Below are 115343 nucleotides of genomic sequence, written 5' to 3' on the forward strand. Positions count from 1 at the left end.
GAACAAGTGCCTGGACGTCACCGACAACAACTCCGCCAACGGCACCCGGATACAGATCTGGAGCTGCACCGGCGGCGCCAACCAGAAGTGGAACGCGCCGGCCACGCAGCCGGGCGAGCAGTGCTGGGCGACGCACTACGGTCCTCAGCCGCCCGGTGCCCTGACGGCCAGCGGTGAGGTCTTCGACAACAACGCCGACACGGCGGCGACCTCGCTCAGCCGTCAGCCGCAACTGCCTTTCGGCACCCGGGTGCAGGTCACCAACGTCGCCAACGGCCGGTCACTGGTGGTCCGCATCAACGACCGGGGCACCTTCGTGCAGACTCCGCAGGAGCCCAAGTGCCTCGACCTGACCGACGGCGCGTTCAGCCGGCTCGGCGGCAGCCTGAACCCGGACGCCGGACACATCGTCGTCACGCAGACCGTCCTCAACTGAACCCTCGTGACGCGCGGTCGTCGGCCGACGTCCCGCATCACCTCCACGCCTCCGTGGCATCCCCCATCGCAGTACGCCCCGTGAACTGGAGCGAATCCCCCATGAATGTCCCGTACTTCAGACGGATACCGATGAGACGCGTGCACGTCGGACGGACTCTGGCCGGCTTCGTCGCCGCCTGCCTGGCCGTGCTGTTCGCCGTCACCCCGGCCCAGGCCGCCGACGGACAGATCACCGGCCTCGCCGGCAAGTGCGTCGACGTGGCGGGCGCGAACAGCGCCAACGGCACCGCCGTACAGCTCTACGACTGCAACGGCACGAACGCCCAGCGGTGGTCCAACCCCGGCGACGGCACCCTGCGGGCGCTCGGCAAGTGCCTGGACGTCGTCGACCGCAGCACGGCCGACGGAGCCGCCGTGCAGCTCTGGGACTGCTCCGGCGGAGCCAACCAGCAGTGGGTGGTCACCGCCGCGCACGACATCGTCAACCCGGCCGCGAACAAGTGCCTGGACGTGCGGGACAACAGCTCCGCCAACGGCACACGCCTGCAGATCTGGAGCTGCACCGGCGGGGCGAACCAGAAGTGGAACGCGCCGGCGAGCGGCGGGGGCGGCACCACGCCTTCCGGGTTCGTGGTCTCCGAGGCCCAGTTCAACCAGATGTTCCCGAACCGGAATCCCTTCTACACCTACAGCGGTCTCACCGCCGCCCTCGGCGCCTACCCCGCCTTCGCGAACACCGGCAGCGACACCGTGAAGAAGCAGGAGGCCGCCGCCTTCCTCGCCAACGTCAGCCACGAGCTCCTGGAACTTCAACTACAAGGCCGCCGGCGACGCGCTGTCCGGGCCCGGCACGATGACCCCGCACGACGCCATGGTCAACGGCGCCGGTTTCGGCCAGACCATCCGCTCGATCAACGGCTCCCTGGAGTGCGACGGCAAGAACCCCGCCCAGGTACAGAGCCGCGTCGACGCCTACCTGAGGTTCACCCAGATCCTCGGCGTCAGCCCGGGCGGCAACCTGTACTGCTGACGGACCCCCAGCACGCCCCTGGCGTACGGGCCGGCACCGGCCGGGACCCGCGCGCCAGGGGTTTCCTCGTCGTGCCGACGGGTTCCGGAAGGCCCAGTGGGCCGCAAGCCCTTTCACCTGCCACATCCCAATCCAAGACCCCTTAGACATCCGATGTGTTGCCACAAGTCGATCGCTTCGTTCACCGTCCAGACGATTGACAGGTGTACGACAGGTACCTAGGTTCGCCGATACACCCGATGTATCGACGATCCGTCAGGTCTGGAGGACGACGATGGCCTCACAGTCGGACAAGCGCTCACCGGTGGCCCGGAGGGCCGTGCTCGGTACCGCGCTGGGCGGAGCCGCGGTGGCGGCACTGCCGGGAGCGGCGCACGCGGAGCAGGCGGGGACGGGCGGGGACGCCGGTCCGGCGGGCGGCAGACGGCCGTGGCGGCTGCGCTCCGCCATGGCCGACGACAGCGCCTGGGAGACGTTCCTGCGCGGCCAGGACCTGCGGTGGAGCCGGCGGCCCGCCCTCTGGTACGAGGGCCCCTTCCTCGGCGACGGGCTGCTCGGCAGCATGATCTACCGGGAGCCGGACGCCAACCAGATACGGTTCACCGTCCAGCACGGCCGGGTCCAGGACCACCGGCCCGAGTTCGGCAGCGGATGGGGCACCTGCCGGCTGCCGGTCGGACACCTCACCCTCGAACCGGTCGGCACCATCACCGCCGTGGACTGGCGGCTGAGCCTGTGGAACGCCGAGCTGACCGGCACCGTGACCACCACCGCGGGCACGCTCACCCTGGCCGCCCTCATCCACGACGAGGTCCTGGCCGTCCGCGTGACGGCGAGCGGCGGCGAGCGGGCCACGTGGACCTTCCACCCCGAGGAGGCCATCAGCCCCCGCAAGATCCAGGAGGCCCCGCCCGCCGGCTACACCGGCAACCCGCCCTGGACCACCCGGACCGCCGCCGACGGCACCGAGCAGGTGCTCCAGCCCCTCTCCGGGGGCGGGCAGACCGCCACCGCCCACCGCCGCACCGGCGACGATCTGCTGCTCAGCGTCGGCCACAGCTTCCCCTCCGGCACCGCCGCCGAGGCCGACTCACTGCGCAACCTGCGGCGCGGGGCGTCGTACGCGGCCCTCAGACGACGGCATGTCCGCTGGTGGCACGCCTTCTACCGGAAGAGCTTCGTCTCCTTCCCCGACCAGCGGCTGCAGAGCTTCCACTGGATCCAGCTCTACAAGGTCGCCTCCGCCAGCCGCGCGGGCGGGCCCGTCATGGCCACCAGCGGGCCGTGGCTGGAGCCGACACCCTGGCCGGCGGTCTGGTGGAACCTCAACGTGCAACTGGAGTACTGGCTCATCCACGGCTCCAACCACCTGGAACTCGACGCGCTCGCCAGCACGCTGCGGCAGAACCAGGAGCAGCTCGTCGCCAACGTGCCCGCCGCCTACCGCAAGGACAGCTCCGGGATCGGCCGCAGCTCGGACATGTTCGCCAACCGCTCCGTGGGCGAACCGGGCACCGGCGCCGAGACCGGCGACCTCACCTGGGCGCTGCACAACGTGTGGCTGTCCTACCGGCACTCCATGGACAAGGCCCTGCTGCGGGACACGATCTACCCGGTGCTGCGCCGGGCGATCAACTACTACCTGCACTTCCTCACCCCGGGCAGCGACGGCAGGCTCCACCTGCCGAGCACGCTCTCGCCGGAGTACCCCGTCGTGCCGCCGCAGGACACCAACTACGACCTCGCGCTGATCCGCTGGGGCTGCCGCACGCTGCTGGAGTCGGCCGAACTGCTCGGCATCCAGGACGAGTCGGCGCCCCGCTGGCGGGATGTGCTGGCCCGGCTCACGCCGTACCCGGTCGACGACAACGGGTTCATGATCGGCGCGGACACCCCGTACGCGCAGTCCCACCGGCACTACTCGCACATGCTGATGGTGTACCCGCTGTACCTGGTCAACTGGGACCAGCCCGAGAACCGCGAGCTCATCACGAAGTCGGTGACCCACTGGCACGCGCTGACCGGCGCCCACCGGGGCTACAGCTACACCGGGGCCGCGTCGATCCACGCCATGACCGGTGACGGAGACACCGCGCTCAGCTATCTGCGGAAGTTCTTCGACCCCACGACCCGCTACCCCTGCCGGGCCAACACGCACTACACCGAGGCCGGTCCGGTGATCGAGACGCCACTGTCCGCCTCGCAGTCGCTGCACGACATGTTCTGCCAGAGCTGGGGCGGGGTGGTCCGCGTCTTCCCGGCCGTCCCCTCGGCCTGGGCCGATGTCACCCTGCACGACTTCCGCACCCAGGGCGCCTTCCTCGTGAGCGCCGTCCGCAAGGCGGGCGTCACCCGGTTCATCCGGGTCAAGAGCCTGGCGGGCGAGCCGCTGAAGCTGCGGCACGGCCTGAGCGGAACCCTCACCGTGCTGCTGGACGACGGCTCCCCGGCGCACACCCGGGACCTCGGCGACGGCACCCTCGCCATCGACCTGCCCAAGGGCCGGGAGGTGCTGGTCCACTCCGGTTCCCGCCCCGACCTGGTCATCGCCCCGGTGACCATCAGCGAACCCGGCCCGGCCTGGGGACTGCCGTAACGGCCGCTCCCGATCACCGGCCCGGCCCGCACGGGGCCGTGCGGCCGTCCCCCATCGCCGGGTTCGGCCGGCCGGGCCCCGCGCGCCCGTCCCACCCGTCCGCCTCGCGGGACGCGGCGCGATCGTCGCCCACCACCATTGCGGCCCACAGGGGGCCGCGCGCGACCGTCCCGCGCCCCGTTCCTCCCCGCAGGGCACCGCGCGGCCGTCCGTGCCCGTCACCCACCTCGACTCCTTCACCCGGGAGGGTTCTCATGGCGGTTCCGATCAGGACCGCGGTCGCCGCGCTGTGCGCCGGGCTCGCGGCCTCACTTCTCAGCGGCGGTCCCGCACGCGCCGGCCAGGACACGGGTTCCGCCGCGCACGTCTGGACCGTGTCCGCGCCCCGGACCGGCGCCGCGGCAGACGCACCACGCGCCCGCCTGTCCCTGGACGACACCACCGGCACGCTGAACCTGTCGGTGTCCCGCGGCGGGCGGACGGTCATCGAGCCGTCCCCCGTCGGCATCCGCACCGAGCGGGCCGATCTCTCGCAGGGCCTGCGGTTTCTGCACCGCGCGGACCGGCTGGTCGACGAGCGGTACCGGACGAAGTCCGGCAAACGGCTGCACCGGCGGTCCTTGATGAACGAGACGCGGCTGTCGTTCGGCACCGCCGCGGGCGCCCGGTTCGACCTCGTCGTCCGTGCCGCCGCCGACGGTGTCGCCTACCGGTACGTGCTGCCCGAGGGATACGGCGACGTGCTGGGTGAGGCCTCCACGTTCACCCTGCCGGCGGACGCGCGTGCGTGGCTCAGCCCCTACCGGGTGGACAACGAGGGCCAGTTCGCCGAGTACTCCGCCGGGAGCGCCCCCACCGGCGCGTACTCTGACCAGGCGCTGTTCGCGACCGACGGCGGCTACACGCTGCTCGCCGAGTCCGGTCTGACCGGCGCCTACTCCGGTGCCCGGCTCGCGCACGACCAGGGCAGCGGCACCTACCGGATCACGCTCGCCGACGAGCGGACCCACAGCACCGGGGGTCCGCTCGCCACGCCGTGGCGGGCGATGGTCACCGGCAGCCTGGCCACCGTCACGCGGTCCACGTTCACCGACGACCTCGCCCCCGCTTCCCGGGTCGCCGACCCCTCGTGGATCCGGCCCGGCACCGTGCTGTGGACCTGGCTCGCCGGAGGCCGCACGGCCGGCCAGAGCCTCACGGCGCAGAAGGCGTACGTCGACTACGCCGCCGCGCGACACTGGCCGTACGAGGCCGTCGACGCGGGCTGGTACTTCAAGAGCGACGAGTGGGACACCACCGATCCCGACTGGCAGACGAACAGCTGGCTGCCGCGACTCACCGAGTACGCGCGGGCCAAGGGCGTCGGGATCATCGTCTGGATCCACCAGCGCGACCTGGACACGCCGGAGGAACGCGCCCAGTGGCTGCCCACGCTGGAACGGTGGGGCGTCAAGGGCGTCAAGATCGACTTCATGAACTCGGAGTCGCAGTCGATGCTCCAGTGGTACGACGACATCCTCAGGGAGACGGCCGAGCACCACCTCATGGTCGATTTCCACGGTTCCACGATCCCGAAGGGCATCCAGCGCACCTGGCCGCAGGTCATGACCATGGAGGGCGTCGGCGGTGAGGAGAAGCGCACCAACACGTCCGCCCACCTGACCACCCTGCCGTTCACCCGCAACGTCCTCGGCTCCATGGACTTCACCCCCGGCGGCTTCCAGCGCGTCGGCCAGCGCCCGAACTCCGACGCGGCCGAGGCCGGTCTCGCCGTCGCCTACGAGTCGGGGCTGCAGATGCTCGCGGGCAGCCCGGAGTCGTACGACGCCCGGCCGCTCGCCCGAGACTTCCTCGCACAACTGCCCGCCGCCTGGGACGACACGCGGCTGCTCGCGGGCACGCCCGGACAGGAGGCGGTCCTCGCCCGGCGCGGCGGCGACCGCTGGTTCCTGGGCGGGGTGTACGCCGGTCCGGCGCGCAGGGCCGAGGTGCCGCTGTCCCTCGGGTCCGGACGGTGGCTGGTCGAGACGATCCGGGACGGCGCCGACGGGCTGGTCCAGGACCGGCAGGTGGTGCGCGGTGACGACACGCTCGGCGTCGATGTCGTCGCGGGCGGCGGTTTCGCCGGGATCGCCTGCCGCTGGCACCCGGGGGTCACGACCTGCCACCGCTGAGGCCGGTGCCGGTCAGCCGTCGTGGGTATGGACCTTCTCGGTCCTTCCCGGCACGGTGGTGGGCGCTCGGGCCGGGCGGTGCCGTTCGACCGGTCACCGCCCGGCTCCCCACCTCCGACCCCAAGGGCTGCCCTCATGCCGATGCCACCAGCCGCGCTGCGGCTCGCCGTCACCGCCGTGGGACTCCTCCTCACGGCCACCACCACCGCGGCCTCCGCCGCCGTGCCGCCGCGCACCGACTCCGCCCAACTCGTCGTCGAGGCGCCGGACCAGGTCACCTGGTCCGCGCCGCTGTCGACGCGGGGCCGGTACGTCGTCGACGCGCACGGCGACCGCTTCCGGCTGAAGGGAGCCAACTGGGACGGCGCGCAGGGCTCGTGGACCGGCAGCGGAAGCCCGGCCGACCCGGCCAACCATCACGCCGGACAGGACTCGCACGGCACACCGCTCGGCCTGGACCGCGCGCCGCTTCCCCAACTGCTGGCGGACTTCCACCAGCTGGGGATCAACACCATCCGGCTGCCGTTCTCCAACGAGTTGATCCACAGCACGGCCCCCGTACCCGACAGCGCGGTCGCGGCCAACCCCCGATTGCGCGGCAGGACACCGCTGGAGATCTACGACGCCGTGGTCGAGGCGCTCACCCAGAGTGGTTTCGCCGTCGTGCTCAACAACCACACCAACACCTCCCGGTGGTGTTGCGGCATCGACGGCAACGAGCGGTGGAACAGCGGTCAGTCCACCGCCCAGTGGGCGGACGACTGGGTGTTCATGGCGCGCCGCTACGCCTCCGTGCCGCGCGTGGTCGGCGCCGATCTGTACAACGAGGTCCGGCGTGACGTGCTGGACGACCCCAACTGGGGTCTGGGGGACGACCATGACTGGTACGGCGCGGCCCGGCTGGCAGCCGACCGCATCCTCACCGAGGCGAATCCACGCCTCCTCATCGTGATCGAGGGCATCAACTGGACCGGAGTCCCCGTGGACGGGCTCCCCCACGGCCGGCCGGTGCTCAGCCCCGCGCGCACCCTCTCGCACACCCTCGTGGACGCCCGCAAACTGGTCTACTCCGCCCACTTCTACGGCTACACGGGCCCCCACCACAGTGGCGCCACGGGCATCGGCGAGACCCACGACGCCCGCTACCAGGACCTGTCCCGCACCGAGTTGGCCGCGGCCCTGGACGACGAGGCGTTCTTCGTGGAGGAGCCCGGCCGGCACCACACCGCGCCCGTCTGGGTGAGCGAGTTCGGCATCGGGTCGAACGAGACGAACGCGGCGGCCCGCACCTGGTTCGGCAATGTCACCGACTACTTCGCCGACCATGACGCCGACTTCGCGTTCTGGCCCCTGGTCGGCTTCGAGGGCCACGACGACTGGGCGCTGCTGCGCTACGACACCGCGGGGCACCGCTCCGGCATCCTCGACCCCGGCGACTGGCGCGCCACCGCCTGGCAGCGTCTGATGTCCGCACCGGGCACCACCGGTCCCGTGGCGTCCGTCCCGCTCTGGCGCATGCTGAGCACCGATCACGCGGACGCGGTGACGTCGTCGCGGGTGCGCGCCACCGGAGACTGGGATCCGGGAGCGTACAAGGCGGCCTGCCCCGACGGTACGAGACTGGCCGGGCTGAGCCACACCGGTGGGCGCGGCCTGTGCACCGACGCCGGGGCTGGAGACCTGCGCGCCGCCGACGCCCGCCAGACGGTCGTCACCGACGAGCGGCACGTGCCGGCCGGCGGGGACTGGGCGTCCGGGTACACCAAGTACCAGTGCCCTGACGGGGAGTTCCTCATCGGCTACAGCCTGCGGGGAGAACGGGTCTCGGCGGCGCTGTGCGTCCCGGCGCGGGGCGCGCTGCCGGGTGCCGGGCGCACGGTGTGGTTCGACCGGTCCGACAACCGCCCCGCAGACGGCCCCGGCGGGGACTTCGCGTACGGCGCCTTCAAGGGCCAGTGCGCCACGACCGAGTACGCCGCCGGGATCGCCTTCACCGCGCGCGCGGGCAGCCGCCCCGGCCCCGCGGCCCTGCTGTGCCGGACGTTGTCCTGACCGCGAGGCGCCTGCTGTGCGCCGACGGCCACCGTGCCCGGCGCCGGGCGGCACCTCGCCGACGGATCGGGTGCGCCGGAACCGGTCGGTCAGTCGGCGTCGTACGGCGGTGTCGTCCCCGGCAGCGCGTACTCGTCGCGGCGGCCGCACATCCCGAAGGCCGCGAGCCGGCTGGGTCCGGTCTCGTACGCGGTGGCCTCCCCGAGATACGCGGGGTCCCCGGTCTCCAGCGCGTCGAGGTGGGCGCCGGTGCGTTCGGCGGTGGCGAGGGCGCCCGCCCGCCACAGTTCACGCCAGGCGGGTACCTTGGCGCGGACCAGGCGGGCGGCGGCCTGCTGGAAGTCCCGGTAGGGGCCGTCGTCCCCCGCGACGAGGGCCTGGCGCAGCGGGAGATAGCCCTCGACGGCGAGGTCCCTGCGGCGCCGGGCCGCCGCCTCCGTCTCCGGGCCGGTGCCCGGCGGGAGCGTGGCCGCCGCGGCGTACCGCTCGGGGTCGGCGAGCAGCGGGGGCGGGAAGGTGAAGACGGCCTCCCCGGCCTCGGGCAGCCCACTGTTCTGCATCAGTACGGTGACGCGCAGGCCGGCGCCCCGCACCATGCGGTGCACGGTGCCCGGTGTGAACCAGGCGACCGAGCCCGGTCGCAGCGGGATGTCCCGGTGCCCGTCGGGGCTGAGGGTCTGGACGGCGCCTCGGCCGGAGGTGACGACGTACGCCTCCGTGCACACCAGGTGCAGATGCGGGCTGCCGCCGCACACGCCGTCGGCGGACTCCCAGGCGTACGGGCTGAGGTGGGACAGGCCGACGGCCCCGGGCAGCGGGTGCGGCAGCGCGGGCTTCGCGGACGAGGGGTCGTTCACCACGGCAGGCCCTCCAGGTGGGCGGCGATCCGGTCACGGTCCCAGGCCCCGTCGGCGATCACCACCCGGTAGCGGTAGCCGAAGGACTCCCCCGGCTCCAGCGTGAACTGCTCGAAGAACGCCCAGGAGAAGGCGACCGTCGGGACGGGCTCGGCGCGCACGAACCAGTGGGACTCGTGGATCGCGGAGGTCCCGTCCAGGTTCTCCGGGGCGTGCGCGAAGACCAGCGTGGAGTGGCCGTCCGTCTCGTCGCGCTCGGCGGTGAAGGCGAGCCAGGGTCCTTGACTGCCCATGAGCTTGTCCGCGCCGGCGTCCTCGGCGTCGGGGGCGAGGACGCGGCCGCCGGTGAAGTCGCGTGGCCCGCGCCACTGGAGGCCGGTGTACCCGGCCATCTCACGGCCGGCCGTGGTCGGTGAGCCGAACACCAGCGGTTCGCCGCGGACGTTGGTGAGCAGGATCGACCAGTCCAGCGCCCAGGCGCCGGCCGTCTCGTCGACCGAGTGCACCTCGATCCCCCGCACCTCGTGGGCCCATTCCCGCCCGCCGTTCTCGGCCCAGGTCAACTCCTCGGTGAGCGCGAGCCGTTCGTCCTCGGCGGTGACCGTCGTGAAGCCGTCGTGGCGCATGGAGCCGACCCGGTCGGGCAGCGCCAGGTAACCCTGCCCGTGCACATAGCTGTTGCCGCCCCAGAAGTTCTGCCCGGACAGGTGACTGGCCGTCATCTGGAGCCCCTTGTGCCAGCGGTGGTCGCTCGGCCGGTACCCGGTCACCGTGCGGCCGGCCAGGGTGCGCACCGGATGGGCGTAGGGCTTGCGGGACTCGAAGGGATCCGGGTCGGGGCGGTAGACGTACCGGAAGATCTCGGTGCCGTTCGGCGCGTCCACCGCGACGTGTTCGCCGTGGACGTGGCTGACGCGGATGCTCATGCGCGCTCCTTGGGGGCCCAGTCGGGGTGGTCGCCGTGCATGGCCGTGTAATAGGGGTCGCCGGGGCCGATCTCGCCCGCCCGCACCGGTCGCCCGGTGAACGCCGCCTTGTACAGGGCGGCGGCGAAGTCCAGGGCGGCGCGGGCGTCCTGGCCGCTGCCCGGGGGTCGTACGCCCCGGTCGTAGGCGTCGAGGAGGGCGCGGAGCTGGGCGGTGTGCGAGCTGGGCACGTCGTGTGCGGGGGTGCGCCAGGCGGCGGCGCGCTCGGGGCCGACGTGCGGGGCCGGGGTGTAGACCCAGTCGTCGTTGCCGTGCCCGTACAGATGGGTCAGCTCCACGGTCGCCTCGGCGCAGTCGATGCGGATGCGGCTCACCTCGTCCGGGGAGAGCACGCTGTTGACGACGGTGGCGAGCGCGCCGCCGCGGAAGCGGACCAGGGCGGTGGAGACGTCCTCACTCTCGATGTCGTGGACCAGCCGGGCCGCCATGGCCCGTATCTCCTCCCACTCGCCGAGGAGGTGCAGCAGCAGGTCGTACTGGTGGATGCCGTGCCCCATGGTGGGCCCGCCGCCCTCCGTGGCCCAGCGGCCGCGCCACGGCAGGGAGTAGTACGCGGCGTCCCGGTGCCAGGTGGTCTGGCAGTGCGCCACGAGCGGGGTGCCCAGCTCACCGCGGGTGATGAGGTCACGGGCGTGTACGGCGCCGGAGCCGTAGCGGTGCTGGAAGACGACCGCGGCGTACGCGCCGGACGCCTCCTCGGCAGCCGTGATGTCGTCCAGTTCGGCCGGCGACAGGCAAAGCGGCTTCTCGCAGAGCACCCAGGCGCCCGCCTTGAGCGCGGCCACGGTCTGCTCCCGGTGCAGGGCCGGCGGGGTGCCGATCAGCACGAGGTCCGGGCGTACGGCGTCCAGCATGGCGTCGGTCGAGGTGAAGCCGTCGACCCGTGCACCCGCGAGCTGTCGGAAGGCGTCCAGCCGGCCCTGGTCCACGTCGACGGCGGCGACCAGTTCGACCCGCTCGGCATGGGCTCTGAGCGCGGGCAGATGGCTGCCGGTGACGATGGCACCGGTGCCGATCACGGCGACCCGGCGGCGGGGTGCGGGCAGGGACATGCGGCGCTCCTCGGAGATCGGCAGGACGGGACGGCCAGCACCATGGAAAGCGCTTGCTGTCGTACGGCACGACCCTAGGGGCGGAGCCTGGCCGGAACAACCCCCGTGCCAGGGACGTCGGCTGACGCGACGGCTTCCCGGGCCGGCGGGCGACGGGTCCCTGCCCCGGGCGCCGGCCGTGACGACCGCCAGGCCGGCGCGAACGCCGGCGGCCTCAGGTCAGGGCGTTCCGGAGCCGGTGCAGCATCTCCCGCAGGATGTTCTCCGACGTCCCGAAGTTGAGCCGTACGAAGCCCTCGCCCTCCGCTCCGAACGTGCGGCCGTCGTTGAGCAGGACGCGGGCCTTCTTCAGGAAGAACGTCTGCGGGTCGGTGTCCAGCTCCAGCTCACGGCAGTCCAGCCAGGCGAGGAACGTCGCCTCCGGCACCCGGTGGCGCACGCCGGACGGCAACTCGTCACGGACGAGGGCGGCGTTGCGCGCCAGGACCGTCCTCAGCCGCGACAGCCAGGCGTCCCCCTCCCGCCAGGCGGCCAGGGTGGCGGCGACGCCGAAGGTGTTGGCTTCGCCGTACAGGTGGGTGGGGTGCGCCAGTGCCTCACGGACCTCGGTGGCGCCGACATGCGCGACGGCGCAGCGCAGTCCCGGCACGTTGAACGCCTTCGTGGCCGACGTCAGGGTCACCGTGCGCGCGGCCACCTCGGCCGAGAGGGAGGCGAAGGGGACGTGCCGGTGCGGGGCGTGGACGAGGTCGGAGTGGATCTCGTCCGAGACGACCAGCAGGCCGTGGCGGAGCGCGAGCCCCGCCAGCGTCTGCAGTTCCTCCCGGCGCAGCGCGCGTCCCGTCGGATTGTGCGGGTTCACCAGCAGCAGCACCCGTGCGGGCCGTTCCCGCAGTTCCCGGTCCAGCCGGTCGGCGTCGAACGTCCAGCTCTCGCCGTCCGGTGCGTACGGCACCGCGTGCAGACGCCGCCCCATGCTCGCGATCGTCTCCAGGAACGGCGGGTAGGTCGGGGTGTGCACCACGACGCCGTCACCGGGCCGTGTGGCGACGTCCAGTACGGCCTGGAGGCCCTGGTTGACGTCGGTGAACTCCCTGACCTGCGAGGCGTCGAGCGCCCAGCCGTGGCGTTCGCGCATCCGCTCGGCGAAGGCGTCCCGCAGGGGGTTCTGGACGGACCGGCCGTCCCAGGAGGGATAGCCGAGGTCGTCGTCCACGCACCGCGCCAGGGCCTCACGCACGGCGGGGGCGGGCGGGAAGTCCATCTCCGCGATCCACGCCGGGAGTACGTCCGGCTCGACACGGCTCCACTTGGCTCCGGGCCGCCGGGACAGCGCGCGGACGTCCAGGTCGTCGAACATGGGGTGCTTCTCTGCTGCCATCCGTCCATCCTGCCGCCGACGGGACGTGAGGGCACCCCTGTGTACGACGACACGTCAACCGGCCACCGGAGCCGCCCGTATTCCTAGGTGTCCGCCCAGGTGCAGCCGGGCGACCAGGCCGGCGCAGCCGAGGCCGGTCGCGGCCAGGGCCGCCCACGGCAGCCATCGCACCCCGGTGTCGAACAGCGCGCCGACGGCGAGGTTGCCCAGCGAGATCGCGATGCCGGAGGCGGTGTTGTAGGCGCCGTAGTACGTCGCGACGAGCCGGTCGCCGGAGAGCCGTACCACGGTGTCCATCTCGAAGGGGTAGAGCAGCGCCCCGCCCCAGGCCAGCAGGACCGCGCACACCGTCAGGGCGCACAGTCCGGCCGGCGCGCCGTAGGAGCGGGGCAGCAACGGCAGGAAGGCCACGCCCATGACCACGAGCCCCCACACGACGGCCTGCGGCCCGGACAGGGTGCGTTGCGCCCACGCGGTCAGCTTGAGCTGGCCCGCCAGCGCGGCCAGCGCCGACGCGGCGAAGACCGCGCCGGTGACCCATCCGGTCCGCTGGCCGAAGAGTGCGCGGGCGTGCAGCGGGAGAGCGAGGTAGACCTGGAAGGCCAGGACGTAGGAGCCGCTCATGGCGGCCGCGAAGAGCAGGAAGGGGCGGTTGGCGGCGACGGTCCGCCAGTCGGCGGCGACCGCCCGCCAGGCGGGTCCGGTGCCACGGCCGACGGGGGGCCGGGCGGGCAGGGCGCGGGACTGCAGCACGGCGAGGGCGCCGAAGATGACGGCCGCGACCGTGCACACCGCGCTGAAGTCCCAGGTCAGCAGGGCCAGTCCGGCGAGCGGGCCGACCAGGATGCCCGCCTGGTAGAAGACGTTGAACGCGGCGAAGGCCGCCACCCTGCGCTCCTCGCCGGCGTCCGCCGCGAGATACGCGCGGACGGCCGGATTGAACAGCGCACCCGCCAGACCGGTCAGCGCCGAGGCCGCCACGAGGGCGGGGAGCGAGGAGGCGACCGCCAGCAGTGCGAAGGCGACCGCGCGCAGGGCGCATCCGGTCAGGATCATCGGCTTGCAGCCGTAGCGGTCGGCGAGGGTGCCGCCGAGGAGGAACATGCCCTGCTGGGAGAAGTTGCGCACTCCCAGCACCAGGCCGACGGCCCAGGCGGCGAGGCCGAGGCCGTGGGCCAGGTGGTCTGCCAGGTAGGGCATGAGCATGTAGAAGCCCAGGTTGATGGCGAACTGGTTGACCATCAGCAGTCGGGCCGGCCGGTCGAAGGAGGCCATGGGCAGACGTGGCGGCTTCACCGGGCACCCGCCTTGGTCAGGTCGCGGGCGAGGGGGTCGCGGACGCGGTCGCACCGCGTCCACCGGGTCACGGCGCGCGCGTCCGGTTCGTCGATGTCGTCGGGCTCCGGCGGTGGGGTCCGCCCGAGGAGGCCGTGCTCGCGGCACCAGGTGTCGTCGTAGACCGTGTGCAGGTAGCGGTGCGGGCCGTCGGGGAAGATCGCGGCGATCCTCGTCCCGGCGGGGTACGTCCGGGCCGCCCATCCGGCCACCAGTGCGACCGCTCCGACACTCCAGCCGCCGGAGGCGTAGTGCCGGCGGGCGAGTTGGCGGCAGGCCCAGACCGCCTCGGCCGGGGCCACCCAGTGGACCTCGGCGAAGGCCGCGTAGGCGACGTTGTCCGGGTGGATGCTGGAACCCAGCCCGCGCATCAGCCGGGGTCCCGCCGGCTGGCCGAAGATCGCCGAGCCGACCGAGTCCACCCCGATGAGCGTCAGCCGCGGGAAGGCCTCACGCAGTACGGCGGAGACGCCCGCGGAGTGTCCGCCCGTGCCGACCGCCGTCACCAGTACGTCCACCCAGCCGAGTTGGGCGATCAGCTCGGCCGCGAGGGTACGGTAGGCGGCGACGTTGTCGGGGTTGCGGTACTGGTCCGGGCAGTAGGCGCCCGGCGTGCGGGCCAGCAGTTCGGCGACGCACGCGCGGCGCGCCTCCTGCCAGCCGCCCTCCGGGTGCGGCGCGGCGACCTGCAGGACGCGTGCGCCCCGCGCGGTGAGCAGGCGCGCCATGGCCGGTTCCATGCCGGGGTCGGTCACGACGGTCACCGGGTGGCCGTAGGTCAGCCCGGCCAGCGCGAGGCCGAGGCCGAGCGTGCCGCTGGAGGACTCGATGACCGGCGCGCCCGGCGCCAGGTCGCCGCGCCGGCGGGCCTCGCGGACCATGTGCAGGGCGGGCCGGTCCTTGAGGCCGCCCGGGTTGGCGCCTTCCAGCTTGGCGTGGAAGCCGCGGCCGGGCGGGGCGAAGGGCTCGTCCACCCACAGGACCGGGGTGTCTCCGACGAGGTGGGCGGGGCGACGGGCGGTCCTGAGGCGGGGGTTGCGCGTCCGGAAGGGTTCGGGCAGGGACTCCGGGAGGAATCCGGGCAGGGCCTCGGGGAGGGATCCGGGCAGGGAGGGGTGCATGACGTACGGCTCCTTCGCGCCCGGCAGCCGTGCGGGCGGGCGATGTGCGAGTGGGGGGTGGCGCGCGAGGCACGCCCCGGACCGCGCGGGGTCGGGGGCGTGCGGGCGCGGGCCTACTGCCGTAGCACGCAGACGAGCGCGAGCGAGGAGCTGTTCACACAGGAGGGGGCGGCACCGGGCGGTCCGCGCCGAACGGTGTGCGTGACGTGCCCGCGGGACCCGGCGGGAAGGAGAGTCTGGTGCGTCTCGCCGTCGAGGGGGGTGTCGTCCAGGGCGGCACGTGGCCGGTCCGCCGTGTGGTCGACGTGCCCGTCCGCCGCGTGCCGGTGCTGGGGCGGCCCGTCCGAGCCCGTCTCGTCGGCTCCGTCCGCGACCTGCCGGACGTCCTGCGCCACGGGGGCGCTCGGGTCCGGGCCGGCGAAGGCGCAGGCGTGCACCGCGCCGGTGAGGTGGGCGGCGATCACCAGGACCAGCCCGACCAGCAGGGCGGCACGACGGGAGCGCCCCGCGCGTCCGTCACCGCTGCCCCACGACATGATCACAGCCCCACAGTAATCACGCCGTGACGGTATGTCACATCGGTGGAGGCGGGATTCGCCCGCGCGAGGGCTTCTACGCATACGCCAGTCCTACGACGCACACCGCTGCCGACAGCCCAAGGCGATGCCTCGCACGACGAGCACCCCGGCACCCGGCCCGCGCCGCCGAAGGCACCTGGTTCGCCCTCGTGGCCCTGTCCCAGGCCGGCGCCCAGGGCCGACCTGGTGGCCCTGACCCGCGGACCTCACCGTCCCCCGGCGCCCGGCCAAGTACGCTCCGCTCCGCACGCCGCGTCGAGTGCGGCCACCACTTCGCGGTACCGCGCCCGGGCGGCTCCGTGGCTTCGGTCGATGACCACGGCGCCCGTTTTCCCGAACTCCGGCAGGGCGCCCAGCATGGAGAAGACGACGCCGCGACGGTCCCGGTCGGAGTAGAGGAGACCTTCGCGGGACGCGATGTCGAGGACCTGTTCCGCCGTCAGGGTCCGGTACCGCTCGTGCTGGAGCCGGTCCGTGGCGACGTAGCACAGGGGCACGCCGTCCGGGGTGAGGTAGCCGCCGGTGGCGGGGTCGAGCCGCGCCTCGGCGACGCCCTCCAGGAAGTTCAGCGGCGCCGTTCCGCCGCCCATCCGGAGGTTGATCTCCAGGGCGTGGTGCCGCCAGCCGCCGTCCTCCGCGCGTGCCGAGACGAAGTCGACGCTCGCGATGCCGACCGCGCCCTTGGCGGCCAGCGTCCGTCCCGTCCGCAGTGCGAGCGTGTGCAGTTCGAGGCGGTAGTCCTCCAGGGCGGGGGCGGTGGCCCCGGCGTAGGTTTGCCCTGCGGCGCCCACGAAGAGCTGGTCCTGGGTGGACAGCACCCGGACCTCGCCCGAGGGGGAGACTCCCACCTGGGCCGACGGTGACCTGACCTCGGCGCCCGTGACGAACTCCTCCACGACGCCGCCCATCTCGGCGAACTTGGCCGCGTAGTCGTCCCACGTGTCGGGCGGGGTGGCGAACTCGACGTGCCCGGGCAGCACACGGCGGATCCACGCCTCGGCGTCCCCCGGTTCCGGCGCCCCCCGGAAGTCGAACAGGGCGTTGCCGCCGGCTCCGAAGCTCTCGTTGAGCTTGATGACGGCGCGCCCGGACGCGGGCCGGGAAGCGTGCAGTCGCGCCAGGGCCTCGACGAGGTCGTCCTCGTCCCGGAGGTCCTCCACCCCGGCCGGCGCCGGCACCCCCGCCTCCGCGAACACGCGCCGCGCTCCGCTCTTGGAGCCGAGGTGGGCCAGTTCCGGGTCACAGGCGAACAGGGGCACGCCGAGCCGGACGGCGAGCTCCCGCTCGAACGGCGTCCCGTTGAAGGCGAGGACGCACGCGTCCTCGGGGTCGGTGAGGGACCGCTTCAGCCGCTCGATCACCTCGGGGCGTCGCAGGATCTTCCGCGTCAGCGGCTCGGGGCCGGGGTCCGCGCAGTCCACCAGGGTGAGCCGTCGACGGGCGTCCTGGACCGGCAGAGAGCGCACCAGGCCGAGGGCGTAGTCCACCACCGGGTCCGGCATCGGCACGCTGGTGACGTAGACGAGGTGCCGGTCAGGGTGGCGCAGCAGATGGAGGAAGGACAGCAAGCGCTCCTCGTAGTGCATGATTCCGGGGATCTTGGTCATCCCCGCCTGGTCCAGGGTGAAGCTCGGGAGCACCACGACTACCCGCGGCCGGCCCGTGCCGTCGAGGGGAGAGACCAGGTTCTTCTGGAGTCTCTCGAAATCGGTCTTCAGGTCTGCGTTACCCGCCACGGAACCCGCCTTTCCCGGAGGAGTACGACGTCAGGATTCCCCGCTGTTCTCGCGACCCAATCCTGAGGCGCCTCAAGTCGGCCACCGACGTGTCCGGCCACTACCGGCACCGAGTCCTCCCGCCGACGCGTCCACCGGCCCTCGCGGAACAAGCCGAGAGCCACTGGTTTCTGTCCGAAATGCCCTCTGTCGCGGACTTCACCGGCCTGTCAGTCTTGTTTCTCGTTCATCGGGGCCGGTTACGACACCCGGGTCGGCGTGGAGCGTTATCGGTCACCCGATGGGTTACCGGGGCGAGATCGAACGCGTCTTCACCCGTCTTCCGTCGATGCTCGTCCACACCTCGGGGATACCGGAGCGGCGTCGAGCCGGGAACGAGAAACCTGCGGGCGTGTCCCTCGGGCGAGGCGTAGGGGTTCGTGTGGCTCATGCCGCAGGGCAGGTCGGGGCTGAAGGAGCTCGACGCATTCCTCGGGGACTTCCGGCGCGACATCGAGGACCTGAACCTGGCGGACTTCGACGTGTACGGGGCCGAGAGTCACGAATGGGAAATCAACTGCCCCTTTCCTGGCCGTAGACCGCCCTTTTGGTGATCAGGAGCCCGGTGTAACCGTCGCGATGGAACTGCTCGATCTCTTGCCGGCTGAGCGGGAAGTCGATCATGCGTCACCTGACTTTCGGCCATCGCCTCTGCACATTTTCGCCGGGCTCGGAATTCCCGATACCGCTTCTTTTCAGACGTCATTCACCTGGGTTCACCCGGCGAGTCGTCGGCGCGGCAACGCCGTGGCTGTGTGACAGCCGTGGCACAGCTGGGCCACGATCGTCAACCGCTGGCCGGTACACGCAAGTTGCCGCCTAGCATGAGCCCGACAGGTGGTCCGGCGATGCCTGGGGGAACGTGTGGTGCTGGGAGGGGTGGCGGCGCGGCTCGGCTGCGCCGTGGCGGTGTGCGGCGCACTGCTGGCCGGCTGTACCTCCGAGGGGGACGGGCCCCGCGCACCGGTGGCCGGGACGACGCCCCCGGGCGCGGTGAGCGCGAGTCCCTCGCCGACCGCCGCGGTCGACATCGACCCGGCCAAGCTGCCGACGACCGCGGCCCAGGCCGCCGCCCTGGTCCGCGACGTCCTCGCGCAGCCCTCCGCGTTCGGCCCGGACACGGTCCGCCGCAGCCCGTACGAGAGCGACCCGCGGCGCTGGGCGGTGCTCGGGGACGACTGCGTCTGGGAGCAGCGGGCGCTCCCGAAGGACGTCCTGGCCTCCCTGACCCGCCATTACGAGATCCCGGCGAGCGGCGGCCGGGGGCCGCTCTCGCTGAGCGCCGTCGTCACCGTGCACCGGACCGCCGAGCAGGCCGACTGGGAGAACGCCGAGGTGCTGGAGGAGATGATGCGCTGCCCCTCCCAACTGCTGCGCTCCGGTGAGGTGCTCACGGACCTGACCGACGTCCCGAACGCCCTCGGTGACTCAGGGAACGGCTACGCCGACGACACCCTGGCCGAGACCGGCGCGTACACCGGCGACCGGCTCGGCGGTCCCCACCCGTACGTCTGGGAGCAGACCCGCATCGGACCGGTCACCGTCGCGGTCTCGGCCCAGGGCGCCAAGGGCTGGTCCAAGACCGACCTGTTCGACCGGCTGAGGGACCCGCACACCAGGATGCGCGCCGGGCTCAGGCGCGCGATCGGGCGGGACACCCCGGCCGGCACCGGCTCGCCCTCGGCGTCCGAGTCCACCGTCACGAAGGGCAGCCGCCGATGACCGAGAAGCTCGCGCCCTCCGACCCGGCCCGGATCGGCGGTCACCGTCTGCTCGCCCGGCTCGGCGCGGGCGGCATGGGCGTGGTCTACCTCGGCCGTGCGGAGTCCGGGGAGCTGGCCGCCGTCAAGGTGATCCTGCCTGAGTACGCCGACCAGCCGGAGTTCCGCGCGCGGTTCCGCCGTGAGGTCGCCGCCGCCCGGCGCGTGGACAGCCCGTGGGCCGTGCCGGTGACCGGCGCCGACCCGGACGCGCCCGCGCCCTGGCTGGCCACCGCGTTCGTGCCCGGACCCTCGCTCGCCGAGGCGGTCGCCGCCCGCGGTCCGCTGCCGCCGCGCGGGGTACGGGTGCTCGGCCGGATGCTGGCCCGGGCGCTGACCGCCGTGCACGACGCCGGGCTCGTGCACCGCGACGTCAAGCCCGGCAACGTCCTCCTCGCCGTCGACGGCCCCCGCCTGATCGACTTCGGCATCGCGCGCGCCGCCGAGGAAACGGCCCTCACCTCGTCCGACGTGGTCGTCGGCACCCCCGGCTTCCTGGCGCCGGAACAGGCGCGGGCCCACCCCGCCACTGCGGCCAGCGATGTCTTCGCCCTCGGCTGCCTCCTCTCCTACGCCGCCACCGGCCGCCCGCCCTTCGGCACCGGAGCCGTGGACGCCCTCCTCTACCGCACCGTGCACGACGAGCCCGACCTGGACGGCCTGCCCGACGGCCTGCGCGAGCTGCTGGAGCGCTGTCTCGCCAAGGACCCGGCCGCCCGGCCCGCCGCCCGCGAGGTGGACGAGGCGCTCGGCGAGGACACTCCCGCCGACACCGCCGACTGGCTGCCCGACGACGTCGTACGACTCATCGCGGACCGCTCCGCCGCGATGCTCGCCCTGCCGGACATCGAGGCGACGGCCCTCGACGCGACAACGGACGGGCGCCCGGCGGGAGTTCCCGAGGACCAGCGGCCCACGGAAGTTCCCGGGGACGCGGCACAGCGCACCGGTGGCCGCCGCCGCTTCCTGCTCCTCGGCGGTGCGGCCCTGCTCGCCGCGGGCGGCGGCGCGGCCTTCTGGGCGAGCCGCCGCGACGACGCCCCCGCACCCGCCGCCCGCCGCTGGGTGCTCGGCGTCCAGGCCGACCTGACGGGCCCGCAGCGAGCCGTCGGAAAGGCCCAGGAACGCGGCGTACGCCTGGCCGTCGAGCAGTTCAACGCCCGCGCGGACAAGCCGTTCACGCTCACCCTGAAGGTCGCCGACGACGGGGGCGACGGGACCCGCGCCGCCCGGGCGGCCCAGACCCTCGCCGCCGACCGCGACCTGCTCGCCGTCATCGGCTCCACGGGCGACCGGACCACCGGCGCGAGCCTCGACACGTACGACGCCCAGCTCGTCCCGCACCTCACGGCCTCCTCCGCACAGGAGGCGTACGGCACCTCGCGGCCCCGCCGCTTCCTCCAGGCCGTCCCCGGGTACGGCGTGTCGCCCGCGCTGATCGCCCTCCAGCTCCGCAAGGCGGGCGCCAGGCGCGCGGGCGTCCTGATCGACCGCGACGGCGGCATCGCGGCCTGGCAGCTCGGCCACACCACCTTCCAGTCCCTCGGCATCGTGAAGATCCCGGCCGAGCCACGGGTCGTCCCCCGGCTGGCCCGGCAACTCGGACCGGCGGTCGCGGAGACGCTCGCCCGCGCGCCGGACGGCTTCGTCTACTCGGGCACGCCGACACGCGCGGCGGCCGTCGCCCGTGCCCTCGCCGAGCGGCGCTTCACCGGCGTCCGCGTCCTCGGCTACCCGGCCGCCGACCAGGAGTTCCTGACCGCCGCGGGCCCGGCCGCCGAAGGCTGGCAGGTCTTCGCGCCGTACATCGATCCCTCGGCCGCTCGCGTGCGGAGCTTCGCCACCGCCTATCGCCGCCGTTACGGCTCCGCGCCCCCGTACTGGGCGGCGGAGGCCTACGACGTGGCCCGCATGGTCATCGCCCGCGTCACCGAGGCGGGGGCCCGCCCCTCCCGGACCAGGCTGTACGACCTGCTGGCGAAGGGTACCTACAAGGGGCTCGTGCGGACGTACGCGTTCGACAAGGACCGGATGCTCAAGGGGTACGACGTCTTCCGCTACGAGGTGAGGGGCGGCCGGTACGCCTACGCGGGCGAGGCGGCTCTCTGATGCGCCCGCTCGCACCGGACGACCCCGAGGACATCGGCGGCCACCGGCTGCTGGCGCGGCTCGGCGCCGGCGGCATGGGCGTCGTCTACCTCGCCCGCGGCGCGGGTGGAACGCTGGTCGCGCTCAAGGTGATCCGTGCCGAGCACGCGGCGGACCCGGCCTTCCGCGTCCGCTTCCGGCGCGAGGTGACGGCCATGCGCGCCCTGACCGGCCGCTGGCTGGTGCCGGTCGTGGCCGCCGACCCGGAGGCCCGCAAGCCCTGGCTGGCCACGGAGTTCGTTCCCGGTCCCGCCCTGGCCGAGGCGGTCGACGGCCACGGTGCCCTGCCCGTCGCGACGGTACGGACCCTGGGCCTGCGGCTGGCCGAGGCGCTGACCGCCGTCCACGCGGCGGGGCTGGTGCACCGGGACGTGAAGCCGGGGAACGTCCTGCTCGGCCTGGACGGTCCCCGGCTCATCGACTTCGGCATCGCCCACACGGCCGGTGCCACCGCGCTCACCGCACCCGACGCCGTCGTGGGGACCCCCGGCTTCCTCTCGCCGGAACAGGCGCGGGCCCGCGCGGAGGAGGTCGGCCCGCCGAGTGACGTCTTCTCCCTGGGCTGCGTCCTGGCGTACGCGGCCTCGGCACGGCGGCCGTTCGGCACCGGGCACGCGGCGGCCGTTCTGTTCCGCACGGTGCACGAGGAACCGGATCTGACGGGCGTACCCGCCGGCCTGCGGTCACTGATCGCTGCCTGTCTGGCCAAGGACCCCGCGCGGCGCCCGACGGCCACCCGGCTCGGGACCGCCCTGCGGGACCCGAGGGCCTCGCCGGCGTGGGGCGTTCCCGAAGCGCGGGACGAGGACTGGCTGCCGCCCGCCGTGCTCCGCCTGGTCGCGGAACGGTCCGCGCGCGCACTGGACGTCCCGACCCCCCGACGGTCCGCGCCCGCACCGGACGCGCCCGCCCTCCGACGGCCGGCAGGCGAAGGCACCGTCACCGACCCGGCCGACGCCGGATCACCGACCCGGCGCCGCGTCCTGCTCATGGGGAGCGCGGCGGCCGCCGTGGTCGCGATCGGCGGCGGGGCCGCCGCGTACCTGACGGCCGGACGCGGCGGGACCGGTGGCGGTGCCGGCGGCGGCCTGCCCGTGCGCACCCTCGGCTTCCAGGCCGATCTGACCGGCGACGGCAAGGCGGACGGTGTGGCCCAGGAGCGCGGGGCACGCCTGGCCGTGGCGCACCACAACGCGCGCGCGGGCATCGCGTTCCGCCTCGCGCTCGACACCTACGACGACCGGGGCGACGCCGTCCGGGCCCGGCAGGCGGCCGAGCGCTTCACCCAGGCCGGCGTGAGCGCGGTCATCGGTCCCGGCACGGCCACCGCCGCCCTCGCCGCGGGCCCGCACTACCAGGCCGCGAACACCGCCATGGTGCTGGTATCCGTCTCCGATCCGCGAATCGACACCAGTGAGCTGCGGACGCTGTGCGTCACTCGGGGCCCCGAACGGCAGTTGGCGCTGCCGCTCATCACCTACCTGAACACCGTACGGCCGGTCGACCGCACCGCCGTCATCGACGACCGGGCCGCGGGCCGGGCGGGCGCCGACCTCACCGGCGCCCTCACACTGGGCCTGCCCCAGGACACGACCAGCGTGCACTCCGTGACCGCCGGCAGCGACGACTTCGGGCCCGCCGTTCGCGCCGCCCTCGCCGCCCGGGCGGAGGCCGTGGTCTTCAGCGGGACGTCGTCCCAGCGCGCCGCACGCTGCGCCCGCGCCCTCGCGGACGCGGGCTTCACCGGGCCACGGCTGGGCACCTGGCACATCATGCGCCCCGCCTTCCTCCAGCAGGCCGGACCGGCCGCCCAGGACTGGCTGTTCGGCACCCCCTTCACCGACCCCGCCGGCGTGTCCCCGACGTTCGTGTCCGCCCACCGCACGGCCTACGGCACCGCACCCGGCCGCTGGGCTCCGGAGGCGTACGACGCCGTGGGGCTGGTCGCGCGGGCCCTGGAGTCACTGGGCGGCGCGGCCGACAGCGCACCGGGTGCCGTGGCTCAGCGCCTGTTCGGCCTCACCTACCGGGGCCTCGCGAAGACGCTCCGCTTCGACGACACCCACGCCCTCGCAGTGGAGCCCGACGCCGTGTACTTCCTGTACCAGGCCAAGGACGACGCCTTCCGGTTCCTCGGCCGGTACGACCGGGTGAGCTGAGCCGCCCACCGTCCCTGTGCGGGGTGGGCGCGCGAGACCGCGCGGACGCGATACGGGGGAGGCGTCCGCGCGGTCGTTCTGGGAGCCGGGTCAGCCGGTCGCGCGGACCGCGTCGCGGATCAGCTCGGCGACCGCCTTCGGCTGGGAGACGGCCACGGCGTGCGAGGCGCCCTCGATCTCGACGATCGTCGCCCCGGCCCGCTTCGCGCCGAAGCGCTCCACCTCCGGGTTGATGGCGTTGTCCGCGCCGGCCACCAGGGCCCAGGACGGCTTGGTCTTCCAGGCGGCGGCGGAGGCCGTCTCCTCGAAGGCCGCGGCGGCCAGCGGGCGCTGCGCCGCCGCGAGGACCTTGGTGACCTCCGCGGGCACGTCGGCGGCGAAGACCGACGGGAAGGCGTCCTCGGCGATGGTGACCTCGACGGCGGGCTCGCCGCCCGGCACGGGGTACGTCCACTGCTTGAGGTTGCTCACCAGCGGCGAGAGCGGGAAGCGGCCCTGGAGTTCGCCGAGGCTCTCGCCCTCTTCGAGGGCGTAGGCGGCGACGTAGACGAGGCCGACGACGTTCTCGGTGACGCCGGCCACGGTGATCAGCGCGCCGCCGTACGAGTGGCCGGCCAGCACGACCGGGCCGTCGATCTGGGCGGCGACGGAGGCGACGTACGCGGCGTCGGACGCGAGGCCGCGCAGCGGGTTGGGCGGCGCGATCACGGGAATGCCGTGGCTCTGCAGCTCCTCGATGACGCCGGACCAGCTGGCCGCGTCGGCGAAGGCACCGTGGACGAGGACGACGGTGGGAGTGGTGCTCATGTCTGCGTCTCTTCTCGGATCAGGCGGTGTGCAGGGCCGCGTGCAGCGTGCGGACGGCCATGGTGATGGCGGCCTCGGCGGCGTGGGTGCCGCGCAGGGCGTTGAGCATCACGAAGTCGTGGATTATGCCCTGGAAGCGGACGGCGGTGACGGGGACACCGGCCTCGCGGAGCTTGTTGGCGTAGGCCTCGCCCTCGTCGCGCAGCACGTCGGCCTCGCCGGTGATGACCAATGCCGGGGGCAGGCCGGTGAGTTGTTCGGTGGTGGCGCGCAGCGGGGAGGCGGTGATCCGGGCGCGCTCGGCCGGGTCGGTGGTGTACTGGTCCCAGAACCACTGCATGCCGTCGCGGCGCAGGAAGTAGCCGGTGGCGAACTGGTGGTAGGACGGGGTGTCGAAGCCGGCGTCGGTGACCGGGTAGAACAGCACCTGCTGGACGAGCGGGATGCCGCCGCGTTCCTTGGCCATCAGGGTCAGCGCTGCGGTCATGTTGCCGCCGACGGAGTCACCGGCGACGGCCAGGCGGGTGCCGTCCAGGCCCTTGGAGGCGCCTTCGTTCACGACCCACTGGGCGACGGTGAAGTTCTGCTCGATGGCGACGGGGTAGCGGGCCTCGGGGGAGAGGTCGTACTCGGGGAAGACGACGGCGGCCTGGGCGCCGACGGCGAGTTCGCGCACGAGGCGGTCGTGGGTGTGGGCGTTGCCGAAGACCCAGCCGGCGCCGTGGATGTAGAGGATGACGGGGAGGGTGCCGGTGGTGCCGGCGGGCTTGACGATGCGTGCCCGGACGCTGCCCGTGGGGCCACCGGAGACGGTGATCCACTCCTCGTCGACGGCGGGCTTGTCGATCTCGCCGGACTGGACCTCGTCGACGGCCTTGCGGCCCTCGGCCGGGGGCAGGTCGAAGAGGTAGGGCGGGTTGGCGGTCGCCGCCGCGAACTCCGCCGCGGCCGGTTCCAGCACGGGCTGGGCCGGCGCCTGGGCATCAGACATGCGAATCTCCTGTAAGTGCGTAGGGGGCGCCGGGTCGTTCCGGCGTACGACCCGGATCGTCGTGCTGGGCACTCCGGCGCCGCTGAACGCAACCGTAGAACCGCCGTCCGCACGGCGATTGCCCGTCCGTGCACGCCTGACGTCCTCAAAGTGCACGGACACCGCCCACCGCACGCCGAGTGCGCTGAGGGGAACGGCCCAGTGCACGGACGGGACACACGGCGGTGTTCCCCGGGCCTAACGTGAGGGCACAGCGGTCGCGGTCCGCCCGTCGGCACGACGGCGGACTCTCGCGCCATCACCGCGATTCCCGCCCGCGTCTCTGATCGCTTTCTCGTCGCCCCGCTCGTGGCTCTTCCCGGCCGCCGAGCGCGCACGCAGCGGACATCCAGGACGCCCACCACGGAGGAGGTCCCGCACACGTGTCTGCCATGCCGGTCGGCGGGCTGGTTCCCCAGGCCACCGACGACGCCGCGGAGCTGGTCGTCCGCAACGCCAGCATCCATACGGGGGACCCGCGCCGCCCGCATGCCGAAGCGCTCGCCGTACGAGGCGGTGTCATCACGGTCGTCGGCGACGACAAGGACGTCGCCCCGCACGTCGGGCCCGCAACGAAGGTGGTGGACGCGCTCGGCCGGCGGGTGGTCCCGGGACTCAACGACGCCCATCTGCATGTGATCCGGGGCGGCCTCAACTACGTGCTGGAGCTGCGCTGGGACGGCGTCCGGACGCTCCGTCAGGCCCTGGCGATGCTGCGCGAGCAGGCCGCGCGGACACCGAAGGGCCAGTGGGTGCGGGTGGTCGGAGGCTGGTCGGCCGACCAGTTCGCCGAACGGCGGCTGCCGACGGTGGCCGAGCTGAACGCCGCCGCCCCCGACACCCCGGTGTTCGTCCTCCACCTGTACCAGTCGGCCGTCCTCAACCGGGCGGCGCTGCGGGCGGCCGGGTTCGACAAGGACACGCCCGACCCCAAGGGCGGACAGATCGTCCGCGGCCGGGACGGCGAGCCGACGGGCATGCTGCTGGCCGCGCCGAGCGCCCTCATCCTCTACTCCACGCTGGCCAAGGCGCCGGTGCTGGAGGGCGAGGACCGAAAGGTGTCGACCCGTCACTTCCTGCGCGAGCTCAACCGGTTCGGTCTGACCTCGGCGATCGACGCCGCCGGCGGCTTCCAGAACTTCCCCGAGAACTACAGCACCGTCATCGAACTGGCGCGGGCCGGTCAGTTGTCGCTGCGGATCGCCTATCACCTCTTCCCGCAGACCGCGGGCCAGGAGATAGCCGACCTCACCCGCTGGATCGAGATGGCCGGCCCCGAGGACGGGGACGAGTGGCTCCGTCTCAACGGCGCGGGTGAGAACCTCACCTGGGCCGCGGCCGACTTCGAGAACTTCAGCCAGCCGCGCCCGGAACTCGGCGGCTACGAGGGCGAGTTCGAGAAGGCCGTACGTCTCCTCATGGAGAACGGCTGGGGATTCCGGCTGCACGCCACGTACGACGAGACCATCCGCCGGGACCTCGCGGTCTTCGAGAAGCTCGCCGCCGAGGGACTCTTCCCGGCGGGGAACCGGTGGTTGTTCGACCACGCGGAAACCGTGTCCGCCCAGAGCCTCGACCGTGTCGCCGCGCTCGGCGGTGCCATGTCCGTCCAGAACCGGCTGTACTTCCAGGGCGAGGCGTTCCTGCGCCGCTACGGCCCCGGAGCCGCCGCGGACGCCCCGCCCATCCGGGCCATGCTGGACCGCGGACTGACCGTGGCCGCCGGCACGGACGCCACCCGGGTCTCCACCTACAACCCCTGGGTCGCCCTGCACTGGCTGGTGAGCGGACGCGACATCGGCGACCTGGTGCTCCGCTCCCCCGGCAACCGCGTCGACCGGGAGACCGCACTGCGGATGTTCACCGTCGCCGGAGCCGAACTGACCGGCGAGGAGCAGGTCAAGGGCGTGCTGCGGACGGGGTGTTACGCGGACCTCGCGGTGCTGTCCGACGACTACTTCACCGTGCCGGAGCCGGAGATCGCGCACATCGAGTCGCTGCTCACGGTCACCGGCGGCCGGATCGTCTACGCCGCCCGGGAGTACGAGGGCCTCGACGAGGAACTGCCGCCCGTCACCCCCGCATGGAGCCCGGTGGCGCACTTCGGCGGCTACCAGGCGTCCCGGCCGGCCGGCGTGCGCCAGGCGGAGGCCCTCGGCGAGGCCGTCGCGGAGTCGGAGCAGCACCGCGCCTGGCGCGCACGGCGGGGCCTGGCCCCCGGCGCAGCGGACACCCCGTTCGATCCCTGCTTCGTCCTCTGAGCGACCCCGGAAACCCACAGACCCCGTCCTCAGGACGGTTGTTCTCCGACGCGGGCACCCGTCCGCGCCGCTTCACATGGAATGGAAAGGCACTCTCATGGTCGACATCGCCCAGGTCACCGCGTCCCCCAGCCCCGACCTGCTGACCCCGGACAACTGCGCGGTGCTGTTCGTGGACCACCAGCCGCAGATGTTCTTCGGCACCGGCAGCGGTGACCGGACCGCGATCATCAACTCCACCCTGGGCCTGGCCAAGGCGGCCAAGGTGTTCGACGTACCGGTCGTGCTGAGCACCGTGGCCGCCGAGTCCTTCTCCGGTCCGATCCTGCCGCAGCTCGCGGACGTGTTCCCGGACCAGAAGATCATCGACCGCAGCACGATGAACGCCTGGGAGGACGCCGCGTTCGTCGAGGCCGTCAAGGCGACCGGCCGCAAGAAGCTGGTCATCGCCGGTCTGTGGACGGAGGTCTGCGTCGTCCTGCCGGTGCTCTCCGCCATCGCCCAGGGCTACGAGGTGTACGTCGTCACCGACGCGTCCGGCGGTGTCACCCCGCAGGCCCACGAGCACGCCGTCCAGCGCATGCTCCAGGGCGGCGCGGTGCCGGTCACCTGGGTGCAGGTGCTGCTGGAGCTCCAGCGTGACTGGGCCCGCGGCGAGACGTACGTGCCGGTGACGGAGGTGGTGAAGGAGCACGGCGGCGCCTACGGCCTCGGCCTGGTGTACGCCCAGACCTTCATCGGCGGCCACGCGGCCGGCTGAGCCCCTCCCCCAGCACAGCGATCAAGGACTGAGTCAGGAACAGGCAGGAAGAGATGGACGCGGGACTGCTGGTCCTCCGGGTGGTGGCGGGACTCCTCATCACCGGCCACGGAGTGCAGAAGGTGAGCTTCCGGCTCGGGGGCCACGGCTTGGCAGGCGGAACCGAGGAGTTCCGGCACGACGGGTTCCGCGGCGGCCGGCTGACCGCGGTCGTCGCGGGCGCCGGCCAGATCGGGGCCGGCCTGTTCTTGACCGCCGGTCTGCTCACGCCCTTGGCGGCGATGGCCGCCATGGGCGTGATGACGGTCGCGGGCACCGTGAAGTGGCCGAAGGGCCTGTGGGTGCAGAACGACGGGTACGAGTATCCCCTGGTCCTCGTGGTCGTCTCCGCGGCGCTGGCCCTCACGGGGCCCGGCGCGTGGTCCCTCGACCACGCGCTCGGCATCACACCGTGGCCGGTGTGGCTGGCGCTCGCCGCGATCGTGACCGGCCCGGCGAGCGGGCTGCTGACCCGGCTCGTGCTGCATCGCGCACCCCTGGCATCGGAAGGAAAGACCTATGCGCAGCCTGCTGACTGACGCGGCCCACACGCTGGTCCCGCCGAAGGGCGACCGGCATGGCCCGCTGCCTCCCCTGATGCTGACGCTGACCGTGGTCACAGGCCTGGTCGACGCGGTGAGCTATCTGGCGCTGGGCCACGTGTTCGTCGCCAACATGACGGGCAACGTGGTGTTCCTCGGCTTCGCCCTGGCAGGTGCCCAGACCCTGTCCGTGCTCGCCTCCGTCGTCGCGCTGGCGGCTTTCCTCGCCGGCGCGCTGACCGGCGGCCGGCTGGGGACCCGGTTCGCGGGGCATCGCGGGAACCTGCTGAAGACGGCCACCGCGGCGCAGACCGTGCTGGTCGCCGTCACCGTCGTGGTCACGGCGGTCGCCGGCGGCCGGGTCACGACCGGCGTCGAGTACACGTTGATCGTGTGCCTGGGGCTCGCCATGGGGCTGCAGAACGCGGTCGCCCGGCGCCTCGGCGTGCCGGACCTCACCACGACCGTACTGACGCTGACCCTCACGGGTCTGGCCGCGGACTCGCCACCGGCGGGCGGTGCGGCGCCGAGGCCCGGCCGCCGGATCCTGTCCGTGCTGGCCATGCTGCTCGGCGCGCTCGTCGGCGCGGAGCTCGTCCTGCACGGGCACCTCGTGCTCACCCTGGGCCTGAGCCTGCTGCTCCTGGCGGTCACCTCCGTGGCGACCCACCGCCTCTCCGCCGACGGTGCCGCCTGGACCCGGCCGCCGTCCTGACGCTTGGCCGCCGCCCTGACCCGAAGCCGGCGGCTGACGCAAGGCCACGGTCCAGTCGGGAGGCGACGGTCCAGTGGGAGTCCCGGTCCGGACAGAAGCCCTCCGTCCGGACGGTTCATCCCCCGGCCTCCCGGTCGCCCCGCCCGGCGAACTCCCGCCATGCGCTGGGCGACATCCCGTAGGTGGCACGGAACACGCGGCTGAAGTGGGTGGGGCTCGCGAAGCCCCAGCGATGCGCGACGGCCGCGATGGTCAGGTTCTCCGCGGAACGCAGGGTGAGGACACGCCGGCACTCGGCCAGCCGCCGGCGCTGGATCAGCCGGCCGACCGTCGTGCCCTCCTCCCGGAACAGCTTGTGCAGGTAGCGGACGGAGATGTGGTGGGCGCGGGCGATCGTCTCCGGAGACAGGTCCGTGTCGCTCAGGCGCAGGTCGATGAAGTCCAGGATGTCCGACATCAGCGGCGCCCGTGTGTCCGGCTGCTGTCCCCGCGCCTGGTCGGAAAGATGGTCGCCGGCCAGGGTGGACAGCAGGCTCACGGCGTTCCAGGCGAGCATGTCGCCGACCGCGGAGCGGGACACGACCGCCGTGTCGGCGAAGTCGGACAGGAACGGCGAGAGCAGGGCGCCCAGCCGGGACGTCGGGGTGACCGGGGCGTGCGTGAGGCGGGGCACGTCGGACCGGGCCAGCCCGAGCAGTTCCCGCGAGAGCAGGAACACCTTCAGGCGGGCCTGCCGCGGGAATTCCAGCACCGAGGGCCGGTGCACGTCGTAGAAGCAGATGTCGCCGGGGCCCAGGAGCACGTCCGCGGCGGGCCTCCACGGGGGTAAGGCGGCGACGGTGTCGCGCAGCCCCACGAAGAGGTACTCGCCGCTCTCCCGGGCAATCAGCCGTTGGGGACGTGCGGCGGGGCCCGGGTGTGCGCACGGCGGTCTCTCCCGGGGCAGGCATGCGGGTACCGCGTCCCAGATGACGATGTCCAGGCCCAGGGGCATCCGCCGCACCCTGCTGCCCGGTGACATGCCGGCCGTGGACATGCCGACCCTGCGCCCGCCGATGAGGGACGTGCCTGTGGAAGACATGAACCGCCCTTGCCTCCGAACCGTTGTCGCGTTTGAAGCGGCGGCATCGGGGAACGCGCACCCGGCTCCGCTTCGCCCGGAGCGTAGGCCGGTGGATGTGCGAAAAGAGTGACAGGACAGTGACCGGGGGCTGCGCTGCCGGGCCACACCCCATGCGCTCACGGTCAACAGCCGGGGGACGGCGGCCCCTACCGTCCTGGGCATGAGCACCGCATCTCCGGCCTCCGCACCCGCCGCGACCGACTCCCCCTGGGCCCCGCTCGCGGCGCGCGTCTTCCGGGCCCTGTGGATCGCCCAGCTGGTCTCGAACATCGGTAGCTGGATGCAGACGGTGGGCGCGCAGTGGCTGCTGGTCGGACACGGTGCCGCGCTGGTGACGCTCGTGCAGACCGCCGCAGGCCTTCCCGTGGTCCTGCTGGCCCTGCCCGCCGGGGTGGTCGCCGACCGCTTCGACCGGCGCTCGGTGCTGCTGGCCGCGCAGTGCGCGATGCTCGCGGTGTCCGGTGCGCTGGCCGTACTGGCGTTCCTGGACGCCCTGACGCCGACGGTGCTGCTCGTGCTCACGTTGCTGCTGGGGTGCGGCACCGCATTGATGGGCCCGGCCTGGCAGGCGATCCAGCCGGAACTCGTCGAGCGCCGACGGCTCGGTCAGGCGGCGGCGCTGGGCGCGGTGAACATGAACCTGGCCCGTGCCGTCGGTCCGGCGCTCGGCGGGGCGGTGGTCGCCGCGGCGGGCGCGGGCTGGGTCTTCGCCTTCAACGCGGCCTCCTACCTGGGCATCGCCGCCGTGCTCGTGGCGTGGCGACGCCCGGCGCCGGCCGCCCCCACGCCCGGCAACGACGGCCTGCTGACGGCCCTGTACGCCGGCCGCCGCTATGTGTGGAACGCGCCCGGTGTCCGCCGGGTGCTGCTGCGCACGCTCCTGTTCATCCCCGGCGGTGCCGCGCTGTGGGCGCTGCTGCCGCTGACCGCGAGCAGTTCCCTCGGCCTCGGCTCGGGCGGTTACGGGCTCCTGCTGGCTTCGGTGGGCGTGGGGGCCGTGGCGGGGGCGTTCGCGCTGCCGCGTGTCCGTGCCCTGCTGGGGGCGAACGGCACGCTCGCCGCGGGCGCCCTGGTGTTCGCCGGGGTGCTCGCCGTGCTGGCGACCGTCCGCACACCCTGGCTGGTCACGGTCGCCCTGCTGCCGGCGGGACTCGCCTGGATCGGCGTGCTGTCCACGCTCAACGCGGCCGTGCAGACGCGGCTGCCCGGCTGGGTCAGGGCACGTGGCCTCGCGGTGTACCTGCTGGTCTTCCAGGGCGGTCAGGCGCTCGCGGCGCCGCTGTGGGGCGCGGTGGCCGACTGGGCCGGGCTCAGCGCGTGTCTGCTGATCGCCGGCGCGGTGATGCTGCTCAGCGCGGCCAGTGTGCGCCGGTGGCCGCTGTACGACGCCGAGGGCATCAACCCCACGCCGTCCGACCACTGGCCGGCCCCTCCCCTGGTGTTCGAGCCGGGAGAGGCCGACGGCCCGGTCCTGGTCTCCGTCGTCTACCGCGTCCCCGCCGAGAACCGCCACGCGTTCACGGACCGCATGCGCCAGGTCGCCCGCTCCCGGCGCCGCACGGGAGCCCTCTCCTGGGGTCTCTACCAGGACGGCAACGCCCCGGAACGCTTCGTGGAGAACTACCTCGTCAGCTCCTGGGCGGAACACCGTGCCCAGCACCACGTCCGGTGGACGGGCACCGACCGCCGGCGCGAGGAGCAGGCTCGTGAGCTGCTCGCGCCGGGGACGGTGCCCGAGGTGACCCATGCCTTCGACACCGTGGCGGGGCCGGCCGTACCGTCCGGGTCCGGCCCGGCGCCTGCCGAGTAGGGCGCGCCGGGTCAGGGGCGGGGGATGTTGCGGAGGTTGGCCCGGGCCAGGTGGACCATCCGGCCGACGCCTCCGCTCAGGACGGTCCGGCTCGCGGACAGGGCGAAGCCGGTGAGCTGTTCGGTGGTGATCTTCGGTGGCACGGCGAGCGCGGCGGGGTCGGTGACGACGTCCACCAGCGCGGGTCCGTCGTGGGCGAACGCCTCGCGCAGCGCGTCCCGGACCTGACCGGGCTGCTCCACCCGGATGCCGCGCGCCCCGGCGGCCGTGGCGATGGCGGCGTAGTCCGCGTGCGGGTAGGTCGTGCCGTGCGGGGGCAGGCCGTCGACCATCATCTCCAGGTCGACCATGCCGAGGGAGGAGTTGTTGAAGACGACCACCTTGACCGGCAGGTCGTACTGGACGAGCGTGAGGAAGTCGCCCATGAGCATGGAGAACCCGCCGTCGCCGGAGAGCGAGACGACCTGCCGGCCGCGGTCGAGGAACTGGGCGCCGATGGCCTGGGGCAGCGCGTTGGCCATGGATCCGTGCACGAAGGAGCCGAGGATGCGGCGGCGGCCGTTGGGGGTGAGGTAACGCGCCGCCCACACACAGCACATGCCGGTGTCCACGGTGAACACGGCGTCGTCGGCGGCCTCTTCGTCGAGCACCGAGGCCACGTACTCGGGGTGGATCGGGGTGTGCCGGTCGACGTCGCGGGTGTAGGCGCCGACGGCGCCTTCGAGGGCGTGCGCGTGCCGCTCCAGCATCCGGTCGAGGAACCGCCGGGACTGCTTCTCGCGCACCGCGGGCGTCAGGCAGCGCAGGGTCTCGCGTACGTCTCCCCAGACGGCGAGGTCGAGTTGGGTGCGCCGGCCCAGCCGCTCGGGCTGCACGTCGACCTGCACGGTGCGCACGTGGCGGGGCAGGAAGTCGGTGTACGGGAAGTCGGTGCCGAGGAGGATGAGCAGGTCGCACTCGTGCATGGCCTCGTAGGCGGCGCCGTAGCCGAGCAGGCCGGACATGCCGACGTCGTACGGGTTGTCGTACTGGATGTGTTCCTTGCCGCGCAGGGCGTGGCCGACCGGGGCCTTGACCTTCCCGGCGAACTCCATGACCTCGGCGTGGGCTCCGGCGACGCCCCGGCCGCAGAACACCATGACGCGTTCGGCGCCGTCCACCAGCTCGGCGAGCCGGGCGATCTCCTGGTCGCTGGGGCGGATGGCGGGCAGGTCCAGGGGCATGGCGAGTTCGGGCGCCGCGTCCGGCGAGTCCTCGGCGGCGGTGTCGCCGGACAGCGCCACGACCGAGACCCCGCGCCGGCCGACGGCGTGCTGGATGGCCGTCTGCACCACGCGGGGCATCTGACGGGGTGAGGAGATCAGCTCGGAGTAGTGGCTGCACTCGGCGAACAGCCGGTCGGGGTGGGTCTCCTGGAAGTAGCCGGTGCCGATCTCGCCGCTGGGTATGTGGGCGGCCAGCGCGAGCACGGGCGCCATCGAACGGTGGGCGTCGTACAGGCCGTTGATCAGGTGCAGGTTGCCGGGGCCGCAGGATCCCGCGCACGCGGCGAGCCGCCCGGTGAGCTGGGCCTCCGCTCCGGCGGCGAACGCCGCGACCTCCTCGTGGCGGACCTGCACCCACTCGATGTCGGTGTGTCGTCGGACCGCGTCGACGACGGGGTTCAGGCTGTCTCCGACCACGCCGTACATGCGGCGCACACCGGCGCGCGCCATGAGGTCGACGTATTGTTCGGCGATGGTCTGCTTGGCCATGGCACTCCTCGGGTTCGGGCCTTGCGGCACGACCCTCCGGGCGGGGGCACGGAGGGCCTGCCTCGCGCCCGGACCACGCTAGTGAGCGCGGGGTGCCGCTGTTGTCCGTCCGCGCACGGGATCGGTTCCGGCAGCGCACCGGGCGTCGGCGGTGCCGGGACGGTCCCCGTGCACGGTCGGGTGGCTGGGCCCGTCCAGCACGGACAGCGGGCGGGCGGTGCGACCGCTGCGGACGGCGACGAGTTCCGCGGCGAAGGAGACGGCTGTCTCCCCGGGTGTCGACGCGCCCAGGTCGAGACCCAGGGGCGCGTGCAGCCGCGCGAGGGCGTCGGCCGACACGCCGGCCGTGGTGAGGTCCTCCCGCCTGCCCGCCTGGACGCGGCGGGAGCCGAGCGCTCCGACGTAGGCCAGGAAGCGGCCGAGGGCTTCGGCGAGGACGGGGACGTCGAACTTCGGGCCGTGCGTCATCACGCACACCACGGTCCGGTGGTCGGTCTCCGTGGCCGCCAGGTACCGGTGGGGCCAGTCGACCACGACCTCGTCGGCGTCCGGGAAGCGCTCGGGTGTGGTGAAGGTGGCGCGGGCGTCGCAGACCGTGACGTGGTAGCCGAGGAGGGCGCCGATCCGGCTCGCCGCACCGGCGTGGGCGTTGGCGCCGACGTGCGTTCGTACGAGGCCGACGCCGGTGTGCCGGGTGCCGTCCCGGTCGAGCATGCGGCGGGCGTCGGCGAGTACGGTGAGGTCCAGGGCGGGGCTGCCGGTGCTGCCAGGTGCCCGTCGTGAACATCGGCGACGTACCGGCCTTTCCCGGTGAGCAGCCGTTCGTCCTCGGGCCTTGTCCATCGCTCCACAACAACACCTCGTTCGTGTGGGTGCGGGAATTGACCGGGGCGACGGCCCTGTCCGGCAGCGAAAGTGGCGCGGGATGTTCGGGTCGTCGCTGCGTGGCGTTCCGGGGGAACGCCACGCCGGTGGAATTCGACTGCATGGACACTAACCTCGATCTTGCGTGAGGGTCCGTCAGATTGCTGACGGACCCTTTCGGCTCATTCGGGGCGGTCATTTCTGCAGGTGGGCAGGCTGGTGGCCCGGCTGTCGCGTCGGGTGGGCGCCGGGTTCCACTGCTCCGGACGGGTGGAGCTGCTCGTAGGGACGGGAAGTTGCTGGTCAGCCAGGGTTGGGTAGTGCTGCGAGCCGTTGTAGAGCGTCGGTGATCAGGCTGGCCCAGGGCCAGTGCTTTGCGATGCGGAGGATGCGGCGTCGTCCGGTGGTGACGAGCTGCGCGGCGGCGGAGAAGAGGCGAAGTCGCAGGCGGCGGGGCTCCCACAGGCGGGCTTGGCCGGTGAGGGCGAGCAGGGGCATCCAGGCCAGCAGGTCGAGGGCGATCTGGATGATCTCCAGCCAGACCTGGTTCTGTGCGGCGTCGTGCAGGGGGAGGTTGCGCAGGCCGGTGGAGCGGGCGGCGCGGATGCGGTCCTCGGCGCGGGCCCGCTCGCGGTGCCGCAGCTCCAGCTCGGCGATCGGGGTGTGCTGGGTGTTGGTGGCGAAGCAGGTCAGGCGCATGCCGTCGGCGTCGGTGAAGCGCAACTGGGCGCCGGGGTGCGGCCGTTCCCTCCGTACGATCAGCCGCATCCCCTTGGGCCAGCCCTTGAGGCAGTCGCCGTCGAGTTCGGCCACCCAGGCGCCGTCGCGGATCTCGCCGTCGGGCTCGAGGGCCGGTGTCCAGGCCGATGCCGGGACCTTCAGGACGGCCTGGTGGATGGCGTCGGTGATGGTCATGCCGACCGAGTACGACAGCCACCGTCCGCGCCGGGTGAGCCAGGCGACGAACTCGTGGGTGCCGCCGCCGGAGTCGGTGCGGATCAGCGTCCGACGCCCCCGCCGCAGCCGCTTCGGCAGCTGGGCCAGGGCCAGCTTGGTGGCTTCGATGTGGTCGGCGGCGGTGTTGGAGCCCGCGTTGCCGGGCCGCAGCAAGCCCACGACCGGCTCGCCGGAGCCGTCACGGCCGTGGTCGACGAACCCCATCAGCGGGTGGTGCCCGAACGTCTTCTTCCAGGTCGCGGTGGCGTCCTGCTTCTCGGAGTGCGCCAGGACCAGGACCCCGTCGATGTCCACGATCACCTGCCCGCTCGCGTCCGGTGCCGCGTCGCCGGCCAACCGCCATACACATTCACGCACTTCGGCGCGGGCCGTGCGGAGCGCGGCCAGGACCCGCTGCCCGCCCGACGCCAGCTTGCTGATCAGCCGGGAGACCGTGGGGTCGGAGGCTACCGGCCCGAACACGGCCGGCTCGGCCCGCAGCAGGGCCACATCGGCGAGGCAGTCCCCGCCCAGCGCGACGGCGAGCGCGACATCCAGCAGGATCTTGCCCGGATCGTGCACTGCCCGGTGTTTGCGCCATGGCTCGAGTGCCGCTGATATCGCCGCATCCAGACCGCTCTTGCGGACCGTCTCGACCAGGAGCACCGCCCCGGCCTGCGAAACCACTCCGCGACCGCCGTCCTCGACGCGGACACGCGGGTAGGACCCGATACGCTTCTTCACCTGGAAAGTGCCTCCGGCGGTGGCGGGAACAAGGACCTCAGCAATCCTCATTCTCGCTGGTCAGAGGCACTTTCTGCTTTTTTGATCACTAGCCGGACAGCCCGCTCCGTGAAAGCACGAGGCTAACCGCGAGGGCGGCCGTGGAGCGAGGGGGACACGGGCAGTGTGCGCTGCGGGACCAGACACGTGCGCTACGCGGACAGCCGGCCGCCGGCCCTGGACGGCCGGCGGCCGAGGCGTGGGCCGGTCAGCCCAGTTCGGTGTCCAGCCAGCGCAGGACGTCGGGCGTCACGGGGTCGACCAGGTCGGCGAACTCCTCGTGCCGCTGGAGGAACTTGGCCACGTACGGGCAGACGGGCACGATCCGCTTGCCGGAGGCCCGTACGTCGGTGAGCGCCTCCTGGACGAGCCGGGAGGCGAGGCCCTGCCCGGCGAAGGCGTCGTCGATCTCGGTGTGGTAGAAGACGCGCTGCGCGTCGCGGTCGCGGTAGGCGGTCAGCCCGGCGCGCTTGCCGTCGACGAGTATTTCGTAGCGATTCCTGGCGTCCACACGCTCGACGACCGGGGCGGCGGAAGGCTGGCTCATCAGGTGCCTTTCGGATGGCGTCAGTGACGCGGCGGATTCCTGCGCGGAGTGATGGTGGCATTCGGCAGGACGGGGGCGGGAAGACGGTCTCCCGGATATCCTTCGACGGCGCCGAAGCGATCGGAGGAGTTCTGCCAGTCCTCGCGCGCACTGACGATGTCCTCGTGGCTCCGGCCGATGAAATTCCACCACATGACGATCTCCTCGTCGAAGGGTGTTCCGCCGAGGAGCACCGTCCGCGCGATGTCGTCCGACTCGTTGGTCAGGGTCAGCGTGCCGGGCCCGGGGTGGACGTAGCCCAGCTCGGCGGGCTTCAGGAGGACGTCGGCGAGGCGGACGGCGCCCTGGTCGACCAGGAGGCCGTGCTCGAAGCCGGGGTCCACGGCGAGCGTGACGGCCGCGTGCGGCTCGAGGACGATCTCGGCGCCGAGCAGGGGTGTGAAGGCCGGCACCGGCGAGGTGGTGCCGGCGAGGGAGCCGAGGAAGACCCGGATCTCGGCGCCGTCGGTCCGTACGGGCTCGGGGACGTGGTGCCGGAAGTCCCGCGCGGTGGCGCGGTGTTCCTCCGGCAGCGCCACCCAGAGCTGGACGCCGTGCAGGACGGTGGTGCGCGGGGTGGAGACCTCGGAGTGGCTGATGCCGTACCCGCTGGTCATGAGGTTCAGCTCGCCGGGCCGTACGAGGGCGTGGCTGCCCAGGCTGTCGCGGTGCTCGATCTCCCCGCTGAAGAGCCAGCTCACGGTCTGGAGCCCGGTGTGGGGGTGCGGGGCGACGTCCATGCCGCCGGTCTCGGCGACGTCGTCGGGGCCGTAGTGGTCGGCGAAGCACCAGGCGCCGATCAGGGTCCGGGCGCGCTGCGGCAGCGTGCGCCGCACGGTCATCGCGCGCGGTCCGCCCAGGGGCACGTCGCGCGGGGTCAGTACGTCGACCCGTGGCGTCCCGGCCGGCGGCCCGCCGTCCGCCTCGGTGCCGCAGCGCACTTCGACGGGCTCCGTCTCGACATTGCTCATCGGGATCACCTCTCCACCCAGTAATTGTTCTATATTCAACCACCATCCGGCCGAAACGGCCCGGACGCCGGCCGGACAGGGCCCGAGTGCCACGAGGACAGCATGCGTGCCAGGCGGACGGGGCCCGAGTGCCGGAGCGCTTCTTCTTCGGACAACAACCCGTGCACTCGTCGACAAGCCGCTCCCCCGGATCCGCCGTACGGTCGTCAGCACCTTGGCCCGTCACAGTGCGCGGGTCGACGCACCGAAACGAACCGTCGCAGGACAGGGGGACGGCATGAGAAACGATTCTGCCGGGGCCGCGGACGAGGACCCGATCGTATGCAGAACCAACGTCCGCGTCACCGTGGCCGACGAACTGCCGATACCGGTCCCGGCCGAACTCCGGTACTTCGCGGCGGATCCCTACGCCGTCTGCCTGTCCCTGGGCACCCCCTCCGCGCTCTGCGTCGAGTGGGTCTTCGCCCGGTCGCTCCTCGCCCAGGGGCTGCGCCGGCCCACCGGGTCCGGGGACGTGGTGGTCTACCCGCGGCGCCAAGGCCGACCGGACTCGGTCCGCGTCCTGCTCAGGACCCGTGCCGGAGCGGCCCTCCTGGAGCTGGCGAGCGCCTCCGTCACGTCCTTTCTGCACCGCACCGAGGTGCTGGTACCGCCGGGCACCGAGCACCGCCACATCGATCTGGACCGCGTCGTGGAACAGCTCACGGCCGGCAGCGAGTGATCCGCCCGGTGTGACGCCCGGTGCACTGACGAGCACCAACGCGTGCGCTCCCGGGCAAACCGCCTCCCGCTCCGGCGCCTAGCGTCGACCGCGTACGCAAGCACGCCATCCGCAGGAGGCACGTCATGACCACCGGAACCCAGCCCCCGAGCAGCCAGCCGTGGCTGCACCAGAAGGGCGCGGTCATCCAGGAGTTCGGAACCGTCAAGCAGTTCCCCATCGCCCTGTCCTACGAGGCGCGCATGTACTCCTGCCAGCGCCTGAACAAGGTGCTGGCCGACACCCAGATCCTCTACGGCCTCTACAAGAAGCACCACTGGATCATGCGGGGCGCGACCTTCTACCAGCTCCACCTGCTCCTGGACAAGCACGCGGGTGAGCAGCTCGAACTGGTCGACACCCTCGCCGAGCGCGTCCAGACCCTGGGCGGCGTCGCGGTGGGCGACCCCCGGCACGTCGCCGAGATCACGTCGATCCCGCGCCCGCCGGACGGTGTCGAGGAGGTCCCCGCGATGCTCTCGCGCCTGCTGGAGGCCCACGAGACCATCCTGACCGAGGCCCACGACGCGGCCGCCCGCACCGCCGAGCTGGGTGACGACGGCACCAACGACCTGCTGGTGTCGCAGATCATCCGCACCGGCGAACTGCAGGCCTGGTTCCTCGCCGAACACCTGGTGGACACCCCGCTCGTCCGCTCCTGAGCCGGCGGGACCGCCCACGGCGGAACGGGCGGGGGCGCCCGTCAGCGCGTGACCGCGATCCCGCTGACCGCGCGCCCCCGCCCGCCCCACCTCCCCGTCAGCACCGCTTCCCGGACGCGCTGGTGATCGCGCTCCAGGACCAGGACGTCGACCTGGTGGACCGGGCCCCGACGGAGTCGTCCGCCTCGGGGCGACCTTCGCCGTCGGGGCGTCGTCGCGGACGGCCTCGGCTTCCCGCGCGCCGTGACGCCGGCTACGGCAGCCGGGGTGGAAGGGTGCCAGAGGGCCGGCTCACTCCGGCCGGCGCCCCATCACCGCACACGAGAGAGGGAGATCTTCGATGACCGACCAACCGGTTCTGGTGCTCGCGGCGACCGGCGGGCAGGGCGGGGCGGTGACCGACGCGCTGCTGGGCCGCCGGGTGCGGGTCCGCGCGCTGGTGCGTGACCCGGACCGCAGATCCGCCCGGGAACTGGCCGGGCGGGGCGTCGAGGTGGTCGCGGGATCACTGAGCGACCGTGCGTCGCTGGCCTCGGCGATGAGCGGGGTGGCGGGTGTCTTCGCGTTCACCACTCCCTTCGAGGCCGGAATCGACGCGGAGGTGGAGCAGGGGCGGGCCATCCTCGCCGCCGCGACGGAAAGGCGCGTTCCGCATCTCGTGTTCAGCTCGGTGGCAGGCGCCGACCAGGACAGCGGGGTGCCGCATTTCGAGAGCAAGGCGCGCATCGAGGCGGAGCTCGCCGCCGGCGACGTGCCGTACACGATCCTGGGGCCGACCTACTTCTTCGACAACGCGCTGGGCGGTGCGGAGCGCATCCTGGACGGCGTCCTCGACCTCCCGCTGCCACCCGATCGGCCGTTGCAGCAGTTGGCCCGCCCCGACCTCGGCGCGTTCGCGGCGGAGGTGCTGCTCGACCCCGCTCCCTACACCGGGCAGCGCATCGAGCTGGCCGGCGACGCACCCACGCCCGCGCAGATGGCGGCCGCGCTCGGCGCGGCGCTCGGGCGGGAGGTCCGGCACGAGCAGGTCCCGCTGGCCGCGATCGGCAATCCGGACATGCACGCGATGTGGGAGTTCCTGAACGGACCCGGCTACCGCGTCGACATCCCCGCACTGCACGCCGCCCACCCGGACGTCCACTGGACCCGCTTCGCGGACTGGGCGCGGCGCACCTGGACGGGCGCCCGCTGAACCGGCCGTCCTGAAACCGGTCCGGCGCGGAACCGCTGGGCCCCCCTGTGTCCGGTACCGCTGGTCTCACGCGTTCACGTGATGTGGTGCCCCGGGCCGTCCTGGCACGCTGCGCTTTCGAAAGCGCAGCGGCCGAAGGGCGGAGAGCATGTCGTCGGATCCATCGACACCGGACCCCGGGACAACGGACACCCTCTACACCACGAAGACGGTTCCCACCCACCGACGACGGGCGTACTGGCGCGAGGCCCTGTCCCAGACGTTCGGCGCCGTGGACATGGGCGTTCCCGGCAACGCCGACTGCGGGACGATCCGTGCGTCGCTGCTGGGCCCGATGCAGGCCGTCACCGTGGACGGCGATCCGCTGCGGGCCCGGCGCACCCAGCGGCTCATCGCGGGGAGCGACAACGACGACTACGTGGTGGTGAAGCTGCTGAGCAGCGGGGTGGCCCGCATCGAGCAGGACGGCCGTGAGGCGTACGTGCGGCCGGGGCAGCTCTTCGTCTACGACATGGCGCGGCCCGTCCGGCTGACCCTCCCCGAGCGCTTCCGGACGAAGTCCCTGGTCCTGCCCCGGGAGGTCCTGGGTCTGAGCGAGTCGGACCTGCGGCAGATCACCGCGGCTCCGCTCGGTTCCGAGTCGGCGGTCGGCGGGCTGCTGACGCCGCTCCTGTCCCGGCTCGTGGACAGCGCGGCGGCGTACCCGCAGCGGACCGGCGAGCTGATCGCCCGCAACGTGGTGGACCTGGTGCAGACCCTGGCCGAGGAGCGGCTCGGCAGGTGTGCCGAGGACTCGGCGAGCGGCGCCCGGATGTCGCTGGTGCGGATCCGGGCATACATCGACCGGCATCTCGCGCATCCGGATCTGACGCCGGACTCCATCGCCCGGGCCCACCACATCTCCGTGCGCTATCTGCACAAGCTGTTCGAGATGGAGGGCATCACCGTCAGCCGGTGGATCCAGCAGCGCCGGCTGGAGCACTGCCGTCGTGACCTGGCCCGCCGGGAGTCGGCGGACCTGACCGTCGCCGCGGTGGCGCACCGCTGGGGCTTCACCAGCGCCTCCCACTTCAGCCGGGTGTTCCGGGCCGCCTTCGGGGTCTCCCCCGCCGAGTGGCGCAACTCCGCCCTGCGTGAGCGGTCTGCGTTCCTCCGGGGCCGGACAGCCGCGGACCACGCTTCGCTGTCGGTCGAGCAGGCCGCGTCGGCATGAGCTGGGTCACTCACCATCCCTTCCGCATATGCGCTGAGCTGCCGTTCTTGCCATAGTGGGCCCCCGGAGCGCCGGCTTGTGACCGGCGGGTACGGACAGGAGGGCCCAGGTGGCGGGGTCAGGCGGACCGCTGTCGCGCAGCGGTCTGCGCGGCCGGGAGGCCGAGCTGGAAGAGCTCCGGACGCTGATCGACGCGGTGGCCCGCACCGGCGGCGGCGCGCTCGTCCTGCTCCGCGGGGAACCGGGCATCGGCAAGACCACGCTCCTGACCGAAGCCGTCACCAGGGCCGAGGCGGCGGGCTTCTCCGTCGGTCTCGGCAAGGCCGACGAACTGCACCACCTCGTGCCGCTGTCGTCGTTGGCGACCTGCGTCGTGCACGGCGACAAGCCCCTGCTGTCCGGCGACGCGCTGGTCGATCTCGCGCGCCGGCACGACCAGCGGATCTGGCTGGTGGAGCGCCTGGCGGAGGTGATCGAGGAGCGAGCCGGCAGCGTACCGGTGCTGATCGCCCTGGACGACGTGCAGTGGGCCGACCCGCTGAGCCGGTTCGCCCTCAGGCAATTGCCCAGCCGCCTGCGGACCTCGCCCGTGCTGTGGCTGCTCACCGAGCGGCAGGGCGTCGGCGGGCCGGCGGAGGAGATCGTCGCGGCGGTGCGGGACGACCTCCCGGTGCGCACCCTGTCCCTGGGCCCGCTGTCCGGCGCGGCCATCTGCCGGCTGGCCGGTGACACCCTGGGAACCGCCGTCGACGAGCGGGTGCGCGACCTGCTCGCCGGAGCGGGCGGGAACCCGTTCCTGGCCGTCGAGATGCTCGCGGGACTGCGGACCGCCGACTCCTCGGGCGACCAGGTGCCGCCGGGGCTGGTGGTGGGCGTCCGCGGCAGGCTCGGCTCGCTGCAACCCGACACGCTGCGCTTCCTTCAGATGGGAGCGGTGCTGGGCCGCCGTTTCGGCTTCCACGACGCCGCGGCGCTCTGCGGCCGGCCGCCCGTCGCGCTGCTCCCGGCACTGGAGGAGGCGCTGAGCGCGGGGCTTTTGGAGGACGAGGGGGACCGACTGGTCTTCCGGCACGACCTGCTGCGCCAGGCGGTGTACGTGGACATCCCGCCCTCGGCCCGGAAGGCGCTGCACCGGGAGGCCGCGGGCCGGCTCGTCGCCGCCGGCCACCAGCCGATCGACGTGGTGTCGCACGTTCTCAGGGGCGCCCGGCCGGGGGACGAGGAGGCGGTGGCGCTGCTCAGGCGCGCCGCCGACGACGTGCTGCCGGTCACGCCGGGCCTCGCGGCCGACCTGGTGACGCGCGCGCTGGAACTCGTGCCGGTCGCGCGGCCGTCGTGGTTCGCCGTGGGCGAGCAGGCGATCGTGTCCCTGACCCGGGCCGGCCGGAACCGGGAGGCGCTCGCGACCGGGGACCGGCTGCTGGCCTGCCGACCGCCCATGGATACGTTCGGCCGGCTCCAGGCAGCCCTCGGCGGCACACTGTGGAACCTGGATCTCGCCGACGAGCTGCGCCGCCGGACCGAGGCGGCCCTAGCGGTCGGCGGCGCGGCCCCGGAGGTCGGGGCGCGGCTGGCCGGCCTGCGCGCGCTGGCGCTGTCCCGGGCGCACGACCTCGCGCCCGCACGGGAGGCCGGGGAGGACGCGCTGCGCGCCGCCGTCGCGACCGGCGACCGGGAGGCCCACGTCCAGGCCCTGTTCGCGCTCGGGGAGATCGCGCTCAACGCGGGCGAGAACGCCCTCGCGCTGGAGCGGTTCACCGCGCTCGGCGCCGTCGACCCCTCCTTCTTCCCCGAGGAGATCGTCGCGTACCAGCACATGGACGACTTCGTCACCAGCGAGCGGCTGCTGGTGAAGGCGGCGGACGACTCCGGCGGGGTCCGTGAGGCGATGCTGCTGTGGGCGCAGGGGCAGCAGCATCTGGAGCTGGGCCGGCTGGACGACGCCGAGGCCGACCTCGTGACGATGGAGCGCCTGGAGGACGACGTACAGGCGCACGTCCAGCAGGTGAACGGCCGGGTGATCCGCTCCCGGATCGCGCTGCTGCGCGGCGACCCGGAGGCCGCACGGCAGCACCTGGCCGAGGCGCGGGAGCGGCTGGCGGTCAAGCCGAACCCGGGCAACACGGCCGCGGTGCGGTTCCTGGAAGCGGTCCATGCCGAGGCCGACGGGGACGCCGGACTCGCCGTCGACCGGATCCGGCAGGTGCAGCGGGAGGGGCCCTTCCTGCGCTGGCGGCTGTTGCGCACGTGGGTCGGCACCGCGATCCGCATGGCGCTGCGCGGCGCGGACCGCGCACTCGCCGAGGATCTGGCCGCGCAGGCCGAAGCGCACGCCGTGCGCAATCCGGGGGTGCCCACCGCCACGGGTGTCGCGGCGCGCGCCCGTGGGCTCCTGTGCGACGACCCGGTCCTGCTGGCACGTGCCGTCGCCCTGCTCGAGGAAGGTCCGCGCCCGCTGGTCCGGGCCGGGGCCTCGGCCGACCTCGGACGGGCACTCCTGGCCGCGGGCCGGCGGGCCGAGGCGGTGGCCGCCCTGACCGAGGCCCGGACCGTGTTCTCCGCGTCGGGCGCGCACGCCGCGGCGGCCCGCGTCCAGCGTGATCTGCGGCGTGCCGGAGCCGGCGGCCACCGGGCGGCGCAGGGGCGGCGCCCCGTCCAGGGCTGGGAGGCCCTGACCGCCTCGGAGAAGAAGGTCGCGCGGCTGATCGCCGAGGGACACACCAACCGCACGGCGGCGGAAGTGCTGGTCGTCTCCCCGCACACCGTCAACACGCATCTGACGTCCGCCTTCCGCAAGCTGTGCGTCAACTCCCGGGTCCAGCTGGCCAACCTGGTCATGGCCTTGCCCGACGAGTGAGCGACTTCCTGGTACGTTCACGCGATGCCGGCGTGACCGGGATGGACTTGGCTGGAGAACCCCACCCACTCGGAGGACACCGAGGTGCCCGCACGCACGCCCTTACCGCCGACCGTCGTGCTCGTGCACGGGGCGTTCACCGACGCCTCGTCGTGGTCGGGGGTGATCCGGCGCCTGCACGCCGCCGGGCTGACGGTGCACGCCCCGGCGAACCCGCTGCGGGGGCTCGCGCACGACGCCGCCTACCTCAGGAGCGTGGTGCGGCAGATCGACACCCCGGTCGTGCTGGCCGGTCACGGCTACGGGGGCGCGGTCATCACCTGCGCCGACTCCGACGACGTCGTGGCACTGTGCTACGTCGCGGGGTTCGGGCTGGACGCCGGCGAGTGCCTGCTGGACGTCACGAACCGCTTCTCCCCCATGCCGGGGCCGGATCCGACCGTCGCCGCCGGCGTCCCCGGGCGGTCTCCCACGAACCCGGACAGCGAGCTGTACATCCGGCGCGAACGCTTCCGCGACGTGTACGCCGCCGACCTGGCCCCCCGCGTCGGCAGCGTGCTGTCCGTGACGCAGCGCCCCATCGCGCGGGACGCGCTGACCGCGGCATCCGGCCCGCCGGCGTGGGCCCGCAAGCGGTCCTGGTACGCCATCGCCGCCGCCGACCGGATGCTCAACCCCACCGCTCAGCGCTTCATGGCCCAGCGCATGGCGGCCACCGAACGCGTCATGGACGGGTCGCACGCCGTGGTCCTGTCCCGGCCCGACGCCGTGGCGGCGATGATCCGGGAGGCCGCGGGCCAGTGCGGTGACCACGGCTACCGGTACTGACTTGCAGAAATGGCTGATTTTCCGATCGTTTGTTTCCGGTACCATCCCTGCTCGGACCGGAACAGGCCGGTTCGGACCACCATGCCCGCGACCCGGGATCGACAGTCCGCAACACCAGACATCGCCCGGGAAGGCACCACCCCATGAACGCAGCGACCAGACCGTCGGCGCGGCGGACCATCGCCCTCTTCGGAACCGCGGCCCTGGTCCTGGCCGCCGCGGGCTGCGGTGGTGGAACCGGCTCCGGATCCGCCGACGGCAAGGTGACCTCCATCACCGCCCTCGACTACTACACCGACGCGACCGAGCACGCCCAATGGGGCGAGCGGCTCACCGCCTGCGGCAAGGCCGCCGGTGTCACCGTCGAGCACAGGAGCGTGCCGGGGGCGTCACTCGTCCCCCAGGTGCTCCGGCAGGCGTCGTCGCGGACCCTGCCCGATCTGCTGATGCTCGACAACCCCGACCTGCAGCAGATAGCGCAGACGGGCGCGCTGACCCCGCTGGACCGGTACGGCATCGACGCCGACGGCTACGCCGAGGGCATCCGGTCGGCGGGCACGTACCAGGGCGAGCTGTACGGGCTCGCGCCCACGGTCAGCACGGTCGCCCTCTTCTACAACAAGGACATGCTCGCCGAGGCCGGTGTCGCCGTACCGAAGACCTGGGACGAGCTGAAGGCGGCCGCGGCCCAGCTCACCCGCCCGGGCCGCTACGGCATGGCGGTGGACGCCAACGCCACCTTCGAGGGCACCTGGCAGTTCATGCCCTTCCTGTGGTCCAACGGCGGGGACGAGACACGGCTGGACACCCCGCAGGCCGCGCAGGCCCTCCAGCTCTGGGTCGACCTGGTCGAGAGCGGGTCCATGTCGAAGTCGGTGCTGAACTGGACCCAGGCCGACGTGCACGACCAGTTCGTCGCGGGCAGGACGGCCATGATGGTCAACGGCCCCTGGCGCATCTCCGCGATGGACGAGACCAAGAACCTGCACTGGGGCGTGGCCCCCCTCCCCGTCCGCCGGGCGGGTCAGAGCCTGGTCACCCCGCTCGGCGGTGAGGTGTGGACGGTCCCGCAGAACTCCTCCGAGGCCCGCAAGCAGAAGGCCGCCCGGGTCCTCGCCTGCCTGAACGACTCCAAGAACATGCTCGCCCTGGCCGAGCAGTACCACACCGTGCCCTCCCGCTCCTCGGTGGCGTCCCGGTACGCCGAGCAGGTCCCGTCGATGGCCGCCTTCGTCGAGAGCGTGGAGGGTGCCCGGTCCCGTACCGGCGAGCTCGGGGTCACGTGGCCGCGAGCGGCGACCGGGATCTACACCGCCGTGCAGGAAGCGCTGACGGGTGCGCGGACACCGGAGGAAGCGCTCAGGCATGCGCAGCGGATCGCCACCGGTTCCTGACCGGTCCGCCCGGGCCCGGCTGTGGGCACGGGTCTCCGGGTGGCTGTTCCTGCTGCCCGCCCTGGTCCACCTGCTGCTGTTCTTCGGCTACCCGATCGTCGAGAACGTCGTGATGAGCTTCCAGGAGTACTCGCCGACGACGTTCTACACCGGTGCCGCGCCCTTCGTGGGCCTCCGCAACTACACGGAGATCCTGTCGGCGGACGGCTTCTGGCGAGTACTGCTGACCACGGTCGTCTTCACCGTCGGTTCGGTCGTCGGACAGTTCGTGATCGGGCTGGCCCTCGCCCTGTTCTTCCAGCGGAAGTTCCCGCTCGGCGGCCTGCTGCGCTCGCTCCTGCTGCTGCCGTGGCTGCTGCCCCTGGTCGTCTCCGGGACGACGTGGAGGTGGATGCTCGACACGGACAGCGGCATCGTCGATCAGGCGCTGCGCGGCCTCCACCTGGTGTCCTCGGGCATCCCCTGGCTGACCGGCACCTCCGAAGCGCTCGTGTCGGTGATCCTGGTCAACATCTGGGTGGGCATCCCCTTCAACACCGCGCTCCTGTACGGCGGTCTCCAGGACATCCCGGCCCGGCTCCACGAGGCGGCGAAGCTCGACGGCGCCGGCCGGCTGGCGTCGTTCCGCCATGTCACCTGGCCGCTGCTGCGGCCCGTGGCCCGCGTGGTGCTGGTCCTGGGCGTCGTCTACACGCTGAAGGTGCTCGACATCATCCTCGTGGTGACGGGCGGCGGACCGGCCGGCGCGACACAGACCCTGGCCACCCGGTCGTACGAACTGTCCTTCCAGCAGTTCGAGTTCGGGCGCGGCGCCGCCATGGGCAACGTGCTCGTCCTCGTCTCGCTCGCCTTCGCCCTCGTCCACCTGCGCGCCGACCGGCGCGCCCGGAACACCTGAAAGGGCACCCCGTGAAGCGCAGTCCCGCGCGGGGCCGACTGTCCACGGTCGTGGGCGTCGTCCTGCTCGCGCTGATGCTGTTCCCGGTGTACTGGATGGTGAACGCCTCCCTGCAACCGGCGGGCAACGTCCTGCGCGCGGGCTGGTTCCCCCTCCACCCGGACTTCGGCGGCTACGCCACCGCCGTGCGCGATCAGGGACGCAACCTGGTCACGAGCCTGATCGTGGCCCTCGGCAGTGTGGTGCTGAGCCTCGGACTCGCGGTACCGGCGGCCTACGCGCTGGCCCGGCTCCGCCCGCGGGGCACCGCGGCCGTGCTGTTCGGCGTCCTGGTCACCCAGATGGTTCCGGGCATCGCCGTGGCCAACGCGCTGTACGGCGCCTACACCGACCTGGGACTCCTGAACTCCTACGGCGGGCTGATCCTCGCCGACTCCACGACGGGCGTGCCCTTCGCGATCCTCGTCCTGCGCGCGTCCATGCGGAGCGTCCCCGGGGAGATCATCGACGCCGCGCGTGTGGACGGGGCCGGCCGGCTCCGCGTCCTGTGGTCCGTGGTGCTCCCGCTGAGCCGCAACGCGCTGATCACCGCCGGCCTCTTCACCTTCCTGTTCGCCTGGAGCGACTTCCTCTTCGCGCTCACCCTGAACACCACGGGCTCGGTGCGGCCGGTCACCGTCGGCGTCTACGAGTACCTGGGCGCCCACACGAACCAGTGGAACGCCGTCATGGCCACCGCCGTCCTGGCGTCCGTCCCGGCGGCGGCGCTGCTCGTCGCGGCCCAGCGCCACGTAGCCGCCGGGATCACCGGCGGGGCCCTCAAGTGAGACCGGCCGGCCTCGGAGTGAGACCGGCCGGCCGTGTTCACGCGCGGGACGCGGGGTGCCGCCGACGCCGGTCGACGCCGAGGTCCGTGTCGGCGTCGTAGCCGGGCTCCGACCCGTCGGCGGTGGGGTCCAGGTCGAAGGCCGACCCGTCGACCGCGTCCTCCGGTGCGGGTCCTCCGTGCCGCGCCGCGGTGGGCTCAGTAGCTCTCGGAGTCCGCGATCACATGCATCGCGGCCTCCTCCGCCGAGGCCCCGGCGCCGTCCAGTCCCCGGTCGGAGGCGAACAGGTCGGACTCGGTGTTCTCATGGCTGCCCTCGTCCGGCGCGACGAGCCGTCCGGCGCGCTCGTCGCCGACCTCGTCGTCGACGAGTTCACCGTCCGTGTCCCAGGTGTCGCCGATGCCGTCGCCCTCCGGCTCGCCGATGTCCGGTACTTCCTCGGCGAGGCGCTCGTCCAGGCTCTCCCCCCGCCACCGCTCCGCCGCCGTGACGCCGGTGTGTTCCACGCCCCAGGGGCGCTCCGGCGGTGAGTAGCCCTCGTCCAGGGCCTCCTCGCCGCTCCGGTAGTCCAGGGTGTCGGAGGCGTCCAGCAGGCCGGCGTCGTCCTGCACCTCCGATCCGTCCGGCTGGTACACGTCGTCGCCCATCGTCGCGTCGGTCACCCGCGCTCCCCTCCTTCATGCAGTTCGGCCACATAGCCGCCGGGGAACTCCACCATCGCGGAGGACCGGCCCCTCGAAGCGTACGGTCCCCACAGCACCTTCGCGCCCGTTGCCCCCGCCTTGCGCAGCGTCGCCGTGAGGTTCCCCACCGCGTAGCCGGTGGTCTCCCGGCCGAACGGGTAGGGAAGGTGGCCGTCGGTGACGCTGACGACCGTGTCCCCGAACGGGGAGCGGAGGGCGACGCGGCGGTACGTCTCCCCCGGCCGGCCGAGGTCACCGCCGTCCGCCGCCCGCTGATCGGCGACGATCCGCCCGCCGGTGAAGCGCAGGTAGGAGTGGAGGAAGGCGTGCACCGAATCCGGCGTCAGATAGACGCGGTTGTCCGGCACGGTCTCCAGTGGCGCGTACGACGGAACCTTGGTGTGCCAGTACAACTGGGCGTTGATTCCGCCCGGGAACTGGACGATCGCGTCCCGGCCGACGGGGTCGTCGAAGGGCGCCACGACGACCTGGGCGCCGCTCCTGCGGGCCAGGCGGACGCCCGTGTCGAAGTCGCTCATGAGCCAGCCCGTCCGTTCGGTGCCGAACGGATAGGGCGCGGGCGTCTTGAAGTCGAAGACGGACAGGGTGCCGACCGGCGAGAGGACCAGCTCGGACTCGGTCCTGCTGGGCGTCGGGGTGACGGTCGTGACGACCTTGGCCGTGTGCGTCCCGCCGAAGGTCGCCTCCCAGCTGGCGACGAACGCGTCCGTGGCGCCGGGGGTGACGTAGACGTGCGTGGTGTCGTACTGCGGTCCGACCGCCGTGGTCGACGCGGCCGCGGCCCGGTTCTCGTTCTGCGCCGAGGACGGTGCCCCGGAGCCCACCACGCCGAACGCCACCAGTAACGCGGGCAGCACCCACGCCGTCGCCTTCCGCTTCATTCCCGTCCCCTTCGGTCGGACCCTGTGCACCGGAAAAGGTAGGGGCCCGGCGCCGGGGCGGTGATCCTGCCAGCGCCCCGGGTGTTGCCTGTCAGGGAACAGCGCGGCGTCCCGTCACCAGCGGACGCCCGTGAAGTCGACCGGGCGGGGCCGCAGCAGGCGCGTGCGTTCCGTGAGGCCGTGCAGCCGCTGGGACATCTCCTCGGCCGGCAGGCGGCGCCGGTCCCCGTGGCCCGGCAGGACCCATTCGAACCGCAGCCGCCCCGCCGTCCTGGCCAGGGAGTCGGCCAGGGCCTCGATGGAGTACCAGGTCACACTGTCGACGACCTCCAGATCGCCGGTCGTGCGCGACCAGTAGAAGCTGTCACCGCTGAAGCAGTACCGGTCGTCGGCGAGATACAGGACGCTGCCCCGGGTGTGACCGGGGAGCGGGTGGACGGTGACGCCCGCGGCGATCTCCAGCGGTTCGAGTCCGCGGATCACCTGGTCGGCGTCCGGTGCGGCGTCCAGGTCGCCTTCGTGGATCCAGAGCCGGGCGCCGAAGTGGTCGGCGTAGCGGCGGCCGTGCGCGGCGTGGTCGCGGTGGGTGAGCAGCACATCGGTGACGGGGGCGGACGCCGTGTAGCGCTCGGCCAGTTCACGGCTCCACCGAGGCGTGTCGATCATCATGCTGGTGCCGGACGGCCGCAGGAGCAGGTACGCGTTGGCGCCCGCGGTGTGCGTCGAGTTGTGCCCGCAGATCAGCACCCCGTCGTCCAGGGCCAGGGGGAACGGGTCCAGTGCCGGGTCCGCGCGGCCGGTCACCGGCCGGATCGAGCGGGTGGGGCAGGCGAAGACGGCGGCGTGCAACCGCCGGTTCTCCGCCTCGTCGGCCGGCTGGCGCAGGATCCGTGACTTCCCGTCGGCCTCGCCGATCAGCCCGGGCGCGAACTGCCGGGCCGCGTCGCAGTTCACGCAGCGCTCGTCCACGTACCATCCGTCCACGGCTGGACCTCCTCGACCCCCTGTTTCCCGTTCAGACCCGTACCTGGAAGCCGCCCTGCCCGTCCCCTACCCGGAAGCCGCCCCGCCCGTCGAACCGCACCTCGCGCACCGCGTCGAAGCCGTCCCGCGACGACGGCCTGCGCAGTCGGTTCAACGTGGCCAGGACGCCGACGTCCGGGACCCGGTCGCGGCCCTCGCGCGCGGCGTTGCGCCGCAGGGAGCCCGTCACGTCCGGCGGGAACCAGTAGGCCGTCGCCGTCGCCCCATGGGCGTGGGCCGCCTCCACCAGCGGGCCCCATTCCTCCGGTGACGGATTGGTGTTGTCGACGGCCACGGCCCGTCCGGCTGCCAGATGCTCCGCCACCAGCCGCATCTGCCGGCGCTGCTTGTTCTTGGCACCGCGCGGAAACAGATCCTTGCTGACCAGCGCGTACCGGTCGGCCAGGCACCGCGTGCAGAAGGTGGTCTTGCCGGCGGCCTGTAGCCCGACCAGCACCGCCACGTCCGGTTCTGTCGCCATACCGCCACGATGACACGCCACCGACGCCCACGGCTGCGCAGGCGGCGGCCGGCGTCTGCGCGAGGACCCCGAACGGCCGTGCGGGCGGCCGTCCCCTCAGTCCGTGCCGTCGCTCTCCAGGAGCCCGGTGACCTGAGGGCGTACGACGTCCCACGCGTCGGGCGGCAGCTCGCCGAGGGCCGTGCCGCGCAGTGCGTCGAGGGTCTCGTCGGCGTCGGTGCCTCCGGGAGCGGCGCCGCTGAGCACCTCGTAACCGTCCCGTACGGCGACCCGCACGAGGTGGGGCGCACCGTGCCCGGCGTGCAGGGCCGAGGCGACGACGAGGGGTGGCGCGCCGCCCGCCTCGCCGGGCAGCTTGCGGTACGCCGAGGCGATCGGCGTGCGCCAGCTCAGGCCGATCAGCACGGGCCGCTTGGCGACGACCTCGGCCAGGTCGGCCTCGCGGACGCCCTCGGATTCCAGGACCGTCGCGCGGGCGTCCAGGACGAGCGCCGCGGGCAGCAGGCAGCGCAGCGTGCTGCCGACGATGTTGCCGCCGACCGTCGCCGTCCGCCGCACGGCGCCGGTGCCGACCGTGGCGGCGGCCAGCCGCAGGACGTCCGGCACCCGTTCGTCGATCCGGTGCAGCACGACGGCGCCGCCCACCCGCTCCCGGCCCATGACGTTTGCCTCCGGCAACTCCCGGAGGGACATGGCGAGTTCGGGGAATCCGTCCCGTTGCCAGGTCGCCCACACGAGAGTCGCCCCGCCTATGGGCACGGCCCCCTCGGCCAGGCATTCCCGGGCTTCGGTCACGGACGTGGGCAGACGCAACAGCACAGCGGCCGACCTGCCTTTCCCGGGCTCGGACGATGCGCGGGCGGCGCCCGGCCGCTGCCCGCCGACAGCGCAGTCTTCTCGTACGAACGGGGGCGCGTACAGGGCTCACACGAGCACGCGCCGCGCGCTCGGCCCCGTCGGCGTACCAGGTCACCGGCCGAGCGGCCGACCGTCTGCACGGCCCGTAGGGTGGGACCTGTGACAGGCGAGACCGATCTGCGTACCCTGCTCAGCGGCATGCGGCCGGAGCTGAACCCGGGCCGCTTCGTCTTCACCATGGCCGAGGGCGGCGTGCCCTCCGGCTGCTCCCCGGTGGTCACGGTCGCCGAGCGGGAGGGCCTCACCCTCGTGCTGCCGCAGGCGGACGCGGACGCGGCCGGGATGGCGTACGACTACGTGGCCGGGTGGATCACCTTGCGCGTCCACTCCGCGCTGGACGCGATCGGACTGACCGCCGCGGTCGCACGGGCGCTCGCCGACGCGGGTCTGAGCTGCAATGTCGTGGCGGGCTTCCACCACGACCACCTCTTCGTGCCCTACGAGCAGGCCGAGCGGGCGGTGGAGATCCTCCAGGGTCTGGCGGACGCCACCCACTGAGCCGTACCGGCACCCCACTGAGCCGTACCGGCACCGGCCCCGCCTCGGCGCACACGCGCACGTCCGGGGTGCCGGGTGCGGGCAGAGTGTCTTCCGCCACGGCTCAGCCGGCGGCGGCCACCGCCTTGAACTCGGTCAGCGCTTCACGCACCAGGTGCACCAGGTCGCGGTCCTCGGCCGCCTCCAACCAGCGTTCGTAGCCGATCTTGAACACGGCCACGCCCGCTTCGGCCGCGAGGCTCGCGGCTGGCTCCGGGACGCCGCGCCCGCGCAGGGTGCCGGCGAGCGCGGCCGACAGGGAGGCGAGTTTGATCAGCTCGCGCTCCTTGAGCTCCGCGTTCGCCGTGATCACGGCGTGCCGGGCGCGCGCGAACACGCGGCGGCCGGCGAAGACCTCCGAGACCGCGTCGAGTCCGGCGGCCAGGGCCTGGATCGGCGCCGTGTCAACCGGTGTGCCGGCGACCGCCCGCACGAACAGTTCTTCCAACTCTCCCGAGCCGCCGAACAGCACCTCGCGCTTGTCGGCGTAGTGGCGGAAGAAGGTCCGCTCGGTCAGCCCGGCCCGCTTGGCGATCTCCGCCACGGTGGTCTGCTCGTACCCGCGCTCGCCGTAGAGCTCCAACGCCGCTTCCGCCAGGCGCTCGCGCGCGTTCGGCTGCCATCTGCCCATGCGGCAGATCCTACGCGATGACAGTGACTGACATCGGGTGCTAGGGTCCATGACAGTCACTGACATCAAGAGTCTGGGGTTCTCCCATGCGTTACTTCGTGACCGGGGCGTCCGGCTGGATCGGCTCCGCCCTCGTGCCCGACCTCATCGGGGCGGGACACCAGGTCGTCGGGCTGGCCCGCTCCGACGCCTCCGCCGCCGCGCTCACCGCGGCCGGGGCCGAGGTCGTCCGCGGCACCGTCGACGACCTCGGCGTGCTGCGGGACGCGGCCGCCGCCTCGGACGGGGTGATCCACCTCGCCTTCAAGCACGACCTGGCCTTCAGCGGCGGCTTCCAGGAGGCGGCCGAGGCCGATCGCCGTGCCGTGGACGCCTTCGGTGACGCCCTCGCCGGCACCGGCCGGCCCTTCGTCCTGGCCTCCGGGCTGCTCGGGGTGGCACCCGGGCGGCTCGTGACCGAACGGGACAGGCCCGCGCTCCACGGCTCGCACTTCTCGATCCGGCAGACCACGGCGGAGGCGACCCTCGCCCTCGCCGAACGCGGTGTCCGCTCGTCCGTGGTGCGGCTCTCCCCCACCTGCCACGGCGAGGGGGACAACGGTTTCGTCGCGAGTCTGGTCGCCATCGCCCGCGCCAAGGGCGTCTCCGGTCACCCCGGCGACGGCACCACGCGCTGGCCTGCCGTGCACCGCCTCGACGCCGCACGGCTGTTCCGGCTGGCGGCCGAGAAGGCGCCCGGCGGCTCGGTGCTGCACGGTTCGGCGGAGGAGGGTGTCGCGCTCCGGGACATCGCGGAAGTGATCGGCCGTCATCTGGATGTGCCGGTGGCCTCCGTGGCGCCGGAGGCCGCTGCCGAGCACTTCGGCTGGCTGAGCGGCCCGGTCGGCTTCGACGCCGTCGCGTCGAGCGCCCTGACCCGCGAACTGCTGGGCTGGGAACCGGTCCAGCCCGGTCTCCTCGCGGATCTGGACGAGGGCCACTATTTCCGCGGCCCCGCCGCCACCGACTGACCCGACCGGCCGCTCCCGGCACCCCGCTCCGGGCACGAAAAAGCCCTGCCGGGCCACATGGCCCGGCAGGACTCATCGTTCAGGCGGACGGCCGCCGGTGACGACACCCGGCAGAGCCGACCGGTCTCACCGACCGCCGCCCATCACGACACGGGGCGGAACCGACCGGTCCCACCGACCGCCGCCGATGGCGACACCCGGCAGAGCCGACCGGTCCCACCGACCGCCGCCGGTGACGACACCCGCCGGAACCGACAGGTCCCACCGACCGCCGCCCATCACGACACGGGGCGGAACCGACCGGTCCCACCGACCGCCGCCGATGGCGACACCCGGCAGAGCCGGCCGGTCTCACCGACGACCGGCGGTGACGGCACTCGGCGGAACCGACAGGTCTCACCGACCACCGCTAACCGCGGCGGCCGGCCGGATCGCGGTCCTCCTCGCCGCGGACCGGACCGGAGCCGGCCGTTCCGGTGCGCGTGCCGGCGGCCGACGCCTCCGCCCGGTCGGCGTGGCCCGGCCACCAGGCCGCGTGGCCGATCAGGGCCGTGAGGCTGGGGGTGAAGAACATCGCCATGACGAACGCGGCCACCGCGATACCGAAGGAGACCGCGAAGCCCATCTCCGAGAGCAGCGAGTTGCCGGCCAGCATCATCGTGGCGAAGGTCGCCGCCAGGATGAAACCCGCCGCCGCCACGGTCGGCCCGGCGTGCCGGAGCGCCATGCCGGCGGCCTCGCGCGGCTCCCGGCCCGCGCGGGCCTCCTCACGCAACCGGGCGATCATGAGGATGTTGTAGTCGGTGCCGATCGCGACCACGAAGAGATACATGATCACCGGCAGCATGAACATCAGGCCCGGGTGCCCCTGCGCGTCCTGGAAGATCCACACGGTGGCGCCGAGGGTGGCGCCGAAGCCGAGGCCCACGGAGGCGATGAGGTACCAGGGCGCCACCACACTGCGCAGCAGCAGCCCCAGGATCACCATGATCAGGGCGGCGGCGACGGGGAAGACCGTCCGGTAGTCGTGGTTGACCGCCGCGTTGATGTCCTTGTAGATCGAGGACATGCCGCCGACGAGCGCCTTGGTGCCCTCGGGCGCCGCGGAGTGCGCGACGTCGCGGACCCGGCCCACCGCATCGATCGCCTTGTCCGTCGACGCCTCGTACTTGAGCGTGACGGTGAAGTCGGCGGTGGTGCCGGCCTTGTTCACTTGGGCCATGCGGGCGTTCGCGACGCCGTCCACGGCACCGAGCTTCTTCGCGTACGCGTCGAAGGCGGACGTGTCGAGCGGCTTGCCGTCGGTGCTGGACAGGTAGACGTCGGTCGGTGCCGCGGCACCCGCCGAGTAGGCCTTCTGCATCTCGTCCTGGACGACCATGGACTCCTTGGTCTTGGGCATGGAGCCCGACGCCAGGTCGAAGGTGGCCTTGTAGCCGAGGGTGCCGAGCGACAGGACGAGCAGGACGAGGCCGGAGACGACGGCGGTCAGCGCCGGGCGGCGCTGGACGCCCCGGCCGAGGGCGGCGAAGCGCGCGTTCTCGGGCTCCGTCTTCCAGGACTTGGAGGGCCAGAAGACCTTCGGCCCGATGAGCGAGACCACGGCCGGGATCAGGGTCAGGCCCGCGACCAGCGTGGCGCCGACCGCGATGGCGAGCGCCGGGCCCATCTGCTTGAGGAAGCCCAGCGTGGACAGCACCAGGGCGAGGAACGCGATGATGACCGCACCGGCCGCCGACGCGATGGCCTCGCCGACCCGGCCGACGGCGTTGACCATGGCCTCCTTGGGCTCGTCGCCGGCCCGCAGACTCTCGCGGTAACGGAATATCAGGAACAGGAAGTAGTCCGTGCCCACGCCGAAGAGCACGACGATCAGGATGGACGAGATCGAGCTGTTGGCCTCCAGCCCGAACAGCTTGGTGGCGTAGGCGATCAGCCCGTTGGCGACGGCGGACACCAGGCCGATCAGCACCAGGGGCAGGACGGCCAGGATCGGCGCCCGGAAGATGATCAGCAGGGTGATCAGGATGATCCCGAAGGTGCCGATGCCGATCAGCGCCTCGCCGCGCTTGGACGAGTCCTGCTGGTCGAGCGCCTGCGCGGCGGAACCGCCGAGCTTGGCTTCCAGGTCCGTGCCCTTGGCCAGTTTCTTGGCCTCGTCACGCAACTCCTTGGCCGCGTCTGCCTGTTTGGGCTGACCGGCGGTCTTGCTGTCCATCTGGACCAGGGTCAGGTCATACCTGCCGTCCTTGGACGGCCGGCCGGGGACGACCTTCTGTACCTGGTCGATGTGCTTCTCACCCAGCTCGGAAGTGATCCGGGTGACATCGCGCAGGTCGGCGGCGCTCAGCTTGCCGCCGTCGGTGCGCTGGTAGAGGACGAGCGCCGACGGCGTGAAGGCGCTGGGGAACGCCTTCTCCTGCAGTTGCGCCGCTTGGATCGACTCGTAACTCTTGGGCAGAAAGCTGCTCTCGTCACTGTTCGAGGGCAGGGTCGGAGCGGTGGCGACGATGGCCACCGCGGCGATCAGCCACGCCACGATCGTCCAAATGGGATGACGGACGACGGCGTTGCCTATTCGTCGGAACATGCGGAGGGTCCTCCTGGGAAGGAAGATCACCGCAGCCCGGGGAGCGGTCCCTGGCATCGGCGACCCCGACCGGCCCGCAACGAACGGCCGGTCGCATGGTTGTCTTGGCCTCACATCCTAGTGACCGTGGACATACATCTTCTCCTCGGATATGCGCGGCCCCCGCCGGAGGCGAGAACCGGCCGACTTTCCGGACAAGGGCGGGATGAGCTCGGGCGCCGCGGTCGTTGACAGGAGGGCGGGACCGACCGGCGGCGCCGTACCGAGGGAGCTGACATGACCGTCCAGGACATCGACCGCGTGGACTTCGTCAAGGAGTGGGAGGAGTGGCACCGGGCCAAGGAGGAGGCCCTGGCCGCACCGCACGGTTTCCTCGCCATCACCGGCCTGCACTGGCTGGGCCCCGAACCGGCTCGCTTCGACGACGCTCCCGGGGCCTGGTCGTCCGGCGCCGACGGAGTGCTGGTCGAGCTGGCCGAGGGCGAGGAACTGACCGTCGACGGCACGGTGGTGCGCGGCCGGCACGCGTTCGGGGTCGTCCCCGAGCGGGACAGCCGGTACGCCGGCTGGGGCGACGCCGTGCTCGAAATCGCCCGGCGCGGCGGCCACGACATCCTGCGCCCCCGCCACCCCGGCAACGCGCTGCGCACCTCCTTCCGGTACACGCCCGCCTACGCCCCGGACCCGCGCTGGGTCGTCACCGGCCGTTTCCTGCCCTTCGACGAGCCGCGGCCCGTCACGGTCGGCGCCGCCGTGGAGGGTCTGGAGCACGTCTACGACTCCCCCGGCCAGGTCGAGTTCGAGCTGTCCGGCGCACGGCACCGCCTCACCGCCTTCGACGGCAAGGGCCCCGGAGGTCTCATGGTGCTGTTCACCGACAGCACCTCGGGCGTGACGACGTACGCCGCGAACCGCTCCCTGCAGATCGCCGCGCCCGGCCCGGACGGCACGGTCGTCCTCGACTTCAACCGCGCGACGAACCTGCCGTGCGCCTACACCGACCTGGCGACCTGCCCGCTGCCACCCGCCGGGAACCGGCTGCCGGTCGCGGTCGAGGCGGGCGAGCGCATCCCTCTGGAGCGGGGCGGCCGGCCCTGACCCGCACCGCCCTCACCCGGTCCCGTCGGCCTGCGACCCCACCCGCCGCGGTCGGCGCCAGACGAACACCTCGGTGCTCGGGACCCGTTCGGCGAACCGGCCCGCCGGGGAGGCGCTGCCGAGCAGACGGCGCAGGTCCGCCTCGAAGGACTCCCGGTACGGGCCGAACAGGTGCGGAGCGGAGAAGGACATCGAGAACGTCCAGGCGACGACGTCGTCCGTGGTGCGTACGAGTGCCTGGCCGCCGGGTACGACGTGCCGCTCGGGGCCCGTGAATCCGGCCCCGGAGAACACCGCCGCCTCACCCCCCGGTGTGCCCTGCGGCAGCAGGCCGCGACCGGCACGGCGGACGGGGCCGAGATACCGCTGGACCAGATCGGCGATGCCGGCGTAGGGCACGGCCGGGTGCGGCAGGCCCGCGGTCGTACGGCGCTCGGTCTTCAGGTCGGCCAGGTGCACCAGTGCTCCGCCGGGCCGGAGCATGCCATGGACGGTCCGGGCCACCCGTTCGCGGTCGGTCCAGTGGAAGGACTGGGCGAAGACCGCCACGTCGAACGTGCCGAGGCCGGCCGGGAGTTGCTCGGCGCGCAGCCGTAGCCAGCGGGTCCTGGCGGCCGGTCCGGCGGTGGCGGCCCGGCGCGTGGCCTCGGTGATCATGCCGGGGTCCGGGTCCACGCCGACGGTCTCGCGGAACAGAGGGGCCAGGGGGAGGGTCACGGTGCCCGGTCCGCAGCCCACGTCGAGGAGGCGTCCGGTGCCGTCGGCCGCGAGCACCTCGGCGAGCCGCGGGACCAGCCCGGGGGCGTAGGGCAGCCGGCCCTGCTGGTAGTAGGGGGCGGCGCCCGCGAAGAGGGTCTCGTCCCACTCCCAGTCGGTCATCGTGGCCTGTGCCCTTCCGGTGGGGAGCGGTCGTACGGACGACGGTGATGGTGTCACGCCCGGGAGCGGCCGGTCCGCTCGGGTCAGCCGGACTTCCTGGCCCGCCTGCGCGGGGCCGCCGCCCGGATCTCCTCGGTCGCGGCGCGGAACGCGGGGGCCGCGCGGGCGAAGTAATCGAAGATCAGGGCGCGTTGGTCGGGTGTGTAGTGGGCCAGGACCTCGGCGAGACGGCGGCGGGCCGGGCCCACGACCTCCTCCACGTGGTCGAGCGCGTCCGGGACGGGTTCGACGTGCACGCGCCGGCGGTCGGTGGGGTCGGGCGTCCGGCGCGCGTATCCGGCGCGCTCCAGGCGGTCGATCAGCCGGGTGGTGGCCCCGGTGGTGAGCCCGGTGCGGGTGGCGAGTTCGCCCGAGGTCAGGCTGCCCTCCCGGGTGAGCAGGCTGAGCGCGTACCACTCCGAGGTGTGCAGACCCGCGGCCTCGGCGCTGGCCAGGCCCTGGAGGCCCACGGCGTCCAGGTACTGACGGAAGATCACGTGTTCGTCGTCCCTGCCGCTCCCGGGATTCGGCACGGTGGACCCCTTCCCAAATCTCTGCACACATGCAGATACTGTTCTCAGTAAGACTCTGCGCCAGTCTAACCATGAGGGGGACCTCCGTCATGCCCACATCGCACGACACCACCGCCGTCACCGCCGTCCTGGACGCACTGGTCGCCGCCTGGAACGAGCACGACGCCGACGCCTACGGCCGCCTCTTCACCGAGGACGCCACCTACGCCACCTATGTCGGCACCCTCTACCAGGGACGCCGGGACATCACCGAGAGCCACCGCGTGCTGTTCACGACCTTCCTCAAGGACACCCGGCTCGCGGACGAGGTCGTCGGCATCCGCTTCCTCGGGCCGGACACGGCGGTGGTCAGCGGACGCGGGGACACGTACAAGGGCAGGCGGCCCCGCCGGCTCGGCAAGGTGCAGACGTACACGCTGACGCGGGAGGCGGACGGCGCCTGGCGGATCGCCGCCTTCCACAACACCAAGCGCAAGCCGCTGACGGAGGCGGTCTCCTTCCGGTTCGCCCCCGGGCTCGTCCCCGCGGCCGGCCGGGTGTGACCGGGCGCCAGGTCCTCGACTTCGGGGCTCCGGCAGGGCCTGTCGTAAACCGTCCCGGCGGTTTGGTACGTGTCGGTACGGGTGGCTCCCGCGCCGCCTGGGAGACGGCCGCACGCGGGAGTCGGACGCGGCGGTCCGTGTCAGGCGGAGACGCCGGCGAGCGCCGCCGACTTCTGCTGGACCTCGGCGATCACACGGGCGCCCCGGTCCGCAGCGGTGTCCAGCCGGACGAGGACGGCCGGGGCCGCGATGGCGGGGAGGAGGTGGCCGTACAGCGCCGACATGCGGTCGTCCAGGTCGGCCCAGCCGGCCACGGCCTGCGAGACGAACTGCACGCCGATCCAGGCACCGAGGAAGACCTGGGCGGTCTCCTCGGGGTCCACGTGCGGCAGCACCTCACCGCGTTCCTTCGCCTCCGTCAGGACGCACGAGGTCATCCGGGCCCAGGCCGGCCAGGCACTGCCGAGGACGTCGCGGCCCTGGAGGTCGGCCGAGAGCCGGACGCCGGCGAGCAGTACCGGTTCCTGCGGCAGCCGCTTGGCGAGGGTCATGCCCGCGTCCACCCACTCCTGCAATTTGAGTTCCCGGGGCAGGTGGTACTCGGTCCTCATCTGCTCCTGCAGCACGCCCCGGGCGAGGGCCGCCTTGGAGTCGAAGTGGAAGTACAGGGCGCCCTTGGTGACACCGGCCCGGTTCAGGATCTCGGCGATGGTGGCGGCCGCGTATCCGCGTTCCGCGAAGACGGCGGCGGCCGCTTCCAGAACAGCACGTCGGGTCCGGACAGCTCGTTCCTGCTGCGCCATGGACCCTCCCCCAAGCTGAAAATTAAACCAAACAGCTCGTACCCTACCGCACGGCATCTCAACGGAAGGGCGGGCAAGGGCGGTTCACGCGGACTTGGCACATGCGCCTGACACAGGACGCCCCGGCCGTGGCAGAGGCCGGAATCCGCTTGCGGTGGGACCGGCGCGGCCGGTGAGCTGACCGGATGGACGGTGTCACGGAACCAGCGCGGTGGGCCCGGCCGGGACGAGACGGTGCGGTCCCGGCGCGGCCGGCCGCATGGCGCGGGCCGGCGGTGCTCGCGGCCCTCATGCTGGCCGCCTTCACCTTCAACACCGCGGAGAACCTGCCGATCGGCCTCCTGGACCTCATGTCCCACAGCCTCCGGGTGTCGCTGTCCGCGGTCGGGCTGCTGGTCACCGGCTACGGCGTGACGGTGGCCGTCGCCTCCCTGCCGCTCGCCCACGCCCTGCGGGCGGTGCCCCGGCGCCATGTCCTCACGGGGCTGCTGGCCGCCCTGGTCGTGTCCAGCCTGGTCGCGGCCGTGGCCACCTCGTACTGGCTGCTCCTCGGGGCACGAGTGCTGACCGCCCTCGCCCAGGCGCTGTTCTGGGCGGTGATGGGACCGGTCGCGGTGGGCCTGTTCGCCCCTGAGGTGCGCGGGCGTGTGGTCGGGGCCCTGTCCGTCGCCGGTTCGCTCGCCCTCGTGCTCGGCGTCCCCGCGGGGACCTGGCTGGGCCGGCAGCGCGGCTGGCCGGTCCCGGTCGCCTCCCTGGCCGTGCCGGGACTGGTCTGCCTCGTGACGATCGCCGTCCTGCTGCCGACCTCGCGTCCGGACGACGAGCCCGCCGCCTACGGCAGCAGCCCCGACGTCCGCCGGTTCGGTACCGTGCTCGCGGCCGGACTTCTCTCCGCCACCGGGGCGTTCGCGGGATACACCTACCTCGTGACGTTCCTGGACGACGTGAGCGGGTTCGCCCCGGGCACGGTCAGCGCCCTGCTCGCGGCCTTCGGCACCGCGTGTCTGGCGGGGGTGAGCGTCACCGCGGCACTGCTCGACCGCTTCCCGCATGCCGCGCTGCCCACGGCCGTCGCCACCCAGACGCTCGGCATGCTCGGCCTGTACGCGGCGGGCGACCGTCAGGTCATGGCGGTGGTGTGCCTGGTCCTGACGGGCGGTGCGCTCGGACCGGTGTTCATGACCGCGCAGAACGCGATGCTGCACTGGGCACCGGGCCGCACGGACCTCGCCCTCGCGGCGAACTCCGGTGCGTACAACGCCGGTATCGCGGCGGGCGCCGCGCTCGGGGGTCTGGTCCTGCCGCACGCCGGTGCGCGGGGGACCTTCCTCGCCGGTGGACTGCTGACGGCCGGGGCCTGCGCGGTGCTGCTGGTCGGCGGACGTCTGTCGGGGGGCGCGGGGGCGACGCGGAAGCGCGCCGACCAAAATGCTTCGCGCCGGACAGCACGGGGTCGCTACGGTCGCCCCGGCGCGGGAGACCCGTGACCACGGAACGCGACCGGATCGGCTACGGAGTCGTGGCGTCCCGTCGCGGCCGGGGCTACGCCACCGAGGCCACCCGGGCCCTGCTGTCGGACCCGGCCTCGATCCGTCCTGGAGAAGGCGCGCTTCCACCGGTCGGCCGCGGAAGACCCTGGCCCGCTTCGTGATGCACGACCCGGACCGCTCCCCGCGGTGACCCGGTGACCCTGGTGGGGCCGGCGGTGTGCCGCCGGCCCCACTCGGCCGGTCCGCTCAGGCGGCCGGTGGCGTGGCGGCCTCTTCCGCCGCGTCGAGCAGGCCGATCAGGGTCGCCCTCGCGCGGGCCACGCGGGAGCGGACCGTGCCGACGGGACAGTCGCTGACCTCGGCCGCCTCGGCGTAGGGCAGGCCGAGGAGCTGGGTGAGGACGAACGCCTCGCGGCGCTCGGCCGGCAGCCCTTCGAGCAGGTCCAGCAGCGCGATGCCGTCGTCGAATCCGGGCAGGCCGCGCGGCTGGGCGAACTCGACCGCCCGTTGCCAGTCCGCCGCGTCGGACAGCCTGGGTCGCGCGGCCGCGTGGCGGTGGCTGTCGGTCACCGCCCGGCGGGCGATGGACAGCAGCCAGGCGCGCGCCGAGGAGCGGCCCTCGAAGCGGTGCAGGCTGCCGAGGGCGCGCAGGAAGGTGTCCTGGGCGAGGTCGTCGACGGCCTGGGGATCGGCGCAGAGGTGGGCGACGTACCGCTGGACGTCGCGGTGCAGGGCGCGGACGAAGTGCTCGACCGCGCGCGCGTCACCGCGTCGGGCGGCCAGCGCCCACGCGGTTGCCGACTCGTCGGCGGCTGCCGTCCGGTCGTTGGCGGTCCGTGCTGCGGGCAGGACAGGAGTGATCACCTGGAGTCCTTCTCGGGTCGACCGTGGCCGGACCGGGGGCACGCCTGGGCACGGCCTGGTCCGGTGCGGGGAAGACGGCCCTACGACGCGCACGGGCAGCGGGACGGCGCGCCCAAACGAGGGCGCTGAGGTGTGACGGCACCCGGCAGGTGCCGCGAATGGCTGCGGCGCGGTGCGCGGACGTACGACCGTGGACCGAGGCGCTCGGGGGCGGCCTCGGTGTACCGGCTGTCCTCAGACGACAGCGGTCCCCGTGGGCGGCCCGCGCGAGGTGATCGCGTGGATGAGCAGGTCGAGGCTCGGCGCCCGGTCCGAACGGGGCCGGCGCAGGCGGAGGTCGGGGCGGTCGGCGGCGACGGGCTGGGCCAGCAGCAGGCGCAGCGGCGCGGCCAGCCATCCGGCCACGGCCCGCAGGATGCGGAAGGCGGCCTGCTCGCCGTACGCCAGCCATAGTCCGGTGAGGAGTGCGGCGAGCAGGTGCGCGGCGAGCATCCCGGACGCGGGCGGGCCGGCCCCGTCCATGGAGTGCGCCATGTGCCCCATGTTCATGGCGTCCATCGGCATGGATGCCATGTCCATGGACGCGGGGGTCCGCTCGGTCAGCGGGGGTGTGGCGCTCGGGGAAGCGGTCAGGGCGAGCGAGAACGCCGAGTGCAGGGCCGCCTGGACGGCGACGACAAGCGGCACGATCAGCGCCGGACCCCGCTCACGGCGGGTCAGGCACCACCCCGCAGCGCCGGTCGCGGCGAGGCCGGCGGCCAGCGCCCACGCGGGCACGTCACGGCCGGACATCAGGACGTGACCGAGGGCGGCGAGGACGACACAGACGGCCGCGAACACCGCGGTACGCACCGTGCGCACACCCCACCCCGCTGTCATGGCCCCCCATCCTCGCATCATGGCCCCGTTCGCCACGGGGAGATACGGAAACCGCCGGCCCCGGTACTCAACGGGCCCCCCGATGGCCTCCCCCGCCCCCGCGGACAGGTGTCGGACCCGGACCCGGGGGCATCCGGCGGTGTATGGATGCACAGTCATGGGCACTGCGGGGACGGTTCCGGGCGCGGCGCGTGGCGGACAGCCCGGTCATGGCCGCTGCCGCCCGGGCGGGCTTCGCCGCGCGTGGGCTGATCTACGTACTCGTGGGTGTCATCGCGGTCCGGATCGCCTTCGGCGGTGACGGCGGCGGCCGGCAGGCCGACCGCGGCGGTGCCCTCGGTGAGCTGGCCGGGCAGCCGTTCGGGTCGGCGCTGCTGTGGATCGTGGGTGTCGCCCTCGCCGGTATGGCGCTGTGGCGGCTCTCCGAGGCGGTGTTCGGCGGCTACGGCCCCGACGGGTCCAAGCTCTCCCGGCGGGCGGCGGCCCTGTTCCGTTTCGTCTTCTACTGCTTCGTGTCCTACTCGGTGCTCTCCTACGCGGCCGGGGACCGGGGCAGCGGCAGCGGTTCCTCCGACCGGCACACCGACGACGTCACCGCACGGGTGCTGGACTGGCCGGGCGGCCAGTGGCTCCTCGGGGTCGCGGGCGCCGCGGTGGTCGTCGCCGGGGTGTGGATCTCGGTGCAGGCCGTGCGACGGAAGTTCCGCGACAAGCTGCGGACCGACACGATGTCGGCCCGGGTCCGGCCGGTCGTGGAGGGTCTGGGGGTCACGGGCGGCACGGCCCGTGGCGTCGTCTTCGCCACGGCCGGTGTGTTCGCGCTCGTCGCCGCCGTCCAGCACCAGCCGGGGAAGGCCAAGGGCATGGACGACACCCTGCGCGCGTTCCGGGATCTGCCGGCCGGGCCCTGGCTGCTCGCCCTGGTGGCGCTCGGCCTGGCCGCGTTCGGTGTCTTCTCCTGGTGCAACGCGCGCTGGCGCAAGCTCTGATCCGACAGCCCGACGGCTCGACGGCTCGACGGCTCGACGGCCGGGTTCTCGGTGCCGCCGCTCAGGCGTCGGAGTCCGGCTTGTTCCGTGCCGCCGCGTAGGCCTGGGAGGGTGTCATGGAGACGCCGTCGAACGTGACCGTCCTGTAGGGGCTCACCTTGGCGCAGGTCTTGGCCTCGTCGGCGGTGGAGGCGTGGGCGCCTCCGACGGCGGCCTTCGTGTCGGCGGGAGGGGGCGAGGACGAGCCTCCCGGGTAGCTGGTGCCGCTGGGCCAGTCGCTGCCGATCACCAGGGTCAGGCCGCTGCCGGTGCCCTGCTTCAGATGGGACGGGGGCAGGCCGAGCGCCTTGGCGACCGTCTGGGCCGCGCCCTTCTCGCCGGTGCCGTAGGTGAGGGTGGTGCTCCCGGCGGGGCTGGGGGCGTTGGCGGTGGTCGTGGCGGAGCTGAAGCCCTGCCCGGTGAGGGCGGTCGCGAGGGCGGAGGCGCGGCCGGTGATGCCGGTGCCGTTCTCCACCGTCACCGCGATCTCGGCGGCGGGCACGGCGGAGGCGGTGGCCTTCGCCTTGGCGGTCGCGGAGGCCGCCGCGGACTTCCCTCCGGAGCCGGTCGTCAGGGACTGGTCGTCCGCGATGGTGGCGAACAGGCTCTTCGCGCCCGGGCCCACCACCACCCGGTCGCTGTCGCCCGGATCGGGTGCCGTCTGCATGGTGGTGAAGGTGATCCGTTTGGTGGGCACCTTGTTCACGTCGGCGGCGAGCGAGATCAGTTTCTTCACGGTGCCGAGGCCGTCGTCCACGGTCAGGGCCTTGGTGGCCGCGTCGGCGAGGTCGTAGACCGCGGTGGGGTCGGTGAGCGTGCCCGCGCTCTTGAACTTGCGGATCATCGCGCTGAGGAAGATGTGCTGCGAGACCGTACGGCCGAGGTCGCTGCCGTCGCCGAAGCCGTGCCGGGAGCGGACGAACTCTAGAGCCGCGACGCCCTTGAGGGTGTGGGTGCCCTTGGACAGCTTCAGGTGTGAGTAGGTGTCGTAGACGTCGTCGCTGACGCACACGGAGACGCCGCCGACCGCGTCGGACATCTTGACGACGCCGGAGAAGTCGAGCTTGACGAAGTGGTCGATGGTGATGCCGGTGAGCTGGTGGACGGTGGCCACCTGGCAGGCGGGCCCGTACTGCAGCGCGCTGTTGATCTGGCCGTAGTAGCCGTTCGTCGACTGCCCCGACTCACTGTCCTTGCAGGCCGGGACCTTGGTCATGGTGTCTCGGGGGATGCTCATCACGGTGGCGTTGGAGCGGTCGGCGGATATGTGCAGGACCATCTCCACGTCCGCGTTGCTGCCGGTCTGCACCCCGGTCTTCGAGCAGCCGCCGCCGAGTTTGCAGTCCGTCGCACTGGTACGGCCGTCGGAGCCCATGACCAGGATGTTGATGGGGGTGCGGCCGAACGCGTCGGCCTTCTCCTCACCGCCCTTGCCGTCCAGGGAGACGCTGTGGATGTTGCCGTTCAGGTGCTGGTAGAACCACCAGCCCGCGCCGGCGGTGACCAGGACGAGGACGGACAGACCGATCCCGAGGATCTTCAGCACCCGCCTGCCGCGCCGCACCGGACGGGCCCGTCGGGATCGCCTGCCGCCGCGCGCCCGCGAGGCCGCCCGGGCCGCCGCCCTGCCGCCCGGCGGACGCGCGTCGTCCGGGTCGGCCCCGCGCTGCCGGGGCACCCGCGCGCCGCGGCTGCGTGTGCCCTGGCCGGCCGGCCCGTCCCACGGGTCGCTCATCTTCCACTCCCCTGAACGGTCGGGCCTGTGGCACATCGGTTGCGTGGTTGCGCAATCTAGCAAACACATCGCCTGAACAGCACGGATGCACAGCCGATTCACAGGCGAGGCGTCTCATCGCGGGGCCGTCCGCCTTCGGAGCGGCACGGCAGCGGGAGTCTACGTGTCCTTGGTAAGCGTTCGACGTGAGTCCTGTGCCGGGACGGAGGCGGGGCACGAGCGCGCGGTCGGCCTGCCGACCACGGCGCGGATCAGGGCCACGGCGTCCGGGGCGTCGACGCGGTAGACCTGCCGCCGGCCCCCGCTGCGGGAGCGGACCAGTCCGGCGAGCTTCAGCTTCGCCAGGTGCTGACTGACGGCGGGCAGCGCACCGCCCACGCGGTCGGTGAGGTGCGTGACATCGCTCTCGCCCTGCACCGGCGCCCACATCAGACGCAGCCGGGCCGGGGCGACGAGCAGCCCGACGACGGCGGCGGTCGCGGCGAGCGCCTCGGCGGGCGGGTCCTCGAAGCCCCCGGCCCTCTCCGTCACAGCCGCTCCCGCCCCACCCTCGTCACGGCCGACGCTCAGCCGCCCACCCGGTGTGGGTACCCGCCCCGGGCCACCGAGGCAGGCTCTCGCGGGGGCTGACACTCGAGTCCGGTGAGCGGGCGCCCCTTGGTGACGGGCGGACACGCGGGCAGGCACCCCTGGGCCTACGGCCGGATCTCATAGACCACGGTGAAGGGAGTCTGCGCGGCCCGGCGGAACCGGGTGAAGCCGGCCTCGGTGGCCACCTCGCGGACCGCCGCCTCGCCTGACTGTGCGCCCAGAGCGTAACCGCCCTGTTGGGACAGGGCGTTGGGCACGCACAGAAACGTGGAGCCGCTGTAGTACAGCCGGCCCACCGGATGGAAGTTCTCCTCGATCCGGTCGGACGCGAGCGGCTCCACGAGAAGCCACGTTCCGTCCGCGGCGAGCGCCTGGCGTACCCGTCGTGCGGCACCCAGCGGGTCGCCCATGTCGTGCAGGCAGTCGAACATGGCCACCAGGTCGTAGTCCGCTCCCCCGAAGGTCTGCGCGGTGGCCACCTGGAAGCTGACCCGCCCGGCGACGCCGGCCTCGGCGGCCCTCTCGCGCGCCAGCGCGATCGACTCGCCGTGGTAGTCGGAGCCCACGACCTCCGTCCGCGGATACGCCTCGGCCAGCAAGATCGACGACGAGCCGAGACCGCATCCCACGTCGGCGACCCGGGCCCCGGCGCGCAACTTGGCGTCGACCCCGTCCAGCGCCGGGATCCAGTTCGGGACCAGCTCGGCCTCGTAATTGGGGCGGAAGAAGGCATCGACCCCGACGAACACCTCGTCATCGTGCTCATGCCAGGCAACGCCCTCGCCGGTGCGGAACGCCTCGGCGATGCGGGGCTCGGCGCGCAGCATTCCGAGGGCGAAGCGGAAGGCAGCGGCGACGTTCGGACCGTTCGGGTCAGCCAGGCAGAACGCCTGCTCCTCGGACAGCGAGAACCGGCCGGTCGCCGCGTCGTACTCGGCGTATCCGCCGGCGGCCTGGCCGCGCAGCCACTCGGTGAGGTAGCGCGGATGGCAGTGCGTGCGTTCGGCGAACTCCTCGGGTGTCGCCGGGCCCTCGGCGAGCGCCTGGTAAAGACCGAGCCGGTGCCCCAGCGCGATGGTCCCGGCGGCCTCGGTCGACGCGAGGTCGGTGACGAAGTGGTCCAGGAACTTGTCGATCCCCTCCTGATCCATCCCGGTACCTCCTTCCCGCCGGCCGGCTGCGGCCGACACACCGGGAAGGCTCAGGGCTCGGCTTGTCACCGTGAAGTTCCCGGCCACATCAGCCTATGTCCGGCACCGGCCCCACGCCCTCCCGGGCCGCGCGGCGCGGAGTGCGCCGGGTGCGGAGGGCTCGCGCTCCTCGCCGGGGCGGAGGGGTCGCGCCCCACGCCGGGGCGGAGGCGGGGCACCGGCCCTCCTGTGCGTGGACCGGTGCCCCCGGTGTCCGGCTCGCTCGCGGGCCTACGGCAGCTTCACGAAAGGTGCCAGGAAGGCGCGGGCGCCGGGAGTGTCCAGGCGGTAGGTGACGTTCGTGGCGTAGCAGGGGGTGTCACCGGTGATGGTCGTGGCGGCGAGGACGTTCTTGCCGCCGATGACGGCGAAGTTGGGCCCGCCGGAGTCGCCGTAGCAGGCACCGCCGTTGCCCTGCGGGGCCGTCATGCCCAGCCGGGCCCAGGAGTCGTTCAGGGCGTCGAACGTGACCGGAGCCTTCATGCGGACGCCGCCGCCGGGGTGGGTCTGGCCGCCGGGTCCGTTGACGGCCTCCTGGGTGCCGTACCCGGCGACGAACCAGTCGGTGGAGTTCAGCCCCTGCGGGCCGAGGGCGCCGAGCTGGTTCGCGGTCGGCAGGGCGGCCGGGGTGAAGGACCAGCGGGCGGCGACCTTCGCGGCGGGCAGTTCGACGACGGCGATGTCGTGCGGGTCCGAGGCGGGGCCCGGGTAGTCGGGGTGGGTGTGCGCGGTGCCCTGGACGGCGACGGCGCCGGCCTGGGCGGCCGGGTCTTTCGGGTACTTCTTCGCGGCGGCGTCGAGTCCGGCCTGGACGTCCTGGTCGAGCGAGACGAAGAAGCGGACGCCGGCCGGCCAGTCGCTGGTGCAGTGGGCGGCGGTCAGGAAGGTGTCGGCGTCGACCATCGTGCCGGAGCACACCCAGTCGACGCGGTCCGGGGTGGCCGGGTCGCCGTCGTCGTCCCAGGTGGCAACGAGCGCTCCGACCTCGGTGCGCTCGGGCGCGGGCGTGGCGTTGTACGAGTTGATCGCGGAGGAGGGCAGCGCGGCGGCGAGCACGGTGGCGCAGGCGGCGGCGGTGACGGCGGTGACGCGTACGGCTCTCAAGAAGAACCCCTTCACTGGGTGGTGTGGGACAGGTGTTCTCCTGCGGGGGTAGGGAGCATTGAAGTGGGCCGGGCTGCGCGGGACAAGACGGCCGGGCGCGGCAATCCCCACGCTGTCGACGGTCACCCGGGTGTGCGCCGGGGCACGCCGGGGGTCGACCTGCATCCTCCGGGCGATCCTGGGCAGCCTGTCGGAGAGGGAAGCTCTGGGCAAGGATCGGGTGAGCGTGGACGAGGGACGCGTGGCAGACACGGCAGACACGAACGAACAGGCGGGGCCGGAGCCGCTGGCGGTCACCCGGACCGACGTCGGCGGTGCCACCGTCGTCACGGTGACCGGCGAGGTCGACCACCACACCTCCGGCGTGCTCCGCCGGGCCCTCGCCCCCGCGGACCCCGACGGCGCGCGCACCGTCGCGGACCTCAGCGGTGTGCCGTTCATGGACTCCAGCGGCATCAACGTCCTCATCGCCGCCCATCAGTCCCACGGCCCGGGGGGCTGGCTGCGCCTGGCGGGCGTACGGCGTCCCGTGCTGCGGACCCTGGAGATCGTCGGCCTCACACCTCTCCTCGCCTGCTACCCCAGCGTCGAGGACGCCCTGCGGGGCTGACGGGGGTCGGACGTCCCGCATGCGTGGCCGTTCCCGAAGAGTTCCGAGCCTGTGTATCCGCCGGGACGACACCGGTGCTGCCGAACGAGGCGTTGTGTGACGGAGGTTCACCACGGGCCGGCGGTGTTGCGGCCGACGACCGCGTCCGGGCCGGCGTTGTCGGCAAACCCGTGACCCACCACGAGGTCGCAGCGTGTACGCGGGGCGGCGGACACGTGAAGTCGAGACACGGCTCGCCCCGCTTCGGGGCCAACGGGCGCTCGGCACCGCAGCGTTCACCCTGCCTTCACCGACCTGACGCGAAGGCCACTTCCGCGCCTCCGTGCGGCCTCCTAGCCTCACGCCGGTCCGAACTCGTCCCGTGATCCGACCTTCGTCGCTGGCCGAACAACCCGACACCCGGCGCGGGACCGGCCCGGCCCATCTGCCGGAGTGGCTCCCTGAGACACGTCGGCGCTCACCGGACGCACCGTCACCGGTGAGCGGGTCCGGCGAAAGGGCGGCACCTCCGCACAGGGGTGCCGCCCGATCCATGTGGCCGGTGCACCGCGGCGGTGACGGGGCGTTGCCGGCCGGTGAGGACCGGGTCGGCGCCCGTGTCGTCGGCCAGGTACCGCCGGAAGAAAGCAGTGACTACGTGGTGCCCGGGTGATCGCCGACGTGCGGCTCAGCGAGCGCGCAAGCGGCCCTCAGCCCTGCCCGGACGGCGGCTGCCCTGAGTCGCTTCTGTGCACCGTGCAGTGCAGTGAGTCGTCGCGGACGTCGGCGACGATCGTGTCGCCGGGGTCGGCCTCGCCGCCGAGCAGGAGCGTGGCGATGCGGTTGTCGAGCTCCGCCTGGATCGTGCGGCGCAACGGACGCGCACCGAACTCCGGCTGGTGGCCGTGGGCGATGAGGAGCTTCTTGGCCGCCTCCGTGACCTCCAGGCCCAGCCCCTGCGCGCGCACCTTGCGCCTGCTCTGGTCCAGCAGGTGGTCCACGATCTGCCCGAGGTCGTCCTCGGTCAGGGCGTGGAAGATGATGATGTCGTCGATCCGGTTGAGGAACTCCGGCAGGAACCGCGTGCGCAGGTCCTCCATCAACTCGTCCTTGAGGTCGGAGACATCGCCCTTGTGGTCGAGGATGCGGCGCGCGCCGATGTTGGACGTCATGATGACGACGCAGTGCCGGAAGTCGACGGTGCGGCCCTGCGCGTCGGTCAGCCGGCCGTCGTCCAGGATCTGCAAGAGGGTGTTGAAGACGTCGGGGTGGGCCTTCTCCACCTCGTCGAAGAGCACCACGCTGTAGGGCTGGCGGCGGACCTTCTCGGTGAGCTGGCCCGCCTCCTCGTAGCCGACGTATCCGGGAGGCGCGCCGACCAGCCGGGCGACGGTGTGCTTCTCCTGGAACTCGCTCATGTCGAACCGGATCATCCGGTCCTCCTCGCCGAACAGCAGGGCGGCGAGGGTCTTGGCGAGTTCGGTCTTGCCGACACCGGTCGGGCCGAGGAAGAGGAAGGAGCCCACGGGCCGGTTGGGGTCGCCCATGCCGGCGCGGTTGCGGCGTACGGCCTGGGAGACCGCGGTGACCGCCTCGTCCTGGCCGACGATCCGCGCGTGCATCTCCTCTTCGAGCCGGAGCAGCTTCTCCTTCTCGCTGGCGGTGAGCTGGGAGACCGGGATGCCGGTGCGGCGGGAGACGACGTCGGCGATGTCGGAGGCCGTGACGGAGACGACGCCCTCGCGGCGCTCCTCGATCCCGGCGAGTTCCCCCTCCACCTCGGCGATGTCCCGCTTCAGCTCCGAGGCCTTCTCGAAGTCCTCGGCGGAGACGGCCTGTTCGAGCTCACGGCGCAGCTTGGCGATCCGGTCCTCGCGGCTGACGATCTCGGTGGACCGTCCGGCGCCGCGCAGCCGCACGCGGGCACCGGCCTGGTCCATCACGTCGATCGCCTTGTCCGGCAGGAAGCGGTCGCTGATGTACCGGTCGGACAGTTCGGCCGCGGCCACCAGGGCTTCGTCGTCGAAGCGGACTTGGTGGTGCGCCTCGTAGGAGTCGCGGAGCCCCTCGAGGATCTGCACCGTCTCCTCGACGGTGGGCTCGGGGACCATCACCGGCTGGAACCGGCGTTCCAGGGCGGCGTCCTTCTCGACGTACTTGCGGTACTCGTCGATGGTCGTGGCGCCCACGACGTGGAGTTCACCGCGCGCCAGGGCGGGCTTGAGCATGTTGCCGGCGTCCATGGCGCCCTCGCCGGTGGCGCCGGCGCCGACGACCGTGTGCAGTTCGTCGATGAACAGGATGATGTCGCCGCTCGCCGCCTGGACGTCCTCGATGACCTTCTTGAGCCGTTCCTCGAACTGTCCCCGGTACTGCGCGCCCGCCACCATGCCCGACAGGTCCAGTGACACGACCCGTTTGCCCTTCAGGACGTCGGGGACCTCGCCCGCCACGATGCGCTGGGCGAGGCCCTCCACGATGGCGGTCTTGCCGACTCCGGGTTCGCCGATGAGCACCGGGTTGTTCTTGGAGCGCCGGGAGAGGATCTCGACGGTCTGCTCGATCTCCCCGGCCCGTCCGACCACCGGGTCGAGCTTGCCGGCCTTGGCCTCCTCCGTCAGGTCTCGGCCGTATTCGTCCAGGGTCGTGGCCGGCTGTTTCCGTTCGGCGGGGGCTCCCTCGGCGCGCGTCGCCGGCTGTTCGGTCAGGCCCGCGAGGCGCTGGGTGTCCAGGCCCTCGGCGCGCAGCATCCGGGCCGCTCCCGTGTCGCTCTCGCCGAGCAGGGCGCCGAGGATGTGCTCGGGACCGATGTAGGAGACGCCGGCCGCCTGGGACCGGGCGTAGGCGGCGCCGAGGGTGCGTTTGGCCGCGGGGGTGAGGCCCGGTTGCGCGGAGGGCTCGCCGGACTCGCGCGGCAGGATATTGGCCAGCTCGCCGGCGAGGGTGTCGGGGTCGACGCCCACCTGGGAGAGCAGCCGGCGTGAGGGGTCGACCTGGGTGGCCGCCCAGAGCAGGTGTTCGGTGTCCAGGTCGGAGGTGCCGTCGTCGGCGGCCCGTTGCGCGGCCAGGTTCAGCAGTCGCTGCGACGATTCCGTCAGCAGCCTTCCGATGGGTACGCGCTGTACTGCGGGGGGTGATGATGCCGGCGACATTCCGAAGAAACGATTCAGCAGCTCATTGAACGCATCCGACGAACCGAACGGCGCACCGAACGACATCGACATGACAGCTCCTGGTACGGCAGAGAAGCAGCGACCGGAACAAGGCCCCCGAACGGCCCCTACTCACTGAACCCCCGTGGGGACGGCCCCGCAACCGGAAGGGAACGGCGGCAAATCCGGCCTGCCCGTACCTACACAGGGCCGACGGCACAGTCCGCGCCCGGCCCGCGACACCCCGACCGAGGCGGTGGTTCACACGGGTGTGTGCCCCCGCAGATACGTGCGCACGCTCGCCGGCAGCGGTGTGCCCGCGGTCTCCTCCATCGGTGCCCAGCGCACCTGCTCCGGTGCGAAGCGGCCGCCGTCCGACGGTGACTCGCTCAGCAACTGGCACACCACGGCCGTCTCCCCCGCTGTGTCCCGCGGCGTCAGCGGTTCCGTGCCGTCGACCAGGTAACCGGTGAGCTCGTAGACGATCCGCGCCGCCGTGGCCTGGGCCGTCTCGGCCGGTTCCGGGGTGCCCGAGGGCAGCGTCCAGCCCTCTCCATCCGGCACCAGCAGCAGCCGCCCGTCGTACACGACGACCGCCCGCACCACACCCTCGGCCTGCTCCAGCGACATATGGCTCCCCTCCCCAGGCACTCCTTGCCTACCCAGGGGTGCGCGGGTGATGCACGGTGGCGTCAGTACAGCACCGGCAGGTCCCCGGGCCGTACCCGCAGCGTGACCGGCAGGGTGGCCTCCACCTCGCCGTCGGCGCCGTAGGGGACGGGCCGGGTGGCCTCGATGCGCAGTTCCCTGCCCCGCAGGACGCGCACTTGCGGGCGGTGGATGTGGACGCCCGACTTGAGCTCGTTCATCAGGGCGAAGAACAGCCGGCGCGGGGCCTCGCGGATCAGCACGACGTCCAGCAGGCCGTCGTCGACGCGCGCGCCGGGAGCGATGAGCCGGCCGGAGCCGTAGTAGGGGGAGTTGGCCGCGACGACGGTGTAGCCGCGGTGGGTGTGTTCCTCGCCGTCGACGGTGACGCGGTAGTCGGCCGGTCGCCAGGTGGTGACGGCGCGCAGGCCGCCCGCGTAGTAGGAGGCGGCGCCGCGCAGCAGCCGGGCGTTGTTGGCGTGCCGGTTGGCCTCCGCGTCGACGCCGGCGTACACGCTGCCCAGCACCACCGTGCGCGGGTGGACGGCCGACTCCACCTCGATCGTGTCGACGGGCCGGGGTTCGGCGTGCAGCAGGATGCGGGCGAGCGCGGCCGGGTCTGCGGGCAGGTCGAGCGCACGGGCGAAGTCGTTGCCGCGTCCGGCGGGTACGAGGCCCAGGACGGTTCCGGTGCCGCTGAGCGCGCCGCCGATGCCGCCCGCGATGCCGTCACCGCCCACGGCCAGGACGATCCGGCCGCGCTCACCGGCCGCGCGGGCGATGTCCTGGGCGTGGGCGAGGCTGCGGCTGTACTCCGTCTCCAGTTCGGCCCCGGCCTCGCGGAGCAGCCGGGCCAGCCGGAGCAGGGTCGCCGCCCCGGTGGAGCCGCCCGCGGTGGGGTTGACGACGGCGGTGAACTGGCGCATCGGTGGGCCTTTCGAGGCAGGCGGTCGGATCGGGTGGGGTCAGTCGGTGGGCAGCAGCACGCCGGGGTTGAGGAGCCCCTCGGGGTCGAGGCGGCGCTTGACGGCGCGCAGGGCCGAGACGCCGAGCGGGCCGGCCTCGCGGACGTACCAGTCGCGGTGGTCGGTGCCGACCCCGTGGTGGTGGGAGATGGTGCCGCCGGCGGCGAGCACGGCCTCGTTGGCCGCGTGCTTCGCGGGCGCCCAGTGGGCCACCGGGTCCTCGCCCTGGGCGCTGACGACGGTGAAGTAGAGCGAGGCGCCGTTCTCGTACACGTGGGAGATGTGGCACATCACGAGGGGCGGGGTGCCGGCCCGGGAGAGGGTGTCCGTGAGCGCCGTGCGGACGGCCGTGTAGAGATCGGGGATCCGGGACCAGAAGGCCGCGGTCTCCAGCGTCTCGGCGAAGGCGCCGACGTCGAGCAGGGCGTCGCGCAGATAGGGAGCGGAGTAGCGGCCGTGCGCCCAGCGCTCGCCGGGTTCGGCGCCGGCCGGGGTGCCGCCGCAGGCCGTCAGGACGGCCGCCGCCCGTTCACGGCGGTGCGCGGTGTCCTCGGCCGTCCCCTCGTATCCGGTGATCGCCAGGCACCCGGCGTCGCTCTGCGCCAAGTCGGCGCCGATCGCCTCGGGTTGGGCGAGGCCGATGAGTGTCTCGGTCTCGTCGGACAGGCGCAGCACGGTCGGCCGGGGTCCGTCCTGGGCGAGCCGGCGCAGTGCGGTGGTGCCCTCCTCGAAGGAGCCGAACCGCCAGCCCTCGTACACCCGCGTCTCGGGCAGGGGGCGGATCCGTACGGTGACGGAGGTGATGACGCCGAAGGCGCCCTCGGAGCCGAGGATGAGCTGGCGCAGGTCGGGGCCGGCGGCGGAGCGGGGGGCGCGGCCGGTCTCGATGGTGCCCTCGGGGGTGGCGAGGGTGAGGCCGAGCACCATCTCGTCGAAGCGGCCGTACCCGGCGGACGCCTGCCCGCTGGAGCGGGCCGCCGCGAAACCGCCGATGGTGGCCCATTCGAAGGACTGCGGGAAGTGGCCGAGGGTGAAGCCGTGTCCGGCGAGCAGGGCCTCGGCCTCGGGGGCGCGCAGGCCGGGCTGGAGGACGGCGGTGCGCGAGACGGGGTCCAGGTCGAGCAGGCCGTTCATGCGGCGCAGGTCCAGGGCGACGAACGCGGTGCGCTGCGGGGCGAGTCCGCCCACCACCGAGGTGCCGCCGCCGAAGGGTACGACGGCCAGGCCGTGCGCGGCGCAGGCGCGCAGGACCGCGAGCACCTCGTCGTGGCCGGCGGGCAGGACGACGGCCTGCGGGACGTCGGTGACGTCGCCCGCGCGGATGCGCAGCAGGTCCGGGGTGGACTTGCCGCGGGTGTGCCGGACGCGGCTCTCCGAGTCCGTGCGGACGTGCTCCTCGCCACCGACGGCCGCGGCGAGCGCCTTGAGGGCGGCGGGGCTCGCCGTGGGGGCGGGCAGGCGGATGTCCTCCAGGCCGAGCGCGGGCGTGCTGCGCGGCTTGACGCCGAGCAGGTCGCGCAGCAGCCCGGTCACCGAGTCGGGCAGCGGCGCCGCCTTGGCCGGGTCGCCCCAGCCGTTCCACAGCATGTCCATTGAACGGTCGTCCTCACAGGTCGGTGTGCTCGTCGGGGTGCTCGTCGGGTGTTCTGTCCGCGCGGCTCGGCTGCCGGCTCCGGGGCCTGCTCGCTTCCGCCCGGGCCCCGGGGCGTTACACTGTGACACATGACGCCCATTCGTCACAACGGTTCGGGCAACGGCTCGGACAACGATCACGTGCTCGACGCGGTACGCGACTGCGTGCTGGCCGTCGGCGTACGGCGCACCACGCTCGCCGACGTGGCCCGCCGCGCCGGCGTCTCCCGGATGACGCTGTACCGGCGCTGGCCGGACCTGCGGAGCCTGGTGGGCGATCTGATGACCCGGGAGTGGATCGACGTGGCCACCCGGGCCATACCGGAGCCCGCGCCCGGCACGGCCACACGCACCCGGATCGTGGACGGACTGGTGGCCGGGGTCGAGGCGTTCCGCGCGCACCCGCTCTTCCGCAAGATCGTCGACGTCGATCCGGAACTGCTCCTCCCCTACGTGCTCGACCGGCGCGGCGCGAGCCAGGAGGCGCTGCTGGCGCTGCTCGCCGACGCGCTGCGCGAGGGCCACGCGGACGGGTCCGTACGACCCGGCCACGTCGAACGGCAGGCGCGCGTCCTGCTCTTGACCGTGCAGTCCTTCGCCCTGTCCCTGCGCACGATGACCGACGAGAGCGATCCGGAGCTGGACTCCCCCGCGCTCCTCGGCGAGCTGCGCACCCTTCTGGAGAGGACCCTGACGCCATGAGTCACACCGAGGCCGCGCCCGGCTCGTCCCTCAGCGCACACCGGCGCGGCCGGGAACTGGCCGAGGCCGCGGACGGCCGGACGGCCGACGTCCTGGTCGTCGGGCTGGGCGCCACGGGCGCCGGAGCCGCGCTGGACGCGGCGGCCCGCGGGCTGGACGTCGTGGCGGTGGACGCCCATGACCTGGCCTTCGGCACTTCCCGCTGGAGTTCCAAGCTCATTCACGGCGGGCTGCGCTATCTGGCCTCCGCGCAGTTCGACGTCGCCCACGAGAGCGCGGTCGAGCGCGGGGTGCTGATGACCCGTACGGCCCCGCACCTGGTGGCCGCCCAGCCGTTCGTGCTGCCGCTGACCCCGCTGGTGTCCCGGGCGCAGGCCTCGCTGGCGTGGGCCGGCTTCCGGGCCGGGGACATGCTGCGGCTGGCCGCCCGGACCCCGCGCCAGGTGCTGCCCGCGCCCCGCCGGATCTCGGCGACGGAGGCCCGGCACCTGGCGCCCTCGGTCCGCGCGGCCGGGCTGCGCGGCGGGCTGCTGTCCTGGGACGGAAAGGTGACCGACGACGCCCGTCTGGTGACCGCCCTGGCCCGGACCGCCGCCGCGCACGGCGCCCGGGTGCTGACCCGGGTACGGGTGCTGGAGCTGACCGGCACGGGCGCCCGGATCCGCGACGAACTCACCGGTGAGGAGGGCGAGATCAGGGCCCGCGCCGTGATCAACGCCACCGGCGTGTGGGCGGGCGCCCTCACCGACGGCATCCGAATACGGCCATCCCGGGGCACCCACCTCGTCCTGCGCTCGGAGCGGCTCGGCGCCCTGCCGGCCGGCCTGCACATCCCGATCCCCGGGGAGACCAACCGCTTCGTGCTGGTCCTGCCCCAAGGGGACGGCCGGGTCTACGTCGGCCTCACCGACGAACCGGTCGACGGCGGGATCCCGGACGTGCCGGAGGTCCCCGAGACCGACATCGGCTTCCTCCTGGACGTGCTCGGATCGGTCCTCGACACCCCCGTGTCCCGGGACGAGGTCGTCGGTGCCTTCGCCGGGCTGCGCCCGCTGCTGGACACCTCCGCGCACGAGGGCGCCGAGGGGGCACCCCGCACGTCCGACATCTCCCGCCGGCACGCGGTGCTGACGTCGCCCGACGGTGTGACCACGGTCGTCGGCGGCAAGCTCACCACCTACCGGCGGATGGCGCAGGACGCCGTGGACGCCGCGGCCGTGGCCCGCGGCCTGCGCGCCGCCCCCTCCCCCACGGCCGCGCTGCCCCTGATCGGCGCCGCCGCCCCCGAACGCCTGCGGGCGCTGCCCGCACCGCGCCGCCTGGTCCGCCGCTACGGCACCGAAGCCCTGGCGGTCCACGCCCTCGCCGCCCAGGACCCCGGCCTGGCCGAGCCGGTGCTCCCCGGCCACCCGGTCACCCGCGCCGAACTGCTCTGGGCGGTGCGGCACGAGGGCGCCCTGGACGAGTCCGACCTCCTGGACCGCCGTACCCGCATCGGCGTGGTTCCGGAGGACCGCGTCCGGGCGGTCCCCACGGCCCGGGACATCCTCGCTCGGACGGCGCCGGTGCATCCCTGACCCGGGTGCCCGGCGGACGCCTGCTGGTCCGGTAATCGATTGCGCCGGGACCCCCTCCCCGGCATCGTTCGACACATCCCGTGGTCCTTCGAAGGGGGTCCTCCCGTGGTGCTCGTTCCCGGTCGTCGTGTGGCGCTTCTCGGCGGGGGCTTCTCCACGGACGAGGACGGGCTGCTGGACGACTGGCTGCTCCCCCGTGCGAGGAACCCCCGCCCCAGGGTGTGCTTCGTGCCCACGGCGAGCGGCGACGCGCCCGGGTACGTCGACCAGTTCCTGCGCGCCTTCCGCCCCCGTGACTGCGCACCCGCCGTACTGCCGCTGTTCCGGCGCGAGTTGGACGACGACGCGCTGCGCGCGTTCGTGCTCGCCCAGGACGTGGTGTACGTCGGCGGCGGCAACACCGCGAACATGCTGGCCGTCTGGCGCGTGCACGGCGTGGACCGGCTGCTGCGGGAGGCCTACGACCGGGGGACGGTGCTGTGCGGGATCAGCGCCGGTGCCAACTGCTGGGCCGACGCCTCGCACACCGACTCCTTCGGTCCGCTCGCCTCGCTGCGGGACGGGCTGGGCCTGCTGCCGGGTTCCGTCTGCCCGCACTACGACAGCGAGCCGGGCCGCCGCCCCGCCTACCGGCAAGCCGTCGCCGAGGGGACGCTCCCCGGCGGCTGGGCGCTGGAGGACGGCGTGGGTGCCCTGTTCACGGACGGACACCTGACGGAGGCGGTGACGCGGAGGCCGGGGGCACGGCTGTACCGGGTGGACCCGGCGACGCCGGGGACGCCGGGGACGCCGGGGACGCCGGGGACGCCGGGGACGCCGGGGACGCCGGGGACGCCGGGGACGCCGGGTGAGCATGGAGGCGCCGGCGAGCGCCCGGTGCCCTGTCGCCCGCTCGGGACGGCCGCGTGACCCGGCGTCAGAGCAGACGGCGGATGTCGCCGCGGACGCGGTAGAAGCCGCCCGCCGCCGGGTGCAGGGCGTCCACGACGTACCGTGCGCCGGGTTCGCGTATCGCGCGCGGGAACTGGACCTTCCAGGACGAGTCGTAGCCGTCGGAGACCACGTGGACGCGCAGTCGGCCGCCGTCCTGGACGCACTCGACCACCACCGAGCCCGCGGGCGCCTGGGTGACGGTGGCCACCGCGGCGACCGCCGTGGCCGGGGCGTACGTCGGTGTGACGGCGGCGAGCTTGACGTCCCGCACCACCGGCACCGTGCCCTGCTGGGCCGCCGAGACGGCCGCCTCGCTCGCGTCGACGCACACCAGCGAACCGTCGGTGGTGACCAGGTACAGCCGCTCGTCGCGGTACTGCATCGACAGCGCCGAGCCGCTGCCCGTGCCGAGCTTCCACAACCGCGTGCCGTCCTGGTCGAAGCAGTAGACGGACGAGGCCGCGTCCCCGGCGAACACGAACCGGCCGCCGGGCGAGGTGGCGCACGAGTACACCGCGCTGTCGCACGCGTACGTCGCCTCGATGGCGCCGGTGTCCTTGGACAGCCGCTGCACCACGCGGTGCGCGGTGCCCGCGTACACCGCGTCCTGTTCCTGCCAGCCGAAGAGCACGCCGCCCTTCGTGGGGGTGTGCCACAGCTCGCCGCCGCCGTCCGGGGCGTAGGCGGTGACGCCCCGGTGGTGGCCGTGGTAGACGGCCCGGTCGTCGGCGCGGACCATCCAGGCGTGCTCGCCCTGGCTGCGGCGGGACCACTGGTGTTCGTCCTCGTGGTCGATGACGGTGAGCCGGCCCGCGCGGTCCGAGACGTCCAGGACGCCCTCGTGGATGTCCAGCCAGAAGATGTCGACGTCGGCGGCGATGTCGTAGGCGGCGAAGGGGAGTTTGGAGGACAGGTCGTAGACCTTGCCGTCGTCGCAGCCGGCGTAGATCCAGAAGTCGTCCGCGACCAGGCACTTCACCCCGTCGGGCAGGCTGAACCGGGCCAGGACGGCGCCCTGGTGGTCCAGGGTGTAGACGTCTCCGGCCTGGTTGCCCACCCAGCAGCGGTCGTCGTCGACATGGATGCCGAACGCGGCGGAGCCGGTGCGGAAGCGCCAGAGCACCGGGGCCACGGCACGGGCCGTGGACGGCGCGGAGCTGACCTGACGGCGGGTCACCGCGCGGGGCGCCCGCTGACCCCGCACCGCCGGGGCGTAGCCCTTGCGGACCTTCTCCCCCACCTTCCTCGCGGCGGCGGCCCGCGCCTTCTCCGCGGTCGGGAACGTCGTCGTCTGCGTCTGTCCGGCCGCGCCGATCCTGCCGTACCGCACCGTCACCACCTGTCCGTCGACGGTGACTTCGTAGAACTTGTGGGCGCCGTCGCCCTCCTGCGACAGCTCCAGGTACGTCGTCGACACCGCGGACGCCGTGGACATGGCACACCCCTCCCCCAGACGGACCCGCGGCCGTTCCAGCAGGTCCTCAACTGCTTCTCACCGTAAGGGCACCCACTGACAATCACCCCGGGCCCCGGGACCGGCCCGGGACCGGGAGCGCAGGTGTCCGTCAGGCAAGGGCAACGAGGTCGCGGTAGTCCTCGTTCCAGAGGTCCTCGTCCGCGTCCGGCAGGAGCAGCACCCGGTCCGGTCGCAGCGCGTCGACGGCGCCCTCGTCGTGCGTGACCATCACGATCGCGCCGGGGTAGGAGCCGACCGCCGTCAGCACCTCGTCGCGGGAGGCAGGGTCGAGGTTGTTCGTCGGCTCGTCCAGCAGCAGGACGTTCGCCCCGGAGTGGACCAGGGCGGCCAGCGCCAGCCGGGTCTTCTCGCCGCCGGACAGCACACCGGCCGGCTTGTCGGCGTCGTCGCCGCCGAAGAGGAAGGCGCCGAGGACCCGCCGCGCCTCGCCGGGGGCCAGGTGTGGCGCCGCCAGGGTGAGGTTGTCCAGGACCGTACGGCCGGTGTCCAGCGTGTCGTGCTCCTGGGCGAAGTAGCCGAGGCGCAGTCCGTGCCCGTGCACCACCCGTCCCCCGTCCGGCCGTTCGGAGCCGGCCAGGATGCGCAACAGCGTGGTCTTGCCCGCGCCGTTGAGGCCGAGCACGACCAGCCGGCTGCCCCGGTCCACCGCCAGGTCCACCCCGTCGAGGACGCGGTGGCCGCCGTAGGACTTGGTGAGGCCGATCGCGCCGAGCGGGGTCCGCCCGCACGGCGCGGGCTCGGGCAGCCGGATCCGCGCGGTCCTCTCGGTGCGCCGGGCCGGTTCCAGCCCGGCCAGCATCCGGTCGGCGCGCCGGGACATGCTCCGGGCCATGGTGGCGGTGGCGGAGCGGGCCTTCATCCGGTCGGCCTGGGCGTGCAGCGCGGCGGCCTTGCGCTCGGCGCTCGCCCGCTCGCGGGTGCGGCGTCGCTCGTCCGCGTCCCGCCGGCTCAGGTAGGTCCGCCAGCCCGTGTTGTGGATGTCGATCGTCGCCCGGGTGGCGTCCAGGTGGAAGACGCGGTTGACGGCGTCGGCGAGCAGGGCGGTGTCGTGGCTGATCACCACGAGGCCGCCCTGGTGGCCCTGGAGGAAGGCGCGCAGCCAGGCGAGCGAGTCGGCGTCGAGGTGGTTGGTCGGCTCGTCCAGCAGCAGGGTGCGGTCGGTTCCGGCGAACAGGATGCGGGCGAGTTCCACACGGCGTTTCTGTCCGCCGGAGAGGGCGCCGACCGGCTCGTCCAGCACCCGTTCGGGCAGCCCGAGCCCGGCCGCGACCCGGGCCGCCTCGGCCTCGGCGGCATATCCGCCGGCGGTCTGGAAGGCGGCTTCGGCGCGGGCGTAGGCACCCATCGCCCGTTCCAGCGCGGTCGCGTCGGCGGCGTCGGCCATCGCCGCCTCCGCTTGGCGCAGGGCGCGCAGCGCGCTGTCGAGACCGCGGACGGACAGGATCCGGTCGGTGACGGTCACGGCCGGGTCGGTGGCGCGCGAGTCCTGCGCCAGGAATCCGACCGGACTGGTGCGGGTGATGACGCCGGCAGCCGGCCTGGACCGCCCGGCGAGGGCGGTCAGCAGGGTGGTCTTGCCGGCGCCGTTGCGGCCCACCAGGCCGATCCGGTCCCCGGGCGAGACGGTGAAGGAGACTCCGGAGAGCAGGAGGCGGGCGCCGGCACGCAGCTCGGCATCACGAACGGTGATCATGCGGAAACGCTCCGAATCAGCGAGAGGACACACTTCTGGCGTGGAAGCGGGTCCTCGGCTAGGAGATTCGGGGCGTCGACATGCGGTCACGGTAACGGAGAGGCCCGCCCCGGCGCATGCCGTTTTCCGGCAGGGCCGACGCGGGCGTTCACCGACGGCGCGGGGCGGGTCCGCCAGGGGGTGGGCGACTCCGGGGCAAGCCGCCAGGGGCGGACGACTCCGGGGCAAGCCGCCAGGGGCGGACGGTTCCGGACGAGGCCGCCAAGAGGGCGGACGGCAGTAACTAGGCCGCCAGTTGGGGGTACATCGCGGCCAGGTCTCCGGAGAGGCCCGCCTTGACCTGCCGGCTGATGTCATCCGCCAGCACCTCGTACGCCCCGGCCTCGACGCCGTCGAGGGCGAGCGCGGCGACGTCCCCGGGGGCGGACTTGGGCCCGTCCACGTGGGCCGCCATGTCGGTGTCGACGTAGCCGACGTGCAGGCCGGTGACCCCGATGCCCCGGGCGCCCAGCTCCAGGCGGAGCGAGTTGGTCTGCGACCACAGGGCCGCCTTGGTGGCGCTGTAGGAGCCGGCGAGCGCGATCCAGGAAAGCACGGAGTGGACGTTGAGGAGGTGTCCGCCGCCGTTGCGCTCGATGGCCGGCACGAAGGCGCGGGTGACCAGCAGGGGTCCGTAGAAGTTGGTCTCGAACTCCCGGCGTACGTCCTCCACCGCGGCGTCCAGGAAGGAGTGCGCGCCGACCGAGATGCCGGCGTTGTTGATCAGGACGGTGACGTCCTGGGCCTGCGCCGCCGCGGCCGCGACGGACGCGGGGTCGGTGACCTCCAGCGCGAGGGGTACGGCGTCGGGGTGCGTGACGCTGCGCGGGTCGCGGGCCGTGGCGTACACCTTGGACGCGCCACGCGCGTACAGCTCCTCCACCAGCGCCTTGCCCAGGCCGCGGCTGCCTCCGGTGACCAGCGCGACAGAGTTCTTGATCGCCGTCATATCCATCTCCCAAGTCGGAAACCGATCGGTTTCCGACCACTGTAAACCGATCGGTTTCCAGCGGCAAGCCGTCATTCGCGTCGCTTATGAGCGTGAACGGCAAGGACGGACGGGCGGAGACGCCGCTGCCCGCAGGACGGGACCGGGCGGTGTGACCGGGCGGTGTCCGGCGGGGAGGTGTCCGGCGGGGCGGGGAACGGCCCGAGCGCATGGATTAACCGTTCCCCGCTCCCGCCGGTCGGCCCGTCACCGCCGCGCGGCTGAGCGACGTGCCGGTCTGTGGGGGTGCGCCCTCGGGCGGACGTGTCCGGATCCCGATCCTGTTCCGACCCTGCGACGCCGGGCCCGCGCGGGCCATCCGAAGGGGTCCGGCCGGGTGAGGCGACGCACGGACGGCGCAGCCTCGGCACGGATGCCCCACCCCCACACTGGCGGTCCGCGCGTCACGCCAGGTCGGCGGCCTGCGGGAACTCCCGACGCGGCCACGGGAGTTGAGTGCTATGTGGGAAGCTGTGCCCGGCCGTGCGCGGACCGAGGCCGTGACGGTCGTCGAGAGGAGCTCAGCGTGGTACAGGACGGCTTCGAGGCCGTGAACATCGACACCAGCAAACCGCATCCCGCGCGGATCTACGACTATCTGCTGGGCGGCAAGGACAACTACGAGGTGGACCAGCAGGCCGGTGACCAACTCGCCGCCGCGGCGCCCGAGGCGCGGATCGGTGTGCGGGCCAACCGGGCCTTCCTGCGGCGCGCCGTCCGGTACGTCGTCGGCAGCGGGGTCCGCCAGATCCTGGACATCGGCACCGGGCTGCCCACCTCGCCGAACGTGCACGAGGTCGCGCAGTCGGTGGCTCCGGACGTCCGCGTGGCCTACGTCGACAACGACCCGATCGTGGCCGCGCACGGCAACGCCCTGCTCAGCCGGTCCGGCACGACCCGCATCATCCTCGGCGACCTGCGGGAACCGCGGTCCGTCCTGGACCACCCCGACGTCCGCCACCTCATCGACTTCGACCAGCCGGTCGCCCTGTTCCTCGTCGCCGTCCTGCACTTCCTCACCGACGCGGACCGGCCCGCCGAGATCGTCGCCACGCTGCGCGACGCGTTGCCCGAGGGCAGCTTCCTGGTGCTCTCGCACGCCACCGGCGACTTCGCCGACCGCAGCGCCGCGCAGGCCGTGTACTCGAACGCCACCGCCTCCCTGAACCTGCGCACCCACTCGGAGGTGGAGCGGTTCTTCGAGGGCTTCGACCTCGTCGAGCCCGGCCTGGCCCAGGTCCCGTTCTGGCGCCCGGACACCCCGCCGCCGCCCCACTCGACGGAGATCGGCTTCTACGGCGGCGTGGCCCGCAAGACCGCCTGACCGACGGACCCGCGCCCGGTCCCCGCGGCGCGCGGGGACCGGGCGCCGCGGGGACCGGGCCCGCGGCGCGCGGGCCCGCGGCGCGCGGGCCGACGGCACGGAGGCGGCCGCCCCGATGCCTCGCCGTGGGCTCGGGGAGGATGCCGGGCGGACGGATCGGCCGGGGGCCCGGCCTGGTTCACCGGCGCTCCCGTCGGCCCGTCGACCCGTCGCCCGTCGCCCCGTCGCCCCGTCGCCCCGTCGGCAGGTCTCTCCCGTTCGCTTGGTGGCCGTCCGCCGCTGGTGCCACGCTGGGGGGAGAGGTGTCCGATGAGGGAGCTGGAGGGTCGATGGGGCGTGACGTCCCGGCGCTCGTCTTCACCCGCGAGGACCGCCGCCGGTACCGGATCAAGATGCAGGAGTGCCTGGACGCCTTCGCGCAGATGCTGCGTGAGGCACGGTTCGAGTCGGAGCGGCCACAGGTCGGCCTGGAGATCGAGCTGAACCTGGTCGACGACGACGCCGAGCCGGCGATGCGGAACACCGATGTGCTGGAGGCGATCTCCGACCCGGCCTGGGCCACCGAGCTGGGCCGGTTCAACCTGGAGATCAACGTACCGCCCCGGCGGCTGACGGCGGGCGGTCCCGACGCCTGGGAGTCGGAGATCCGGGCCGCGTTGAACCATGCCGACCAGCGGGCCCGTTCGGTCGGCACCCGGCTGCTCATGGTCGGGATCCTGCCCACCCTGCGGCAGGAGGACATCGGCGAGGACACCCTGTCGGAGAACCCCCGCTACCGCCTGCTCAACGACCAGGTCTTCGCGGCCCGCGGCGAGGACCTGCGCATTGAGATCGACGGAGGGGACCGGCTGCGCACGTACGCGGACACGATCACCCCGGAGGCCGCGTGCACGAGCACGCAGTTCCATCTGCAGGTGTCGCCGGAGGAGTTCGCCGACTACTGGAACGCGGCGCAGGCGATCGCCGGGGTGCAGGTGGCACTCGCGGCCAACTCCCCGTTCCTGTTCGGCAAGGAGCTGTGGCACGAGACACGGATCCCGCTGTTCGAGCAGGCCACGGACACCCGCCCGGAGGAGATCAAGGTGCAGGGGGTACGGCCCCGGGTGTGGTTCGGGGAGCGGTGGATCAACAGCGTCTTCGACCTGTTCGAGGAGAACCTGCGGTACTTCCCGGCCCTCCTGCCCCTCTGCGACGAGCAGGACCCGGCGGAGACGCTGGACCGCGGCGACACCCCCGAGCTGTCCGAACTGACCCTGCATAACGGCACGATCTACCGCTGGAACCGGCCGGTCTACGCCGTCGCGAACGACCTGCCGCACGTCCGGGTGGAGAACCGGGTGCTGCCCGCCGGCCCGACCGTGGCCGACACCCTCGCCAACGGCGCCTTCTACTACGGCCTCACCCGGGCCCTGGTGGAGGAGGACCGGCCGGTGTGGTCGCGGATGTCCTTCTCGGCCGCCGAGGACAACCTGCACGCCGCCGCCCGGCACGGCATCGACGCGCTGCTGTACTGGCCCGGGATGGGCGAGGTGCCGGTGCCCGAGCTGGTGCTGCGACGGCTGCTGCCGCTCGCGCACCGCGGCCTGGAGCGCTCGGGCATGGACGCGGCGTGGCGGGAGCCGCTGCTCGGCGTCATCGAGCAGCGCTGCGTCACGGCACGCAACGGCGCGGTGTGGCAGAAGGAGATGTTCCATCACCTCGCCGGGACCACGCACGCCGGCCGGCACGAGGCACTGCGCCGGATGACCCAGGTGTACATCGACTACATGCACCTCAACGCGCCGGTGCACACCTGGCCGGTGGACTGACGAGGCGTTGAGCCGCCGGGGCGCCGGGCGATCACCGGTCAGGCGTAGGACGGTCCTCGCCGCGGGACGGTCATCGCGGTGTGCGCCGTAGAGGACCCGTGACGGGTGTGGGGGCGGCCGCTCCCGGCTCCGCTAGCCGCGCGCCCCGGCCGGCCGTTCCAGGTTCTCGGTGCAGCCCGAGACGACCGGCAGATAGGTCTTGGCCCACTCCCCCAGTTTGCGCAGGGCGGGTTCCAGGGCGGCGCCGGACTCGGTCAGCCGGTAGGACACGCGCAGCGGGGGACCCTCGTCGACCTCGCGCAGGACGAGGCCGGCCGCGCCGAGCTCGGCGAGCCGGTCGGAGAGCATGCGTTCGCTGATGCCGGGGATGGCCCGCCGCAGGTCGGCGAAGTACGCGGGCTGTTCGACGAGGACGGCCACGATCGGGCCGCTCCAACGTTTTCCGAGCAACTGGAAGACACGCGTGATGCCGTCGTCCACCCGTTTGCATGCCGCGCTGTCGTGGTTCTGCTCCGCCGCCATGCCCCTAGCTTACTACCCCACCGTAGGGGGCTGAAGAAAAGTAAGTCGATGTGTTAAACATAGCTCTGTACGAAACGTGAGCCGCCGCTTTCGGGCGTCCGGCCGTCCTGCCCTATTTCAGGAGAAATCCCCCATGCCCACCCTGCTGCACATCGACTCGTCCGTGTTCTCGACCGAAGCGTCGGCTTCCCGTGCCGTGACGGAGGCCTTCCGCAAGCACTGGAAGGAGGAGCACCCGCAGGGCACGGTCGTCTACCGCGACCTGGCGGCGGCACCCGTGCCGCACCTCTCGGCGGAGGCGCACCTCGCCGGCTTCGTCCCCCCGTCCGCGCACACGCCCGAGCAGGCCGCCGTCTTCGCGGAGCGCGTCAAGCTGATCGAGGAGCTGGAGCAGGCCGACGCGGTGCTGATCGGCGCCCCGATGTACAACTACACGATCCCCTCGACCCTGAAGGCCTGGCTGGACAACGTGATCCTGTTCGGCCGCACCGCGGGCGAGACCCCGTCGGCCAAGGGCACCCCGGTGACCGTCGTGGCCAGCCGCGGCGGCTCCTACGCGCCGGGCACCCCGCGCGAGGGGTACGAGTACGTCCAGAACTACCTCACGGCCGTCCTCGCCGACGCGCTGGGCATGGACCTGGACTTCATCGTCCCGGAGCTGACCATGGCCCCGCAGAACCCGGCGATGGCCGAGCTGATCCCGCTGTACGAGGCCTCCCGCGACCAGGCCCTGGAGGCCGCGGCCAGCAAGGCCAAGCGGCTCGCGGAGCGCCTCGCGGCCTGACTCCTGCCGTACCGCACGACGGACCCCGGGCGCGGGCGCCCGGGGTCGCGCGCGCGTGGGGCCGCCGAAACGCTCAGGCCAGGACCAGCACCAGCGGCACGCCCGGGCACGGCACCAGCCGCAGGCCGTCGTACCCACCGGGCCGTCCGGCGGTGAGGAGCGCGCCGAAGTCCGGGCCCTTGGTGAGGGAGCCCGCCAGGTGGGCGGGGTCGGCGGAGGCGGCGACCCGGCCGCGGGCGTTCACCAGATGGGCCGGCCGGGACAGGCCCCGCAGCAGCGGGAGCACGGCCGCCTCGAAGTGCCGCAGGTACACGTCGGCCGCCGCCACCCCGGCGAACCGCCCCTGGAACCGCACCGGTTCGGACAGGGTGAGGCTGTACTCGTCGGAGCAGAGGTAGTCCACGTAGGGTCCGGCCACGGCGCGGCGCCCGGTGTCGCGGGGCAGCGCGAACCAGTCCCAGTGCGTGTAGTCGGAGTAGGCCGACCGGCCGGGGTCGAGATCGAGGAGGAGGGGGCGTACGGCGCCGTCGGCGCCCGCCTGCCACCACTCCAGCCAGGCCGGTACGTCGGCCAGCAGACCGGGGGCCGCGACGAAGCCGGCACCGGAGACCAGTTCCTCGTGGTGCAGGCGCAGATGGAGGCCCGGGCGCAGGGCGGCGAGGTCGCGGCTGGCGGGCCGGCGCCCCTCGGCGGCCACTCGGTCCAGCAGGGCCGCGGTGTCGGCACGGGTCGCCGCGACCGACGCGAAGACGGCCTCCAGCGCGCCGCACACCCGGGCGGCCACCCATGCCTCCGGGTCCGTCGCGACGGTGGCGAGCCCGGCGCTGACGCCCATCGTGTCCTCCAGCGGACGAAGAACCGGACGCGGCGCGGTCAGAGGGTGAGACGTACGGCAACGAGCCGCGCCGTCGACTCCCTGACGCACCGCTCGGCCAGCGTGCCGGCCGTTTCGTGCGCCCCATCTTGCACGGCGGAGATGACAGCGCGGTGACGGTCCGCAACTTCTTCACGATATGCGTCGTCGGCGAGGACGAGACAGAGCAGGGCGCCCACCTCGCTCTGCAGGGCGACCTGTTCGCGGGTGAGCCGGGCGGACTGCGCGGCGGCGGCGAGTTCGACGTGGAAGCGGCCGTACAGCCGGCTGCGCGCCGCCGCGTCCTCGGCGTGCGCCAGTTCCTCGGCCGTACGGCGCAGGGGCTGGAGGTCCGCGGGTTCGGTGCGCTGGGCGGCGAGCCGGGCGGCGGCGCCGGACAGGGCTGCCCAGTGGTCGCCGAGGTCGCGCAGCTCCTCGGTGCTCCAGCCGCGCAGCCGTGCCCTGAGCCGGTCGTCGGCGGGGACCTCGGGCAGGGAGACGAAGCTGCCGCCGCCGCGACCCCGGCGGGTGGTGACCAGGCCCTGCTGCCGCAGCGCCATGAGCGCCTCCCGCAGGGTGACCGTGGAGACGCCGAGGTGTCCGGCCAGTTCGGTCTCGCCGGGGAGCTGCTCGCCGTCGGCGAGGAGGCCCAGCTCTATGGCGTCGCCGAGGCGGCGGACGACCGCGTCCACACGGGCCCGGCTGTCCACCGGGCTGAAGACCGCCTTGCGGGCGCCTCCGTCGATCTCGTGCTGCCTCACGGTCACCACCTCGTGCGTTGACTCAAGCTTTACCTTAAGGGGACCTTGAGCTATGACCTATGACTTCATATGTTTACGGTTAACGTTCAGCGCGCCAGAAAGGTTCCCGTATGGAGGGAGTGGCGATCCGGCTCCAGGGCCTCGCCAAGTCGTTCGGCGGCACCACCGCCGTCGACGGGGTCGACCTGGAGATCCGGGACGGCGAGTTCTTCTCGATGCTCGGGCCGTCCGGCTCCGGGAAAACGACGGTGCTGCGGCTCGTCGCCGGTTTCGAGACCCCCGACCAGGGCCGGATCGAACTCGCCGGGCAGGAGGTCACCGGTCTCGCCCCGTTCGAACGGGACGTGCACACCGTCTTCCAGGACTACGCCCTGTTCCCGCACATGACGGTCGAACAGAACGTCGCCTACGGGTTGAGGATCCGCCGGATACCCAAGGCGGAACGCCTGGTCCGCGCCCGCAAGGCGCTGGCCGAGGTCCGCCTCGAAGGCTACGGACAGCGGCGGCCCGCCCAGCTCTCCGGCGGGCAGCGCCAACGCGTCGCACTCGCCCGCGCGCTCGTCGGCCGCCCCCGTGTCCTGCTCCTGGACGAGCCGCTCGGCGCGCTCGACCTGAAGCTGCGCGAGCAGATGCAGGTCGAACTCAAGGCCATCCAGCGGGAAGTGGGCATCACCTTCGTCTTCGTCACCCACGACCAGGAGGAGGCCCTGACGATGAGCGACCGGATCGCCGTCTTCGACCAGGGCCGCATCGCCCAGGTCGGCACCCCCGCGGAGATCTACGAACGCCCCGCGACCCCCTTCGTCGCCTCCTTCGTCGGCACCTCCAACCTGCTCGAAGGCGAGGCCGCGCACCGGATCACCGGCTCCGCCGGCACGTACAACATCCGCCCGGAGAAGATCCGCGTCCTGAAGGAGTCCGCCGAGGCCGACGAGCCCGAGCACGCCACGGCCACCGGCACCGTCGCCGAGGTCGTCTACCTCGGCGACGCCACCCGCTTCCTGGTCGACCTGGACGGCGGCGGCCGGCTCACCGCGCTCCAGCAGAACCTGGAGACCTCCTCGGCGGACGTCGCCGCCTACCGCGGCACCCGGGTCCGCCTCCAGTGGCACCGCCGGCACGCCGTCCGGCTCCCCTCCTGACACCGTCCCCCTCCCCCTGGAGAACGTCGTGCGTCTCACCCGTACCCTGCGCGCCTCTGCCGTCTGCGCCGCCGCGCTGCTGCTCGCCGCCGCCTGCGACTCCTCCGGCTCCGGCGGTACGTCCGCCACCGGCCTCAACCCGCCCGACCTCAAGGCCCCCACGAAGCTCGGAAAGACCGAAGGCCAGGTCAACCTCATCGCCTGGGCCGGCTACGTCGAGGACGGCTCCAACGACCCCAAGACGGACTGGGTCTCCGGCTTCGAGAAGCAGACGGGGTGCCAGGTCCACTCCAAGGTCGCCGCCAGCTCCGACGAGATGGTCAAGCTGATGAAGACCGGCGAGTACGACGCCGTCTCCGCCTCCGGCGACGCCTCGCTGCGCCTGATCGCCTCCGGTGACGCGGCCCCCGTCAACACCGACCTGGTCCCCAACTACAAGGACATCTTCGGCGGGTTGAAGAACGGCGCCTGGAACTCCGTCAAGGGGAAGATGTACGGCATCCCGCACGGCCGCGGCGCCAACCTCCTGATGTACGACACGGCGAAGGTCAAGCCCGCGCCCACCTCCTGGTCCGCCGTCTTCGACGACGCCGCGCGGTACAAGGGGCACGTCACCGCGTACGACTCGCCGATCTACATCGCCGACGCGGCCCTGTATCTGAAGGCCACCAAGCCCGAGTTGAAGATCAAGGACCCGTACGCGCTCGACCAGAAGCAGTTCGACGCGGCCGTGGCGCTGCTGAAACAGCAGAACGCCAACGTCGGCGAGTACTGGAGCGACTACCTCAAGGAGGTCTCCGCCTTCAAGAGCGGGGACTCGGTCGTCGGCACGACCTGGCAGGTCATCGCCAACCTCGCCGCCTCCGAGGGCGCGAAGGTCAAGGCGCTGGTCCCGAAGGAGGGTTCGACGGGCTGGTCGGACACCTGGATGGTCTCCGCCAAGGCCAAGCACCCCAACTGCGCCTACAAGTGGCTGGACTGGATCGTCTCCCCCAAGGTCAACGCCCAGGTCGCCGAGTACTTCGGCGAGGCCCCCGCCAACTCCAAGGCGTGCGCCGAGACCAGCGACAAGAACTTCTGCACGGTCTACCACGCCACAGACGAGGACTACTGGAAGAAGATCGCCTTCTGGAACACGCCCATCGAGCAGTGCCTCGACGGCCGCAAGGACGTCCGTTGCGTCCCGTACGCCAAGTGGGTGCAGGCCTGGACCGAGATCAAGGGCTGAGCCGTGACGACCGATCTGCCGACCGCCGCCGGCCGGGGCACCGTCCGGCGGCTCGCCGGAACCCTGCACCGCAGACCCCGGCTGCGGCTGGCCCTCCTGCTCACCGCCCCGCTGCTCTGGCTCGCCGTCCTCTACCTCGGCTCGCTCGCGGTGCTGTTCGTCTCCGCCTTCTGGACGACGGACTCCTTCACCTCCCAGGTGGTGAAGGTCTGGTCGACGGACAACTTCCACGCGCTGTTCACGACTCCGGTCTTCCGTCAGGTGATCCTGCGCAGCGTCGGGGTGGCCCTCGCGGTGACCGCGCTGTGCGCGGTGATCGCCTTCCCGGTCGCCTTCTACACCGCCCGCGTGGCCCGGCCCAAGTGGCGTCCGCTGCTCGTCGTGGCCATCCTCACCCCGCTGTGGGCGAGCTACCTGGTCAAGGTGTACGCCTGGCGGCTGATCCTCTCCGAGGGCGGCCTCGCCGACTGGATGCTCGCGCCGTTCGGGCTGAGCGGCCCCGGCTACGGCCTGCCCGCCACGGTCCTCACCCTGACCTACCTCTGGCTGCCGTACATGATCCTGCCGATCCACACGGCGCTGGAACAGCTCCCGGCCAACCTGCTCGACGCCTCCGCCGACCTCGGCGCACGGCCGGGACGGACCTTCCGTTCGGTCGTCCTGCCCATGGTGCTGCCCTCGGTCGCCGCCGGCTCGGTGTTCACCTTCTCGCTCAGCCTCGGCGACTACATCACCGTGCAGATCGTCGGCGGCAAGACCCAGCTGATCGGCAACCTCGTCTACTCCAACATCGAACTCAACCTGCCCATGGCCGCCGCCCTCGGCACCGTGCCCGTGGCCGTGATCGTCCTGTACCTGCTGGCGATCCGCCGCACGGGCGCCCTGAACAGCCTGTAGCCCGCCCGCACACCCGGAGAACTCGGAGAAGAAGGCCGCCATGCACCTCAGCCGCACCGCGCGCATCGCCCTGCGCATCGGCGCCGGGCTCGGCTTCGCGGTGATCTACGTCCCGCTGCTGCTCGTCCTGGTCAACTCCCTCAACCCGGACCGCAGCGCGAGCTGGCCGCCGCCGGGCCTCACCGTGCGCTGGTGGTCGGTGGCCGCGCACAACTCCGGTGCCCGCGAAGCCCTGTGGGTGTCGGTGAAGGCGGGGCTGGGCGCGACCGCCGTCGCGCTGGTCCTCGGCACGCTGATCGCGTTCGCCGTGGCCCGGCACCGCTTCTTCGGCCGGGACACGGTGTCCTTCGTCGTGGTGCTGCCGATCGCGCTGCCCGGCATCGTCACGGGGATCGCCCTCAACTCGGCCTTCAGCACGGTGCTGGAGCCGCTCGGTGTGGGGCTCGGCCTGTTCACCGTGATCGTCGGGCACGCCACCTTCTGCATCGTCGTGGTCTTCAACAACGTGGTGGCCCGGCTCCGCCGTACGGCCCGCTCGTACGAGGAGGCGGCCATGGACCTCGGCGCGACCACCTTCCGCGCCTTCGTGGACATCACCTTCCCGCTGGTCCGCTCCGCGCTGCTGGCGGGCGGCCTGCTCGCCTTCGCCCTGTCCTTCGACGAGATCGTGGTCACCACGTTCACCGCGGGGCCGGGCATCGAGACGCTGCCCATCTGGATCTTCGACAACATGACCCGGCCGCAGCAGGCGCCGGTGGTGAACGTCGTGGCCGCCGTCCTCGTCCTGCTGTCGGTGATCCCGATCTACCTCGCCCAGCGGCTGTCGGCGGACACGGCGACGTCCAGCCGGGTGTGAACGGCGACGACACCCGCGCGGTGCGGGCCCCCCGGGTCCGGGCTGATGCAAACCTGCGCCCATGAAGAACCCTCCCGCCATCACCCGTTACGTCGACCGGGTCACCGCCGGCCCGGGCGGCGCGATGACCGACGAGGCCGGCGTCATCACCGGCGATCTCACCGTCGCGACCATCCTGAGCCCCGACGGCCACAGCGTGCGCGTCGCCATCCAGCACTCCGGCAGCGACACCTGGTACACGCTCGCCGGCAGTCCCGCCCCGGTGCCCGCCGGGCAGCTCGCGGCCTACCACCGTGACCTGCTCGGCCGGATCCGCCGTGGGGGCGGCACCCGGGCCACCTGAGCCGGCGCGCCCCGGGCAGGCCGGCCCGTCCCCGGGTTTCGGCGCGGGCCCCCGGGGGAGTCGGTGCGCGTGGTCTCGTACGGAGCGGAACAGCGCGTGTACCTGCCCGCGCTCAGTGCCGGCTGGCTGACCCAGACCTTCGTGCACTGGGCGTACTCGCCCGACCAGGTGCAGCGCCTGCTGCCCGACGGTCTGGTGGTGGACACGTTCGACGGCGCCGCGTGGGTGAGCCTCACCCCGTTCGTCATGGCCGACGTGCGCCCGCCCGGGTTCCCCCTCGCCCTGCCCTCGTTCCCCGAGACCAACCTGCGGACCTATGTGCGCGACCGGAACGGCCGGGACGGGCTCTGGTTCCTGTCCATCGAGGTGTCCTCCCCGGTGATGCTGGCCGCCCGCGCCGTCGGGGTGCCATACCACGTCGGCCGGCTGGAGGTGGCGCGGCGCGGGGACGCCGTGGTCTACACAGGCGCCCGGCGGGGCGGCGGGCCCTCCTACGAGGTGGCCGTCCGCCCGGGCGAGCCGGTCCGTCCCGGCCCCCGGGACGTCTGGCTGACCTCGCGCTGGCGGGCGTTCACCCGGCGGCTCGGCGCGCTCTGGGAGACGCCCGTCGAGCACGCGCCCTGGCCGGTGCGCGAGGCACGGCTCGGCACCGTCGAGGAGACCCTCACCCGGGCGGCGGGGTTGCCGCCGCCCACGACCGCACCGCTGGTGCACTACTCGGACGGCCTGCACAAGGTGCGCCTGGGCCTCTCGCACCCCGTACGGCCGGCTCGCGGCCGGGGTTCGGGCGACGGCCCGCCGGCCACACCGCATCCACGACCCCACTGCACGAACGAAGGAGGCGCGCGATGAACCGTCCCGCCACACCCCGGCCCCAGAGCACGGGCGGCGCCGACATGAAGCTGCTCGGCATCTACCTCAACGACCACCTCGCCGGTGCCACGGCGGGGACCCAGCGGATCGGCCACCTGGTGCGGTCCACCCGGGGTTCCGCGCTCGGCAGAGCCCTCCGGCCGGTCGCCGTGGAGATCGGCGAGGACCGTGCGGCACTGCTGGACATCATGCGGGACCTGGACGTGCCGGTGCGGCGCGCCAAGGTCTGCGCCGGCTGGACGGCCGAGAAGGTGGCGCGCCTGAAGCTGAACGGCCGTCTGGTACGGCGTTCTCCGCTCAGTACGGTGCTGGAGCTGGAGGCGATGCGGCTGGCGGTCGAGGGCAAGGCGGCGGGGTGGCTCACCCTGCGCCGGCTCGCCACGACCGACAAGCGTCTGGACCCCGGCCGGCTCGACACCCTTCTGGAACGGGCCCGGCGTCAGCAGGACACCGTGGAGGAGTGGCGCCTGCGCCAGGCGGACACGGCGCTGCGCACGGCCGCCCCGGCCCCGGCGTGACCTCCGGTCCCCGCCCGGCGAACCCGACCACCGGCCGACCCCTCCGCCGAGCGACCGGCCCCCTGCACCGGCCTGGCCGGCCCCGGCACCGACCAGCACGCCCCGAGCCGCGACCAAGCAGACCCCAGCCACTGACGAGGACACCTCGACCCCTGACCGGCAGACCCCGGCACCGACCGGAACCACACGGACACCGGCCGGCAGACCACAAACACCGACCAGCACGCCCCAGGCACCGACCAGCACGTCCTCGCGGAGCGATCGACCGGCACGCCGCGAGCCCCGACCGGCACACCCCGAACCCCGACCAGCACGCCCCGCGGAGCGACCGGCACGCCCCGGCGCGGGGAGGCACCGGTCGACCCGCGGCGGGCCCTGCCGTTCCGTAGCCTGAGAAGGCCCGAAGCTCCTCCGGGAGACCGACCCGCAGGCAGGAGACGGTCGTGATCGAACTGGCCGCGGCGTTCGCCGTCGCGGGAGCGGCGAGCAACGCCGTGGGCACCGCCTTCCAGCGCAAGGCGGCGTCCGTCTCCCGGGGCAGCGGGGTCCGGCTGGTCGCGGAGCTGGCACGCCGGCCGGTCTGGCTGATCGGCATGGCCGGGGTGGTCTGCGCCGCGCTGTTCCAGAGCCTGGCCCTGGTCAACGGCCCGCTCGCGCTGGTCCAGCCGCTCTTCATCCTGGAGCTGCCCTTCGCGCTGCTCGTCGCCGCCCCGCTGATGCACCGGCGGCTGCCGTCCTGGGGCTGGTGGGGGGTGGGCGGCTGCGTGGCCGGGCTCGCCCTCCTGCTGGTCGCCGCCGCCCCGCACGGCGCCGCCGACCAGGCGCGGCTCGTCCGCTGGATCCCGGCCCTGTGTCTGTGTCTCGGCGCGATGGCCGTGGCCGTCCTGCTGGCCGGCCGGGGGCGTCCGCCGGCCCGGCGCGCCGCGCTGCTGGCGGGCGCGTCCGCGACGGGCAACGCCCTGACCGCCGCCCTGCTGAAGTCGGCCTCCGGCACGTTCGCCGACCACGGCTTCGCGGCGTTCCTGCGGTCGTGGCAGACGTACGGCTTCGCGCTGGCCGGGGTGGCCGCCGTGATCCTGCTGGAGAACGCGCTCCAGGCCGGGCCGCTGGCCGCCGCGCAACCCGCGCTGACCATCGGCGACGCGGTGGTGAGCCTGGCCCTGGGCGTCTTCCTGTTCGGGGAGCGGATCCGGACGGGCTGGTGGCTCGTACCGGAGGCGTGCGGGGCCCTGATGATCGTGGCGGGCGTGCTGGTCCTCAGCCGGGCCGTCCAGCGCATCGTCATACTGCCGGTCCCGGCCGAGGAACGGCACCCCGCGACGTGAGGTCGTTCAGCGGCCCCCGGTCACTCGGAGGCCTCCCTCAGCCCTCGACGGGGCGGCGGGCGTAGACCTCGATCTCGATCTTCATGCGGGGGTCGGACAGACCGCACTGCAGCATGGTGGCGGCCGGGCGGACGTCACCGAAGCGGCGGCGCAGCACCGGCCAGCAGGGCTCGAAGTCGGCGCGGTCCGGCAGCAGGTAGCGCACGCGCACCACGTCGGCGAAGGTGCACCCCGCCTCGGCCAGCGCGGCCCCGATGTTGCGCAGACACTGCTCGGCCTGCTCCACCACGTCCTCGGATATCGTCATGGTGGTGTAGTCGAACCCGGTGGTCCCGGAGACATGCACCCGGTCGCCGTCGACCACGGCACGGGCGTAACCGATCTGTTCCTCGAAGGTGGAGCCGCTGAGGATCGCGCGTCGTTCCGTCATGGGCCGCACGCTAGGTGATCGGCGTTCGGCACGTCCAACAGTCCGTGCGCCGCGGCCGTCTCACTGCTCGGCCCGCACCCGGTGCCGGCTCATGACGGAGACCCGGTTGAAGGCGTTGATGGTGACGGCCACCCAGATCACCGCGGATATCTGGTCCTCGGTGAGGACGTCCCGCGCCGCCGCGTAGGCGGCGTCCTGCGCGGCGGTTCCGGTCGCGTCCGTGGTCGCCTCGGCGAGGGCCAGGGCGGCTCGCTCGGCGGGCGTGAAGAGGTCGGTGTCGCGCCAGGCGGCGAGCACGCCGAGGCGCTGCGGGGTGTCTCCCGCGCGCAGCGCCGCCCGGGTGTGCAGGTGCAGGCAGTAGGCGCAGCCGTTCATCTGGGACACACGGAGGTTGACCAGTTCGACCAGCACGCGGTCCAGGCCCGCGTCGGCGGTGACGGCGCGCACCGCCTCGGACGTCTGCACCAGCGCGTGGTACGCCTTCGGGCTCTGCTTGTCGATGTAGATCCGCCGGTCGGCGCCGGCCGGGACGGGACTGGTCAACCTGGGCTCCTCCGCACGGCAGCTTTGTTGAACGTGAAACTATCACGACCGGCCCGGAGGTGCGGAGGCGGCAGGGCTACCAGGTGACCGGGAGTTCGCGGGCACAGTGGATCACCGCGCCGAGCTCGCCCAGGGACGCCCGACACGGCGGCGAGGCAGTGGTCCAGGCCGCGCAGGACCCGGCGCGGTCACCACGTCACCGGGAGTTCCCGCAGCGGCCGGGTCAACAGGCCGTCCACGACCCGGAGTTCACCGGGCGGCACGGCGAGTTCGAGACCGGGCAGGCGGCGCAGCAGGACGCCGAGCACGGTCTGCATCTCGATGCGGGCCAGGGCCTGCCCCAGGCAGGAGTGCGGGCCGGCCCCGAAGGCGAGGTGGGGGTTGGGCGTGCGCGCGACGTCCAGGTCGTGGGCGTCGGCGAAGGCGCTCTCGTCGCGGTTGGCCGCGGCCATGTTGCACACCACCGTCGCGCCGCGCGGTACGACCGTGTCGCCGGCCTCGAAGTCCTCGTGGACGTACCGGATCATGCCGAAGCCGGCGCCGTTGGGGTCGAAGCGGAGCACCTCCTCCACGGCCGGACGGATCAGCGAGGGGTCGGCGAGCACACGCTCCCACCGGCCGGGCCGGTCGGCCAGCAGATGGGCGACCATCGCCGTGATGAAGCCGGCGGTCGTCTCGTGTCCGGCGATGAGCAGCGCCTGCCCGGTGGCGGTGAGCGCGGCGTCGGACATGGGCCGGCCCTCCGCGTCCGTCGCCGTGATGAGCAGGGTGAGCAGGTCCGCGTCGCCCTCGGCCGGCTCCCCCGCCCGCACCGCCGCGCGCTTGTCCGCGATCAGGCCGGCCATGTGGTCGGCGAACGCGGTGTAGGCGGCCTCGATCTCCTGCCGCGTGTACCTCGTCATGCTCAGGAACGTGTCGGACCAGCGTTTGAACCGGTCCCGGTCCCGCTCCGGGACGCCGAGCATCGAGCAGATCACGAAGACCGGCAGCGGGAAGGCCAGGTGGGTGAGGAGGTCGGCGGGCCGCCCGGCCGCCAGCATGCCGTCGATCAGCCGGTCGGACATGGCCTCGATCCGCGGCCCGAGGGCACGCATGCGGGGCGCGGTGAACCAGCGGCCGAGCATCCGCCGCCAGCGTTCGTGCCCTTCGGCGTTGAGCGTCCGGGCCATCGGGCTGGTGAAGATGCTCGACTCGCCCTCGGCGACGCGGGCCGCGCCGGGGCTGTTCGCGCCCTCACGGCTCAGCCGGGGGTCGCTGAGCGCGCGCCGGACGTCGGCGTAGCGGGTCAGCAGGGTCGCCTCGTCCCCGCTGGGCAGCGTCACCCTCGCCACGGGGCACCGCTGCCGCAGCTCCGCCCACCGGGCGGGCGGTTCCAGTGCGGCGGGGCCGGTCAGCGGATAGCGGAAGGGCGGTGTGTCCTGTTCCCGCACCTCGGTCATGCGTGCCTCCAGGGGGCGGCCGGTCCAAGCGGACTCTCGACCTCCACTAAAGTTAAAGCACATGCTTTAAGCAAGCGCCTGACGGAGTGAGGCGGGTGGAGAGTCCGGGAAGCGGGAGCGTCGGTCCGCGCCCCGGCGGAGCGCGGACCGACGGGCGACCCGGTGGTCAGCCGGTGGGGCAGATCAGGTCGGCGGGCGGGAGGTGGCCGGTCGCCAAATAGCGGTTGACCGCGCCGTCCACGCACCGGCTGCCGAAGACTCCGTACACCGCGTGCTGGTCCGCTCCGCGCAGCGTCACCAGGCGGGAGCTGGGCCAGTTGCGGCGCACCGCCTCGGCCATGGGGTAGACCGTGCGCGGATCGCCGGTGGCGTTGACGAGCAGGGTGGGCAGGTCGTCGCGGACCGTCGTCGGGCGTTCGCGCGGCGGCGCCCAGAACGCGCACGCGTTGATGTTGTTCGTGACGGGCGCGAACAGCGTGTCCCGGCTGCCGGCACGCCGGAGATCGCGCCAGTACGTCTCCGGGTCGCGCGGCGCGGCCACGTCCCCGCACAGGATGGCGGTCTGTGCGCTGCCGTAGGAGGACTCGTGCCCGGTCAGCACGAACTCCAGCGCCGAGGCCAGCCACGGCGAGGGGGTGACCCGCCGGCCGTCGGCGGCCCGTCGCAGGTCCCGCACGCCCCGGGCGAAGTCGCCGTACGCCGTGGGGTCGTCCTGCGAGAGACCGTTGAAGACGATGACGGGCAGGACGTGGTCGTCCACCCGGTACCCGCCGACACGCAGGGGCGTGCGGGCGGCCGCCGACCGGACCGCCTCCACGGTGGCCAGTACAGCGGTCCCGGTGCGCCCGAGTCCGTAGGTCGCGTGGTGGGCGGCGGTCCAGTCGGCCCAGTCGCGCAGGGCGTGCCGGTTGGCCTCCTCCGTGCCCCGCAGCAGCCGCGGACCGTAGCGGGCGGGGTCGGCCACGCCGTCCAGGACGACCCGGTCGGTGCGCCAGGGGAACATCGTCGCGTACACCTGACCGAGGTAGGTGCCGTAGGAGTAGCCGAGGTAGGAGATCCTGCGCTCGCCCAGCGCCGCCCGGATGACGTCCATGTCGCGCGCGGTGTTCCGGGTGGTGGCGTACGGCAACAGGTCACCGGCGTGGGTGCGGCAGCGGCGGGCGAGGTCGGCGGAGAGGGCGACCGTGCGCTCGAAGCCGGCGCGGCCGGTGCCGGCGCCGCGGATCATGCTGCCGGTGGGCCAGTGGCAGTCCAGCGTGGTGCTGCGGCCGACGAAGCGGGGGTCCACGCCGACCACGTCGTAGCGTTCGGCGACGTCCTTCATGGCCTTGCGCACCCACGGCGGATCACCGAGCGTCTGTCCGCCCGGCCCGCCGCTGTTGAGCAAAAGCGCGCCGACGCGGTGGGCGGTGTCGGTGCCCCGGATCCGGGATATCGCGACGGTGATCGTACGGCCGTAGGGGCGCTTGTAGTCCAACGGCACGGTGACGTCGGCGCATTGGGCGCCGGCCTGTTCGAGTTCCTTGCCGGTGGCGTCGTCGGGGCCGAGGCGGCAGCTCTTCCAGTGCAGGTGCTGGTGGTGGTAGCGGGCGAGGGGGTCCGCGGCCGGCCGGGCCGAGGCGGCCGACGCGGGGGCGGTGCCCAGGGCCAGGGCGCCCGCGAGGGACAGGGCGACGGCCGCCGGGCCGCGGGAGAGGAGGCGACGTGGACGGGTCGCGTGGGTCATGCGGGGTTCCTTTCGGTGGACGGGCCCTCGCAGAGGGCTGTGTCGACGACGTCGAGGAAGTCCTGTTCGGCCTGGAGCGTGGCGGGCACCTCGTTCAGGGCGACGGCTGCGGCGCGGCCGTCCGGGCCGGTCGCGACCAGCGCCCGGTGGCCGCCGGGCACGGTCCCGGCGTGCCCCCACCAGCTGCCGCCGCAGGACAGCGGTGAGGAGATCAGGCCGAGCCCGTAGCGGGCGCCGGGCCAGAGCCGGTCGGGGTCGGCGGCCACCGTGCGCCGCATCTCGGCGCGTTGTGCCGCGGGCAGCAGCCGGCCGGTGAGCAGCGCGCGGGCGAACCGGCTCAGGTCGGCCGGCGTGGACACCAGGGCCCCGCCGACCCCGCCGAAGGTCGTGTTCCAGGCGGTGCCGTCCACCCGGCGGCCGTCGTCCGCGGTGAAGTAGCTGTGCGAGTGCGGGCCCCGGATGCGGGTGTCGTCTCCGGGCCAGTACGTGTCGCGCAGCCCCAGGGGCGCGATGATCCGGCGGGTGATCTCCGTCTCCGGACTGTGGCCGGTGACCTCGCGCACGATCATTCCGGCGACGAGGTAGTTCGTGGTCGCGTAGTGCCAGGTCTGCTCCGGGCGCGGCAGCCGCAGGGCGCGGGCGATGAGCCGGCGCGGCTCGAAGTGGCGGTACCGCAGTCGTTCGATGTGCTGCCACTCGGGTGCGTCGAGGTAGTCGGGCAGCCCGCTGGTGTGCTGGAGGAGCTGCCGTACGGTGATCCGGCGGCCGTCGTACCCGCCGGTGCGGATCAGGCCCGGCAGGTAGCATGCGACGGGCGCGTCCAGGGACAGCCGCCGCTCGGCGGCGAGTTGCAGCACGACCGTCGCGGTGAACGTCTTGGTGACGCTGCCGACGCGCAGCCGGTCGGTGGCGTTCATGGGGCGGCCGGTGCGCAGCTCGGCCACGCCGTCGGCCGCCGTCCAGCGGGCGCAGGGGGCGTCCGGGTCGGTGCCGGTGACCAGGACCGCGGCGCCGGCGATCCGGTCGTGTGCCACGAGGTGGTGCACGGACCGGTTGAGCGCCGGGTGCGGGCCGCAGGCGCGGGGCGCGTCGCGGGGCGGCTGCGCGGCGGCGGCCGGGGCGACGGCCACCAGGCAGGCGGTGACCAGGGCCGCGAGGCCGGTGCGCCGACGCAATGCGGAACGCGGTGGTCGGGAGGCGGAACCCGGTGGACGGGCTGCGGGGCTCGATAAGGAGATCGCCATGCCCCCTGACGCTAGGCACCGCCCGGGCCGCCCTCACTCCGGCGGGCAGGCGATTGCGGGCGGGGGACAGCACCAGCGCGCACCCGGTGGCGAGCCCCCGTACGCGCCTCACACCCCTCGGACATCCGTACCAAGGGTGAACGGCGGGCGTTGTGCCGTATCCGGAACCCGGGGCTGACACCCTGGACGGGACGAGGGGGTCCGCTCATCGCTGCGGGGGGGGCAGGCGTGACGGTTGAGGGCAGCGGCTCCGCCCGGAGGGTGCCGCGGCACGTGGCCTGTGTGATGGACGGCAACGGCCGCTGGGCGGCGCGGCGTTCACTGCCGCGTACGTCGGGTCACCGCGCGGCGGAGACGACGGTGATCGACGTCATCGAGGCGGCACGGACGGCGGGCGTGGAGTGGCTGAGCCTGTACGCGTTCTCCACCGAGAACTGGCAGCGCCCGATTGCCGAGGTCGACTTCCTGATGCGGCTGGTCCGCCGCGTGGTGCGCAAGCACGCCGCGCTGCTGCACGCGCGCGGGATCCGCTGCCGGTTCCTCGGGGTGGCGGATCCGCGCATCCCCCCGGCGCTGGCCCGGGACTTCGCCGATCTGATGACGCTGACCGGCGAGAACCGGGGCATGACGCTGACCGTCGCCTTCGACCACGGCGGGCGCCGGGACATCGTGGCGGCGGCACGGTCCCTGATCCGCAGCGGGGTGCCTGCCGAGGCCGTGGACGAGCGGAGCTTCGCCGCTCATCTGCCCTTCCCCGACACCCCCGACGTGGACCTCGTCATCCGGACCTCCGGGGAACAGCGCATCTCCAACTTCATGCTCTGGCAGGTCGCCTACGCGGAGTGGATGTTCCCGCCGGTGCTCTGGCCCGACTTCCGCGCGCCGCACTTCGCGGAGTGCCTGCGCGCCTACCAGCAGCGCGACCGTCGCTTCGGCGGCGTGACGCCCGACGCGAACGGAGAACGACGACCGTGACGGACACGGGCAGCAACGAGCCCAGGAACACCGGCACCGAGGCCGGGGTCGGCCGACTCTTCGGCGAGGGGGGTCAGTTCCACGCGTTCTTCAACGATCCGCGCTGGGCTCTGGCCATCATCCGGGGGACCGTGCTGGAGGCCGCGCACCCGCAGATCGGCGGGGCCCTGATCGACAACTCCACGTTCGTGACGCACCCGTGGCGACGGCTGCGCAACACGGTCGTGAGCCTGCAGCGCATGTTCGGACCCGACGACGAGGTACGGCGCAGGGAGGCGGCCCGGCTCAACCGGCTGCACTCCCGGCTCAGCGGCACCGACGCGCACGACCGGCCCTACGACGCGATGGACCCCGGGGTGCGGGCCTGGGTGGTCGCGACGCTCTTCGAGAGCAGCGTCACGATGTGCCGCCTGAGCGGACAGCCCCTGGAGCAGGACGCCATCGAGCGGCTCTACGCCGAATTCCGGGCCTACCTCGCCCTGTTGGACGGTGACGCCGGTCATCTTCCGCCCACGGTCCAGGAGTTCTGGTCGTACTACGACCGGGTGGTCGAGGAGCAGTTGGAGAACACGGAGGCGATGCGGGTCATCCTCTACCGGCTCTTCGACCATCTGCCCGCGCCGCCGCTGCTGCACGGTCTGCCCACGCTGTGGGCGGCCGGCCGCGCGCTCGTCGGCCCGCTCATCGGTGTGATCACCGTGGCGTCCCTCCCGGAGGCCTTCCGGCGGCGGGCGGGGCTGCCCGAGCTGCCCGGCGCCCAGACCCTGATGCAGAGCGCCTACCTGACCGTCGGCCTCGCCCGGTTCCTCCCCGACGGTCTGATCCGGACCGACGCCGTCGTCGACCTGCTCTCCCTCTCCCTCTCCTCCGACAGCGACGACCCCCGGGCCCGGACGATCAGCGCGCTGCGGGACCGGATGAAGCGGGCCGGGGCCCTGGTCCGGCTGATCACACCCCTGCCGCCGGAGGAACCGGACCCCGACGCGGGGGGCGCGGCGCGGCGGGGTGCGGAGGAGTTCTTCGCGGCGGTGCTGGACCAGACCGGGGACGGCTATCTGGACTGGCCCGACCTCGCCGCCATGGCCCGGGAACTCGCCGGCCGTCTCGACCTGGACGAGCCGGAGGAGACGCGGCTCTACGACGCCTTCGCCGACTGGTGGCGGGAGCTCCAGGCGGCCCTCGACACCGACGGCGACGGCCGCGTCAGCGCTCAGGAGTACGCGGCGGCCGTGCCGTCGCTCGCCGGGCCCGCGCTGATCAGGGTCGCCGAGGTCCTCTTCGACGTCACAGACGCGAACGGCGACCAGCGCGTCGACGCGGACGAGTACCGGGCGCTGTTCCGCACCGGGTTCCGGCGGGACATGGCCGGCGCCGACGGCACGTACGCGCGGGGCGCCTTCGTGCGGGACTTCCTGGCCTTCATGTCGGGCCGGGAGCGCTCCACGCCGTACGACCCGCTGCTCGCCGACGCCTGACCATCGGCCCCGGTGCGGCGGCGCCCGTCAGCCGAGGCCGAGGACGTTCAGGGTGTGTTCGGCCATGCGCCGCTCGCCGAGGGCGTTGGGGTGGACCGGGACGACGTTCTGCCCGAACAGCAGCGGCTCGATCCACCGGGTGCCGACGGCCTGACAGGCGTCGTGCCCGGCCGAGACCTCGGAGAAGTCCACATAGGTGGCCCCCGTCTCCTCGGCGGCGCGCCGGACCACGGCGTTGAGGTGCGCCTGGAGTGCGTGCAGGTAGGGCACGTCGCCGGTGGCGACCGGCAGTCTGACGAAGCAGGACGGGTCGGCGGTGGCGGGCGTGATCCACGGGTAGCCCAGCACCGCCACCCGGGCTTGCGGGGCCTTGGCGCGGACGCTGCGGAGGGCGGTCTTCAGCGCGGGATAGGTGTGGGCGTCGATCTCGTCGTCGAAGGACGTGCCGTACCGGTCCTCGCAGGGACTGCCCTTGCCGCCGCTGAGGACTCCGGCGGTGCCGCAGGCGGTGATGGCGTTGATGAAGGTGCCGTTGTCGTTGCCGCCGATGGTGAGGGTCACCAGGTCGGTGTCGGCGGTGACCGCGTCGGCCTGGGGGGCGACGCCGGGGTACTGGGCCTCGGTGAAGTCCTTGGTCTGGGCGGCGCCACAGGTCACGTCCGTCAGCCGGGCCGCGGTCCGGGCGGCGATGACGTGGGGATAGTTGGCCGTGGAGCGCAGGCAGAGCGGACTGGTGAGGTCGACGGGGAGGACACCGGAGGCGGCACTGTAACTGTCCCCGAGGGCGGCGTAGTTCAGGGGGGTGGTGGCCTGGGCGGGGGCCGTGGCGAGGCCGAGGACCAGTGCGCCGACGGCCGCGGAGGTCGCGGTGAGGACTCGGCGCAGGGTGGGTACGGGCATGCGGTGCTCTCCCCTCTCGGGACAGGACGGGGGCGGACGGGCATGGCGGTGCCGTGGGCATGGCGGTGCCGTGGCATGGCGGTGCCGTGGCATGGCGGTGCCGTGGGCGTGCCGGCGTGCCGGCGCACGAGAACGGGACGGCTCGATCGAGCCGAGGGCGTGCGGGACGACGCGGAGGGCTGGGGCGTGGGGCGTGCAGGACGACGCGAGGACGTACGGGACGGCCGCGAGATGCGGGCCGTGGGGTGACGGCGGGGTTACCGCGGGGTACTACCGCTAGGTAATGTGAGGCCGCCGCATCGCGGAGTCAACATTGTCGACAGAACTTCTTGAAAGTCGGAGCGGACTGATAGTGCGGGCGTTTAGGGGGCACTCGTAGGCAAGGAGCCCCGTCATCAGCTGGAGGCACGCCATGATCGCCCTCGGCATCATCCTGCTCATCATCGGCTTCATCACCGGCATCTCGATCCTGTGGACCATCGGCGTCATCCTGCTGGTGGTGGGAGCCATCCTGTGGATCATGGGGTCCATGGGACACGCGGTCGCCGGCCGCCGTCACTACTGGTGAGCGGCCGCTCCGGACGAGCGGCCACCAATGATCCGTCCCGGCGGGCGCTGAGCGCTCGCCGGGCGGCGCATGCGGTCCTGGGCGCCCGAGGCGGCCAGGACCGCGACATCGGAACGTGACGGCGTCCCGCCGGATGTCACGGTTCGTCACCAGCGCGCCGTAGCGGCGGGCACCGCCGCTCCCTCGGCGCCGGTCACCGGCGGGCGCGCCTCGCGTACGTGTCCGTCGCCGCGACCAGCGCTTCCGCCATGCCGGCGGCCCGGACGGCGTGGCCGACGTCGTCCGCGATCACCAGCTCGCTGCCCGGCCAGGCGTGGTGGAGCCGCCAGACGATGCCGAGAAGGTTGCCGAAGTCGAGGCTGCCCTGGACGAGGGTGCCGGGAATGCCCTTGAGCCGGCGGGCATCGCGGAGCACCACGCCGTCGCGGTCCCGCTCCCCCGACTTCACTCCGTCCTCGGAGTTCCCGCCGTCGCCGAGGAAGTGGCCGTTGCCCCAGTAGTGCGTGACGGTGCGGGCGAAGCCCTGGCGGAAGACGGGGTCCTCGAAGCGCTCGACGGAGCGTGGGGGCGCGGGGATCGTGGCCGTCTCCCAGTCGGTCCAGGCCCGCGCGGCCCGCTCCCGCACGTCGGGGTCGGGGGATTCGAGCAGCCGGTTGTAGGCCGCGGCGAGGTTGCCGTTCCGGTCCTCGGCCGACAGGCCGGACAGGAAGGCCTCGAAGGCCGCCGGGAACAGTCTGCCCAGTCCCCGGGTCAGGAGTTCCACCTCGGCGTCGGACCCGGTGGCGACCCCCGTCAGGACCAGTTCGGAGACGACACCGGGGTGCGTCTGGGCGTAGCGCAGCGCGAGGACGGAGCCCCAGGACACGCCCCACACCAGCCATCGTTCGATGCCCAGGTGCCGGCGCAGCAGTTCCAGGTCGGCCAGGAGGTGGGCCGTCGTGTTGACGCCCATGTCGGTGTCGTGGTGGCTCGCGTGCGGGGTGGACCGGCCGCTGCCGCGCTGGTCGAGCAGGACGATCCGGTAGGCGGCCGGGTCGAACAGGCGGCGGGCGTACGGGGTGCAGCCGGAGCCCGGTCCGCCGTGCAGGACGAGCGCGGGCTTGCCGTCGGGGTTGCCGCAGGTCTCCCAGTGGATGTGGTTGCCGTCGCCGACGGCGAGCAGTCCCTGCGCGTACGGCTCGATCTCCGGATAGAGGGGCATGCGGGCACCGTAGCGTCCGGGCCGGGACGGTGTCCGCCGGGATCGCACGCCGCGGGCGGAGAGGCGATCTTTCCGTTGCGAGACGGCCGGCGGTTGCCGGTGCCGGCGTCGGGCGACTGTTCCGGACGCGCCCCGGAACTGTCCGTGATCCGTAACAGACGGATCCTTCGCTCAACCCCGGCCGTCCTGCCAGGTGCAACGGGTGCGCAGAGCACCGGCACGGCACAGGCATCGGCACGGCAGGGGGCGGACGGACATGGCGCGGCACGGTGGACGGGCATGGTACGGCAGGGTGGTCGCGGCGGCGGTCGGGGTCACGGCGGTGGCCGCCGCCACCTCGGTGTGGACGGCGCAGGCCGGCCAGACCGGCGGCGGGTCGGCCGCACCGGGAGCCTCCGCCCGGGCCGCCGCGCCCAAGGCACACTCCGTGTCCGCCACCATCGCCCACTCCTCCGACCGGGGCCAGCACGCGGTGAACATCACCATCGACGACGGCCCGGACCCGGTCTGGACCCCGCAGGTGCTCCAAGTGCTGCGTGACAACGGCGTGAAGGCGACGTTCTGCATGGTCGGCACCCAGGCCCAGGCGCAGCCGGAGCTGGTCCGGCAGGTGGTGGCCGCCGGGCACCGGCTCTGCGACCACACGGTGTCGCACGACACCACCATGGACACCAAGTCGCAGGCTTACCAGGCGCAGCAGATCGAGGACGCCGAGCGGCAGATCACCAAGGCGTCGGGCGGGGTACGGCCGATGTACTACCGGGCGCCGGGCGGCGCGTTCACCCCGTACAGCCGGAAGCTCGCGGCCTCGCACGGGATGCGGCCGCTCGGCTGGAACGTCGACTCCAAGGACTTCGAGCGGCCGGGCAGCGACGCGATCATCGCGACCGTCGAGCGGGAGCTGCCGGGCGGTCCCACGATCCTCTTCCACGACGCGGGCGGCGACCGCTCCCAGACGGTGACGGCCCTGCGCACCCTGCTGCCGTGGCTGAAGCAGCAGGGGTACGCCTTCGGCTTCCCGGTGCGCTGACCACCCAACCACTCCATGGGCGGCGGGCGTTGCACGGAGTGCGTCCGGCGGTCACAGAGTGGTGGAGACCTCTTGTGGCGTGTTCATGCAGTCCCTAGCCTCCGATGTGTTGTGCACAGCGAAACCGCCATTGCGCATGTTGCAACGCCTCATCGGAGGAGCACTGCATGAAGCTGTCCGTCCGTATCGTCGGGCTCACCGCGCTCGCCACCGCCCTCGTCGCCGCCTGCGCGCCCCAGACCTCCGGCACCTCCGCCTCCGACAAGGACGAGAAGACCGGCACCGTGCGCGTCTGGCTCTTCCAGGAGGTCGACAACCAGCCCAAGCAGCACGTCGTCGACGCGGTGATCGCCGGCTTCGAGAAGGCACACCGGGGCACCGACGTCACCGTCGAGTACATCCCGGTGGAAACCCGTGCCCAGCGCGTCAAGGCCGCCTTCAACGACCCGAAGTCCGCGCCCGACGTGATCGAGTACGGCAACACCGACACCGCCGGCTATGTGAAGGACGGCGGACTCGCGGACGTCACCCGGGAGTTCGACGCCTGGAACGAGGCGAAGGACACCGACCCGACCGCCCGGCAGTCGGTCACCGTGGACGGCAAGGTCTACGGGGCGCCGTACTTCGTCGGTGTCCGGGCGCTGTACTACCGCACCGACGTCTTCCGCGAACTCGGCCTGCGCGCACCGAAGTCGCAGGCCGAGCTGATCTCCACCGCGAAGAGGATCCGGGCCGCGAAACCCGGCCTGTACGGCCTCGCCGTCGGCGGCGCCTACACCTACGGCGCGATGCCGTTCATCTGGGCCAACGGCGGTGACCTGGCCACCGGCAAGGGGGGTGCGTACGCCTCCGCCATCGACAGCCCGGCCGCCCGGAAGGGCATCGAGGCGTACACCTCCCTCTTCGGCGACGACAACTGTCCCGCCGCCAAGTGCGCGGGCATGGGCGGCAACGACACCGTGACGGCGTTCGCCTCCGGGAAGGCGGCCATGGCCATCGGCGGCGATTTCAGCCACGCCGCCGTGGAGGCCGGGAAGGTCAAGGGGAAGTACGCGGTGGTGCCACTGCCGGGGATCAAGCCCGGCTCGATCGCGCCGGCGTTCGCGGGCGGCAACAACATCGGCGTCCTGAAGAGCACGTCACACCGCACGCTCGCCGTGGACCTGATGAAGCGGCTCGCCTCGAAGAAGACGCAAGGGGAACTCTTCGACGCGATGGGCTTCCTGCCCACCTTCACGGACGTACGGCAGCAGGCCGCGGCCGAGAAGCCGTACGTGAAGCCGTTCGTCCAGACCCTCGCCGCCGGCACCAGGTTCGTACCCGCCTCGCCCGCCTGGGCCCAGATCGACTCCTCGCTGGTGCTGCCGACCATGTTCCAGGAGATCGTCAGCGGCAAGAAGGACGTGGCGGCGGCTTCCGAGGACGCGGCGAAGAAGATGGACGACGCGTTCGGAACCGCCAGGTGAGCCGGGTGACGGCGCCTTCGGAGCCGGGACTCGCGGACCGTCGTCGCGTGCGGGCGGTTCGTGGCTCGTCACGCCCGCGCAGCGGTAGCCGCACATCGAACGCGGCCCCGCGCCCCTCGGGTGGATGGACACCCTGGCTCTATCTGGCACCCGCTCTGCTCGTCCTGGGTGGCCTGCTGGTCTACCCCGTCTACCAGCTCGGCCTGATCTCGTTCCTGGAGTACACCCAGGCCCAGGTCAGCGGCGGGGAACCCACCCGCTTCCGGGGCCTGGCCAACTACACCGAACTGTTCGGCGACGACCAGTTCTGGCAGGTGCTACTGACGACGGTCGGCTTCGCGGCGGCCTGCGTGGTCTCCACACTGGCGGTGGGCTGCGCGCTCGCCGTCCTGCTCACCCGCGTCCGCGCGGTCCCGCGGCTCGCTCTCATGCTGGCCGCGCTGGGAGCGTGGGCCACACCGACCGTCACCGGCTCGACGGTCTGGCTGTTCCTCTTCGACCCCGACTTCGGCCCGGTCAACCGCCTCCTGGGCATCGGCGACTTCTCCTGGACGTACGGCCGTTACAGCGCCTTCCTCCTGGTCCTGCTCGAAGTGGTGTGGTGCTCCTTCCCGTTCGTGATGGTCACCGTCTACGCCGGCATCCGCGCGGTGCCGGCCGAGATCCTGGAGGCCGCCGCCCTGGACGGCGCCTCGCAGTGGCGGATCTGGCGCTCGGTCCTGGCGCCGGTCCTGAGACCGATCCTGGTCATCGTCACCGTCCAGTCGGTGATCTGGGACTTCAAGGTCTTCACCCAGATCTACGTGATGACGGGCGGCGGCGGCATCGCCGGGCAGAACCTGGTCCTGAACGTGTACGCCTATCAGAAGGCCTTCGCTTCCTCGCAGTACAGCCTCGGGTCCGCGATCGGCGTCGTGATGCTGCTGATCCTGCTCGCGATCACGCTCGGATATCTGCGGCTGCTGCGCCGCCAAGAGGAGGAGCTGTGAGTCTCGTACGCGGTACGGCGGTACGGCGGCCCTGGCGGCTCGCCGCCGAGGCGACCGCGCTGCTGATCGCGGGGGTCGTCGCCTTCCCCCTCTACTGGATGCTGCTCGGCGCGTTCAGACCGGCCGGGGAGATCGAGTCCACCGAGCCGAGGCCCTGGACGGCGTCGCCTTCGCTGAACTCCTTCCGGCGCGTGTTCGAACAGCAGGAATTCGGCCGGTACTTCGTCAACAGCCTCGTCGTCGCACTGAGTGTGGTGATCGCTTCCGCGCTGATCGCCTTCCTCGCCGCGACCGCGGTGACGCGGTTCCGGTTCCGCTTCCGGACCACCCTGCTCATCATGTTCCTGGTGGCCCAGATGGTGCCGGTGGAGGCGCTCACCATCCCCTTGTTCTTCCTCATGCGGGACCTCGGTCAGCTCAACACCCTGGGTTCGCTGATCCTGCCGCACATCGCCTTCTCCCTGCCGTTCGCGATCTGGATGCTGCGCGGGTTCGTGAAGGCCGTTCCGGAGTCCCTGGAGGAGGCCGCGTACCTCGACGGGGCGAGCCGCGCGCGCTTCCTGTGGCAGATCCTCCTCCCGCTGGTGCTGCCGGGCCTGGTGGCCACGAGCGTGTTCTCCTTCATCTCCGCCTGGAACGACTTCCTGTTCGCCAAGTCGTTCATCATCAGCGACACCTCGCAGTCCACCCTGCCGATGGCCCTGCTGGTCTTCTACAAGCCCGACGAACCGGACTGGGGCGGAGTCATGGCCGCGTCGACGGTGATGACCGTTCCGGTCCTGGTGTTCTTCGTGCTCGTGCAACGACGACTGGTCTCCGGGCTGGGCGGAGCGGTGAAGGACTGACCCGATCCGGCCCTTCACCGTCGGCATGTTGAAACGGCAATCAAGAAACACCACAAAACGCCACTAAGCGGACATACCTCTCGGCAAACCGGGCAATCGGGTGGGTGTCGAAGCGACTGCAACCACCCGCACACCGGCATGTGACCTGGAGCACGACATGATCATCAAGAAGATGCACGAGATGGGCATCCGCAGCGAGCACGCCTACATGGCCGGGATGGCCTCCATCGGGCTCACGCTGGCCGCCTGGATAGGCTCCCTGAAGATGGAACCCGGCACCGGCCTCGACCGCGCCGACCGCTGGGGCATCTTCGTCGGCGAATGGGCACCCACCTTCTTCGGCCTGGGTCTCGCCCTCTCCCACTACGAACAGCAGGACGGCACCCTCACCGCGGCCAACGTCCACGAGCTCCGCGAACGGCAGAAGGCCGTCTGAACGCTTCGAAGGCAGCGCCGCCACAGCGGGGCGGCGCTGTCCCGGCGCCATCGCCCGACGGCGGGAACCGCTGATCAACGCGGGGACATCGAGTCCGACCGCCGACGTGGGAAGATGGGGAGATGGGCATCCTCCGCAGGAACAACGTGCGGGTCATCGGGCCGGAAACCGGCCGGCCCATGATCCTCGCGCACGGCTTCGGCTGTGATCAGAACCTGTGGCGCCTGGTGACGCCCGGCCTGGCGCGGCACTTCCGCGTCGTGCTGTTCGACTACGTCGGCTCCGGCCGCTCCGACCTCACCGCCTGGCAGGAGGAGCGCTACGCGACCCTGGACGGCTACGCCTGGGACGTGGTGGAGGTGTGCGAGGAGCTGGACCTGCGGGACGCCGTGTTCGTGGGCCACTCGGTCAGCGCCATGGTCGGCGTCCTGGCCGCCACGGCGGTACCGGACCGGATCGGCTCCCTGGTGATGGTGTGCCCCTCCCCGTCCTACATCGACGAGGAGGACTATCGCGGCGGCTTCACGGCGGCGGACATCCACGAGCTGCTGGACTCGCTGGAAGCCAATTACCTCGGATGGTCCGCGACCATGGCCCCGGTCATCATGGGCAACCCCGACCGGCCGGAACTGGGCGAGGAACTGGCCAACAGCTTCTGCGCCACCGACCCGGACATCGCGCGCGTCTTCGCACGCACCACGTTCCTCTCCGACACCCGTCACGACCTGAAGACGGTGACCGTCCCCACCCTGGTCCTCGAATGCGAGCAGGACGTCATCGCGCCCCGGGAGGTCGGAGCGTACGTCCACGCCGCCATCCCCGGCAGCCGCCTGATCACGTTGGCCGCCACCGGCCACTGCCCGCAACTGAGCGCTCCGGAAGCCACCGCGCAGGCGATCACCACGTTCGTGGAAGACCTGGGCTGATGTCCGGCTCCGGCCCAGCCCCCCGCTCCCCCGGCAAGGCCTGGCCACCCATCGGTACGGATGTCACCGCCCTGCTGGAGGACAGCACGGAGGAGCTGTACGAGTCCGCCCCCTGCGGTTACCTGTCCACCCTGATGGACGGCACCGTCGTCAAGGTCAACAAGACGCTGTTGGGCTGGCTCGGTCTCTCCCGCGAGGAGGTCGTGTACCGCCGGCACTTCGCGGACCTGCTGACCGTGGGCGGCAAGCTGTACCACGAGACCCACTTCGCACCGCTGTTGCGCATGCAGGGTCATGTGGGTGGCATAGCGCTGGAGATGAAGGTCGCCGACGGATCCCGGCTTCCGGTGCTGATCACCTCGACCGTGAAGCGCGGTGCCGACGGCCGCCCCCTGCTGATCCGCACGACCGTCTTCGATGCCACCGACCGGCGTGCCTACGAGACAGAGCTGCTGCGCGCCCGGCGCGCGGCCGAGGAGGCCCGCCGCCAGGCGGAGGCCGACCATGAGCAGCTGCGCGAGGCACTGGCCGTACTCCAGCAGAGCCTGCTCCCCACCGGTCTTCCGGCGGTGCCCGGCGTGGAGACCGCCGCCTACTACCACACGGCCTCCCCGATGGAGCTGGGTGGTGACTTCTACGACCTGTTCCCCCTCGGCGACGACCGCTTCGCGTTCTTCCTCGGAGACATCTGCGGAAAGGGACCGAAGGCCGCGGCAGCGACCTCCCTCGCCCGCTACACCCTGCGTGCCGCGGCCCTGCACGGGCTCGCTCCCGAAGCCGTTCTGTCCACCCTCAACTCCGCGCTGATCGAACGCTACGCAGACGGCGACCCGCGCTACTGCACCGCCGTCTTCGGCATCCTCGAAAGCGCGGGGCGCAGCGTCCGCGTGCTCCTGGCCTCCGGTGGACACCCGCCC

General features: G+C 72.8%; 102 protein-coding genes and 1 pseudogene (1 of these 103 running past the window's edge). 54 read left to right on the top strand and 49 right to left on the bottom strand.

The annotated features are described in order from the left end of the window. The 5 genes and pseudogenes from OO52_RS02520 to OO52_RS02540 form a co-directional block, all read left to right on the top strand. Positions 1-436: RlpA-like double-psi beta-barrel domain-containing protein (locus tag OO52_RS02520; RefSeq protein ID WP_030640428.1), on the top strand; the 436-nt coding region annotated here is incomplete at its 5' end. Positions 437-567: 131 nt separating this feature from the next. Next, positions 568-1468 (top strand): annotated as a pseudogene (locus tag OO52_RS02525) (lectin). 274 nt (positions 1469-1742) lie between these two features. Continuing rightward, positions 1743-4064, top strand: a complete 2322-nt coding sequence (locus OO52_RS02530; RefSeq protein ID WP_030640431.1) for a glycosyl hydrolase family 95 catalytic domain-containing protein — start codon at positions 1743-1745, stop codon at positions 4062-4064. A gap of 254 nt (positions 4065-4318) precedes the next feature. Beyond that, positions 4319-6238, top strand: a complete 1920-nt coding sequence (locus OO52_RS02535) for a glycoside hydrolase family 97 protein (RefSeq protein WP_030640433.1) — start codon at positions 4319-4321, stop codon at positions 6236-6238. 135 nt (positions 6239-6373) lie between these two features. Beyond that, the gene (locus OO52_RS02540; RefSeq protein WP_030640435.1) at positions 6374-8290 is read left to right on the top strand and encodes a cellulase family glycosylhydrolase; all 1917 of its coding nucleotides are present in this window, start codon (positions 6374-6376) and stop codon (positions 8288-8290) included. Positions 8291-8379: 89 nt separating this feature from the next. Here the strand turns inward: OO52_RS02540 and OO52_RS02545 are convergent, their stop codons facing one another. From OO52_RS02545 to OO52_RS02580, 8 genes are all read right to left on the bottom strand, one after another. Beyond that, positions 8380-9150: a cupin domain-containing protein gene (locus OO52_RS02545; RefSeq protein WP_030640437.1), complete on the bottom strand. Its 771-nt coding sequence runs from the start codon at positions 9148-9150 to the stop codon at positions 8380-8382. Continuing rightward, complete coding sequence (locus tag OO52_RS02550; RefSeq protein WP_030640440.1) at positions 9144-10073, bottom strand: PmoA family protein; 930 nt, start codon at positions 10071-10073, stop codon at positions 9144-9146. Before OO52_RS02550 ends, OO52_RS02545 begins: the two co-directional genes overlap by 7 nt. Beyond that, complete coding sequence (locus tag OO52_RS02555; RefSeq protein WP_030640442.1) at positions 10070-11185, bottom strand: Gfo/Idh/MocA family protein; 1116 nt, start codon at positions 11183-11185, stop codon at positions 10070-10072. Before OO52_RS02555 ends, OO52_RS02550 begins: the two co-directional genes overlap by 4 nt. A gap of 214 nt (positions 11186-11399) precedes the next feature. Continuing rightward, positions 11400-12566: a MalY/PatB family protein gene (locus OO52_RS02560; RefSeq protein WP_234339329.1), complete on the bottom strand. Its 1167-nt coding sequence runs from the start codon at positions 12564-12566 to the stop codon at positions 11400-11402. Between the two features lie 54 nt (positions 12567-12620). Continuing rightward, on the bottom strand, positions 12621-13862 hold the full coding sequence (locus OO52_RS02565) for an MFS transporter (protein WP_030640446.1): 1242 nt from the start codon (positions 13860-13862) through the stop codon (positions 12621-12623). After that, positions 13859-15022 (bottom strand): PLP-dependent cysteine synthase family protein, encoded by a 1164-nt coding sequence (locus tag OO52_RS02570; RefSeq protein ID WP_030640448.1) that lies wholly within the window; start codon positions 15020-15022, stop codon positions 13859-13861. The genes OO52_RS02565 and OO52_RS02570 overlap by 4 nt, the downstream gene beginning before the upstream one ends. Positions 15023-15135: 113 nt before the next feature. Next, a complete protein-coding gene (locus OO52_RS02575; RefSeq protein WP_234337730.1) occupies positions 15136-15558 on the bottom strand; it encodes a hypothetical protein in 423 nt (140 codons plus the stop codon). A gap of 248 nt (positions 15559-15806) precedes the next feature. Further along, positions 15807-17336 carry a peptide ligase PGM1-related protein gene (locus OO52_RS02580; RefSeq protein ID WP_030640452.1) on the bottom strand — a complete coding sequence of 510 codons (1530 nt, stop codon included), beginning with the start codon at positions 17334-17336 and terminating at the stop codon, positions 15807-15809. A gap of 906 nt (positions 17337-18242) precedes the next feature. Here OO52_RS02580 and OO52_RS02585 point away from each other — a divergent pair. From OO52_RS02585 to OO52_RS02595, 3 genes are read left to right on the top strand one after another with little or no spacing between them, the layout of a single operon-like run. Then, positions 18243-19097 carry a hypothetical protein gene (locus OO52_RS02585; RefSeq protein ID WP_234339330.1) on the top strand — a complete coding sequence of 285 codons (855 nt, stop codon included), beginning with the start codon at positions 18243-18245 and terminating at the stop codon, positions 19095-19097. Then, the gene (locus OO52_RS02590) at positions 19094-21244 is read left to right on the top strand and encodes a bifunctional serine/threonine-protein kinase/ABC transporter substrate-binding protein (protein ID WP_030936720.1); all 2151 of its coding nucleotides are present in this window, start codon (positions 19094-19096) and stop codon (positions 21242-21244) included. The genes OO52_RS02585 and OO52_RS02590 overlap by 4 nt, the downstream gene beginning before the upstream one ends. Continuing rightward, positions 21244-23442, top strand: a complete 2199-nt coding sequence (locus OO52_RS02595; protein ID WP_030640458.1) for a bifunctional serine/threonine-protein kinase/ABC transporter substrate-binding protein — start codon at positions 21244-21246, stop codon at positions 23440-23442. The genes OO52_RS02590 and OO52_RS02595 overlap by 1 nt, the downstream gene beginning before the upstream one ends. Positions 23443-23532: 90 nt before the next feature. Here OO52_RS02595 and OO52_RS02600 read toward each other — a convergent pair whose 3' ends face one another. Further along, a complete protein-coding gene (locus tag OO52_RS02600; protein WP_030640460.1) occupies positions 23533-24249 on the bottom strand; it encodes an alpha/beta fold hydrolase in 717 nt (238 codons plus the stop codon). A 19-nt stretch (positions 24250-24268) separates the two neighbouring features. Continuing rightward, complete coding sequence (locus OO52_RS02605; protein WP_030640462.1) at positions 24269-25240, bottom strand: alpha/beta hydrolase; 972 nt, start codon at positions 25238-25240, stop codon at positions 24269-24271. Between the two features lie 431 nt (positions 25241-25671). Here OO52_RS02605 and OO52_RS02610 point away from each other — a divergent pair, with 431 nt between their 5' ends. The 4 genes from OO52_RS02610 to OO52_RS02625 all read left to right on the top strand — a co-directional run bounded on the left by OO52_RS02610 (position 25672) and on the right by OO52_RS02625 (position 29596). Next, positions 25672-27540, top strand: coding sequence for an amidohydrolase (locus OO52_RS02610; protein ID WP_234339349.1), 1869 nt, complete (start codon positions 25672-25674; stop codon positions 27538-27540). A gap of 97 nt (positions 27541-27637) precedes the next feature. Further along, on the top strand, positions 27638-28300 hold the full coding sequence (locus tag OO52_RS02615) for a hydrolase (RefSeq protein WP_030640466.1): 663 nt from the start codon (positions 27638-27640) through the stop codon (positions 28298-28300). A 53-nt stretch (positions 28301-28353) separates the two neighbouring features. Then, entirely contained in the window at positions 28354-28878 is a 525-nt protein-coding gene (locus tag OO52_RS02620; protein WP_030640876.1) for a DoxX family protein, read from the top strand. Further along, positions 28859-29596, top strand: coding sequence for a YoaK family protein (locus tag OO52_RS02625; RefSeq protein ID WP_030640468.1), 738 nt, complete (start codon positions 28859-28861; stop codon positions 29594-29596). Before OO52_RS02620 ends, OO52_RS02625 begins: the two co-directional genes overlap by 20 nt. Before the next feature lie 115 nt (positions 29597-29711). On the opposite strand, the gene OO52_RS02630 is transcribed toward OO52_RS02625, so the two are convergent. Then, complete coding sequence (locus OO52_RS02630) at positions 29712-30677, bottom strand: AraC family transcriptional regulator (RefSeq protein ID WP_030640470.1); 966 nt, start codon at positions 30675-30677, stop codon at positions 29712-29714. A 202-nt stretch (positions 30678-30879) separates the two neighbouring features. Here OO52_RS02630 and OO52_RS02635 point away from each other — a divergent pair, with 202 nt between their 5' ends. Next, positions 30880-32529 (top strand): MFS transporter, encoded by a 1650-nt coding sequence (locus tag OO52_RS02635; RefSeq protein WP_030640472.1) that lies wholly within the window; start codon positions 30880-30882, stop codon positions 32527-32529. A gap of 11 nt (positions 32530-32540) precedes the next feature. On the opposite strand, the gene OO52_RS02640 is transcribed toward OO52_RS02635, so the two are convergent. Together OO52_RS02640 and OO52_RS02645 are read right to left on the bottom strand one after the other, a co-directional pair. Further along, complete coding sequence (locus OO52_RS02640) at positions 32541-34283, bottom strand: pyruvate dehydrogenase (RefSeq protein ID WP_030640474.1); 1743 nt, start codon at positions 34281-34283, stop codon at positions 32541-32543. A 78-nt stretch (positions 34284-34361) separates the two neighbouring features. Continuing rightward, positions 34362-34997, bottom strand: coding sequence for an XdhC family protein (locus OO52_RS02645; protein WP_420711362.1), 636 nt, complete (start codon positions 34995-34997; stop codon positions 34362-34364). A 65-nt stretch (positions 34998-35062) separates the two neighbouring features. Between OO52_RS02645 and OO52_RS46800 the strand changes: the two genes are divergently transcribed. Further along, complete coding sequence (locus tag OO52_RS46800) at positions 35063-35296, top strand: hypothetical protein (protein ID WP_234339331.1); 234 nt, start codon at positions 35063-35065, stop codon at positions 35294-35296. A 154-nt stretch (positions 35297-35450) separates the two neighbouring features. Here OO52_RS46800 and OO52_RS02650 read toward each other — a convergent pair whose 3' ends face one another. From OO52_RS02650 to OO52_RS02660, 3 genes are all read right to left on the bottom strand, one after another. Then, positions 35451-36827 carry an IS1380 family transposase gene (locus tag OO52_RS02650; protein ID WP_030640478.1) on the bottom strand — a complete coding sequence of 459 codons (1377 nt, stop codon included), beginning with the start codon at positions 36825-36827 and terminating at the stop codon, positions 35451-35453. 247 nt (positions 36828-37074) lie between these two features. Next, the gene (locus OO52_RS02655; RefSeq protein WP_030640481.1) at positions 37075-37413 is read right to left on the bottom strand and encodes a GNAT family N-acetyltransferase; all 339 of its coding nucleotides are present in this window, start codon (positions 37411-37413) and stop codon (positions 37075-37077) included. 20 nt (positions 37414-37433) lie between these two features. Next, complete coding sequence (locus OO52_RS02660; protein ID WP_030640483.1) at positions 37434-38423, bottom strand: pirin family protein; 990 nt, start codon at positions 38421-38423, stop codon at positions 37434-37436. A 277-nt stretch (positions 38424-38700) separates the two neighbouring features. On the opposite strand from OO52_RS02660, the gene OO52_RS02665 reads away from it, so the two are divergent. The 9 genes from OO52_RS02665 (at position 38701) to OO52_RS02705 (ending at position 49054) form a co-directional block, all read left to right on the top strand. Then, entirely contained in the window at positions 38701-39144 is a 444-nt protein-coding gene (locus OO52_RS02665) for an SsgA family sporulation/cell division regulator (protein WP_063738768.1), read from the top strand. A gap of 125 nt (positions 39145-39269) precedes the next feature. After that, entirely contained in the window at positions 39270-39845 is a 576-nt protein-coding gene (locus OO52_RS02670) for a Dps family protein (protein WP_030640487.1), read from the top strand. A gap of 340 nt (positions 39846-40185) precedes the next feature. Then, the gene (locus tag OO52_RS02675) at positions 40186-41037 is read left to right on the top strand and encodes an NmrA/HSCARG family protein (RefSeq protein ID WP_030640489.1); all 852 of its coding nucleotides are present in this window, start codon (positions 40186-40188) and stop codon (positions 41035-41037) included. Positions 41038-41185: 148 nt separating this feature from the next. Then, on the top strand, positions 41186-42250 hold the full coding sequence (locus OO52_RS02680; RefSeq protein WP_078876694.1) for a helix-turn-helix domain-containing protein: 1065 nt from the start codon (positions 41186-41188) through the stop codon (positions 42248-42250). Between the two features lie 109 nt (positions 42251-42359). After that, positions 42360-45107 carry a helix-turn-helix transcriptional regulator gene (locus OO52_RS02685; protein WP_030640493.1) on the top strand — a complete coding sequence of 916 codons (2748 nt, stop codon included), beginning with the start codon at positions 42360-42362 and terminating at the stop codon, positions 45105-45107. An 84-nt stretch (positions 45108-45191) separates the two neighbouring features. Beyond that, a complete protein-coding gene (locus OO52_RS02690; RefSeq protein WP_234339332.1) occupies positions 45192-45935 on the top strand; it encodes an alpha/beta hydrolase in 744 nt (247 codons plus the stop codon). 143 nt (positions 45936-46078) lie between these two features. Then, positions 46079-47329 carry a sugar ABC transporter substrate-binding protein gene (locus OO52_RS02695; protein ID WP_030640497.1) on the top strand — a complete coding sequence of 417 codons (1251 nt, stop codon included), beginning with the start codon at positions 46079-46081 and terminating at the stop codon, positions 47327-47329. Then, complete coding sequence (locus tag OO52_RS02700) at positions 47301-48227, top strand: carbohydrate ABC transporter permease (RefSeq protein WP_051818164.1); 927 nt, start codon at positions 47301-47303, stop codon at positions 48225-48227. Before OO52_RS02695 ends, OO52_RS02700 begins: the two co-directional genes overlap by 29 nt. A gap of 11 nt (positions 48228-48238) precedes the next feature. Beyond that, positions 48239-49054 (top strand): carbohydrate ABC transporter permease, encoded by an 816-nt coding sequence (locus tag OO52_RS02705; RefSeq protein ID WP_030640501.1) that lies wholly within the window; start codon positions 48239-48241, stop codon positions 49052-49054. A gap of 197 nt (positions 49055-49251) precedes the next feature. Here OO52_RS02705 and OO52_RS02710 read toward each other — a convergent pair whose 3' ends face one another. From OO52_RS02710 to OO52_RS02730, 5 genes are all read right to left on the bottom strand, one after another. Then, positions 49252-49701 (bottom strand): DUF5709 domain-containing protein, encoded by a 450-nt coding sequence (locus OO52_RS02710; RefSeq protein ID WP_030640503.1) that lies wholly within the window; start codon positions 49699-49701, stop codon positions 49252-49254. 11 nt (positions 49702-49712) lie between these two features. After that, on the bottom strand, positions 49713-50639 hold the full coding sequence (locus OO52_RS02715; RefSeq protein ID WP_030640505.1) for a hypothetical protein: 927 nt from the start codon (positions 50637-50639) through the stop codon (positions 49713-49715). Positions 50640-50753: 114 nt separating this feature from the next. Further along, entirely contained in the window at positions 50754-51623 is an 870-nt protein-coding gene (locus OO52_RS02720; protein ID WP_030640513.1) for a 4Fe-4S domain-containing protein, read from the bottom strand. Between the two features lie 31 nt (positions 51624-51654). Beyond that, positions 51655-52143 carry an AAA family ATPase gene (locus tag OO52_RS02725; protein WP_030640515.1) on the bottom strand — a complete coding sequence of 163 codons (489 nt, stop codon included), beginning with the start codon at positions 52141-52143 and terminating at the stop codon, positions 51655-51657. A 96-nt stretch (positions 52144-52239) separates the two neighbouring features. Then, positions 52240-52962: an FAD binding domain-containing protein gene (locus tag OO52_RS02730; RefSeq protein WP_030640517.1), complete on the bottom strand. Its 723-nt coding sequence runs from the start codon at positions 52960-52962 to the stop codon at positions 52240-52242. A 198-nt stretch (positions 52963-53160) separates the two neighbouring features. Here OO52_RS02730 and OO52_RS02735 point away from each other — a divergent pair, with 198 nt between their 5' ends. Next, positions 53161-53559, top strand: coding sequence for an ACT domain-containing protein (locus OO52_RS02735; RefSeq protein ID WP_030640519.1), 399 nt, complete (start codon positions 53161-53163; stop codon positions 53557-53559). 103 nt (positions 53560-53662) lie between these two features. Here the strand turns inward: OO52_RS02735 and OO52_RS02740 are convergent, their stop codons facing one another. After that, on the bottom strand, positions 53663-54229 hold the full coding sequence (locus tag OO52_RS02740; protein ID WP_030640521.1) for a TetR/AcrR family transcriptional regulator: 567 nt from the start codon (positions 54227-54229) through the stop codon (positions 53663-53665). 86 nt (positions 54230-54315) lie between these two features. On the opposite strand from OO52_RS02740, the gene OO52_RS02745 reads away from it, so the two are divergent. After that, entirely contained in the window at positions 54316-55239 is a 924-nt protein-coding gene (locus OO52_RS02745) for an SDR family oxidoreductase (protein WP_030640523.1), read from the top strand. A 409-nt stretch (positions 55240-55648) separates the two neighbouring features. On the opposite strand, the gene OO52_RS02750 is transcribed toward OO52_RS02745, so the two are convergent. Next, positions 55649-57829, bottom strand: coding sequence for an MMPL family transporter (locus OO52_RS02750; RefSeq protein WP_030640525.1), 2181 nt, complete (start codon positions 57827-57829; stop codon positions 55649-55651). A 276-nt stretch (positions 57830-58105) separates the two neighbouring features. Here OO52_RS02750 and OO52_RS02755 point away from each other — a divergent pair, with 276 nt between their 5' ends. After that, positions 58106-58927, top strand: a complete 822-nt coding sequence (locus OO52_RS02755; RefSeq protein ID WP_030640526.1) for a DUF1684 domain-containing protein — start codon at positions 58106-58108, stop codon at positions 58925-58927. Between the two features lie 12 nt (positions 58928-58939). Here the strand turns inward: OO52_RS02755 and OO52_RS02760 are convergent, their stop codons facing one another. Together OO52_RS02760 and OO52_RS02765 are read right to left on the bottom strand one after the other, a co-directional pair. Further along, on the bottom strand, positions 58940-59806 hold the full coding sequence (locus OO52_RS02760) for a class I SAM-dependent methyltransferase (protein ID WP_030640527.1): 867 nt from the start codon (positions 59804-59806) through the stop codon (positions 58940-58942). 83 nt (positions 59807-59889) lie between these two features. After that, positions 59890-60378, bottom strand: coding sequence for a MarR family winged helix-turn-helix transcriptional regulator (locus OO52_RS02765; protein WP_030640528.1), 489 nt, complete (start codon positions 60376-60378; stop codon positions 59890-59892). 89 nt (positions 60379-60467) lie between these two features. Between OO52_RS02765 and OO52_RS02770 the strand changes: the two genes are divergently transcribed. Next, complete coding sequence (locus OO52_RS02770; protein WP_030640529.1) at positions 60468-60920, top strand: SgcJ/EcaC family oxidoreductase; 453 nt, start codon at positions 60468-60470, stop codon at positions 60918-60920. 140 nt (positions 60921-61060) lie between these two features. Here the strand turns inward: OO52_RS02770 and OO52_RS02775 are convergent, their stop codons facing one another. After that, complete coding sequence (locus OO52_RS02775; RefSeq protein ID WP_030640530.1) at positions 61061-61723, bottom strand: ScbR family autoregulator-binding transcription factor; 663 nt, start codon at positions 61721-61723, stop codon at positions 61061-61063. A 290-nt stretch (positions 61724-62013) separates the two neighbouring features. Here OO52_RS02775 and OO52_RS02780 point away from each other — a divergent pair, with 290 nt between their 5' ends. Next, positions 62014-63210, top strand: coding sequence for an MFS transporter (locus OO52_RS02780; protein WP_234339351.1), 1197 nt, complete (start codon positions 62014-62016; stop codon positions 63208-63210). Between the two features lie 249 nt (positions 63211-63459). On the opposite strand, the gene OO52_RS02785 is transcribed toward OO52_RS02780, so the two are convergent. After that, positions 63460-64077, bottom strand: a complete 618-nt coding sequence (locus tag OO52_RS02785; protein ID WP_030640534.1) for a sigma-70 family RNA polymerase sigma factor — start codon at positions 64075-64077, stop codon at positions 63460-63462. Positions 64078-64311: 234 nt separating this feature from the next. After that, the gene (locus OO52_RS02790; protein WP_030640536.1) at positions 64312-64956 is read right to left on the bottom strand and encodes a hypothetical protein; all 645 of its coding nucleotides are present in this window, start codon (positions 64954-64956) and stop codon (positions 64312-64314) included. Between the two features lie 209 nt (positions 64957-65165). Between OO52_RS02790 and OO52_RS02795 the strand changes: the two genes are divergently transcribed. Next, positions 65166-65945, top strand: coding sequence for a DUF1206 domain-containing protein (locus OO52_RS02795; protein ID WP_030640538.1), 780 nt, complete (start codon positions 65166-65168; stop codon positions 65943-65945). A 61-nt stretch (positions 65946-66006) separates the two neighbouring features. On the opposite strand, the gene OO52_RS02800 is transcribed toward OO52_RS02795, so the two are convergent. The 4 genes from OO52_RS02800 to OO52_RS02815 all read right to left on the bottom strand — a co-directional run bounded on the left by OO52_RS02800 (position 66007) and on the right by OO52_RS02815 (position 70604). After that, on the bottom strand, positions 66007-67719 hold the full coding sequence (locus OO52_RS02800; RefSeq protein ID WP_231406598.1) for an LCP family protein: 1713 nt from the start codon (positions 67717-67719) through the stop codon (positions 66007-66009). Positions 67720-67878: 159 nt separating this feature from the next. Then, positions 67879-68250 carry an ArsR/SmtB family transcription factor gene (locus OO52_RS02805; RefSeq protein ID WP_030640542.1) on the bottom strand — a complete coding sequence of 124 codons (372 nt, stop codon included), beginning with the start codon at positions 68248-68250 and terminating at the stop codon, positions 67879-67881. Between the two features lie 164 nt (positions 68251-68414). Next, a complete protein-coding gene (locus OO52_RS02810; RefSeq protein ID WP_030640545.1) occupies positions 68415-69461 on the bottom strand; it encodes a class I SAM-dependent methyltransferase in 1047 nt (348 codons plus the stop codon). A 270-nt stretch (positions 69462-69731) separates the two neighbouring features. Further along, positions 69732-70604, bottom strand: coding sequence for a trypsin-like serine protease (locus OO52_RS02815; protein ID WP_030640547.1), 873 nt, complete (start codon positions 70602-70604; stop codon positions 69732-69734). 241 nt (positions 70605-70845) lie between these two features. Between OO52_RS02815 and OO52_RS02820 the strand changes: the two genes are divergently transcribed. Further along, a complete protein-coding gene (locus tag OO52_RS02820) occupies positions 70846-71214 on the top strand; it encodes an STAS domain-containing protein (protein ID WP_234317074.1) in 369 nt (122 codons plus the stop codon). 689 nt (positions 71215-71903) lie between these two features. On the opposite strand, the gene OO52_RS02825 is transcribed toward OO52_RS02820, so the two are convergent. From OO52_RS02825 to OO52_RS02840, 4 genes are all read right to left on the bottom strand, one after another. Then, entirely contained in the window at positions 71904-74417 is a 2514-nt protein-coding gene (locus OO52_RS02825; RefSeq protein WP_030640551.1) for an ATP-dependent Clp protease ATP-binding subunit, read from the bottom strand. Positions 74418-74606: 189 nt separating this feature from the next. Further along, complete coding sequence (locus tag OO52_RS02830; protein ID WP_030640553.1) at positions 74607-74975, bottom strand: NUDIX hydrolase; 369 nt, start codon at positions 74973-74975, stop codon at positions 74607-74609. Positions 74976-75037: 62 nt separating this feature from the next. Next, positions 75038-75919, bottom strand: coding sequence for a YegS/Rv2252/BmrU family lipid kinase (locus tag OO52_RS02835; RefSeq protein WP_030640555.1), 882 nt, complete (start codon positions 75917-75919; stop codon positions 75038-75040). A gap of 39 nt (positions 75920-75958) precedes the next feature. Continuing rightward, the gene (locus tag OO52_RS02840) at positions 75959-77551 is read right to left on the bottom strand and encodes an FAD-binding oxidoreductase (RefSeq protein ID WP_030640557.1); all 1593 of its coding nucleotides are present in this window, start codon (positions 77549-77551) and stop codon (positions 75959-75961) included. A gap of 129 nt (positions 77552-77680) precedes the next feature. Between OO52_RS02840 and OO52_RS02845 the strand changes: the two genes are divergently transcribed. The 3 genes from OO52_RS02845 (at position 77681) to OO52_RS02855 (ending at position 80778) form a co-directional block, all read left to right on the top strand. After that, positions 77681-78292, top strand: a complete 612-nt coding sequence (locus tag OO52_RS02845) for a TetR/AcrR family transcriptional regulator (RefSeq protein ID WP_030640559.1) — start codon at positions 77681-77683, stop codon at positions 78290-78292. Beyond that, positions 78289-79869, top strand: a complete 1581-nt coding sequence (locus OO52_RS02850; protein WP_030640561.1) for a glycerol-3-phosphate dehydrogenase/oxidase — start codon at positions 78289-78291, stop codon at positions 79867-79869. Before OO52_RS02845 ends, OO52_RS02850 begins: the two co-directional genes overlap by 4 nt. 108 nt (positions 79870-79977) lie before the next feature. Beyond that, positions 79978-80778, top strand: coding sequence for a peptidase E (locus OO52_RS02855; RefSeq protein WP_106971935.1), 801 nt, complete (start codon positions 79978-79980; stop codon positions 80776-80778). Positions 80779-80785: 7 nt separating this feature from the next. Here OO52_RS02855 and OO52_RS02860 read toward each other — a convergent pair whose 3' ends face one another. The 3 genes from OO52_RS02860 to OO52_RS02870 all read right to left on the bottom strand — a co-directional run bounded on the left by OO52_RS02860 (position 80786) and on the right by OO52_RS02870 (position 84960). Next, a complete protein-coding gene (locus OO52_RS02860; protein ID WP_030640565.1) occupies positions 80786-82237 on the bottom strand; it encodes a WGR domain-containing protein in 1452 nt (483 codons plus the stop codon). Positions 82238-82367: 130 nt separating this feature from the next. Next, on the bottom strand, positions 82368-83972 hold the full coding sequence (locus OO52_RS02865) for an ABC-F family ATP-binding cassette domain-containing protein (RefSeq protein WP_030640567.1): 1605 nt from the start codon (positions 83970-83972) through the stop codon (positions 82368-82370). 283 nt (positions 83973-84255) lie between these two features. Beyond that, entirely contained in the window at positions 84256-84960 is a 705-nt protein-coding gene (locus tag OO52_RS02870; protein WP_030640569.1) for an SDR family oxidoreductase, read from the bottom strand. A gap of 565 nt (positions 84961-85525) precedes the next feature. On the opposite strand from OO52_RS02870, the gene OO52_RS02875 reads away from it, so the two are divergent. Further along, positions 85526-86323 carry an SAM-dependent methyltransferase gene (locus tag OO52_RS02875; protein ID WP_030640571.1) on the top strand — a complete coding sequence of 266 codons (798 nt, stop codon included), beginning with the start codon at positions 85526-85528 and terminating at the stop codon, positions 86321-86323. A 329-nt stretch (positions 86324-86652) separates the two neighbouring features. Then, positions 86653-88131, top strand: coding sequence for a glutamate-cysteine ligase family protein (locus tag OO52_RS02880; RefSeq protein WP_030640574.1), 1479 nt, complete (start codon positions 86653-86655; stop codon positions 88129-88131). 132 nt (positions 88132-88263) lie between these two features. Here the strand turns inward: OO52_RS02880 and OO52_RS02885 are convergent, their stop codons facing one another. Further along, positions 88264-88653, bottom strand: coding sequence for a winged helix-turn-helix transcriptional regulator (locus OO52_RS02885; protein WP_030640575.1), 390 nt, complete (start codon positions 88651-88653; stop codon positions 88264-88266). Between the two features lie 133 nt (positions 88654-88786). Between OO52_RS02885 and OO52_RS02890 the strand changes: the two genes are divergently transcribed. Beyond that, positions 88787-89437, top strand: a complete 651-nt coding sequence (locus tag OO52_RS02890) for an FMN-dependent NADH-azoreductase (protein ID WP_030640577.1) — start codon at positions 88787-88789, stop codon at positions 89435-89437. Positions 89438-89510: 73 nt separating this feature from the next. Here OO52_RS02890 and OO52_RS02895 read toward each other — a convergent pair whose 3' ends face one another. After that, a complete protein-coding gene (locus OO52_RS02895) occupies positions 89511-90272 on the bottom strand; it encodes a PDC sensor domain-containing protein (protein WP_030640579.1) in 762 nt (253 codons plus the stop codon). 38 nt (positions 90273-90310) lie between these two features. Continuing rightward, positions 90311-91051, bottom strand: coding sequence for a FadR/GntR family transcriptional regulator (locus OO52_RS02900; RefSeq protein ID WP_030640582.1), 741 nt, complete (start codon positions 91049-91051; stop codon positions 90311-90313). Between the two features lie 110 nt (positions 91052-91161). Between OO52_RS02900 and OO52_RS02905 the strand changes: the two genes are divergently transcribed. The 8 genes from OO52_RS02905 (at position 91162) to OO52_RS02940 (ending at position 98233) form a co-directional block, all read left to right on the top strand. Further along, positions 91162-92193, top strand: coding sequence for an ABC transporter ATP-binding protein (locus OO52_RS02905; RefSeq protein ID WP_030640584.1), 1032 nt, complete (start codon positions 91162-91164; stop codon positions 92191-92193). Between the two features lie 28 nt (positions 92194-92221). Then, positions 92222-93421 carry an ABC transporter substrate-binding protein gene (locus tag OO52_RS02910; protein ID WP_030640586.1) on the top strand — a complete coding sequence of 400 codons (1200 nt, stop codon included), beginning with the start codon at positions 92222-92224 and terminating at the stop codon, positions 93419-93421. Between the two features lie 3 nt (positions 93422-93424). After that, entirely contained in the window at positions 93425-94318 is an 894-nt protein-coding gene (locus OO52_RS02915) for an ABC transporter permease (protein WP_037628542.1), read from the top strand. 40 nt (positions 94319-94358) lie between these two features. Beyond that, on the top strand, positions 94359-95174 hold the full coding sequence (locus OO52_RS02920; protein WP_030640590.1) for an ABC transporter permease: 816 nt from the start codon (positions 94359-94361) through the stop codon (positions 95172-95174). 61 nt (positions 95175-95235) lie between these two features. Next, positions 95236-95517 carry a hypothetical protein gene (locus OO52_RS02925; RefSeq protein WP_030640592.1) on the top strand — a complete coding sequence of 94 codons (282 nt, stop codon included), beginning with the start codon at positions 95236-95238 and terminating at the stop codon, positions 95515-95517. Positions 95518-95613: 96 nt separating this feature from the next. Beyond that, positions 95614-96369, top strand: coding sequence for a YqjF family protein (locus OO52_RS02930; protein ID WP_030640594.1), 756 nt, complete (start codon positions 95614-95616; stop codon positions 96367-96369). Next, positions 96366-96908 (top strand): hypothetical protein, encoded by a 543-nt coding sequence (locus OO52_RS02935; protein WP_030640596.1) that lies wholly within the window; start codon positions 96366-96368, stop codon positions 96906-96908. Before OO52_RS02930 ends, OO52_RS02935 begins: the two co-directional genes overlap by 4 nt. Before the next feature lie 443 nt (positions 96909-97351). Next, the gene (locus OO52_RS02940) at positions 97352-98233 is read left to right on the top strand and encodes a DMT family transporter (RefSeq protein WP_030640598.1); all 882 of its coding nucleotides are present in this window, start codon (positions 97352-97354) and stop codon (positions 98231-98233) included. A 37-nt stretch (positions 98234-98270) separates the two neighbouring features. Here the strand turns inward: OO52_RS02940 and OO52_RS02945 are convergent, their stop codons facing one another. The 5 genes from OO52_RS02945 to OO52_RS02965 form a co-directional block, all read right to left on the bottom strand. After that, the gene (locus OO52_RS02945; RefSeq protein ID WP_030640600.1) at positions 98271-98663 is read right to left on the bottom strand and encodes a RidA family protein; all 393 of its coding nucleotides are present in this window, start codon (positions 98661-98663) and stop codon (positions 98271-98273) included. A gap of 60 nt (positions 98664-98723) precedes the next feature. After that, positions 98724-99206, bottom strand: coding sequence for a carboxymuconolactone decarboxylase family protein (locus tag OO52_RS02950; RefSeq protein WP_030640602.1), 483 nt, complete (start codon positions 99204-99206; stop codon positions 98724-98726). 188 nt (positions 99207-99394) lie between these two features. Next, positions 99395-100645, bottom strand: a complete 1251-nt coding sequence (locus tag OO52_RS02955; protein WP_030640604.1) for a cytochrome P450 — start codon at positions 100643-100645, stop codon at positions 99395-99397. Positions 100646-100811: 166 nt separating this feature from the next. After that, positions 100812-102371 (bottom strand): alpha/beta fold hydrolase, encoded by a 1560-nt coding sequence (locus tag OO52_RS02960; RefSeq protein WP_030640606.1) that lies wholly within the window; start codon positions 102369-102371, stop codon positions 100812-100814. Beyond that, positions 102368-103501 (bottom strand): serine hydrolase domain-containing protein, encoded by a 1134-nt coding sequence (locus tag OO52_RS02965; RefSeq protein ID WP_030640608.1) that lies wholly within the window; start codon positions 103499-103501, stop codon positions 102368-102370. Before OO52_RS02965 ends, OO52_RS02960 begins: the two co-directional genes overlap by 4 nt. 399 nt (positions 103502-103900) lie before the next feature. Here OO52_RS02965 and uppS point away from each other — a divergent pair, with 399 nt between their 5' ends. Both uppS and OO52_RS02975 read left to right on the top strand, forming a co-directional pair. Further along, positions 103901-104590, top strand: coding sequence for a polyprenyl diphosphate synthase (gene uppS / locus OO52_RS02970; RefSeq protein WP_030640610.1), 690 nt, complete (start codon positions 103901-103903; stop codon positions 104588-104590). Then, positions 104587-106065 (top strand): oxygenase MpaB family protein, encoded by a 1479-nt coding sequence (locus tag OO52_RS02975; RefSeq protein WP_030640612.1) that lies wholly within the window; start codon positions 104587-104589, stop codon positions 106063-106065. Before uppS ends, OO52_RS02975 begins: the two co-directional genes overlap by 4 nt. A 27-nt stretch (positions 106066-106092) precedes the next feature. On the opposite strand, the gene OO52_RS02980 is transcribed toward OO52_RS02975, so the two are convergent. Then, positions 106093-106965 (bottom strand): SGNH/GDSL hydrolase family protein, encoded by an 873-nt coding sequence (locus OO52_RS02980; protein ID WP_030640615.1) that lies wholly within the window; start codon positions 106963-106965, stop codon positions 106093-106095. A gap of 412 nt (positions 106966-107377) precedes the next feature. Between OO52_RS02980 and OO52_RS51355 the strand changes: the two genes are divergently transcribed. Next, a complete protein-coding gene (locus OO52_RS51355) occupies positions 107378-107533 on the top strand; it encodes a DUF6131 family protein (RefSeq protein ID WP_014676832.1) in 156 nt (51 codons plus the stop codon). A gap of 193 nt (positions 107534-107726) precedes the next feature. Here the strand turns inward: OO52_RS51355 and pip are convergent, their stop codons facing one another. Further along, positions 107727-108734 (bottom strand): prolyl aminopeptidase, encoded by a 1008-nt coding sequence (gene pip, locus OO52_RS02985; RefSeq protein ID WP_030640617.1) that lies wholly within the window; start codon positions 108732-108734, stop codon positions 107727-107729. Between the two features lie 256 nt (positions 108735-108990). Between pip and OO52_RS02990 the strand changes: the two genes are divergently transcribed. From OO52_RS02990 to OO52_RS03020, 7 genes are all read left to right on the top strand, one after another. After that, entirely contained in the window at positions 108991-109764 is a 774-nt protein-coding gene (locus OO52_RS02990; RefSeq protein ID WP_030640619.1) for a polysaccharide deacetylase family protein, read from the top strand. 167 nt (positions 109765-109931) lie between these two features. Continuing rightward, the gene (locus tag OO52_RS02995) at positions 109932-111230 is read left to right on the top strand and encodes an extracellular solute-binding protein (RefSeq protein WP_030640621.1); all 1299 of its coding nucleotides are present in this window, start codon (positions 109932-109934) and stop codon (positions 111228-111230) included. Positions 111231-111277: 47 nt separating this feature from the next. Next, entirely contained in the window at positions 111278-112219 is a 942-nt protein-coding gene (locus tag OO52_RS03000) for a carbohydrate ABC transporter permease (RefSeq protein ID WP_030640624.1), read from the top strand. Beyond that, a complete protein-coding gene (locus tag OO52_RS03005) occupies positions 112216-113064 on the top strand; it encodes a carbohydrate ABC transporter permease (protein WP_030640626.1) in 849 nt (282 codons plus the stop codon). The genes OO52_RS03000 and OO52_RS03005 overlap by 4 nt, the downstream gene beginning before the upstream one ends. 157 nt (positions 113065-113221) lie before the next feature. Continuing rightward, positions 113222-113500 carry a hypothetical protein gene (locus OO52_RS03010; RefSeq protein ID WP_030640628.1) on the top strand — a complete coding sequence of 93 codons (279 nt, stop codon included), beginning with the start codon at positions 113222-113224 and terminating at the stop codon, positions 113498-113500. A 122-nt stretch (positions 113501-113622) separates the two neighbouring features. Further along, positions 113623-114426, top strand: a complete 804-nt coding sequence (locus tag OO52_RS03015) for an alpha/beta fold hydrolase (protein ID WP_030640630.1) — start codon at positions 113623-113625, stop codon at positions 114424-114426. Beyond that, positions 114423-115343, top strand: partial view of a PP2C family protein-serine/threonine phosphatase gene (locus tag OO52_RS03020; RefSeq protein ID WP_030640632.1) — the 5' portion only. 366 nt of this gene lie beyond the right edge of the window; the window shows 921 of its 1287 coding nt (coding positions 1-921); it begins with the start codon at positions 114423-114425; its stop codon lies off the right edge, out of view. Before OO52_RS03015 ends, OO52_RS03020 begins: the two co-directional genes overlap by 4 nt.

The organism is Streptomyces flaveolus, from assembly GCF_000716535.1.
GTDB lineage: Bacteria > Actinomycetota > Actinomycetes > Streptomycetales > Streptomycetaceae > Streptomyces > Streptomyces flaveolus_A.

Bases quoted from the DNA above. Each gene is read 5' to 3' on its own strand.
- OO52_RS02530 (WP_030640431.1), top strand. From the start codon at position 1,743: ATGGCCTCACAGTCGGACAAGCGCTCACCGGTGGCCCGGAGGGCCGTG.
- OO52_RS02535 (WP_030640433.1), top strand. From the start codon at position 4,319: ATGGCGGTTCCGATCAGGACCGCGGTCGCCGCGCTGTGCGCCGGGCTC.
- OO52_RS02540 (WP_030640435.1), top strand. From the start codon at position 6,374: ATGCCGATGCCACCAGCCGCGCTGCGGCTCGCCGTCACCGCCGTGGGA.
- OO52_RS02550 (WP_030640440.1), bottom strand. From the start codon at position 10,073: ATGAGCATCCGCGTCAGCCACGTCCACGGCGAACACGTCGCGGTGGAC.
- OO52_RS02555 (WP_030640442.1), bottom strand. From the start codon at position 11,185: ATGTCCCTGCCCGCACCCCGCCGCCGGGTCGCCGTGATCGGCACCGGT.
- OO52_RS02560 (WP_234339329.1), bottom strand. From the start codon at position 12,566: ATGGCAGCAGAGAAGCACCCCATGTTCGACGACCTGGACGTCCGCGCG.
- OO52_RS02570 (WP_030640448.1), bottom strand. From the start codon at position 15,022: ATGCACCCCTCCCTGCCCGGATCCCTCCCCGAGGCCCTGCCCGGATTC.
- OO52_RS02575 (WP_234337730.1), bottom strand. From the start codon at position 15,558: ATGTCGTGGGGCAGCGGTGACGGACGCGCGGGGCGCTCCCGTCGTGCC.
- OO52_RS02590 (WP_030936720.1), top strand. From the start codon at position 19,094: ATGACCGAGAAGCTCGCGCCCTCCGACCCGGCCCGGATCGGCGGTCAC.
- OO52_RS02595 (WP_030640458.1), top strand. From the start codon at position 21,244: ATGCGCCCGCTCGCACCGGACGACCCCGAGGACATCGGCGGCCACCGG.
- OO52_RS02600 (WP_030640460.1), bottom strand. From the start codon at position 24,249: ATGAGCACCACTCCCACCGTCGTCCTCGTCCACGGTGCCTTCGCCGAC.
- OO52_RS02605 (WP_030640462.1), bottom strand. From the start codon at position 25,240: ATGTCTGATGCCCAGGCGCCGGCCCAGCCCGTGCTGGAACCGGCCGCG.
- OO52_RS02610 (WP_234339349.1), top strand. From the start codon at position 25,672: ATGCCGGTCGGCGGGCTGGTTCCCCAGGCCACCGACGACGCCGCGGAG.
- OO52_RS02615 (WP_030640466.1), top strand. From the start codon at position 27,638: ATGGTCGACATCGCCCAGGTCACCGCGTCCCCCAGCCCCGACCTGCTG.
- OO52_RS02620 (WP_030640876.1), top strand. From the start codon at position 28,354: ATGGACGCGGGACTGCTGGTCCTCCGGGTGGTGGCGGGACTCCTCATC.
- OO52_RS02625 (WP_030640468.1), top strand. From the start codon at position 28,859: ATGCGCAGCCTGCTGACTGACGCGGCCCACACGCTGGTCCCGCCGAAG.
- OO52_RS02630 (WP_030640470.1), bottom strand. From the start codon at position 30,677: ATGTCTTCCACAGGCACGTCCCTCATCGGCGGGCGCAGGGTCGGCATG.
- OO52_RS02635 (WP_030640472.1), top strand. From the start codon at position 30,880: ATGAGCACCGCATCTCCGGCCTCCGCACCCGCCGCGACCGACTCCCCC.
- OO52_RS02640 (WP_030640474.1), bottom strand. From the start codon at position 34,283: ATGGCCAAGCAGACCATCGCCGAACAATACGTCGACCTCATGGCGCGC.
- OO52_RS02645 (WP_420711362.1), bottom strand. From the start codon at position 34,997: ATGCTCGACCGGGACGGCACCCGGCACACCGGCGTCGGCCTCGTACGA.
- OO52_RS02655 (WP_030640481.1), bottom strand. From the start codon at position 37,413: ATGAGCCAGCCTTCCGCCGCCCCGGTCGTCGAGCGTGTGGACGCCAGG.
- OO52_RS02660 (WP_030640483.1), bottom strand. From the start codon at position 38,423: ATGAGCAATGTCGAGACGGAGCCCGTCGAAGTGCGCTGCGGCACCGAG.
- OO52_RS02665 (WP_063738768.1), top strand. From the start codon at position 38,701: ATGAGAAACGATTCTGCCGGGGCCGCGGACGAGGACCCGATCGTATGC.
- OO52_RS02670 (WP_030640487.1), top strand. From the start codon at position 39,270: ATGACCACCGGAACCCAGCCCCCGAGCAGCCAGCCGTGGCTGCACCAG.
- OO52_RS02675 (WP_030640489.1), top strand. From the start codon at position 40,186: ATGACCGACCAACCGGTTCTGGTGCTCGCGGCGACCGGCGGGCAGGGC.
- OO52_RS02680 (WP_078876694.1), top strand. From the start codon at position 41,186: ATGTCGTCGGATCCATCGACACCGGACCCCGGGACAACGGACACCCTC.
- OO52_RS02695 (WP_030640497.1), top strand. From the start codon at position 46,079: ATGAACGCAGCGACCAGACCGTCGGCGCGGCGGACCATCGCCCTCTTC.
- OO52_RS02700 (WP_051818164.1), top strand. From the start codon at position 47,301: ATGCGCAGCGGATCGCCACCGGTTCCTGACCGGTCCGCCCGGGCCCGG.
- OO52_RS02710 (WP_030640503.1), bottom strand. From the start codon at position 49,701: ATGGGCGACGACGTGTACCAGCCGGACGGATCGGAGGTGCAGGACGAC.
- OO52_RS02715 (WP_030640505.1), bottom strand. From the start codon at position 50,639: ATGAAGCGGAAGGCGACGGCGTGGGTGCTGCCCGCGTTACTGGTGGCG.
- OO52_RS02725 (WP_030640515.1), bottom strand. From the start codon at position 52,143: ATGGCGACAGAACCGGACGTGGCGGTGCTGGTCGGGCTACAGGCCGCC.
- OO52_RS02740 (WP_030640521.1), bottom strand. From the start codon at position 54,229: ATGGGCAGATGGCAGCCGAACGCGCGCGAGCGCCTGGCGGAAGCGGCG.
- OO52_RS02745 (WP_030640523.1), top strand. From the start codon at position 54,316: ATGCGTTACTTCGTGACCGGGGCGTCCGGCTGGATCGGCTCCGCCCTC.
- OO52_RS02750 (WP_030640525.1), bottom strand. From the start codon at position 57,829: ATGTTCCGACGAATAGGCAACGCCGTCGTCCGTCATCCCATTTGGACG.
- OO52_RS02755 (WP_030640526.1), top strand. From the start codon at position 58,106: ATGACCGTCCAGGACATCGACCGCGTGGACTTCGTCAAGGAGTGGGAG.
- OO52_RS02760 (WP_030640527.1), bottom strand. From the start codon at position 59,806: ATGACCGACTGGGAGTGGGACGAGACCCTCTTCGCGGGCGCCGCCCCC.
- OO52_RS02770 (WP_030640529.1), top strand. From the start codon at position 60,468: ATGCCCACATCGCACGACACCACCGCCGTCACCGCCGTCCTGGACGCA.
- OO52_RS02775 (WP_030640530.1), bottom strand. From the start codon at position 61,723: ATGGCGCAGCAGGAACGAGCTGTCCGGACCCGACGTGCTGTTCTGGAA.
- OO52_RS02780 (WP_234339351.1), top strand. From the start codon at position 62,014: ATGCTGGCCGCCTTCACCTTCAACACCGCGGAGAACCTGCCGATCGGC.
- OO52_RS02790 (WP_030640536.1), bottom strand. From the start codon at position 64,956: ATGACAGCGGGGTGGGGTGTGCGCACGGTGCGTACCGCGGTGTTCGCG.
- OO52_RS02795 (WP_030640538.1), top strand. From the start codon at position 65,166: ATGGCCGCTGCCGCCCGGGCGGGCTTCGCCGCGCGTGGGCTGATCTAC.
- OO52_RS02800 (WP_231406598.1), bottom strand. From the start codon at position 67,719: ATGAGCGACCCGTGGGACGGGCCGGCCGGCCAGGGCACACGCAGCCGC.
- OO52_RS02810 (WP_030640545.1), bottom strand. From the start codon at position 69,461: ATGGATCAGGAGGGGATCGACAAGTTCCTGGACCACTTCGTCACCGAC.
- OO52_RS02825 (WP_030640551.1), bottom strand. From the start codon at position 74,417: ATGTCGATGTCGTTCGGTGCGCCGTTCGGTTCGTCGGATGCGTTCAAT.
- OO52_RS02830 (WP_030640553.1), bottom strand. From the start codon at position 74,975: ATGTCGCTGGAGCAGGCCGAGGGTGTGGTGCGGGCGGTCGTCGTGTAC.
- OO52_RS02835 (WP_030640555.1), bottom strand. From the start codon at position 75,919: ATGCGCCAGTTCACCGCCGTCGTCAACCCCACCGCGGGCGGCTCCACC.
- OO52_RS02840 (WP_030640557.1), bottom strand. From the start codon at position 77,551: ATGGACATGCTGTGGAACGGCTGGGGCGACCCGGCCAAGGCGGCGCCG.
- OO52_RS02845 (WP_030640559.1), top strand. From the start codon at position 77,681: ATGACGCCCATTCGTCACAACGGTTCGGGCAACGGCTCGGACAACGAT.
- OO52_RS02850 (WP_030640561.1), top strand. From the start codon at position 78,289: ATGAGTCACACCGAGGCCGCGCCCGGCTCGTCCCTCAGCGCACACCGG.
- OO52_RS02860 (WP_030640565.1), bottom strand. From the start codon at position 82,237: ATGTCCACGGCGTCCGCGGTGTCGACGACGTACCTGGAGCTGTCGCAG.
- OO52_RS02865 (WP_030640567.1), bottom strand. From the start codon at position 83,972: ATGATCACCGTTCGTGATGCCGAGCTGCGTGCCGGCGCCCGCCTCCTG.
- OO52_RS02870 (WP_030640569.1), bottom strand. From the start codon at position 84,960: ATGACGGCGATCAAGAACTCTGTCGCGCTGGTCACCGGAGGCAGCCGC.
- OO52_RS02880 (WP_030640574.1), top strand. From the start codon at position 86,653: ATGGGGCGTGACGTCCCGGCGCTCGTCTTCACCCGCGAGGACCGCCGC.
- OO52_RS02885 (WP_030640575.1), bottom strand. From the start codon at position 88,653: ATGGCGGCGGAGCAGAACCACGACAGCGCGGCATGCAAACGGGTGGAC.
- OO52_RS02890 (WP_030640577.1), top strand. From the start codon at position 88,787: ATGCCCACCCTGCTGCACATCGACTCGTCCGTGTTCTCGACCGAAGCG.
- OO52_RS02895 (WP_030640579.1), bottom strand. From the start codon at position 90,272: ATGGGCGTCAGCGCCGGGCTCGCCACCGTCGCGACGGACCCGGAGGCA.
- OO52_RS02905 (WP_030640584.1), top strand. From the start codon at position 91,162: ATGGAGGGAGTGGCGATCCGGCTCCAGGGCCTCGCCAAGTCGTTCGGC.
- OO52_RS02920 (WP_030640590.1), top strand. From the start codon at position 94,359: ATGCACCTCAGCCGCACCGCGCGCATCGCCCTGCGCATCGGCGCCGGG.
- OO52_RS02925 (WP_030640592.1), top strand. From the start codon at position 95,236: ATGAAGAACCCTCCCGCCATCACCCGTTACGTCGACCGGGTCACCGCC.
- OO52_RS02935 (WP_030640596.1), top strand. From the start codon at position 96,366: ATGAACCGTCCCGCCACACCCCGGCCCCAGAGCACGGGCGGCGCCGAC.
- OO52_RS02945 (WP_030640600.1), bottom strand. From the start codon at position 98,663: ATGACGGAACGACGCGCGATCCTCAGCGGCTCCACCTTCGAGGAACAG.
- OO52_RS02955 (WP_030640604.1), bottom strand. From the start codon at position 100,645: ATGACCGAGGTGCGGGAACAGGACACACCGCCCTTCCGCTATCCGCTG.
- OO52_RS02960 (WP_030640606.1), bottom strand. From the start codon at position 102,371: ATGACCCACGCGACCCGTCCACGTCGCCTCCTCTCCCGCGGCCCGGCG.
- uppS (WP_030640610.1), top strand. From the start codon at position 103,901: ATGGACGGCAACGGCCGCTGGGCGGCGCGGCGTTCACTGCCGCGTACG.
- OO52_RS02980 (WP_030640615.1), bottom strand. From the start codon at position 106,965: ATGCCCGTACCCACCCTGCGCCGAGTCCTCACCGCGACCTCCGCGGCC.
- OO52_RS51355 (WP_014676832.1), top strand. From the start codon at position 107,378: ATGATCGCCCTCGGCATCATCCTGCTCATCATCGGCTTCATCACCGGC.
- pip (WP_030640617.1), bottom strand. From the start codon at position 108,734: ATGCCCCTCTATCCGGAGATCGAGCCGTACGCGCAGGGACTGCTCGCC.
- OO52_RS02990 (WP_030640619.1), top strand. From the start codon at position 108,991: ATGGCGCGGCACGGTGGACGGGCATGGTACGGCAGGGTGGTCGCGGCG.
- OO52_RS02995 (WP_030640621.1), top strand. From the start codon at position 109,932: ATGAAGCTGTCCGTCCGTATCGTCGGGCTCACCGCGCTCGCCACCGCC.
- OO52_RS03010 (WP_030640628.1), top strand. From the start codon at position 113,222: ATGATCATCAAGAAGATGCACGAGATGGGCATCCGCAGCGAGCACGCC.
- OO52_RS03015 (WP_030640630.1), top strand. From the start codon at position 113,623: ATGGGCATCCTCCGCAGGAACAACGTGCGGGTCATCGGGCCGGAAACC.